Raw genomic sequence first — 112,944 nt, forward strand, 5'->3', positions numbered from 1 at the left:
AACTACAGGACGCAAGGCAGCACGCGTGATCGGCTCGCTCCAGCGCTACGCGACGACCCTCCCCATCAACGGGATGCCACCCTCACTTCACCGGAGCGTTCTTGATCAACTCCCTCGCCGCATAGCGCGCCGCACGCTGCCAGGCTTCATCATTATCACCGCGAAAGGTCAGCAGGCGGTTGAACACGATCTGGCGGCTCGGAACGTCATAGACCTCGAAGCGCGTCCACAGCACCAGCGTGCTCATCTTCTCGACCGCGCCAACCGTGACGAACCGTGCCCCGGCGCCCTTGGCGCGGTCCAGCATGTCGTCGAGCTGCAGCTCCTTGCTCGTGCAGCCCGCGTCCGGGCACTGCATCTGAGCCAGCGAGAATTTTCCGCTCTTCGACAGTTCATCGTGCATGATCTCGTCGAAACGCTTCAGCCGCGCCTCGTGTTCGGCATCCTGATTGCGCACCTCGCCGGAAGAATCGACCAGATAAAAATCGCCAAGCGCCATCGAAAGGCGCTCTTCGCTGGCATGAGCATTCGAGGCAATTGCGAAGAAAAGAACGAGCGCGCAAAGCAAGGGCACGCTGGCGGCCAAGGCGAGGACGACCAGCCTTCGGCCGTCCGTCGAAGCTTCGCATCTCGCATTCGATTTGACGCGACTGTTCATGCCGACCTCCCGGTCTGCCGGGCGATCCGCCCTCAGACCAATCATCATGATCGGCAAAGCTTAGGAGCAGCCGCCGGCCAACTCAACCGGCGCAGTCTTGTCAATTAGAAGGAGGCGTTTGCGATCAGTCCACGGCGATGGAGACGGTTTCCACCTCGATGCCATATTCGGCCGCCGAGTCGACCAGCGTATGCCACAGGCTGTCGGCGAAGCTCGAAAACACCAGCACATTGAACACCGGCGAACCGTCCGGAGCATCGGCGTCACGCCAGAGATTGACCGCCGTGTGATCGATGGAGGTGGTCGCGGCCGCCCCAATCGGAAACACGCCGTCATGCAGGTCGAGCGAATTCACCTTCGCCAGCATCTCGCGCACCCTCGGTCCGGACAGGCGGATCAGGCAGCGCCCGTCGGACTGGTCGGACAGCGAAGCGAAACCCTCGAAGACACCACGCAAGCCATCGACCGGCTGGATCGTACCGAGGCGCGGCGACAGCGCCATGAACTGGTCGGCACCGGACCAGACCAGCACGCCCTTCTTGCCCGTCACCGCCTTCGGCCCGGTCGGTGCGGCAACGCCGAAATAGGCTTTGGCGGCCTTGGCGGTCGCGGCCCATTGCCCGCGTCGCGCAAAGACCTGCACCAGATCGAAGTCACGGATTTCCGACAGGCGAATGCCGGCCTTGGCAATCGCCGCGCCGTGCCTGCCGGCAATGACGGCCTGCTGCAGCGGCGAGCGGGTGGTCCAGGTGAAATCAGCCACGCTGACGCCCTCCCTCGGGATCGTAGAAGACCGGGTTGCAGATTTCGACGTAATAGTCCTCGCCACGCAGCGGGTCATGCGCGCGCACGATCTCGCCGATGCGCTCGCGCCCGCGCTCGACGAGGCCGAGGCCGATCCACTGGCCGAGCATCGGCGAGTGGCAGACCGAGGTGACATAACCCTGGTCCGTGTCCGGGCCGACTGCCGCGCCCTTCGGAATGATATGCGCGCCGGAGCGCAGCCGCCTTGCCTTGTCGACCGGTTTCAGACCAACAACGACCTGACGATCGGGCGCCGTCAGCGCCTCGCGCCCGGCCATGACGCGGCCGACAAAATCCTTCTTCTTCGACATCATCTTGCCGAGGCCGAGATCGTCTGCCGTCGTCGTGCCATTGAGTTCGGCGCCGGCGATATGGCCCTTTTCGATACGCATGACGCCAAGCGCCTCGGTGCCGTAAGGCACGACGCCGAAGGGCTCGCCGGCCTTCATCAGGTTGCGCGCCATCGCATCGCCATAGCGGGCCGGGACCGAGATTTCGAAGGCCATCTCGCCCGAGAAGGAGATGCGGAACAGCCGCGCAAACATGCCGCCGCGCAGGCGCACTTCGCGCACCCCCATGAAGGGAAAGCCTTCGTTGGACAGGTCTTCCGCAGGATCGACAATCTCGCGCAGCAAGTCGCGGGTCTTCGGCCCGGCGATGGAGAACTGCGCCCACTGGTCGGTGCAAGAGGTGAGCTGCACGTCCAGCTCCGGCCACAGCACCTGCCGGCAGAATTCGAGATACTGCATCACCGGACCGGCCTTGGCCGTGGTGGTGGTGAGGAAATAATGGTCTTCAGCCAGCCGTGAGGTGGTGCCGTCGTCCATGACGATGCCGTCCTCGCGCAGCATCAGCCCGTAGCGGGCCTTGCCGACGGCCAGCGAGGCGAAGGCGTTGATGTAGACGCGGTCCAAGAAAGCGCCGGCATCCTTGCCCATCACGTCGATCTTGCCGAGCGTCGAGACATCGCAGAAGCCGACGCCGTTGCGGACAGTCAGCACTTCGCGGTTGACCGAGGTCAGCCAGTCGTTTTCGCCGGCAATCGGATACCATTGCGCGCGCTTCCACAGGCCGGTGTCGACGAACACCGCACCGCGCTCAGCCGCCCAGTGATGCGACGGCGTCAGCCTGACCGAATGGAAATTCTCGTCGCGATGATGGCCGGCAAAGGCACCGATCGCCACCGGAACATGCGGCGGGCGGTAGATGGTGGTGCCGGTCTGCGGGATCGAGCGCCGCGTCAGCTCCGACATGATCGCCAGGCCGGTGACATTTGAGTTCTTGCCCTGGTCGGTCGCCATGCCGAGCGTGGTGTAGCGCTTCAGATGCTCGACGGATTCGAAACCCTCGCGCTGCGCAAGTGCGATGTCGGAGGCAGTCACGTCATGCTGGAAGTCGACAAAACCTTTTTTCCGACCCTCGACATGCCAGAGCGGCGAGATGGAAATGGCTTCGTCGCTCGCGGCTGGCGCTTTGCCGGCTCTACCCTTGAAGCCAAGGTCCGATGCAGCCGCCAGCCCTGCCTCATGGCCAGTGCGCAGGCAGGCGCTCAGCGAAAAGTCGCCATTGGCGGCACCTGCCGAAAGCATTCCTGCCGGGGCACCCTCCGGCACGAAGGCTGCGATATCCTCGCGCCATTTCGGCCGGCCACGATGATGCGACGACAGGCCGACGGACGGGTTCCAGCCGCCCGACATGGCAAGCACATCGGCGGCAATTTGTGCACTGCCGCCATTGGCCAGTGCGATCTCGACGCCGCTGACACCCGTCTTGCCACCCTTAACATCAACCACGACGCCATTGTGCACAGCAAAGCCGCCGCTTTGCGCCAGCGCGCGATGATGCTGCGACAAATCTTTGCGGGAATCGATAACGGCGGCGATTTCGATGCCGGCGCGATGCGCGGCCTCGACGGTCTTCCAGCCGTCGTCATTGTTGGTGAACAGCGCCAGCCGCTTGCCCGGTGCCGCCGCGAAACGCTCGACATAGGTCCGCACGGCGGAAGCCATCATAACGCCCGGTCGGTCGTTGCCGGAAAAGACGATCGGCCGCTCGATCGCGCCCGCAGCCACCACGCAACGCTTGGCGACGATGCGCCACAGACGCTGGCGCGGCTGGTGAACCGGCGGAACCGGCAGATGGTCATTGACGCGCTCCAGCGCACCATAGGTGCCGCCGTCGTAGACGCCGAACACCGCGGTTCGCGTCATGATGCGGACATTCGGCAGCGCTTCCAGCTCAGCCAGCGCGCCGGCAAGCCATTCGCCCGCCGGCATGCCGTCGATCTCGCCACCGTCGCTATTCAGCCGTCCACCGGCCAGACGATCTTCCTCGGCGAGGATCACGCGCGCGCCAGTGCGGCCGGCGGCAAGGGCGGCAGCCAGTCCGGCCGGACCGGAACCGACGACCAGCACATCGCAATGCGCCCAGGCTTTTTCGTAATGGTCGGGATCTGCAATCCCGCTCGTACGGCCAAGGCCCGCGGCGCGGCGGATGGCGGGCTCGTAGAGCTTTTCCCAGAACTTCGCCGGCCACATGAAAGTCTTGTAGTAGAAGCCGGCAACGAAGATCGGCGACAGCAGCGAATTCACCGACATCACGTCGAAGCCGAGCGAGGGCCAGCGGTTCTGGCTCAACGCGTCGAGCCCGTCATAAAGCTCGGCGGTGGTCGCTTTGGTGTTGGCTTCGCGCCGCGCGCCGCTGCGCAGTTCGACCAGCGCATTAGGCTCTTCCGGACCAGCGGTGAGAATGCCGCGCGGCCGATGATATTTGAACGAGCGGCCAACCAGCGTGACGCCATTGGCGACCAGCGCCGAGGCCAGCGTGTCACCGGCATAGCCGATCATCGCCTTGCCGTCGAAGGTGAAGGAAAGCGGCGCGTTGCGGTCGATCAGTCCGCCCTTGGCGAGACGGTTGGATTGCGCGGAAGCCATTACTTCGCCCCCGCCTTGGCTGCACCCGCGCCCGGCGCGGCGCGCACCGATTTGATGTCATGGGTCAGCGTGTTGCGCTCGATGACCAGCCAGGAGCGGCAGCCGCCGCCGTGATACCAGTATTCGCTCATCTCGCCGGCAAAATTGTCGCGCAGATAGACATAGTCGTAGAAGGCCTCGGCTTCGCCGGGCGCACCCGCGCCGCCGTCGATGGCGACCATCGCCGGGCGCTTCGGCTTGGCGTCACCGAGATAGGTGAATTCGCCGTTCTCGCGTTCGCCACAAAATGGGCATGCAATGCGCATTCCTGATCCGCCTTCAGTGCAAATTCGGTTGGGCGCCAACGCCCTTTTCGTCGATCATCGCGCCCCGCTGGAAGCGGTCGAGCCGGAAGCGCTTTGCTTCCTCGTGCGGCGTGTCGGTGGCGATCAGATGGGCGAAGACGAGGCCCGAGCCCGGCGTCGCCTTGAAGCCGCCATAGCACCAGCCGGCATTGAGATAGAGCCCGTCGATGGGCGTTCTGTCGATGATCGGCGTTCCGTCCATCGACATGTCCATGATGCCGCCCCACTGGCGCAGCAGGCGCACGCGGCCGATCATCGGCATCAGCGCCATGCCGCCTTCGCAGACGTCCTCCATCACCGGCATGTTGCCGCGCTGGGCGTAGGAATTGTAGCCGTCGATGTCGCCGCCGAAGACCAGACCGCCCTTGTCCGATTGGCTGACATAGAAGTGGCCGGCACCGAATGTGAGGACACCGGGAATGAGCGGCTTGATCGCTTCGGAGACGAAGGCCTGCAGCACATGGCTTTCGATCGGCAGCCGCATGCCGGCCATCGCCGCGACGCGGGACGAATTGCCCGCCACCGCCATGCCGACCTTGCCGGCACCGATCGCGCCGCGCGAAGTCTCGACGCCGGTCACCTTGCCGTTCTGGTCGCGGGTGAAGCCGGTGACCTCGCAGTTCTGGATGATGTCGACGCCGAGCCGGTCGCCGGCATGGGCATAGCCCCACACCACCGCGTCATGGCGCGCCGTGCCGGCGCGGCGTTGCAGCAGCCCGCCCTGGATGGGGAAGCGCGCATTGTCGAAATTCAGGAACGGCATCATCTTGCGGACCTGCGCCTGGTCGAGCAATTCGGCATCGATGCCGTTAATGCGCATGACATTGCCGCGCCGTGCATAGGCGTCGCGCTGCGCATCGGAGTGGTAGAGATTGACGATGCCGCGCTGGCTCATCATCGTGTTGTAGTTGAGGTCCTGCTCCATCCGCTCCCAGAGCTTCATCGAAAGCTCATAGAAGCCGGTATTGCCGGGCAGCATGTAGTTGGAGCGCACGATAGTGGTGTTGCGGCCGGCATTGCCGGAGCCGATCCAGCCCTTCTCCAGCACCGCGACATTGCGGATGCCGTATTTGTGGGCAAGGAAATAGGCCGTCGCCAGCCCATGCCCGCCACCGCCTATGATGACCACATCGTAGTGGCTTTTCGGCTGGGCATCGCGCCAGGTACGGGGCCAGTTCTTGTGTCCTGAAAGGGCTGCCCGCGCGAGAGAGAAGATCGAATATTTCATCAAGGGTTTCCGCCGCGCAGGCCTGCTATTTCCGAATTACACGTCGAGAGTGTTTTCGCGTTCCCACTGCGTGAAGTGGGAGGCGTAGGCATTCCATTCCTGATGCTTGAGCTTCAGGAAAGCACTGGAGAATTCCTCGCCCATCGCCGCTTTCAGCCCGCTGTCCTTGTCGTATTCGCGCAGGGCGTCGAGCAGGTTCAGCGGCAGCTTCGGACCGTTGGTGACGGTGTGGCCGTCCTTGTACATGTCGATATCGCTGCGCTCGCCCGGATCGGCTTTCGTACGAATGCCATCAAGACCGGCGGCGATGATGACAGCCTGCATCAGATAGGGATTTGCCGCACCGTCCGGCAGGCGAAGCTCGAAGCGGCCGGGGCCGGGAACGCGCACCATGTGGGTGCGGTTGTTGCCGGTCCAGGTCACAGTGTTGGGTGCCCAGGTCGCGCCCGAAACCGTGCGCGGCGCATTGATGCGCTTGTAGGAATTGACCGTCGGATTGGTAATCGCGGCAAGCGCGGAAGCATGCTTCATGATGCCGCCGAGGAAGTGCCTGCCCTTGGCCGAGAGGCCGAGCTCGGCATTCTTGTCGGCGAAGGCGTTGCTCTTGCCGTCGAGGTCCCACACCGAGATATGGGCATGGCAGCCATTGCCGGTCAGGCCCTGGAACGGCTTGGGCATGAAGGTGGCTCGCAGGCCATGCTTCTCGGCAATCGACTTGGTCATGAACTTGAAGAAAGAGTGCTTGTCGGCGGTGTTGAGCACATCGTCGAAGGCCCAGTTCATCTCGAACTGGCCGTTCGCATCCTCATGATCGTTCTGGTAGGGCTGCCAGCCGAGTTCCAGCATGGCGTCGCAAATCTCGGCGATGACGTCGTAGCGGCGCATCACCGCCTGCTGGTCGTAGCAGGATTTCGTCGCCGTATCGTATTCGTCGGAAATCTTGTCGCCGCCCGGCGTGGTCAGGAAGAATTCGGGCTCGACGCCGGTCTTGACGCGCATGCCCTCTTCCGCAGCCTCCGCCACCAGTCGCTTCAGCGTGTTGCGCGGCGCCTGGGCGACGCTCTTGCCTTCCATGACGCAGTCGGAGGCAAGCCACGCCACATCCCGCTTCCACGGCAGCTGGATGACCGAAGACGGGTCCGGCACGGCCAGCATGTCGGGATGCGCCGGCGTCAGGTCGAGCCAGGTGGCAAAGCCGGCAAAGCCCGCACCTTCCTTCTGCATGTCCGAGATCGCCTGCGCCGGAACCAGCTTGGCGCGTTGGCCGCCAAACAGGTCCGTGTAGGAAATCATGAAATATTTGACGTTATTCGCCTTTGCGAATTCTGCGAGATCGTTTGCCACAGCAGTTCCCCGTTTGCTTTCGAATGCCGTTCCCATGGCATGTTCCTCTCAGTTTTTTTATTTGATCAGAAACCGTTCTTTCCCGGTATCCAGCTGGTTCCCGCCAGCGGCACCTGTGCCATTGCAGCGGCTTCGATTGTCAGTGCGCAGAGGTCCTCCGGCTCGAGATTGTGGAGATGATTTTTGCCGCAGGCGCGCGCGATGGTCTGTGCCTCAAGCGTCATCACTTTAAGATAATTCGCCAATCGCCTTCCCGCGGCAACCGGGTCGACACGTTTCATCAGTTCCGGATCCTGCGTGGTAATGCCTGCCGGGTCTTTTCCCTCATGCCAGTCGTCATAGGCACCAGCGGTCGTGCCGAGCGCCTGGTATTCGGCCTCCCAGCGCGGGTCGTTGTCACCGAGCGCGACAAGGGCGGCGGTCCCGATCGACACCGCATCGGCACCCAGCGCCATCGCCTTGGCGACATCGGCACCGTTGCGGATGCCACCGGAGACGATGAGCTGGACCTTGCGGTGCATGCCGAGATCCTGCAACGCCTGAACGGCGGGCCGGATGCAGGCGAGCGTCGGCTGGCCGACATTCTCGATGAACACTTCCTGCGTGGCGGCAGTGCCGCCCTGCATGCCGTCGAGCACCACCACATCGGCACCCGCTTTCACCGCAAGGGCCGTGTCGTAATAGGGGCGCGCACCGCCGACCTTCACATAGATCGGCTTTTCCCAGTCGGTGATTTCGCGGATTTCGAGGATCTTGATTTCGAGATCGTCCGGGCCGGTCCAGTCGGGATGACGGCAGGCCGAACGCTGATCGATGCCCTTGGGCAGCGTGCGCATTTCGGCGACGCGGTCGGAAATCTTCTGGCCAAGCAGCATGCCGCCGCCGCCGGGCTTTGCGCCCTGCCCGACCACGATCTCGATCGCGTCGGCGCGGCGCAGGTCGCGCGGGTTCATGCCGTAGCGCGACGGCAGATACTGGTAGACCAGCGTCTGCGAATGGCCGCGCTCTTCCTCGGTCATGCCGCCGTCGCCGGTGGTGGTTGAAGTGCCTGAAAGCGAGGCACCGCGGCCGAGCGCTTCCTTGGCCGGACCCGATAGCGAGCCGAAGCTCATGCCGGCTATGGTGATCGGGATTTTCAGTTCGATCGGCTTCTTGGCATGGCGCGCGCCGAGCACGACGCTGGTCTCGCACTTTTCGCGATAACCTTCGAGCGGGTAGCGCGAGATCGACGCGCCGAGAAACAGCAGGTCGTCGAAATGCGGAAGCTTGCGCTTCGCGCCGGCGCCGCGAATGTCATAGATGCCGGTGGCTGCGGCGCGGCGGATTTCCGACAGCGTATATTCGTCGAATGTCGCGGAGTATCGGGGCTTTGTCGGCGGGTTCTGATAGGTCATTCTGATCTTGCCTCAATACGCGTCGGCATTGTCGATGTTGAAATTGTAGAGCGTCCGGGCCGAGCCGTAGCGCGTGAACTCCTCGGGCTTGACGTCCTTGACGCCGGCGCGGTCGAGCAAATCCCTAAGCTTGGCGATATGCTCGGGCCGCATCTCCTTCTTGATGCAGTCGGCACCCAGGCTCTTGACGTTACCGCGCACGAAAAGCTTCGCCTCGTAGATGGAATCGCCCAGCGCATCGCCGGCATCGCCCAGCACCACGAGATGGCCCGACTGCGCCATGAAGGCGGACATATGGCCGATATTGCCGTGGACGACGATGTCGATGCCCTTCATCGAGATGCCGCAGCGCGACGAGGCGTTGCCCTCGATCACCAGCAGCCCGCCCTTGCCGGTGGCGCCGGCATACTGGCTGGCGTCGCCCTTCACGACAATCGAGCCCGACATCATGTTCTCGCCGACGCCGGGGCCGGCCGAGCCGTGCACCGTGATAGTGGCTTCGCTGTTCATGCCGCCGCAATAGTAGCCGACGCTGCCGCGCACATCGACGCTGATCGGCGCATCGACACCCGCCGCGACCGCGTGGCTGCCCTTGGGATTGAGCACTTCCCAGGCCGTCTCGTTGGAGCCGTTCTGGACGTTGTGAAGCGCCTGGTTGAGTTCACGCAGCGTTGACTTTGCAAGGTCGAAGACCTGCATGCCGGAGCTCCTTTCCGCTACATTGACGACATCGTGTTTCACGGTTTCAGTGCTCCCAGAAATAAACGGTGGAGGGTTCCGGCTCCCAGACCTTGGCGCCGTCGATGCCGGGCAGCTTGGCCAATGCGCGGTATTCGGAACCGAAGGCGACATACTGGTCGGTTTCGGCCAGAACCGCAGGCTTGCAGGCGATCGGATCGCGCACCACGCCGAAGCCGTTCTTGGTGCCGACGACGAAGGTGAAGAAGCCATCGAGATCGCTGAGGCTCGATTCCAGCGCCTGGCCAAGATCCTGCCCGTTGGAAATCTTGTGCGACAGGTAGGCGGCTGCGACTTCGGTGTCGTTCTCAGTCTCGAACGTCATGCCCTCGCGCTTCAGTTCGCGCCGCACATTGTTGTGGTTGGACAGCGATCCGTTGTGCACGAGGCACTGGTCCGGCCCGGTCGAGAACGGATGCGCACCCATGGTGGTGACAGCGGATTCTGTCGCCATGCGGGTGTGGCCGATGCCATGCGTGCCGCTCATCTTCGAGACTTCGAAGCGTTCCGCCACCTTCTCGGGCAGGCCGACTTCCTTGTAGATCTCGATCGTGTCGCCCATGCCCATAACGCGCGCATCCGGGCGCAGTTCGGCAATGGCGTCGCGCGCCGCTTCGAGCTTGTTGCGCGGCACGTCGAGCACGGCATGGGTGGACTTCACCAGCATCGTCACTGACGCGCCAATTTTCTTGCCGAGCTCGGCTTCCAGCCCGGCAAAATCGCGCGCCGGCTGCTGCGACTGGATCGTCAGCTTGCCGTGATCTTTCTGCGACGCGCCATAGATAGCGATGCCGGCGCTGTCCGGCCCGCGATCGGTCAACAGAACCAGCATTTCCGACAGCATGGCGCCCAGCTGAGGCTCCAGCGATTTATCCTTAAGAAACAGTCCAACAATGCCACACATCGGCTTGAACCTCCTTGCGAGTTTTCTGACTTCAATGGCTAGCAGTTTTGAAAATTGAGTTCAACCCATATGAATGTTTTTTTCATGTGAGAAAAGAAAGGGCGCAACTTGAAACAGCCCGGCGCCGTCCCCGGCGTGCGCTCTGTATGTCGTGGCATCACGCCGCTGGCGGCGTGTTTTCCTGCCTTCGCGCAAAGCGCCATTTCTCGTGCTGGATCCGCGCGATCTTGTAGGCGTCGAGCACGCAGAAACCATAGATCAGAATGGCTCCGGAATGGCGCGCGAAAAACGAGCCGTCCGGCAGCAGCCGGATGCCGACCCAGCCGAATACCGCCATGAAGAACAGGAACATCAGCGCGCGCTGCGCATAGCCGAGCAGCAGATGTCCCGCGCCCGGCACCAGTATGGAGGCAGCCAGGATCGCCAGCGGCTTGAATGGCTCTTTCGCCTCGGCAACCATCGTCACGCTGCGACCTCCATAGGCTGGCGCAGATTGTAGACCACGGCCACCATCCGGTTGAGCACCGCCTCGATAAGGTCAGGATTGATGACGATGTCGCCGAACTCCGCCTGCCGAAAGACGCCATATTGCGCGCGGTTCGCCTCCGCGATCTGGATCACGATGCGCACGCCCTTGGGCGAAACCAGGAATTCCTTCATGCGCGGATTGGCAAACAGCGGCAGCGCCGGCGCAACCGCGCCCGGCGGTGGCATATTGTGCGGATCGTCGCTGCGCAGCAGGCCGTCCTCCGGCCATCCGGCAGGCGACGCCACGATATGCGGCAGGTGGTCGAAGTTCGAAAAGCTCGTCGGCCCGGCAGGCCGCATCATGAAATCGAACGTGCCGCCAACGCTAGTGGCGATCGGGATCGTCACCTGAAGCCACAGGCTCGGCAGCTTGCGCACCGCAAGCGTGTCCACCACCGGGCGAAGCTGCACCGGCAGGCCACGGAACTGCCCTTCCAAGACGGGATGGTCCGGTGCCTGAAGTTCACGCACGACCGGGTTCTCAAGCAACTCTTTCACCGTGCTGAACAGAAGCCCTTGCCGCTCAGCCACAGTCTCACGGCTGCGCTGGAACATACGGACGAGCTGCCACGCCACAAGCGCGAAAAGCAGGATGCCGAGTGCGGTTTTCACGATGATCGCTCCGCTTGCCTTGCGATGTTTCGGCGGCCCGCACCTATCGCGTGGGCCGCCGGTTTCAGGTCGTCAGTAGCCGATCGGCTTCGGCCACGGCATGGTGAACTGGTCGCCGCGCCGGACATATTTGTAGCGGTAGAAGTGGAACCAGATCGACACGACGATATAGAACAGCGTCATGGCGATGAGCTGTGAACCGTATCCGAGGAACACCGCGAAGTAGGTGATGACGCAGATCGACAGAAGCGCGATCGCCGGCATCGGGTGGAACGGATGCGTATATCCGCGGCGGATCGAACCCAGCGGCCATTTCCTGCGGAACATCATGATGTTGATCGACATGAAGGTGTAGCCGAGCAGGCCCGACAGGATCGAGAAGGTGATCGCCTGGTTCAAATCGGCGATGAAGGCGAAGGCCAGCGCGATCGGCAGCAGGAACAGGATCGACCGGTAAGGAGTCCGGTATTTCGGATGCACCGCCGAGAACCATGTCGGCAGGTAACGGTCGCGGCCGAGCGAAAACCAGGCGCGTGCCGCATCGTTGATGCAGCCATTAGCCGAAGCGACAGCCGCCAGCACCGTGCCCCAGAACAGCAGCGTCTCGAGGAAGCCCGAGCCCGTTGCCCTCGCCGCGTCGAACAGCGGGAAGAAGGTGAAGCCGAGATACTCCCACGGCAGCAGCGAAGCGCAGACATACCAGGTCATGGCGGCGCCGATCAGCAGCGTGATCATGCCCGCCATCGTGCCATAGGGCAGCGAACGCGCCGGGGAGCGCACTTCCTCTGCGGCCTGCGTCGTGCCCTCGATGCCGAGATAGAACCAGATGCCGAAATGGAAGGCCGCAAGAACGCCGATCCAGCCATAGGGCAGCGCGTTTTCCGGCGTGATCAGGTCCCCGAGCTTCAGCACCGTGCCCTGACTCCATGGCTGGACCGAGAAGAACAGGATGATGATGGCGACATAGGCGATCGCGGTGATGACGAAGTTGACGTTGAGCGTCATCAGCACGCCGCGATAGTTGAGCCAGGCAAGCACGACGATGGTCAGCACGACGAAAGCGTGCCGTTCCAGCCCTTCGGTTCCGGCCACCGTCACGATCAGGTCGCCAACGAGGATAGCGTCGGAAACCTCGAGCATCGTATAGGCAAAGACGAGATAGAGCGCGACATTGAAAGCCATCAACGGGCCGACGATATGCTTGGCCTGCGCATACTGGCCGCCGGCGGCGGCGACCGTGGAGGTCACTTCGGAATCGATCATCGCGACCGAAGTGTAGAGCAGCCCGATGAACCAGCAGACGATCAGCGCGGCCAGCGAGCCGCCCTTGTCGACGGCGAAGTTCCAGCCGGTATATTCGCCGACCAGCACGATGCCGACGCCCAATGCCCAGACATGGGCCGGGCCGAGCACGCGCAGCAGCGAAACCCGCTGGCCGGGCGCCACCGTCGACGGTGAGGTAGTGATTGCAGCGTCAGTCATCGAACGCCCTCAGAGCTTGTGTTTTTCGGTGGCTGCCTCGATCTCGCCTTCGCGCGAGGAGGTCAGCACGTCTTCCGAATAGGTCGTGTCGGTCTTGAACCAGTCGAAGAGCATCCAGGCGGCGAGAACCGCCGAAAGCGCCCAGGCGACATAGGAAAGTGTGAACCACATCGTTTCGCTCCTATTTCTTGTCGCCGAACTTTTCGTCGATCACTTCGCGGTATTCCTTGTCGGAGGCGCGGAAGAGAAAGATGAAATAGCCGACGACCACGACGACCATGACGAGTAGCGTGGTGATGTCCCAGGTGTAGTGGAACTTGTTCTGGATGATGTCGTGGGCGGTCGTCGGGTCGTAACCGAGCTTCTCCCAGAATCCGACCATGGTCGGGTTTTGCCCCAGGCTTTCCCAGGTCGGGTTCTCGATCTTGTCGATGGCCTTGGAAACACCGGCAAGGCCGAGTTTCAGCGGCAGCCACAGCGCCACGAAGATAGCGACAACGATGAAGGCGATGTCGATGACCTGCATCACTTTCGGTTGTTCGGGTGGTATATATTTCGGCATTCTTTGTCCTCCCAAAACCTGCCAGAGCGCTAGAGATTCTTCTCCCGCTTCGCCGCGTCCAGATGCTGGATATCCAGCCCGTAGATGAAGTGCTTGTCTTCGGCGTAGTGCTTGACCATCGCCCGGATCGCGGCGGTGTTGAAAATGAGCACCGCGGCAGCAGCAACGACCACCGCAACCCTGATCCCGCTATTGGGGATGTAGGGCCAGGTCATGAACAGGACGAAGAGCAGGGTTATCCAGAGAAGTACTACGAGAAGCCACGCACCGCGCACGTCAGAACGGTACATGGCCTCAATCCGCTGATTGAGGTCCGACATTTCTCTCCCTTTCGACAGCGCTCGTATTGGCCTGGCGGAGCGCCGCTTTCCCTGTGGGAATTATACTGCCAGGCAACATTTTTGTTTGCGAAGAAAATACCCGCGCAACCCCGATGTCAAGGCGTATTTACGCGGCGTAAACCACAACGCACCGGAATATCGTGGAGCGAATCCAGGTCCTTTTTCTAGCGAAACCTGCGTCCAAGGACTTGTCACCGGCAATCCCTGATTTTGCCTGATAATGAAATTTTTTGCACTACAGTGTTGCGTGTCCGGAAATTTGAGGCACTATGGCCGGCAATCAAAGTTGCAGCATTTCGCGCGGGGGCGAAATCAAGCAAAGTGCAAATGGGAGATGTATCAGATGACGGCATCCTGGAGATTCTCGACCCTTGCGGATCGCCATCGCGCCCTTGGCTCCAAGCTCGAAGACTGGAGCGGCATGGGCACCGCCTGGACCTACGACAAGGACGCTGACGAGGAATATGTCGCCATCCGCACCAAGGCCGGGCTTATGGATGTCTCGGGCCTGAAGAAGGTCCACGTCAACGGCCCTCACGCCTCCCATCTGCTCGATCTCGCCACCACGCGCGATGTCGAGAAGGTCTATCCGGGCAAGTCGGTCTATGCCTGCATGCTCAACGAGGCGGGAAAATTCACCGACGACTGCATCCTCTACCGCATGGGGCCGAACTCATGGATGGTCGTGCATGGTTCGGGCACCGGCCATGAGGAATTGCAGCGCGCCGCCATGGGCCGCGACGTGTCGCTGCGCTTCGACGACAATCTCCACGACCTGTCGCTGCAGGGTCCGCTTGCCGTCGACTTTCTCGCCAAGCATGTGCCGGGCATTCGCGACCTGAATTACTTCCATCACATGCAGACGCGCCTGTTCGGCTTCCCGGTGATGATTTCGCGCACCGGCTACACCGGCGAGCGCGGCTATGAAATCTTCTGTCGCGGCCAGGACGCCGGCACGATCTGGGACACGATCCTCGCAGAAGGCAAGGATATGGGCATCATCCCCTGCCGCTTCACCACGCTCGACATGCTGCGCGTCGAGAGCTACCTGCTCTTCTACCCCTACGACAATTCCCAGAAGTATCCGTTCGAGAACGAAGGCCCCGGCGACACGCTGTGGGAACTCGGCCTCGACTTCACCGTCAGCCCGGGCAAGACCGGCTTCCGCGGTGCTGAGGAGCACTACCGCCTGAAAGGCAAGGAGCGCTTCAAGATTTACGGCGTGCTGCTGGAAGGCAAGGAACCGGCCGACGAAGGCGCGCCGATCTTCAAGGACGGCAAGCAGGTCGGCGTCGTCACCTGCGCCATGTATTCGCCGCTGGTCAATAAATCGATGGGCATCGCCCGCATGCCGGTCGATTGCGCGGTCGCCGGCACGCCGCTTGAAATCCACAACGCCGGCGGCAAGATCAAGGCGACAGCGCAACCGCTGCCCTTCGACGATCCCAAGAAGCTGAAGCGCACCGCAAAGGGTTGAGCCGGGCATGACGGCAAAGACCATATTGAGCCGACCGGTCTATGGCACGCTCTCGCCGCAACCGGGAAAGCACCATCTCTTCATCGCCGACGCCGAGGGCGCAGCGGCGATCCTCGACATGGCCAATAGCGCGCCCGCCGGCTTCTTCGCCGATGCCCACATCATGTTCGTTCCCGGCGCCACCGGCACGAAATATGTCGAGCCGTTGAAGAAGCTCCAGCCGGCGCAATTCTATGAAGGCCCCTCGATCGCCAGCGCCCTGCCGCGCCTGCGCCAGACGCTGGCGACGGCGCATATGGGCCTGCGCGTCTACCTCTCCGGCACCGAAGGGCTGATCGGCCAGGCCATGCAGGCGGCCCTTGAAGCCGGCATTGATCACACCTCGATCCAGACCGAGCAGCGCGGCTCGCTGGCGCGGCGGGTGCAGTGCGTCCACTGCAAGGGCATCACCGAGAATGTGACGACCCAGCCCGCGACCTGCTCGCATTGCGGCCTGCTTCTTCTGGTACGCGATCATTATTCGCGCCGCATCGCCGCCTTCCAGGGGGTGTGCATCAATGCGGAAGACCCGACCGAGAACCCTCCAAAAGAGGAGATTTTCCGTTGAGCGCCGGAACGAGCAAGATCGACGTCACCGTCACCGATATCGTCCCCGTTAACGAACTGGTCAAGCGCTTCCATTTCCGGCGCACGGACGGCGCCATCCTGCCGACCTTTTCCGGCGGCGCGCATGTCGTGGTGGAAATGCGCGACGACGACCGCACCCGCCTCAACCCCTATTCGCTGATGAGTTCGCCGCTCGACACGACCGACTACACGATCAGCGTGCGGCGCGACGATGTCGGGCGCGGCGGTTCGCTGTTCATGCATAATCGGGTCAAGCCCGGTCAGCGCATGGTCATCAGCAATCCGGTCAACCTGTTCTCGCTCGATCTCAGGGCCAGGAAGCATCTGATGATCGCCGGCGGTATCGGCATCACGCCCTTCATGGCGCAGACCTCGCAGCTTGCCGGCGAAGGCGGCAATTTCGAACTGCACTACACCTGCCGCAGCGAAGCGCTCGGCACCTATGCCGACGTGCTGCAGGCCCGCTATGGCAGGCGCATCCATCTCTACCACGACGACCGCGACGAAAAGCTGCCGCTCGAAAAGCTGTTGTCCTCGCAGCCGCTCGGCACGCATCTCTACATCTGCGGCCCCGCCGGCATGATCGACTGGGTGCGCCGGACAGCAAGCGAGGCCGGCTGGCCGAGCGAGACGGTACACTACGAGCATTTCGCAGCACCGCAGCCGGGCAAGCCGTTCGATGTGACGCTCGCCGTCAGCGGCAAGCAGATCCGCGTCGGCGAGCAGCAGAGCCTGCTCGAAGCCATCGAGGCAGCCGGTGTCGATCCGCCCTATCTCTGCCGCGGCGGCGTCTGCGGCCAGTGCGAAACCAATGTCGTCTCCTATGACGGCAAGTTCCTGCACAACGACCATTGGCTGTCGGAAGAAGAACACCGCTCCGGCTGCAAGATCATGCCATGCGTTTCGCGGTTCGAAGGAAAATCCCTCGTACTTGAACGCTAGCTCGAAGGGGAAAGAAAATGGGAATCAATTTCAGGAAGGAAACGTTTCGCGACGATTTCACCTTCAGGAACAGCCCCGAGCACATCAGGCGGTTTCCGTTCCCCTTCCATGAAGACGCCTACATGTATGCGGTCAACATCGAGCCGCATGTGCCGGGGCCGAAAGGCAGCGTGCTAGAACACGGCATCGATGTCGACGAGCACTACGTCTCGGAGATGCACGACCGGGCGCTGGTGCTGGCGGAAGACCCGCTGCGCTGCCAGTCGCTGCCGCATATGACGCTGGCCGGCTGGGACCTGCTCGAACTCTTGATGACCTCCAAGGCCGAGAGCTATCCCGAGCATTTCACGCTGAACCGCGATGGCGACAAATGGCACTGGATCAACCGGCCGCTCGGCATCGACGACCGTTTCACCTTCGGCGACGTCTCCACCCTGCCCTATGGGCCGATGGAATACATCACCCGCCAGAGCCAGGGCGATTTCTGCATCCTCGACCAGCGCGACGGCAACCTCTGGATGGATGCCGGCATCGTCACCACCCAGGCCGACTGGTCGCTCGATTTCGACATCGGCATGAATTTCTTCGAATGGCACGCCCCGGTGCCGCTGGCCCATGAAAAGGGCATTTTTACCCGCGCGCTGAAATTCCTCACCAACATCCAGCAAGGCGCGCCGGCACGACGCCTGAACTGGACGATGACCATCAACCCGCGCCTCGATACCAGCCCTGAGAATTATCACAAATGGGGCACTGACCGCGCGACGGTGACGCCTGAGAATGTTGGACAAAAGGTCCATCTTCGCGTCGAGCTGCAAAGCTTCTGGCGGCTGCCGCGCTCCAACGCGCTTGTCTTCCCGATCCGCTGTTATCTGATCAAGATGGACGAGCTGGTGACCTCGCCGAAATGGGCGCGCCGCTTCCACCGCGTCCTGCGCGACCTGCCAACCGAGCTTGCCGACTACAAGGGTTTGTCGCGCTATCGGCCGACGGTGCTCGAATGGCTGTCGCAATATGACGACGGCGCAGCGACCTCGCCGGGCTTTGGGCCGGATTAAGGTTTGCAGCGCGGAGCAGCCCCTCACCCTTACCCTCTCCCCGTGAAGAACGGGGAGAGGGGGTTCTGCAACCTCGCCGCTTGTCCCTTCTCCCAGTAAATGACGGGAAGGAGGGAGTTCCAACGCTGACGCCCCCTCTCCCCGTTTCTCACGGGGAGAGGGTAAGGGTGAGGGGCAGCGCCGATTTTGCGGAATTGCCGACGACAGCAAACTCAATCGCCGCCGCTGCCCTGCGGGTAGGAGATGATCGAGAGGTAGCGCATCGGCAGCTTGGTCAGCTCTTCGGGCCCATGCGGCGCATCGGCGTCGAAGAACAGGCTGTCTCCCGGCGACATCCGGTAGAGATTGTCGCCGTGGCGATACACCACCTCGCCCTCCAGCATGTAGAGGAACTCCATGCCGTCATGCTGGAAGGTCGGAAACACGTCCGAATCTTCGCTCAACGTGATCAGATAGGGCTCGACCACGACACCGCTGGTGTTGGAGCCGACATGGCCGAGCAGCGTGTACTGATGGCCGGCGCGCGTGCCGCGGCGTTCGACATCGACGCCCTCGCCCGCCTTGACGAAGACCGCGTTGCGCTCCTGCTCGAAGCGGCGCAGGAACGCCGTCACCGGCACGCCGAGCGCCCGCGACAAGGATTGCAGTGTCGTCAGCGATGGCGAGGTGTTGCCGTTCTCGATCTTCGACAGCATGCCGAGCGAGATATTGGTGGCGGTGGCAAGGTCAGCAACCGTGATGCCCAGCTTCTTACGAAAGGCGCGAACCTCGCGGCCGATCGCCACTTCCAGCACGTTTTCGCGCGTGTCGCGCACCGCATGCGGGTTCTGCTTCAATGCTGTGTTGTGAAGATCGCCGTCGACCACTTTCAACGGCCGAACCGAAACGCCCGCGGCTGGTTTGCCGACCTGTGTCGTTGCCTGTGAAGCCTTCTTTGCCAAGCCCGCCTCCTTGCGCTGAGATTTCACTCGTAGTGAATATTTTTATTCTCAGTACGCGTTTGTGGCAAGGGTTGCAAGTTTCTTGCTTGGACCGCAGACGGGATGAAATTGGCAAATAGGTTCACGAAGACAGGCGCTTCTCATACTCCTTCTCAAGCTCCATGTAGGTCGACCAGAAGCCACGCGGCTTTCGGCCTGCCAACTGGTCTTCGAGGATACTGAGATGGGTGTGCCAGCCGCTGGCGACGCTGGTCATTTCCGGGCGATCGGCAAGCCTGCGATGCGTCAGTATCATGAGAACGTCGTTGCCCTGAGGCGACAGCTCGAAGGTCACTTCCGACATGTCCCCGCCGCTGCTCGGCCAGGTGAAGCTCAGCAAATGCGGCGGGTCGCAGGCGGTCACGTTGCCGACATTCCTGAATTCCCTGCCGTTTTCCCCGAAACGCTCCGGCGTCGTTTCATGCGAAAGCTCGGAATGCCTGAAGCGAAGCTCGACCACCCCGCCGACATGATCGGCCATCGGTCCCGCTGCCAGCCAGACGCGGCGCTTCTCCGGCTCGGTCAGATAGGCCCATATCCGCTCGATCGGCCCGGGAAACACGCGCTCCAGCCGAACCGTGTTGGGCGCGGTGACGACACCGAATTCACGCATTGACCTTCTCCTCGCCCCGGTGAACTGACCGGATCATGTTAAACCATACAGTTCAATATCCCGATTGGAACTGCATTGTCAACCATTCGGTTTAATAAGCCGGCATGGCCTTTGCCAACGCGCGCCGGCTGTAGTCGAAAAGACACTCAGGTCACGCGCTTTAACATTTGTTAATTTTTGGGTTTGCTGACGGATTCCGCTGAGTTAGATTAGACCCGAATCAGCCGGCCCGCGGGGGGCCTGGCGAACCACTCAAAGTCAGAGTTCCGGAGTGTTTTCCGGCACAAGACGCGGCAGGTTTCGCGTGGTCCCGCAAGGATTCGGCCGATGGCACCACACCGTGCCCGGTGCGAGTTTTTCGTAACAGGTGAAAGCGTTTTCAGGTTCGGCCGCTGGCGTCGCCAGAGGTCCGGGCATTCATATGGATTCCGGCCGTTTTGGACACATGACAAGTCTAGCCGCGCAGCATCAGGATACCGGAATACCCGCGGTCAAATTGACATCGCGCGGTGACCTCACCGGTTTTCTCATGCAGCTCACGGCCACCATCGGCGCCGACAGCTACATGCTGGTCGCCATCCTGCACGACCAGGACAAGAGCGATGCGCGCATCCTCGCCTCCAACTGGATCTACGACGCGATCGAACTCGCCGGGCATCAGCTGATCGCCAATCTGGCAACGAGCGCGCTCGCAGTTGCTCCCGGCATCAGGCCGCGCGGCATCGTCACAGCACACGCCCCTGCCCTGGGCAGCGTTCTCAGCGGCGAGGAAGCCAAGCTCCTTCACGTGCTCGGCCACTGCGAAATCTATGCGCTGAAACTCAATGTCGGACGCCAGCGCCTGTTCATCCTCTTTTCCGCGGCCGTTCCCGGCCAGATCGATATCGGCGCGCTGATGAAGGCGCAGGTCGAATGCTGCTACGCGCTCTCGCAGGCGCCGGCGCTGGTCGCGGCAGCCTCCATGCAGGACCCGCTTTCGGACCGCGAGCGCGAATGCCTGTTCTGGGTTTCGGAAGGCAAGACCACGGACGAGGTGGCGGTGATCCTCGGCGTCTCGTCCAACACGGTCAACAGCTACATCACCCACGCGATCCGGAAGTTCTCGGCCAGCAACCGCGCCATGGCGGTGGCGACGGCAATCAGGAGCGGCATCATTTGACACAGACAGCAGCGGCAAAAGCGGCGGACGTGCTGCTCGGTGTTAGAAGAAACCCCTTCGGCGCCAACGTACCGGGCTCGGAGACACATCCGGCCGTCACCATCCCTGACGCCGTGCGGCGTTGCCGCTGGATCGCCGTCGATATCAACGCCACCGGCTTCGGGCTGTTTCTCGTCAGCCCCTCCATGGAACGGGCGCGCCTGGTTCCGTGCTTCGATTCCGATTATCCGCGCGTATCGCTGCACACGAAATTCGTCTCCGGCAGCAACGGCGAGGATCTGGTACAGCACACCCGCGTCTCCAGCCTGCCATGCTGGTGGAGCAGCGACGCGCGCTCGGCATCGGCAACGACCCTGCCAGCGCTCGACTGGGCCGGGAGAATTTCACCCCTGGTGCCGGACAGTTCCGGCATAGCCTTCCCCGTTTACGCCGAACGCGGCCAATGCGGGCTGGTGATCTTCTACGGCACCGATATCAGTCTGCCACAGGCGCAGCTTCACGAAATCCATGCCCGCTGTTTTGCGCTCTTCAGTGCCGTCGCCGTCATGCGCCCCGGCGACAGCGGCAAGGTCCCTTCGATCTCGAAACGCGAACTGGAATGCCTGAAGCTGACCGCCAACGGCTTCACCAGCGAAGACATCGCCAAGCTGCTGAAGCTTTCGGTGCATACCGCCAACCAGTATCTCACCAACACCACGCAGAAGCTGAATGCCGTCAACCGCATGCACGCGGTGGCAAAGGCGCTGCGGATGGGGCTGATAGAGTAAGCGCTTAGCTCTCCTCAGAGACAAGCCGCGTCACCGTCTTGCGGATCCGGGATTGCTCGAGAGACGCCTCCAGAAACGCCGAGTTTTTTTCCGGGTCTTCGTCGGCCATGTCGAAGGCGATGTAATTGACCTCCACCGATGCATGGAGCGCGGTCAGCGTCAGGGCGAAATAGACCGTTGCGCCGGCCGGGCGCAATTCGAGGTCGAGCACGATGCGCGGATTTTCGGACCAGCCGACATGCGCTTCACCGCCATGGCCGAGGCGCAGTGTACCCGGCATGAAGAAAAGCTCGGCGGCTGAATCGACGATGTCTGAAATGCAGCCGAACTGTTCCAGCCTTATGAAGGCGATGTAGTCCGCCACATCGACAAGGCGCAATTCGCTCACCACCTCCTGTATGGAGTTGGCGACGATGATCTCACGCGTCGATGCATGCGGCTGCCTGATCATGAAATGCCTTTGCGCTGCGGCTTGTTGCCATAAACAATGCGAACCAGTTCGGCGACGGCCTGGTAGAATTTAGCCGGTATCACACTATCGACCGAAACTTGCTTGTACATGGAGCGGGCCAGGGCCACGTCCTCGAAGACCGGAATGCCGTGCTCCTCGGCGATCTCGCGGATTTTCAGCGCCACCAGATCCTGCCCCTTGGCAAGAACCATCGGGGCCGCGTCTTCCTCGCGGACATATCTCAGCGCGATCGAGTAGTGGGTCGGGTTGGCGATGATCAGCGTGGCGCGCGGCACCGCGTCCATCATGCGCCGTCGCGCCCTGTCTCTGCCAAGCGAGCGCAGGCGCGACTTGACGATCGGATCGCCTTCCGACTGCTTCATCTCGTCCTTGACCTCCTGCTTGGTCATGCGCAGGTCCTGCCGCCAGTGGAAGCGCGACCAGACAAGATCGACTGCCGCGATCAGCCCCATGACGAAGACGATCGAGACGATGATGTCGATGCCGATGGAGCGCATGGTCAGCGCATAGGCGGCGGGCTGCGTGATCATGCCGGAAAGCAGCAGGCGAATATCGCCGCTGAGCGTAAAGACGAGCACCAGCGTCACAAAGCCCAGCTTGCCGAGCGATTTCAGGAACTCGACGAAGCCCTGTATGCCGAACAGGCGGGTCCAGCCCTTGCTCAGCGATATGCGTTCGGCTTGCGGGCGTATGCGCTCACCCACGAATTGCGGCATGTTCTGCAATACGGAAGCGCCGACGCCCGCAACCACCAGAAGCACCATCAGGATGCCGAGAATCTTGGCAATTTCGACGAAAACCACCTGATAAAGCTCGATGACGTCAGGCGCCGTCGAAAGCGGCCAGGCTTCCGGTTTCTCCAGGAAGATCGCCAGGAACATTCCGAGTTGGCTGATGCTGTCCTGCGCGAAGAACACGGCAAAGATCAGTATGGCAACGAATGAGGCCAGAAGTCCCGTTTCCTTCGAAACGGGCAGCTTGCCCTTTTCGACGGTGTCACGGATCTTCTTCTCTGTGGCTTCTTCTGTTTTGCTTTCTTTGTCGGCGCCCTCGGACAAGGTGTCCTCTCAATGCCGGTTCAGGCAGCGTGCTGCGTCGACGGAAGCTCGAAGGCGCCCTCGAGCGACATGCGAATGGCGGTGGAAGCGACGCTTCGCCGTGCCTTCGTCACTTCGGCCGCCGAGATGCCATCGACTTCCTGGCCAAGCTCGGCCTCGATCATGCGGCGCGCACGCGCGCCGATCGAGGACAGCACCGATTCCGTGATCTCGGGTGATGCGCCGCGCAGGCACAGCGTCACCAGTTCCGTGGACAGGCCGTCGAACAGCACCACGCGCGACTTCTGCGCCAGAAGCGGAATGTCATCGAAGGAGAACAGCCGCGCGCGAATGCCGTCTAGATCGCTCACGCCGGTCTGTTCCAGATCCTGCATGACTTCATCGAGCTGCGACTTGTCCATCTCGTTGAGCAGGCTGGCGACGCGGGTCTGACCGACCGATATGTCCTTTTTCGCCCCTTCCGAGAGCACGCGCGTGCGCAACTGGTTCTCGACGATGCGGGTCGCGGCCTCGGGCACGGTCGTCATCGACATCATCCGCCGGATGATGTCGCCACGCTGCGGCTTCTCAAGCGCAAGCAGCACATTGGCCGCGACCGAAGGCGCCAGCTTGGACAGGATGACCGCCGAAGTCTGCGGATGCTCGCTGGCGAGGAATTTCCCGAGGCGTTCCGGCTCGACCTTTTCCAGGTCCGGCCAGACCGGCGGCGGACCTTGCGGGCCGGCCACCTTCTTGCCGTTACCCATGATGGCGTCCATCTCTTCGGCCGAGAGGGACTCGTTCATGATCGTGTCCATCTGGTCGCCGGAATCGAGCAGGCCCGCGCCCTCGGTGAATTCCGCCTCGAACTCCGCGACGATGCGCTCAAGATCGCCTTGCGGGATGGTGCGCAAAAGCCTTGCTGCCTCGATCAGTGCCTTCAGTTCTTCCTGCTTGAAGAATTTCAAGAGCCGGCTCGCCGACGGCTTGCCCATCGCGACCAGAATGGCAGCGGCTTTCTGCGCACGCGTCAGGTTCACAAGCGCCGTCGTCATGCGCCGGACCTCCTGCAATTGGCGAGAGCGCGTAAATTCATCACGCGGGCTTCGCCGCGGTTATGATTTCGGTGAGCTTGATGCCGAAGCGCGACGGATCGCTTTCCAGCACGGTGATTTCGCCCCGCGCGATCTTGCGGCCGTTGACGACGACATCGACCGGCTCGCCGATGCGGCGGTTGAGCGCCACGGTCGAACCCTTCTGCAAGGCCATCAGATCGGAGACGGGCATTTCGGTGCTGCCAAGCACGATCTGAACGTCGACCGGAATGTTCATGATCACGGCGGCATTCGATGCCTGCTGCTCGGCCTTGGCCTTGTCGGGCGAGCGCTTTTCCTCTTCCTGCAGAGCGCCGCGCAATTCCTCGATTGCCCGGTTGAGCTGTTCTTCCGGAATATCGACATCCGGCGCCGGGTTGGTCTGGTTCATAGCCTTCTCCAATTCAGGTCCTTCTCGAAACGACGGCGCACGTCATCCCGGCAGCAGCGTATCGATGAAGTCCTGGCCGGCATCGAAAGGATGCCTGATTCGCACGGTGTAATTCTGCCCCAATTTGCCGAATTCGCACACAAACAGTGTCTTGTTGCGCGCCGAAAGCCTTGCCTCCGACTGCGCCGTCTCGCCAAGTTCGATGATCTGTCCCGCCTGCAACATGGCAATCTCGCCAAGCGTCATTTTGGCGAGCGGCATCGTCGCCTCCAGATTGACCTCGGAGCGCATGACTTCCTCGCTGAAACGAGTACGCCATTCCGTCTCCGGCTCGGCGCTCTGCTTCACGCCGGCGTCGCCGCGATGCTTGAGAAGCACGCGCTGCGGCATGGTCAGCGACACCTTGCCGACCGTAGCGCCCATCGACACAGAAAAGACGACACGCACGGCAGGTCCGTCGCGGACGATGTGCTTCTTCAGTTCCATGCCGGTGATCGCGGCAGGCAGCGGCAGCCTGAACTCGAAGGCGCGCGGGCCGGAACCGTTGACCGCCTCGGCGATCTGCTGGAACACCATCGTCGCCACTTCCGTCTCGGTCGGCGACAATTCGCGATTGATCGGCGAAACCGGCAACTCGGGATCGCCTCCGAACAGCGCGCTGACGATGACCGCAACAGCTGACGCATCCATAGACAGGATCAGGGCATCGGGCGACGAGGTCGACGAAGCGACCGTCATCGCATGATGGCCGCTCGTCGGCCGTGCCTGCGCAAGCCGGGCCAGATCCACCGAGACGACATCGAAACTGACGGGGGTCGAAAGATTCTCGCCAAGACCCTGAATGATCGCCGGAAGCGCGCGCTCCGAAAGCGAGCGCGCCGCATCGAGGATGCGGTCGGGCTCACCGGTATCGCCGACAAGGCGTTCGACGATGAACGCGCGCGTCTCCGCTGGACTGGCTACGCTGCTCATGGCCGGCAGAATTCCTGTTCAGACGCGACCATCTATCAGGCAGCCTTCTTGGCGTCGGCGGCGGTGTTCATGGTGCTTTGCTCGACGGCATCGATCGACGGCCGGTCGTAGGACGAAATCGTCTTGCGGCCGAATTCGATCGCCACCTGCGGCAGCGAGCCGTTCATATAGGCAAGCAGCGTCTGCTTCACGATGATGTAGAGGCGGTTATTCTTCTCGCGCACGATCTTGATCTTGGTGGCGACCGGTCCGACCACCGCATAGGAGAGGAAGATGCCGAGGAAGGTGCCGACGAGCGCGGCGCCGATCAGGCCGCCCAGAATTTCCGGCGACTGGTCGAGCGCGCCCATGGCCTTCACCACGCCGAGCACCGCAGCCACGATTCCGAGCGCCGGCAGGCCATCGGCCATCGCCGTCATCGCATGATAGGGTTTGAGGCTGTCGGAGCGGATCGTCTGGATTTCCTCGTCCATCAGCGCTTCGATCTCGTGCGAACGCGCATTGCCAATGATGATGAGGCGGCAATAATCGCAGATGAAATGCGTCAGGTCATGCTTCTTGAGCACGGTCGGGAACGCCTGAAAGATCACTGATTCTTCCGGATTGTCGATATGGGCCTCGACCTCGCTGCGCGACTTGGTGCGCAGTTCGCGCATCAGACTGTGCAGTACGCCAAGCGTCTCAAGATAGTCGCGCTCCTTCGGGACTGCCTGCTTGACCGCCTCGATGCAGGCCTTGCCGGTATCCTTCACCGTCTTCATGGGGTTGGCGACGAGGAAACACCCGAGTGCCGCGCCGCCGATGATGACGAATTCCCAGGGCTGCATCAGCACGTCGATGTGCCCGCCCATGGCCATGAAGCCGCCGAGCACACAGCCCAGGGTCACCGCAAAACCGATCAGAATGCCCACTGCCCGTCCTTCCGCAAGTCGTCCAGCCTTACGCAATACCGGCTGTGCCTTGTGTGAAGCTTGAATCGCCCCTGCATTTTTCGCCGCCAACAAAAAAAGCAGATGATTCTCAGAACAGCCTGCGATTCAGCTTCGCGCAAGGAAGTTAGTTTAGCGTCCCCAGATACTTTGGGCGGAGGCTTGCCACGCGATGACGACCTATACCAGCTACCAGATCATTGCGAGCAACCTGACCAGGTCGCTCGACCGCGTCAGCAAGCAGCCTGTGGTCGATCGCGAGACCAAATATTATCTCGAGAATATCACCAAGGTGAAGACGATCGACGAGTTCGTATCGAACCCCCGATTGTTCAACTATGCGATGAAGGCGCATGGGCTGGAAGACATGACCTACGCCAAGGCGTTCATGGTCAAGGCGCTGAAGGAAGGCATCTCCGATCCGGACAGCTTCGCCAACAAGCTTAGCGACAAGCGCTACGCCGAATTCGTCCGCAGCTTCAACTTCGCCGCCCGCGGCGAGCAGACGACCACATACAACATGGCGCAGCAGTTCACCGCTGAGAACTACGCCAGCCAGATCAAGATCAACGGCGGCGATCCCGACTCCGATGCCGTGAAGGCCGAGACCACCTACTACCTGGCCAATATCGTCAAGGTGAAGTCGATCGACGAGTTCATGAAGGACGACCGGCTGCTCGGCTACGCCAAGACCGCGTTTGCCATGGACCCGGAAATCGACACCAACGATTTCCTGCGCAAGATTCTCGAGGGCGGCGTCCGCGACGAGGACAGCCTTGCCAACAAGCAGGATGAGCCTCGCTACGCCGCTTTCGCGACGGCCTTCAACTTCGAGGCTTATGGCGAGAAGGCAACGACCTATGTTGCAGCCCAGCAGCCCTCCACGGACAAATATCTCCGCCAGACTTTGGAACAGGATGCGGGCAAGCAGAATGAGGGTGTGCGCCTGGCGCTCTATTTCGAGCGCAAGGCTCCGTCCCTGACCAATTTCTACGAAGTCCTCGGCGACAAGGCGCTTGCTCAGGTGGTTCGCACAGCACTGGGCCTGCCGGATGCCTTTGCGCAGGCCGACATAGACAAGCAGGTCAAGTATTTCGAGTCGCGAATTAAGATCGAAGACCTTTCCGACCCCACAAAGCTCGGCAAGTTCATCCAGCGCTTCACCGCGCTTTGGGAAATCGAAAATCCGTCGACGTCGGCGGCCACTTCGTTGACCGTGCTGTTCAGCCAGCCGGCCGAATATGGCGTGTCGACGAATCTGCTGCTCTCCATCCAGTCAATGAAACGCTGAGGTACATATAAAGTGCAGGATGGTCTCTATGTCGCCCTCTCGTCACAGATCGCGCTGGAACGCCGGCTGAACACGATCGCCGACAACGTCGCCAACGCGTCCACCGTCGGCTTTCGTGCCACCGGCGTCAAGTTCGAGGATGTCGTCTCGGGCGTCGGCGAAAAGTCCGTGTCCTTCGCCTCGACCGGCGACACCTATCTGTCGACGCAGTCGGGATCATTCCGCGAAACCGGCAATCCCTTCGATTTTGCCATCCGCGGCGATGCCTGGTTCGGCATCGAAACGCCGGCCGGCACCATCATGACCCGTGACGGCCGCTTCACCATGCTGGAAACCGGCCAACTGGTTTCCATCGAAGGCTATCCCGTGCTCGACGCCGGCGGCGCGCCGATCCAGCTCGATCCGCGCAACGGCGCGCCGCAGGCGGGCGCCGACGGCGTGCTTCGCCAGGACGGCCAGCTCGTCGCGGCAATCGGCCTCTACGATTTCAACCCCGGCACCAACTTCCAGCGCTATGGCAATTCCGGCATCATTCCAAACGGCCAGCCTGACCCGGTGGTGGACCGCATCGATGTCGGCGTCGCACAGGGCTTCGTGGAAGATTCCAACGTCAACCCGATCCTGGAAATGACGCGGCTGATCGGCGTCCAGCGCGCCTTCGAACAGACTGCCGCCCTGATGCGCAGCTCCGGTGAGACCTTCAGCGAGGCCGTCCGCACACTCGGCTCGAAGTAGTGCGGCATAGATGACCAACGCCCAGCCGGTCGCAACCAACCCGGACCTTCAGCCTGCGCATCACGAAAACAGGCTGACGATCCTGGAGCGGAGCTATCATCGCTTCGCCGACGCGCGCACCATCGTCAAACGCGGTGGCCGGATCACCGAAGTATCGCCGACGCACTACCATGTCCGCGGCCTCTCAGGCTCGGCAAGGCTCGGCGACATCGTCGAGCATCGCGGCCAGAACGGCACGCGGCGAGGCGAGATCATCCAGATTGGCTCGCAGGACGTGCTGGTTGCGCCATTCGAACGCACCGCCGATGCCGGCGTCAACGACCTCGTTTTCAACCGCGGCCCCTTCGCCGTCGCCCCGCATGTGACCTGGCGCGGACGCGCCATCGATTCGCTCGGCCGCCCGATAGACGGCGGCCCGGCTCTGGTTGAGGGAGATATCCAGGACGCGGCCGATTCCGTGCCGCCGGCCGCCCTTTCCCGCCAGCGCGTCGAAACCTCGTTTCTCACCGGTGTTCGCGTCATCGACATCTTCACGCCGATCTGCTTCGGCCAGCGCCTCGGCATCTTCGCCGGTTCCGGCGTCGGCAAATCCACGCTGCTCGCCATGCTTGCGGGTGCGGAAGCCTTCGACACTGTCGTTGTCGCGCTCGTCGGCGAGCGCGGCCGCGAGGTGCGAGAATTCCTCGAAGACACGATTGGCCATGCCAGCATGGCCAAGACAGTGGCGGTCGTCGCCACCAGCGATGAAAGCGCCATGATGCGCCGCCGCGCCCCAGACACGGCGATGCGTGTGGCCGAGCACTTCCGCGAGCGCGGTGATCGCGTGCTTCTGGTGCTCGATTCGATCACGCGTTTTGCCCATGCGCTGCGCGAGGTCGCCATCGGCACCGGCGAGCCGCCGATCGCGCGCGGTTATCCTGCTTCCGTCTTCACCGACCTGCCCAAGCTGCTCGAACGCGCCGGTCCCGGCGTCGAGGGAACGACAGGCTCGATCACAGCGATCATCTCGGTACTGGTCGATGGCGACGACCACAACGATCCCGTGGCCGATTCCGTGCGCGGCATTCTCGACGGCCATATCGTGCTCGACCGCGCGATCGCCGAGCAGGGCCGCTACCCGGCGGTCAATCCGCTGTCATCCATTTCGCGTCTGGCCGGAAAGGCCTGGAGCAATGACGAGCGCGCGCTGGTAACCCGCCTGAAATCGATGATCTCGCGCTTCGAAGACACCCGCGACATCCGCCTGCTCGGCGCCTATCAGGCAGGTGCGGACGCCGAGCTCGACCTGGCGGTGCGTCAGGTGCCGGCGGTCTACGAAGTCCTGACCCAGTCGCCGGCCGACCCGCCCTCGCCCGATCCGCTCGCCGATCTCGCCCGCCATCTCAGAGCCAAGGAAAAGCCCGATGCAGCTCCGGGAAATTGAACACGCCCTTCGCGCCATGCTCGACGAGAGCAAGGCCAGGGAGGAACAGACCGGATGGCGGGCAGTCCGCCGGCGTCTGCGCGAGCTCAAGCAGAGCACCAGCCGCATCTTCACGAGAAGCAGAAGATGGGACGAAGAGACACGGCGCTGGTCCTGGCGGCGGCGTTTGAAACCGGCACAGGTTGAAGAAACCTTTGAACAGGTTCCCGAACATAATGAGGCCGAGGACAGGCGCTCCGGCTGGCGGCTTTTTCGGCGTAGCGCCAAGCCTGGATATTTCGAACAGCGCCGCCAGGAATTGGCGAACGCACACCGGGCCGAAAGGGAAAAGGAGGTGCTGGAGCAACTCCATCCCAACCCGCAACCCAGAAGTGCCGAGCGCGAACTGCTGGATATAATCGAGGAAAACACGCCGGAGCGGGTAACGCTCAAGGCGAGACCATCGACGCAATCGACAAGGACCGAACCGGCGCGCAACGAAATACGCAAGGTCGAGAAGGAAAAGGCCGGCTGGCGTCCGTTCCAGCGCACCAAACCTGCTGTCGACAACGCTCCAAAACCCAGGCCCGCGCCAGCCCGGGCGCCTATGCGCCCGACAGTGCCGGTGAAGGCCGTCCGCAACCCGGATCGTCGCAGCGATCTGGTTATTGCCGGCCTTGGCGTGGGGCTCGGCCTCTTCTGCGCGCTGTTTCCCTGGTATGTCTTCCTCAATCAGGAAAAGTTCGGCGTACAGGCCATGCAGTTCAGCGGCAACGGCCAGGGCACGCGCCCGGCCCGCATAGCCTTCTCTTCCCGCTATGAGACTGTAGAGGCGCCTTTCGCCGACGAGGATCTTCCGTTCGGCAAGCTGGATCCCTTCATCACCGCTTCCTTGCCAAGCGATCAGGCGCCGAGGGCGGCTGCGGCACTCGCCGAGCAGCCTTTTCCCGGTGACGAGGCGACGTTCAGCCTGGTCCATGTCGTCAACGGCCGCGCCATGATCGAGGACGAAACCGGCCTGTGGGTCGTCCAGCGCGGCTCGCAGCTGCCTGACAACAGCCGCGTCGCCAGCATCGAACTGCGCGGCAAGAAATGGGTGCTCGTCACCAGCGCCGACAAGATCGTCGAGCTTTCGCAGTAGGACCATGACCCCAAAAAGTGGTCACCGGTTTTTGGAAAAGGTCATGGTCAAGCAATAACCTCATGCTGGCCGCAAGGCCCGCGCAAGACTGGTTGCCTACAGTGTGGAAATCTGCCCGGAGATTTCTATGCAGCCTGTCAATTTGTTCAATCTCGCTTCCCAGCAATCGGACTGGCTGGCTGTCCGCCAGTCGGCGATCGCCGGCAACATCGCCAATGTGAATACGCCCGGCTACGGTACCGCCGAGATCGAGCCTTTCGAGAAGGTGCTCGACAAGCGCCGCGTCGCCATGAGCGCCACGCAGGAAGGCCATTTCGCCGGCGGCATCTCCAAGGCCGCCTATGCCGTCCGCAACGAGGACGGCAAGAACTCGGTGCTGCCTTCGGAAAACACCGTCGTGCTCGAAAACGAGCTGATGAAGGCCGGCGAAGTGCGCCGCACCTTCGAATTGAATACCGCGATCGTCAAGGCGTTCCACCGCATGATGATGCAGACCGTGAAGGGCTGACCTGGATGGACGCACTCACCGCCACGCTCAAGGTTGCAGCCTCCGGCCTCACCGCCCAGTCGGAAAGACTGCGCATCGTCTCGGAAAACCTTGCCAATGCGCAGTCGACCGGCAGCACGCCCGGCGCCGACCCCTACCAGCGCAAGACGATCATCTTCTCCGCTGAGGTCGACCGCGCCGTCGGCGCATCGACCGTGGATATCGCCGCGATCAATCGCGACCAGTCGGCTTACCCGGTCGAGTTCCTGCCCGGCCACGAGGCAGCCGACGAAAACGGCTACGTCAAGATGCCCAACGTCAATGTGCTGGTCGAAATGGCCGACATGACGGAGGCAAACCGCTCCTACGAAGCAAATCTCCAGGTCGTCAAACAGGCGCGCGACCTCATTTCCATGACCATCGACCTGATGAGAGGCAACTGATGATCACCGGCATCGGCGCAATAGGCCCGAAACTCCAGCCGAGCGGTGTCGAAAACACCATCGGCCTCTCCCCCAGCAGTCTCGGACAGACGGCCGGCACCGATATCGGCCAGTCCTTCGCCAACATGGTTTCGGAAGCCGCCAACCGCACCATCGACACGCTCAAGGGTGCCGAGAACGTATCGGTCCAGGCGCTTCAGGGCGACGCCGACATGCGCAAGGTTGCCGATGCGGTGATGACCGCCGAGCAATCTCTGCAGGCGGCTGTCGCCATCCGCGACAAGATCGTCACCGCCTATCTCGAAGTCAGCCGCATGGCGATCTGAGGACAATAGATCATGAAAGCACTCGCCATCGCCGCCACCGGCATGAACGCCCAGCAGACCAATCTGGAAGTCATCGCCAACAACATCGCCAACATCAACACGACCGGCTTCAAGCGCGCACGCGCCGAATTCTCCGACCTGCTCTATCAGGTCGACCGCATGCAGGGCGTGCCCAACCGCGCCAATGCCAATGTCGTGCCCGAAGGCGTCACGATCGGCCTCGGCGTCAAGACGTCCGCCGTGCGCAACGTCCACGTTCAGGGTGGGCTCACCAGCACCGGCAACAAGCTCGACCTCGCGCTGACCGGCACCGGCTGGTTCCAGATCGAAGGCGCCGACGGCCAGACGCTCTACAGCCGCGCCGGCTCCTTCAACACCAACGCCACCGGCCAGCTCGTCACCGTCGACGGCTTCAACGTCCAGCCGGCGATCACCGTACCTGCCGATGCCGTCGAGGTTGTCGTCAACAAGACCGGCCAGGTCTTTGCCCGCATCGACGGCCAGGCCGATCTTCAGGACCTCGGCCAGCTGACATTGGCGACCTTCGCCAACGAGGCCGGCCTAGCGCCGCTCGGCGACAATCTCTTCCAGGAAACCCCGGCCTCCGGCGCTGCCAATGTCGGCGTGCCGGGCGATCCCGGCTATGCAACGGTCGAGCAGGGTTATCTCGAGAACTCCAACGTCGATCCTGTCAAGGAAATCACCGAGCTGATCTCGGCCCAGCGCGCCTACGAGATGAACTCCAAGGTCATTCAGGCCGCCGACGAAATGGCTGCCGTGGTCTCCAAGAACATAAGGTGACGAGAATGATGCCGCGCGCATTTCACAGCCTGATTGTTGCGGCCGCCGCCGGACTGGCGCTGCTGACGGGCGCGGCTGTTTCCTTTGCCGGCGAGACGGTGACCATCCCCAATCGCGTCATCTATCCCGGCGAAACTATTCCTGCCGAAGCGCTCAAGGAAGTCACGCTCAGCCAGGGCAAGCAGCCGCCGGCTGCCGTTGCCATGGCAAGGGCCGACATCGAAGGCAAGATCGCACGCCGCACGCTGCTGCCGGGCCGGTACATCCCGCTCGCCGCGGTGCGCGACGCCTTTCTCGTCGAACAGGGTGCTGCGGTGCAGGCGCTGTTCGTCTCCGGCGTGCTCACCATCTCAGCGGCTGCCGTGACGCTTCAGCCGGGTTCGGCCGGCGACATGATCAAAGTCCGCAATCTCGACAGCGGCAAGGTGCTATCCGGCACCGTCATGGCCGATGGCTCCGTACGGGTCAGCGGCCTATGATGCGCATAATTTCACTGGTTCTGGCTTTCCTGATCGGGCTTCAGCCGGCCTTGGCCGACGGCCCCGATGGCAAGATCCCCGGCGGCGGCGTCAATGGCGCGGCCATCGACACGAACGCCCGCGTACTTGCCGCCACCGGCGGCGCGGGCGGTGCCTATGGCGACGAAGGCTATGACAATCGCGGCAGGCGCCTGCCCGGCGGCAACGGCCCGATATCGCGCATCAAGGACATCGCCCGGCTGCAGAGCGCGCGCGACAACCAGCTCGTCGGCTACGGCCTCGTCATCGGCTTGCAAGGCTCGGGCGACAGCCTGCGCAACTCGCCCTTCACCGAACAGTCTATCCGCGCCATGCTCGAAAATCTCGGTATCGCGTCCGAAGGCGGTCGCGCCCGCGCCAAGAATGTCGCCGCCGTCATCGTCACCGCCAACCTGCCGCCCTTCGTCCAGTCCGGCGCGCGCATCGATGTCAGCGTCTCGTCCATGGGCGACGCCATTTCGCTGGCGGGCGGCACGCTGATCATGACGCCGCTTAAGGCAGCCGATGGCGAAATCTACGCCGTGGCGCAAGGACCCGTCTTCATTGCCGGTTTCGAGGCGCAAGGGCAGGCCGAGCGGGTAACCCAGGGCGTTCCGACTGCCGGCCGCGTGCCGAACGGCGCCATCGTCGAACGTCAGGTGCAGGCGGCAATGGGCGACCAGTCGCTGCTCACCCTTCAGCTTCTCAACGCCGACTTCTCCACCGCCGTCCGCGTCACCGACGTCATCAACGACTATTCCCGCGCTCGCTTCGGCAAGCGCGTCGCCAGCGAGCAGGATTCGCGCACGGTCATGATCCGCAAGCCGGAGGGCATTTCGCCCGCGCGCTTCTACGCCGAGCTTGAAAATCTGGTCGTGGAATCCGATGTGCCCGCCCGCGTCGTCGTCGACGAGCGCACCGGCACGATCGTGATCGGCCAGGACGTGCGCATCTCGCGCGTCGCCATCAGCCACGGCACTCTGACGGTGCGCATCACCGAGACGCCGACCATCGTCCAGCCGGAGCCTTTCTCGCGCGGCGTCACGGCAGTAGAGCCGAACACCGCCATCGATATCTCCCAGCCGGACGCCAAGGTCGCGCTCCTCGATGGGCCCGATCTCGAAACGCTGGTTTCCGGCCTGAACCGGCTCGGCGTCAAGCCAGCTGGCATCATCGCAATCCTTCAGGGCATCAAATCCGCCGGCGCCCTGCAGGCCGATCTCGTGCTGCAATAGGTGAAGGCCGATGAGCGCTGATCCCCACTTCCTCACATGGCCCCGGCGAAACGCCGGCCGCATCCTGGCTGCCGTAGCGCTAACCACCATGCTGAGCGCGAGCGGCCCTGCCGCGACGCAGTCGATCGTCGCTGCCGCAGCACCCACGGACGGCTCCGAAACCGAAGTCGAGCGCTTCTGCTCCAACATCGCCGACGCCGCCCGCGACCGCCGCTATGCTCTCCAGGCGCAGGAACTCGAGACGCTGCAGAAGGACATCGACCAGCGCATGAAGCTGCTCGAGGAAAAGCGCGCTGAATATGAGGAATGGCTGAAGCGCCGCGACGACTTCCTGTCGAAGGCAGAAGACAACGTCGTCAAGATCTACGCCGCGATGAAGCCCGACGCTGCCGCCGAGCGGCTGGCCGAGGTCAACATCAATGTTGCCGCCGGCATCATGATGAAGCTCGATTCGCGCAAGGCCGGCGTCATCCTCAACGAAATGGACCGCAAGGCGGCCGCAGCACTTACCGGCATCATGGCGAGTGCCGCCCGCAAGGAAGACCCCTCATGATCCGATTTGCCCTCGTAGCACTGGCCGCTGCTACGGTTTCCGGCTGCGCCACCAGAGTTGAAGAAGTCGGCAAGGAGCCGGTGATGTCCCCGGTCGGGTCCGGCATCGCCGCGCAATCGGTCTATCAGTATCCCCAGCCGCCGGCCCAGCCGGTCAAGCGCTTCTCGCTGTGGGACGATCGCCAGAAGCGGCTGTTCACCGATCCGCGCGCGCTGGCACCCGGCGACATCCTCACCGTCAAGATCGAGATCAACGACCGCGCCCGCTTCAAGAACGAATCTGACCGCGACCGCAAGGTCAACCGCACGCTGGGCGCGGGCATGGACTTCGGCTGGAACGGCAGCAAGCAGGGCGGCTCTTTCGATGCCGACGTCGGCTCGAACACCTCCACCAAGGGCTCCGGCAAGACCGAGCGCTCCGAGAGCATCGAGCTTTCGGTCGCCGCCGTCGTCAGCGACGTGCTGCCCAACGGCAACCTGGTCATCAACGGTTCGCAGGAAGTGCGGGTAAACGCTGAACTGCGCATCCTGACCATCGCCGGCATCGTTCGCCCGACAGACATCGGCCCCTACAACACCATTTCCTACGAGCGCATCGCCGAGGCCCGCATCTCCTATGGCGGGCGCGGGCGCCTGACCGAGGTTCAGCAGCCGCCCTATGGCCAGCAAATCCTCGACAACGTGCTTCCATTCTAGGAAAGAACCGCCGACGCCATGTCCGTAACCGAAATAGCCCCTTCCCAGCCCAAAGGCCCATCGCTGGTCATTCAGGCCGTGGTCCTTCTGGGCATGACGGCCGCCGCGATCGGTCTCGGCTGGGTCTCGGGCCAGTACCTGTATGGTCGCGAGAGCGCGGCCAAGGTGGAGGTTGCGGCAGGTGAAAGCCATGAAGCGCCGGCAAAGGCCGAGGGCGACCATGGGAAGGCTTCAACCGGCCTCGAGGTTCCCTTGCCGCCAATCACCACCAATCTTGCCGCGCCGAGCGACATGTGGGTTCGCATGGAGGCCTCCGTCGTGTTCGACGCGCCCCAGCCGCAATCGCTTGTCGACGATATCCATCAGGACCTGCTTGCCTTCCTTCGAACCGTCAAGGTTCACCAGATCGAAGGCGCCAGCGGGTTCCAGCATCTGAAAGCCGATCTCGAGGAGCGGGCGAAAATCCGCAGCGAGGGCCATGTCAGGCAGGTGCTCATCCGGACACTGCTTTTCGAATGAGAAAACTTCTCCTCACGGGCTTGGCGCTGATCGCCACCGCAACGGTGGCGCAGGCCCAGCAGATCGATCTCGGCGGCATCGGCCAGGCTGACGGCACCACCGTGGGCTACATCATCCAGATGTTCGGCCTGCTGACGGTTTTGTCGATCGCGCCGGGCCTGCTCATCATGGTGACGAGCTTCACCCGCTTCGTCATCGCCTTCTCGATCCTGCGCGTCGGCATGGGCCTGCAGACGACGCCCGCCAACATGATCATCATCAGCCTGTCGCTGTTCATGACCTTCTACGTCATGGCGCCGACCTTCGATCAGGCATGGGCCAATGGCGTGCGCCCGCTGATGAACAACGAGATAAACCAGGACCAGGCGCTAGAGCGGATTTCCGATCCATTCCGGCAGTTCATGGTCAAGCACGTCCGCGACAAGGATTTCGACCTGTTCGCCGACCTTGCGCGCGAACGCGGCCAGACCGTTTCGCGCGAAAATGTCGATCTGCGCGTGCTGGTTCCCGCCTTCATGATTTCGGAAATCCGGCGCGGTTTCGAGATAGGCTTCCTCATTGTGCTGCCATTTCTCGTCATCGACCTGATCGTCGCCACCATCACCATGGCCATGGGCATGATGATGCTGCCGCCGACGGTGGTGTCGTTGCCGTTCAAGATCCTGTTCTTCGTGCTCATCGACGGCTGGAACCTGCTCGTCGGCAGCCTTGTCAGGTCGTTCAATTGAACATTCCGGGAAATGGTTAAGAATTTTCGCCGCGACAAAAAGACTCATCCAAACAATGGCATGAGAGATTTCCGGAGTTGCGGCAGGCTGAATCCGGCCATAGAGTCATAAAACTGAATTATCCTTTTGGTAGGGATTGCCCGCCATAAAGGCACTCATACAGACGGATTGGCCCAACCAGGGCCATAGGCATGATGCCGCTCCGCTCTCGCCGGTATATTCCGGCATGTTCCTCACAAATTGCACATCACAAGGAACACGGCTCATGGCTAGCCTTCTCACCAACGCATCTGCAATGACCGCCCTGCAGACGCTCACGCAGACCAACAAGAACCTGGCAACCACGCAGAACCGCATCGCCACCGGCCAGGCCGTTTCGACCGCTTCGGACAACGCCGCTTACTGGTCGATCGCCACCGGCATGCGCGCGCAGAATTCCATCAACCAGTCGGTCAAGGATTCGCTGGGCTTCGGCTCGGCAGTCGTCGACGTCGCCTACACCGGTCTGGAAGAGTCCATCAAGCTCGGCGAGAAGATCGTGTCCAAGCTTGCTTCTATGGGCCAGGACGGCATCGACGATGCAACTGTCCAGAAGGAAGTCGACGCGCTCACCGCACAGATCGCGCAGATCGCCACTTCGGCCGACTTCGAAGGCCAGAACCTGCTGAGCACCGCCGGCACCGCCCTGACCGTCGTCGCAGGCTACGTCAAGGATTCGGGCACTCTCGACACGATCACCGTTGCCAAGTACGACCTCGAAGCAGCTGACTTCTCCGATCTTGCGACGGCGGAAACCACGCTCAAGGCCATGCGCGATGCCGCAGCCGACCTCGGCGCCTCGAAGATCCGCGTCGACTCGCAGCTCTCCTTCACGTCGAAGCTGATCGACGCTGTCGACCGCGGCGTCGGCGCGCTCGTCGATGCTGACATGAACGCTGAATCGGCTCGCCTTTCGGCGCTCCAGACCCAGCAGCAGCTCGGCATCCAGGCGCTGTCGATCGCCAACTCCAGCTCGCAGTCGATCCTGACGCTCTTCCGCTAATAGCGGATTGGGTTAAAGGACGGGGCAATTAACCGGGTCGCGCTCTTTCGGGGGCGCGGCCCGATTTCATTTTCGCACAAGCTTCGACCTCTAGTGTTCCTGCCGACAGACATGCAGGAGCCTTTGAGCCGTGCCGCAGCAAATTCAGACCATTCTTTCGAACCTGCAGGGTTTCGGCCCGCGCCGGCTGGCAATAATGGGCGGTGTCGCCGCATTGGTGATGGCCATCATCGGCCTCGGCGCCTTCTACCTCAACCGCCCAGCCTATGAGACGCTCTATGTCGGGCTCGAACGTTCCGACGTGAACCAGATCGGCCTTGCGCTCAATGAAGCAGGCATCGGCTTCGATGTCGGCTCCGACGGCACCAGCGTTCTCGTCCCAACCGGCAAGACGGCAACCGCGCGCATGCTGCTTGCCGAAAAGGGTCTGCCGACCAGCGCCAATGCCGGCTACGAACTGTTCGACAATGTCGGCTCGCTTGGCCTCACCTCCTTCATGCAGCAAATCACCCGCGTGCGTGCGCTTGAAGGCGAGATTGCCCGCACCATCCAGTCCATCAACGGCATCCGCGCCGCACGCGTCCATATCGTTCTGTCCGAGCGCGCCAATTTCCGCCGCGACGAGCAGGAACCTTCGGCCTCCGTCGTCATCCGCGCCTCCGGCATCGACGAGGTCAAGAGCGCGATGTCCATCCGCCATCTCGTCGCCGCCGCCGTCCCCGGCCTGAATGCCGAGAAGGTGACCGTACTCGATTCGGCCGGCACGCTGCTTGCTGCCGGTGACGATCCGATCAATTCCAGCGCCAGCCGCTCGCTCGGCGTCGAGCAGACGGTGGAATCGCAGATCGAGGCCAACATCCGCCGCGCGCTGACACCCTATCTCGGCCCGGACAATTTCCGCGCCAGCGTCAAGGCCGACGTCAACACTGACACCAGGCAGACGGAAGAGACGATTTTCGATCCGGAATCGCGCGTCGAGCGCTCGGTTCAGGTCGTGCGCGCCAATGAGAGCGCCAACCGCCGCTCCGCTGCCGCACCCGCCACCGTCGAGCAGAACCTGCCTGAAGCAAACCTCGCAGCCGTCGACGGCCCGCAGTCGTCCGAAAACAGCGACCGCAAGGAAGAGACGACCAACTACGAGATGAACTCAAAGCGCATCGCCACCGTCAGCAACGGCTACACGGTGACCAAGATGTCCGTGGCCGTCGTCGTCAACCAGCAGCGCCTGGCCGCAATTCTCGGCGAAGGCGCGACGGCAGAGCAGATCAACGGGCGCATCGCTGAAATCCAGAAGGTCGTTTCCACCGCGGCCGGCCTCGACATGGCGCGCGGCGATGTTGTCAACGTCTCGGCGGTCGAATTCATCGACGGTCTCGACGGCGTCGAGATCGCCGCGCCCGGCTTCATGGACAAGCTTGGCCAGCAGACGGGCACGATCATCAATGCCGTCGCCTTCGTCGTCGTGGTCTTCCTGGTCGCCTTCTTCGGGCTGCGGCCGATGGTGGCGTCCCTGTCGAAGCCTGCCGAGATCGCCGGCCCAAGCTTCGACGACGTGCAGCGCTCGCTGCCGACGCCGGACCAAGCCTCCAGCGAGACCGAGTCCCTGCCGCAGCCGCCGCGCACCAATCCGCTCGACGATCTGCGCCGCAAGCTCCGGCCTGCCCCGCAGGAACGCCTCGCGCGCATGGTCGACCTCAATGAGGAACGCACCGCGCACATCCTGCGCAAATGGGCTCATCAGGAAGCCGCCTGATGAGCGCGCTTGCCCTTTTCGAGCTTCTTCAGGATTTCGGCCCCGTCCGCGCAGCCGAACCCGCACGCACGCCAGAGCCGCAACGCAAGGCGGCTTCCCCGGTTTTTACACCGTCGACCATAGCCCCCGACTACTCCGACATGATCAGCGCGGAAGTTGCCCGCGCTGAAGCTGCGCTGACGGAGCGTCTCGCGGCCGAGCACGTTGTCGAAATGGAGGCCGAACGCCTGCGTCACGCAACCGAGTTGGAGGAAATCCTTCATCGCTTCGGGCAGGAAGCCGGCGCGACCTTGGCTGCCGGCATCGCCGAGATGGAAGCGCGCGTCACCGAACTCACCACCACGGCAACGGCTCGCATCGTCGGCGGCATTCTGAGCGAGGATATCCAGAAGCGTTCGCTTGAAGCGCTTGCCCAGTCGATCAAGACAGCCACCGCCGATCCCGAAGCGGTGCGCATCCGCGTTTCCGGCCCGCAATCGCTGTTCGAGGCGCTCAGGGCGGCCATGCCGGAGCGGGAGCACAATTTCGATTATGTCGAGGCACCCGGCTTCGACCTCACCGTCACGATTGACGGCGACATATTCGAAACGCGGATCGCCGAATGGTCCGCGGCAATCTCGGAGATCCTGGCGTGAGCAGCGTGGATATCGACAACGTCAAGCACGAGATCGTTATCGTCAGGCGTGGTCATAGCGGTGAAGATGACGCCCATCACGGCGGCGTCTGGAAGATCGCCTTCGCCGATTTCATGACTGCGATGATGTGCTTCTTCCTCGTCATGTGGCTGATCAGCGCTGCCGACGAGAAGACGAAGAAATCCGTCGCAAACTACTTCAACCCCGTTCAGTTGATGGACAACACCACGAGCAGCCGCGGCCTCGAAAGCGAGAGCGAAGGCCTGCCCGCCGAGAAGCCCGAAGATTCGACCAGCGCGGGCGAAGGCACCGGCCGCGCCAAATCCGGTCCGTCGACGGAGCAGAATTCCGCCGATGCCGCCGATACCGATCAACGCTCGGATGAGAACCTTTTCGCCGACCCCTACGCAGTGCTGGCCGAGATCGCCGCCAATTCCGGCGTGCGCCAGAATGTCAGCGACAAGGGCGATGGCGGCGTGCAGGAAGCCGGCCCGGCAACCGGCGCGGAAGGCGGCGAATCCTACCGCGATCCGTTCGCACCGGACTTCTGGTCGCAGCAGGTGGCAACGCCCCTGGCCGAGGCAAGTGCGGAGCGCTCCAAGCCCGAAACGGAAACCGCCAAGGCTGATATCACCGCCCCCAAGGATGTCGCACCGCTGGAAGAACTTGCCGAGACGAAAAAGGAAGCCAAGCCGGAAAAGCCTGTCGCTGAAAAACCAGCCGACACTGCGCCCAAGCAGGACAAGCCGAGCGCCGCCGACGTCAAGAAGGCGGAACAGCTGCGCAAGGAACTTGCCGCCGCATTCCCTGCCGGCGACAAGCTGCATGACGGCATCTCGGTCGAGGCAACGGCTAAGGGCGTCATCATCTCGGTCACCGACCAGCTCGATTTCGGCATGTTCGAGATCGGCTCGGCCGTGCCCCGCCGCGAGCTCATCCTGGCGATGGAAAAGATCAGCAAGGCGTTGAACGAGCAGAAGGGCGTGATCACCATCAGCGGCCATACTGATGCGCGCCCGTTCAGGAGCGCAGCCTATGACAACTGGCGGCTTTCGTCCGCTCGCGCCCATTCGGCCTATTACATGCTGGTGCGCGGCGGTCTAGACGAGCGCCGCGTCACCGAAGTCGGCGGCTTCGCCGACCGCAAGCCGAAGAGCGCCGCCGACCCGCTGGCCGCCGTCAATCGCCGCATCGAGATCGTGCTGGAGAACGGCGGATGAGGCTCGCCCGCCCGCTGCATGGTCTGATCGGCATGGCGCTGCTTGCGGCGGCCGCCTTGCCCGTGTCCGCGCGCGCCGAAACCCAGCTCCAGCCCTTCCAGATGGTGCGCTCGCTGCAGCTGGTGCAGGACCGCATCGCTTCGGGCGACCATGCCGCGCTGCCGATGCAGCGCAAGCTGCTCGAGATGATAGATGATCGCCTGCGCAAGACCGGGCAGGACGGCTTCGACGATCCACGCAATTACCGCGCCATGCTTGTCTACGCCATGAGCGGCGGCAACCCCGCGACCATCGACACCATTCTGTCGCGCCTCGTGCTGGATGAGCAGAACCTCGGCATCGGCAAGGGCCTTCTCGACTATCTGAACGGTCAGGCGGTCAGCGCGCGAACGACGCTCGGGCCGGTCGATCCGATGAAGCAGCCGCCCGAACTCGGTGCATTCCTGGCGCTGGTCAAGGGCTCGCTCGCCGCCAACGACAACCCGCAAGGGGCGCTGAAACTGTTCGATCAGGCACGGCTGCTCGGCCCCGGCACATTGGTCGAGGAAGCAGCGCTTCGCCGCTCCATCGGGCTTGCCACCGCGCACGGCGATGCCGGGCGCTTCACGCTCGCCTCCACGCAGTATGTCGAACGCTATCTGCGCTCACCCTATGCCAGCCAGTTTGCCGACTCCTTCGTAGCAGGCGTCATCGCTCTTCACGATTCGATCGACCTCGCCAAGGTCAGCGAAATCACCACGATGATGGACGCCGAACAGGAGCGCGTGATCTATCTGCGCATAGCCCGCGTCGCCGGCATCGACGGTTTCAAGGAACTGTCCGCCTTTGCCTCGGCAAAAGCCGAGAAGAACACAGGCAGCGATGCCGTTGCCGGCGGCGAAGACCCGCGCGCGCTGCTCTATGCCAGCCTTGCCTCGGTGACCTCCGGTACCGATGCGGAAATCAGGGCCATGCTTGCGAAAATCGATCGCGCCAGACTTTCGGCAGGCGACCGCAAGCTGTTCGATGCTGTTGCCGCCGTCGCTTCCAAGATGACCGGCACGCTGCCTGCACCCACAAGGCAGGAAGTGCGTCAGGCAATTCCCATCACTGCTGCCGCCGACGAAAGCGACCCTTTGGTGATCGAAGCCGACCCGCTGCCGCTGGATGCGGTTGAAGAACAACAGCCTCAGGACATTGTGGAAGCTCCGCCACCGATAACCCTAGCCGAGAGCACGCCAGCCCAGGCTGCCCCGCAAACGCCGCCCGATCCCGCCGATGAAAAGCTGGTCGCGAACCGCAAGAAACTGGAAGAAATCGACAAGATGCTGGGAGACGCGCAATGACGATCGGCATCAATCAGGCTCCAGCGGCAACTGTCTCGGTTCCGGCGGTGTCGGGTAAATCGGGAAAGTCGGGCGCCAAGGGACAGGACAGCGGCAGCACATTCGGCGCCGTTGTCGGCCTTCCCGGCACGAAAGGCAAAGGTGGCGAGATGACGTCCAGCGCGGGGATCGGCCTGCAGAAACCGGAAAAGCTGGCGCAGCAGAAGACCCCGGCCGCATCGTCCGAACAGGGACAGCCACGCTGGCTTCGCCCTGGCGCTCAATTCGACAAGGTCATCGACGTCGCCCTGAAGGCCACCACTGATGAGGCCGACGCCTCGGGCGAAACCCTGCCGGAAGAGGATTCCGCCGGGACCGACCCAGACGGCGCCACGGATACTCGCTCGGCAAAAGCCGTCGGCGACCCATTGTCGGCGATCATGATGGCGAGCAGGCTGGAAACGCGAGGCGAGCAGTCGGGCAACGCCAAGGCCGGTTCTGAAAAATCGGACACCACTGGGATGTCATCGGCGCGCGAAGCAACGGCCGCGAAACTCCCGCTCGAAGGCGATGCGGCATCGCTGGCCGAGGCAGCACGCGCAGCGCGTAGCGCCGAGGGCAAGGAACAGTCGACTGCCGCCAATTTTAGGTTGCCTGGACAGGTTTCCGGCGAAATGGCCACCCTTTCCGTTGCCCGCACTGACGTGAAAAACGCTGCCAAGTCGGCGGCAGCGTCCCTCACCGTCTCGCTGTCTCAAGCGACGACCGTCGGAGACGCAACAGCAGACGGCGCCGACGCGGCGATCCCGTCTGTCGGCGACGACTTTCGTCAAAGCCTAGAGGCCGGCAGTCGCGGTCGCCAGCAGGCGGATACGTCAGGCCGGCGCTCGGACGGCAAGGCCGAGCGGGTGACCGTGGTGAACCAGCAGAACATACCCGCGCCGATCGCCCAATCACCAGTTTCGACCGCCTCGGCGCTTGCCAATCAGCTCGCTGCCGACACCGGTTGGCGCGAGGCGGCGGCACCTTCCTTCCGGCCTCTTGCCGCACAACCCAATTTGTCTTCGGCACACACCCTGAAAATTCAGCTGAACCCCGCAGAGCTCGGTGTCGTCACGGCCAGCATGCGTTTCTCCGGAGAGCAACTGACGGTTGAGATTCAGGTTGAGAACGGTGACGCTTACCGCCGCCTCAGCGCCGACAGCGAGACCATCGTGAAATCGCTGCGCGCGATGGGTCTCGACATCGATCGGGTGACAGTCCAGCAACCACAGGTCGCATCGCAATCCGTGACGCGAACCGACAGCAGCGCAATGGCTTCGGGCTTTGCGCCGCGTGACCAGCAGTCGTTCGGCTCCGCCGGTTCCGGCGGCAATGGCGAGACATCCGGCGGACAGCGATCGGCAAGGGACGGCAACGATGGCGCATATGGGACTAGTGATGGCGCATCGACTTCTTCGAACCGCTCTGGCAGCGATCTTTATATCTAGCGCCGCAACGGCGGCTCTGGCAGCCGGCAATCCGTGCGAACCTGAAATCCTGCGCGCGGCTGATCGCTATGGCGTGCCGGTCGGAATCCTCTATGCAGTGGGGCTGACGGAGACTGGCAGAAAAGGCAGCCTTCAACCCAATGCATTGAATATAGAAGGAAAAGCTGTCTTTCCATCATCTTCGGCACAGGCAATTGCCGCCTTCGAAACGGCGCGGCGCAATGGCGCAAAATTGATCGATCTAGGATGCATGCAGATCAACCACCACTATCACGGCGAGCATTTCCGCAGCGTCGCCGAGATGCTCGATCCCGGCCGAAACGTGGACTATGCGGCACGCTTCCTGGCGCAGCTTCATGCCCGGCACATGACCTGGTCGATGGCGGTTGCGCGCTATCATGCCGGCCCCAACAACGACCCGGCGCAGAAGCGTTATGTCTGTCGCGTCATAGCGAACATGGTCGCCACCGGCTTTGGCAAATGGACCGGCAACGCGCGCTCTTTCTGCGCCCCATAGTTGTACTGCTGTTGGAACGGAATTTGATGGCGGCCATGCCTACTGGACGTCAGGCGTGTGCATTACCCGCGCCACAATCAAACGGCGCGAGCACCACCGGGGGATGCAACCATTCCGATTCTCGACTCCCAAGAAACTAGCTACAAGATTTAACGGTTTTTCATGATTCGCGGCAACGCGTACGACTTCCCCGTCAGGGCATTCTTGCTGATTCGGGGGCGGGTCGATGATTGTAATCGTAGACGAGCGACAGCTCGTTACAGAGGGATATCATTCACTTTTCGACAGGGAAGGCGTCGCAAGCGCCGGCTTCCGGTCGAGCGAATTCGGCGAGTGGGTCGAAAGCGTCGCTGAAGCCGATCTCAAATCAGTCCGCGCTTTCCTGATCGGCGATTGTGGCGGCGATGTGGTGCTGCCGCGAAAGATACGCGACCGCTCCGGCGCTCCGGTGATTGCGCTCAGCGAACAGCATTCCCTGGAAAACACGCTAAAGCTTTTCGAGTCCGGCGTCGACGACGTCATCCGCAAGCCCGTCCATATCCGCGAGATCCTGGCCCGCATCACCGCCATCCGACGCCGTGCCCAGGAAGAAGCAAGTTTCACCCAGGTCGGCCCGATGCGCATCTTTACGGATGGCCGCGACCCGGAGATCGCCGGCGAGCCGCTGCCGCTGCCGCGGCGCGAACGCCGCATCCTCGAATATCTGGCGTCCAACAGCGGCCGCCGCGTCACCAAGACCCAGGTCTTCAACGCCATCTACGGCATCTTCGACGAAGAGGTCGAAGAGAACGTCGTCGAGAGCCATATCAGCAAGCTGCGCAAGAAGCTGCGCGAGAAGCTCGGCTTCGACCCGGTCGATTCCAAGCGCTTCCTCGGCTACCGGCTGATCGTGGGATGAGAGGTTTTCCGCACAGGATAGCCGCGCCTTTCGGCGCCGGCCCGCTGCTCAACGCGGATGCTGCGCGTGCGCCCTGCCCTGTGCTCGAATTCTCCTCGCGGCTGCGCCGCACCAGCCTCGCGCAAGTCAAACCGTATAGTCTTCTCCTGACCCAGGGTCCGGATAATCAGGAGACTTTTCGATGAGCTTGTATGGAATGATGCGCACGGGCGTGTCGGGCATGAATGCCCAGGCAAACCGCCTTTCCACCGTCGCAGACAACATCGCCAATTCCAGCACCACCGGCTACAAGCGCGCGAGCACGGAATTCTCCTCGCTGATCATCCCTTCCACCACCGGCAACTATACGTCGGGCGGCGTCACGACGACGGTGCGTAATTCGATCAGCCAGCAGGGTGACCTGAAATACACCACCTCCGGCAGCGACCTCGCGATCAACGGCAACGGCTTCTTCGTCGTGCAGGGCGCAGGCGGATCGCCGGTACTGACCCGCGCCGGCTCGTTCGTGCCGAACGCGCAAGGACAGCTTGTTAACGCCGCCGGCTTCCAGCTCATGGGCTACAGCTACGAGAACGGCATCCCCAGCGCCGTCGCCAACGGCCTTGGCGGACTGGTTCCCGTGACCATCAACCAGACGGATCTGGTCGCAATCCCATCGACAACCGGCATTTTCACCGCCAACCTCCCGTTGGATGCCGAGATCGTCGACCCGGCCGACCTGCCGTCGGCGAATGCCACCACCGCGACATATTCGGCCAAGTCGTCGCTGGTCACCTACAACAGTCTCGGCAGCGAAGTCCTGCTCGACGTCTATTACACCAAGACCGCCGACAACACCTGGGAAGTCGCCATATACAAGCAGTCGGACGCAGCAGCTGACACCTCATTCCCCTATACCGGCGACGAGCTGGTCGGCACCCAGACCCTCGAGTTCGATCCTGCGAACGGCAAGCTGACGACGACTCCGCTCGACGTGACCGTGACGATCCCCGGCCCGCCGTCGCAGGAGATCAAGATCGACCTGTCCAAGATGACGCAGCTCGACAAAAGCTACACCGTCGTCTCTGCTGAAGCCGACGGCGCCCCGCCCGCCAGCATCGAAGGCGTACAGATTTCCGACGACGGAACCGTCTACGCCAAATACGAAAACGGCGCGCTGAAGCCGATCTTCCGCGTTCCGATCGCCACCGTGCAGAGCCCCGACATGATGCAGGTTCTGCCCGGCAACGTGTTTTCGCCAACCGCCGACTCAGGTGTCGTCCAGATGGGCTTCGCCAACGAGAGCGGCAGGGGCAAGGTCGTGTCCGGCGCTCTGGAAGGGTCGAATGTCGACATCGCCCAGGAGCTGACGGATATGATCGAATCCCAGCGCAGCTACACCGCCAATTCGAAAGTGTTTCAGACTGGCGCCGATCTCATGGACATCCTCGTCAACCTCAAGAGGTAGTCCGGCCGGACGAGCCGAACAGGAATAAAGCATGTCGTTATCCAGCGCACTCAGCATCGCCCAGAATTCCCTTCTCAACACGAGTCGCCAGACCAGCGTGGTCTCGCGCAACGTTGCGGAAGAGAAGAACGCGGACTATGCGCGCCGGACCGCCGTGCTTTCCAGCACCGCTCCAGGCGCTCGCGTCGTCGTTATCCAGCGCGCCACCAACGAGCAGCTTTTCCGCCAGAACCTGTCGGCCGTCTCCTCCTGGAGCGGCCAGACGACGCTCTATACCGGCATGGATCGGCTCAGTCTCGCCGTCGATGGCGTCGACAACGCGCTTTCGCCTGCAACCTCCATCACCGAATTGCAGAAGGCGCTGCAGACCTACTCGGCTACCCCGACCAACCGCACGCTCGCCGACAACGCCATCAACGCCGCACGCAATGTGGTGCGCAGCCTCAATGACGGCGCAGCCGCGATCCAGACCTTTCGCGTCGAGACCGACCAGCAGATTTCCACTGCAGTCAACGAACTGAACAACCTGCTTTCCCAATTCCAGGACGCCAACAAGGAGATCGTCTCCGGAACGGCATCCGGTCGCGACGTGAATGACGCGCTCGACAAGCGTGACGCGCTTCTAAAGCAGATTTCGGAATATGTTCCGGTCTCCACCTTCACGCGCAGCAACAACGACATGGTCGTCATGACCGCCGACGGCACGACGCTGTTCGAGACCGTGCCGCGCAGCATCACCTTCCAGCCAGAAGCCGCCTACCCTTCAGGCACCGCCGGCAACAAGGTCTACATCGACGGCGTGCCCGTCACCATGGGATCGGGCGGCAACACCACCGCCGGCGGCAAGATCGCCGGGCTTCTGCAGTTGCGCGACAGTGTCGCCACCACCATGCAGAGCCAGTTGGACGAAGTCGCGCGCGGCCTGATCAGCGCCTTCGCCGAGACCGACCCGAACGGGGTTCTTGCCGATGCACCCGGCCTGTTCACCTGGCCCGGCGCGCCCGCCATGCCCGCGGACGGCACGCTGGTCAATGGGCTCGCGGGGCAGATCTCGCTCAATGCGGCTTTCGTCAGCAATCCGGAATATCTGCGTGACGGCGGCGCCAACGGTGCCGGCTACGTCCACAACACCGAAGGCGGCGCATCCTATACCGACCTTCTGATCAAGTATGGCGACCGCATGGACGAGCCAATGGCCTTCGATGCCGCCACAGGCATCGGTGGCACGGTAAGCCTGGCCACTTACTCGGCGAACTCCATCGGCTGGTTCCAGGGGGTGCGCAAGGATGCTTCAACGGCGGCTGAGTCCAAGGAGGCGCTGGCCGTCCGCACGGCAGAGGCGCTTTCAAACGAGACAGGCGTCAATGTCGACATGGAACTATCGATGCTGCTCGAACTTGAGAATTCCTATTCGGCGTCTGCCCGCCTGATCAAGGCGGTCGACGAAATGCTGGCAACCTTGCTGGCGGCAGTGAGGTAATACGATGAAAGCCAGTTTTGTCTCCTCGTCATCCATCAACCAGGCCATGCGTTATTCCATGATGAAGACGCAGGCCGCGCTCATAACCGCGCAGAAGGAGCAGGCAACCGGTTTCGTTGCCGACAAGGGCCTGGCGCTCGGTGCAAGCACGTCCCAATCGGTTACCTTCAACCGGGAACTCGAGCGCATGAAAGGCATCACCGCCTCCAATGCCCTGGCCACCGCGCGCCTGACTGCGACCCAGAATGCACTCGACCAGGTCTCGAAGGCCGCGCAGTCCTTGCTGTCGATCCTGCACACCGCAACGTCGGGCGACTCCACCGCGAGCATCACCAAGGCTACCGCCGTGGACACCTTGAAAACCATGACCTCGGTCCTGAACAGCGGTTTGAACGGCGAGTACATATTCGCCGGCGTAAACACCGACGCGAAGCCGATCAACGATTACACCGCACCTGGATCGCCCGCCAAGGCCGCCTATGACGCGGCTTACGCGCAGTATCTGGCCGATACCGGGGCCAACACTGCCGACCCGTTTCCGACCGCCGCCGACATGGACTCTTTCATAAACACCTATGTCGAGCCGCAATTCACGGGCGCAGGCTGGGACAACTGGTCGAATGCCTCTGACCAGAGCATCGGCAGCCGCATTTCGCTGAATGAGACGACCGAGACATCGGCGAGCGCCAACAATGACGGCTTTCGCAAGCTGGCCATGGCCACAACGATGATCACCGAACTTCTGTCAGGCGAGCTTCCGGCCGACGCCCGCAAGGCATTGGTCGACCGCGCCTGGGTATTGGTGTCCGACAGCATCGGCGATATCGTTGATCTGCAGTCCAAGATGGGCATCGCCGAGAAGCGTGTCACCGATGCCACCGACCGTCTGAACACGCAGGCCGGACTGATCGAAAAGCATATCCTGGCGACCGAAGGCGTTGACCCTCTCGAGGCAAGCACCAGGGTCTCCGACCTTATTTCGCATTATGATACGTCTTTGGCGATCACGGCACGCATTCAGCAACTCAGCTTCCTGAAATTCATGAGCTAACCGGCGGGCATCAAATGTATCAATTTTCATACGCCGACGTTCAGACCGACTCCGTGGCAGACGCCAAGGATCGCGAGAAACAGCTTCTGAACCGTTCGATCGATCTGCTTGCAACCGCAAGCAAAGTCGGTGTCGGCTCGCTGGAGGCGGTACAGGCGCTGCACTTCACCAATCGGCTCTGGACCACTTTCATCGAGGACCTCGGCAGCCCCGACAACGCCCTGCCCAAGGAACTGCGCGCCAACCTGATTTCGATCGGGCTGTGGCTTCTGCGCGAAGCCGAGGAGGTGCGTCAGGGCCGCTCCGACAATTTCGAAGGCCTGATCGAGGTTTCGCAGATAATCCGCGACGGCATTCAATGAAAAGCACGCTGAAGATCTCGTTGAAGCCGAACGAGAAGATCTACATCAACGGCGCCGTCATCAAGGTCGACCGCAAGGTTTCGCTGGAACTCCTCAACGACGTTCAATTCCTGCTTGAGAGCCACGTCCTTCAGCCCGATGACGCCTCGACGCCGCTTCGCCAGCTCTATTTCATGATCCAGATCATGCTGATGGAGCCCACTGGCGGGCCGCAGGCCCGCGAAATGTTCCGCCAGTCCCTGCCGCTGCTTCTGGCAAGCTTCGAGGACGAAGAGATACGCGCCACCCTCAAGCAGATCGACCGCATGGTCAGCGAAGACCGCGTCTACGAGGCGCTCAAGGCGCTCCGCGGCCTATACCGTCTCGAAGAGCGAGCCCTTGCCCTGGAAGCTCCGGCAGCATCCGCGCCTCGCCCCATCGCCGTAGGAGAACGATACTGATGAGCATGGTAATCGCACCCACCACGTCGACGACCAACACATCCTCGACCGAGAAGACCCCGCAGACCACCGTCGACTATCAATCCTTCCTTCGCCTGCTGGTCGCGCAGATGAAGAACCAGGACCCGACCAACCCGATGGATTCGACGCAATACGTCGCCCAGCTCGCGCAGTTCTCGCAGGTCGAGCAGTCGGTCCAGATCAACAGCAAGCTCGACGCGCTGCTGTCATCCTCGACGCTGTCGCAGGCCGACGCCCTGATCGGGCGCAACATCACTTCGGCTGACGGTACGCTTTCGGGCAAGGTCGCCTCGGTGAAGCTCTATTCGGACGGCATCGTTGCCGTGCTGGAAAGCGGCAAGGAGATCGTCGTCGGTCCCGGCGTCGTTATCAAGCCGAGCGAAGCGTGAACGAAGCCGACGCCCTCGACATCGTCCAGTTCGCCATCTGGACGGTCCTGACCGCCGCTGGTCCGGCGGTAGCCGTGGCAATGCTGGTCGGCGTCGCCATCGCACTGGTTCAGGCGCTGACGCAGATCCAGGAAATCACGCTCACCTTCGTCCCCAAGATCATCGCCATCATGCTCGTCGTTGCCTTCACCGGCCCGTTCATGGGCGCACAGATTTCATCTTTCACCAACGTCATCTTCGAGCGCATCGAAACCGGGTTCTAGACCCCTTGAAGACCGTTTGATAATTCGCCTGCCGAGGCATATGGCGTGGTTTTCGGGGTCGCCACAGGCGACGAGCGGATCGTACATAAGGTAAGTGAGCGCCGGAAGCGCAGAAAACTGCGTCAGATGACCGGCAGGGTAGAGTTTCCAAACGGTCTCTTAGCCTTGCCCGCCGTTCGTAAGCCATCAACCTTTCGCTTACCTTGCGGTATGGCGATGCTTGCCGACCGCCTCCAGACGTGCTTGCCTTTGGTTGCTTTCACTCTGAGGGATACAACCATGCGGTTTATGCTTACTGGCGTCTCCATACTGTCGTTTGCCGCCAACGCGGCACTGGCTGATCCAGCTTCGGACTTCAAAAAGGCCGACCAGGCGTTGAACCAGACCTTCAAGCAAATTCAGAAGCGGATTGCGGACGATGCCGATGGCAAGGCGCGGCTCGTCACGGCGCAGAGAGCGTGGATCGCGTTCCGCAACGCCGAATGCACTTTCCAATCCAGCGGCGATGACGGCGGCTCTGCGGCGCCGATGGTTGCCGCTGCATGTCAGGCTGAACTGACTAAGAATCGCACCAAACAGTTGAAAGCCTATCTGAATTGCCAGGAGGGCGACCTCGCTTGCCCGGTGCCGGCAGAATAGCCGGAAGGAACAAGATACCAACATTCAAGATGGGATACGTGCTGATCGCGCTTGCGCCGCTGGCAGTTCCCTCCTCCCATGTTCGCGCAAGCTTGGCCGTTTAGGGTCATGCTGTAATCGGCCATTGCCAACTTCGGCACCGGTCGGGAGCAGCATGGAGACAAGATGGCCATCGCAGAAACAATGCCGTCGGGCAGCCCCGCGAAAAGCGCGCGCGACATCTTTTTCGCGCTCGGCATCGTCGTCATCCTGGCCGTGCTTTTCCTGCCCATTCCGGCCTTCCTCATCGATATCGGCCTGGCCTTCTCCATCGCTCTTTCGGTGCTGATCCTGATGGTGGCGCTGTGGATACAGCGGCCGCTCGATTTCTCATCCTTCCCGACCATTCTGCTGATCGCGACGATGCTGCGCCTGTCGCTCAACATCGCCACCACGCGCATGATCCTGTCGGAAGGCAACATCGGCACCCATGCCGCCGGCTATGTCATCAGCGGCTTTTCGCAACTCGTCATGAGCGGCGATTTCGTCATCGGCCTGATCGTCTTCCTGATCCTGGTCATCGTCAATTTCATCGTCATCACCAAGGGTGCCACCCGTATCGCCGAAGTCGGCGCGCGCTTTACCCTCGACGCCATTCCCGGCAAGCAGATGTCGATCGACGCCGACCTTTCCGCCGGTGTCATCGACGACAAGACGGCGCAGCTTCGCCGCCGCGAACTGGAAGAGGAAAGCTCTTTCTTCGGCTCCATGGACGGTGCTTCGAAATTCGTCCGTGGCGATGCCATCGCCGGCCTCATCATCACGGCCATCAACATCGTCGGCGGCATCGCCATCGGCTATTTCCGCCATGACATGGGCATGGCCGAAGCCTCCGACGTCTTCATCAAGCTTTCGGTCGGCGACGGTCTCGTCACCCAGATCCCGGCGCTGATCGTCTCGCTGGCCGCCGGCCTTCTCGTCTCCAAGGGTGGCACGCGCGGTTCCGCCAACCAGGCAATCTTCGGCCAGCTCGGCGCCCACCCGCGCGCGCTGTTTGTCGCGGCCGTCCTGCTCATCGTGCTCGGCCTCATGCCCGGCCTTCCGATGTTTCCTTTTTTCGCGCTTGCCGCCGCCATGGGCGCGATCGGCTACATCATTCCCAAGCGCGAGCAGCAACGCGTCGATGAAGCCCATGCCGTGCAGAAGCAGGCGCAGGTGACCAAGGACGAAGAGGAAAAGAACTCGATCAAGGCATCGCTCAAGACCGCCGAAATCGAACTGCTCATCGGCAAGCAGCTGTCCACCAAGCTTCTCATCTCGCATCAGGAACTGGCCTTCCGCATGGGCAAGATGCGCAAGAAATTCGCCCAGCAATACGGCTTCGTCGTTCCTGAGGTGCGCCTCACCGACGACCTCTCCATCCCGAGCAAGAGCTACCAGATCAAGGTCCATGGCACGGTGGTTGCCGAATACCAGATGCGCGTCGGCGAGATCATGGTGCTTCTCGGCACCCGCGAGCTCCCCGACATTCCGGGCGAGGAAGTGCGCGAGCCGGCCTTCGGCATGCGCGCTTATTCCGTACCGGAAATGTTTGCCGAGGATCTGAAGCGTGAGCAGTTCACCTCCGCTGACAACATGTCGGTGCTGCTGACCCATCTCAGCGAAGTCATCCGCAACAACCTGCCGCAGCTCCTGTCCTACAAGGATATGAAGGCGCTTCTCGAACGGCAGGACCAGGAATACCGCAAGCTCGCCGACGAGATCTGCACCTCGCACATCTCCTATCCGGGTCTGCAGGCGGTGCTGAAGCTGCTGCTGGCCGAGCGCGTGTCGATCCGCAACCTGCATCTCATCATCGAAGCGATTGCCGAAATCGCGCCGCATGTGCGCCGCACCGAGCAGATCGTCGAGCATGTCCGCATCCGCATGGCACAGCAGATTTGCGGCGATCTGTCCGAGAGTGGCGTGCTGAAGGTCTTGCGGCTCGGCAACCGCTGGGATCTCGCCTTCCACCAGAGCCTCAAGCGCGACGCCAAGGGCGAAGTGCGCGAATTCGACATCGATCCGCGCCAGCTCGAGGAGTTCGGCCAGGACGCATCGAAGGCCATACGCGGCTATCTCGAGGCCGGCGAACGCTTCGTCCTCGTCACCTCGCCCGATGCCCGCCCCTATGTCCGCATGATCATCGAACGGCTGTTCACCACCTTGCCCGTTCTTTCCCATGTCGAGATCGCCAAGGGCGTCGAAATCCGGGTGCTCGGAACCATATCGTGACGGTCACTGCCGAAAGCGTGGTGCTTGCGGCATTCATCGCGTTCTGCCGCATCGGCGGCTGCTTCATGATCATGCCCGGCCTGTCCAGCGCGCGCGTGCCGCTGCAGATAAGGCTGTTCGTGGCAGTCGCGGCCACCGGCGCTATTCTTGTCAATCTCTGGGACCAGATCGTCCCCTTCATGGACCGCCGCCCGCAATTTCTGGTGCCGATGATCGCATCGGAACTTCTGATCGGCGGGCTGATCGGCGTTATGGCCCGGCTCTACATGATGGCGCTGAGCTTCATCGGCACGGCCGTGGCCATGCTGATCGGCTATGGCGGCATGTCCGGCATGGCCATCGAAGAGAACGAAGCCCAGCCCGCACTGGCTTCGATCATCACCTTTTCGGCGCTGCTGCTGCTGTTCGTCTTCGACTTCCATCACGAGATTATCAAGGCGCTGGTCACCTCCTACCGCGTCGCGCCGCTCGACGTCTTCTTCAACCCGCAGGCAGCACTGGTCGACGTCACCGACACGCTGTCGGAAAGCTTCCTGCTGGTGCTGAGGCTTGGCAGCCCGTTCATCGCCTATGCCATCCTGGTCAACCTCACCATCGGCTTCGTCAACAAGCTGACGCCACAGATTCCGGTCTATTTCATCTCGCTGCCCTTCGTCATCGCAGGCGGGCTCATCATCTTCTATTTCTCCATCGGCACGCTGCTCAGCCTGTTCGCCGACGGCTTCCTCGCCACCACCATCGGGAGATGATGCTTTGAGCGCGCGCAAGGAACGGCTTCGGAAGCTGGTGAAGGTGCAGGAGCAGTTGAAGGCGCTGCATGAAACCCGTCATGCCGGCTTCGTGTCGGAAGCGGTGGCCGCGCAGAACGAGGCCGCCGAGCTGGTCGAGCGCTTCGATTCCGAAGGTTCGATGTCGTCGATGTTCCCCGAAATCTACCACCAGCGCATTGGCAAGGCGCTGGCCCGTCAGGAGGAGAACACGCAGCTGGCCAGGAACGAAGCCGACAAGGTCGCAACCGCCACCGCCCGCACCAACATGGTCGAGCGCGCCTACCGTGACGTGCGCCGCCAGGTCGACCGCCACATCGCCGACCGCGAACGGCTGGACCTCATCGAGCGCAACGCCACCTCCGACGACAAGTAAGGTTGCCACAAGCTTGCTCGTCCATGATCGGCATCTCAAAAGTCGGATAAGGGACAGTTTTTCTTGGCGATTTCCCCACCCAGCGACATCGTTCTGGACGTTGCCCGCGCGGTCGAGCCTTCCAATCTGGAAACGGCCCGCGCCGAACTGGCCAAACGTGGAAATGCCGTGGGTGGCAGTGCCGTCGCGTCGTTCTCGCTCGGCGAGACCGGTGTTTCCGCCGGCTTCAAGACCGGCACCGAGCAAGCCAAGTCGCCCGACTCCTTCAAGCGCTTCGAGGCGATGGTGCTGCAGACCTTCATCCAGAACATGCTGCCGAAGGACGCCGAAAACGTCTACGGCAAGGGCATTGCCGGCGACATGTGGAAGTCGATGATGGCCGGCAAGATCGCCGACGTCATGGCCGAACGCGGCGGCATCGGCATCGCCGACCGCGTGCTCGGCGACCACTATGTCGACGGCAAGAACAAGGTTGCCGTCGGACCCGTCTCGGGCGGGCCTGAGAAAGCCGAGAGCGACAAGCAGTCCATGCTCTCGACCGCCCTCGTCCAGGAACTTCAGCGCAAAATGGCAAAAAGCCTGTCGGAAGATCAGGCAGCCATTTCGGCAAAGACAAAAATCTAATCTCTAGGGATCCGAACATGAGCGAACAGAAGCCGACCGTCCAGAATCTGCCGGCCCGCAGCACGCGGGCCGAACCGGCCGCGCGGACGGGCAATCTGTCGGCGATCATCGGGCGCATCGTGGAAGCCGTCGAGGAGGAAACCGCCGCTATCCGTGCCGGCGGCAGCTTCGACATCAAGTCCTCCAACGTCCGCAAGAGCCGCTACCTCTACGAACTCACCCGCGCCACCAGGGGCGTCGGCGAGCCCGAGCTTCTCGCCGAGCATCGCGACGGCATCACGCTGCTGCGCGACAAGCTGGCGACCAACGCCGCCGTGATCCAGGCGCATATGGGCGCTGTGAGCGAGATCGCAACGCTCATGCAGAACGTGATCCAGCGCGCCGAGACCGACGGCACCTATTCCGAAGGCGAATTCGGGTGGGCCGCCCGTTGATCAAGTTCATTGTCGCCGCCGTCTGGATCTGCCTCGCCACGCTCGGCGCGGTTTTCTATTCGTTCCAGACGTCGAGCGCCAAGTCCGACGCATCAGCCACGCCTGCCCTTCTCGGCGGCCTGGACTACCTCAGGACGGAAGTCATCTCGGTCCCGGTGTTCAGCAAGGCCACGATCGACGGCTATTTCCTGACCCGCCTCGTCTACACCGTTGACCCGGCACAGATGAAAAAGCTGTCCGTGCCGGCGCAATCGCTGATCATCGACGAAGTCTACACCTACCTCTACGCCAATCCGCAGATCGATTTCTCCAAGCGCGAGAACTTCAATCTCGACACTTTCCGGGGCGGTATCCGCGACAGCGTCAACAAGCGTGTCGGCGAGAAGCTCATCAGTGAGGTCATCGTCGAGCAGATCGACTTCCTGTCCCGGGAAGAAACCCGCGACAAGTCGCTGCGCCGCCGCGAGGTCACCCGGCCCGAGGCCACCCCGGCAGCCGCGCATTAAGGCCAGGCGCTATTTAGCGAGCGGCAACCAATTCACTCCATTGACGTTTACGTCAACGAGACGCTATACGATTTCCAACACTTGAAGATCATTCCGGGCAAGTCCCGGCATGTTTGAACCGTGCGATCTGCGCACGACATCACGAGACAAGGGAGCATTGCCATGAGCGTAGAAGCTGTTGTTGAAAAAATCCGGTCCAAGGTGGAAAGCTCCGGCTTCGACCGCTCGGTAAAGTTCGATACGGGCGGCGACGGCGTCATCGTCATCGACGGTGCAAGCATCTCGACCACCGACGCCCCTGCCGACTGCACCATCAAGCTCAGCCTCGACGACCTCGAGTCGCTGGTTGCCGGCGAATTGAACCCGACGATGGCGTTCATGAGCGGCAAGATCAAGGTCGAGGGCGACATGACGGTTGCCATGGCGCTCAGCCAGGTCATCTGACCGGACGACCAATCAACAAAAAGCCCGGCGCTGCAAAGCTGCCGGGCTTTTTCGTTTATGGCCGTGTTTTAGGGTGTGTGGAGATTCAGCTCAGGACGAGTTTGCAGGCCCGTCATGGCGTGAATATCAACATATCCTAGGCCGCGAGCGACAATCGCTCGATCTTCCTCTGCTTGCGACCGGCAGCTTTCAGCACGCCAGCCACGCCATCCAACGCGCCCTCGGCAAGCTCCAGCGCCAGGAAGCGATGCTGCTCATAGGGGCCGGGCATCGCAAGCGAACCGGTCTTCTCTGCCGAGAAGCCGAAGCGCGCATAATAAGGCGCATCGCCAACAAGCAGGATGGCGCGGTGGCCAAGCCGCCGTGCTTCAGCAATCGCTTGGCGCATCAGCGCCGAACCGACGCCGCCATTCTTGATCGAAGGGTCGACCGCCAGCGGGCCAAGCAGCAGCGCGCGCGTGTGAGCATCACCCATGGCCACGTCCCACAGCCGCACCGTTCCGATGACCATGCCCTCTGCGTCACGCGCGACGAACGCCAGGCCTTCGGATGGCCGCCGGCCACGCCGCAGCTTTTCCGAAGACTTCTTCTTGCGCCTCGGTCCCATGGCGCGGTCGAGCAGCGCTTCGCGCGCCGCCACGTCGGCCACGGTTTCGGCGATGATTACAAATGCCGGCGCTTTGCCGGTGATTTCAGAGACTTCCATATCCGCGATCCTTCACAAGCGGAGATTGTTCCACGAGCAAACCCGTCGCCGGCTAAAAATCCGCCGGCGAAAGGGGTGACCTGAGGGGCTGTTAAGCCCGTCAGATCACGTAGGATCGGAGAGGCTCGAAGCCGTTGAAGGCGACCGCCGAGTAGGTGGTCGTGTAAGCGCCGGTGCCTTCGATCAGCACTTCGTCGCCGATGGTCAGCGACAGCGGCAGCGGATACGGCGCCTTCTCGTACATCACGTCGGCCGAATCGCAGGTCGGGCCGGCGAGCACGCAAGGTGCAACCGCATCGCCGTCACGCGGCGTGACGATCGGGTAGCGGATCGCCTCGTCCATCGTCTCGGCGAGACCGCCGAACTTGCCGATGTCGAGGAACACCCAGCGCACATTGTCGTTGTCGGCCTTCTTCGAGATCAGCACGACTTCCGACTTGATGACGCCGGCATTGCCGACCATGCCGCGGCCCGGCTCGATGATCGTCTCCGGGATGCGGTTGCCGAAATGCTTGCGCAGCGCCGAGAAGATCGCCTCGCCATAAGCGCGTGCGGTCGGCACGTCCTTCAGGTAACGGGTCGGGAAACCGCCGCCCATATTGACCATCTTCAGCGTGATGCCTTCGCGCGCCAGCGCCTCGAACACGGCCTTGGCATCGGCGAGCGCGCGGTCCCAGGCGGCAAGGTCGGTCTGCTGCGAGCCGACGTGGAACGACACGCCATAGGCGTCGAGGCCGAGCGCCTTGGCATGGCGCAACACATCGACAGCCATTGCCGGCACGCAGCCGAATTTGCGCGACAGCGGCCACTCAGCACCCTCGCCGTCGGTCAGCACGCGGCAGAACACGCGGGCGCCGGGAGCGGCGCGGGCGATCTTCTCGACCTCTTCGACGCAATCGACGGCGAACAGGCGAATGCCGAGCTCATAGGCGCGCGCAACGTCGCGCTCCTTCTTGATGGTGTTGCCGAAGGAGATGCGCTCAGCCGGGGCGCCGGCATCCATCGCCATCTCGACCTCGGCGACCGAGGCGGTGTCGAACGACGAGCCCATCGAAGCCAGCAGGCGCAGGATTTCAGGCGCAGGATTGGCCTTCACCGCGTAATAGATCTTGGAATCCGGCAGCGCCTTTTCGAAGGCATGGAAATTTTCGCGCACGACATCGAGGTCCAGAACGAGGCACGGGCCTTCGGGACGTCGGGTGGCGAGGAAGTCGATGATGCGCTGCGTGGCCATGGGTCTCTCCAATGCGAATGCGCGGCTTTCAGGCGCGCGAAATCAAGCTGCGGCGCGGCCGACATCGGCCACGGAATCCGCGGTGGACAAAGGCGCGATCACATTTTCATGGAACCAGCCGGTGGAGACCCCGGAACCATGAGCGTGCGTCACGCGGCGGTGAACCTAGCCTTGCCCGGCTTCGGTTCGCTTTGTCTGCCTTGGCTTGGATTGGGAGACCCGTTCCGCACTGCCGGCAATGAGGGTGTGCCTCTTCAGTAACCCCGGTTTTTGGACAACCGGCAGAACACCAGAAAGGCCCGCACCGTCGTTGCTTCAAGGTGTCCTCGATTTTGCGGTTGGCCGCTAAACCGACTGGAGGGGTTAGCTCCAGTTACCTTACCGATTTCCCTCACCATTCGAGGATCGGCGGACACCCACAGGCACGTGCGACTTTGGGCAAGCGCGATATAGGAGTCGCGTCTGTCACAATCAACAAAAATCGTATCGCAGCTTGTAAATTTTCAGTTGTCGAACAAGGCTGGCCAAATCGTTGTGAATCATTGAACAATGCAGGCCATGCGCTATCCTCTCAACGCCTTCCTTGATGTCCCGCAAGTGCCTGTTTCCAATGGCGAAACCGGACCTTTGGCTGGCCTCGGCCTTGCCGTGAAGGATATATTCGACGTTGCGGGCTATCGCACCGGCTGCGGCAACCCACAGAAATTCACGGAGACCGCACCGGCCACGAAAACAGCGCCGGCCGTGCAATTGATTCTCGATGCCGGCGCGCATTTCCTCGGCAAGACGCAGACCGACGAATTCGCCTTTTCGCTGATGGGCCAGAATTCGCATTTTCCCGAACCGGTGAACTCCGCCGCCCCCGACCGCGTCACCGGCGGCTCGTCTTCCGGCTCTGTCGCGGCCGTCGCAGGCAGGCTCGCCGACATCGCCACGGGTTCCGATACCGGCGGCTCGATCCGCGCACCGGCGAGCTTCTGCGGACTGGTCGGCCTGCGCACCTCCCATGGTCGCATCTCGCTCGAAGGCACGATGCCACTCGCCCCATCGCTCGACACCTTCGGCTGGTTCGCGAAAGATATAGAGACATACGAAAAGGTGGCGGAGCTGGTGCTCAGCGCGCCACCCTCCCCCTTGCGGGGAGGGTCGGACGGCGAAGCCGGACGGGGTGAGGGTGCCTCAACCGCCGCAACGTCTCATCATAAGGCACGGACAAAACTTCTGCGCCTTGCTGCCCTCGACGAACTCGTCCTCGGCGATACCGAAGCAACCGAATATCGCCGGATGCTCTCCATCGTCACCACCGTCCTCGGCGAAGCGAAACCGGCAAAGCCCCTCACCCACTCGACCGACGAGTTCTACTGGGCGTTCCGCAAAGTCCAGGCGCACGAGGCATGGGCCAATCACGGCGAGTGGATTTCGTCGCATGCCGGCAGCCTCGGCAAAGGCGTCGAGGACCGCTTCCGCTTCGGCATGACGATTGACGATCAGGCCTTGGCGGAAGCAAATGCCACCCGCACCGCCTTTCGCGGCGAACTGCGCGACCTGCTCGGCGATGACGGCATACTCGTCCTGCCGACCGTTCCGGGTGCTGCACCGCTGAAAGCCGATACGCCCGAAAACCTCCTCGCCTATCGCGAACGCGCCTTGCGCTTGCTGTGTCTCTCCGGCCTGTCCGGCTTTCCGCAGATCACGCTGCCGCTCGGCACCGTAAATGGCGCGCCCTTCGGAGTGTCGCTGCTCGGCCCGTCCAACAGCGACCTGCACTTGATTTCGCTGGGCAAGAGCATCCTCGAATCGAACAACAAAGGCTGAAGCCATGGACACGCTGACACGCATGCGCGCCTTCATCGACGTGGTTGAGGCCGAGGGCTTTTCGGCCGCCGCCCGCAAGATCGGCCGCTCCAAAGCACTGCTTTCCAAATATGTCCGCGAGCTGGAAGACGAGCTCGGCGCGCTGCTGCTCAACCGCACGACGCGGCAGTTCTCGCTGACCGAGGCCGGCCACACCTATTATCGCCGCGCCTCCGAAATCGTCCGCGAGGTCGACAGCCTTGCCGACGCGGTGCGCGAATCCTCCGGCGACGTGCGCGGACGCATAAAACTGTCCGCGCCGCGCACTTTCGCCGATGCGCCGATCGGCCAGTCGCTCATCGACTTCGCCAAGGCGCACCCCGAAATCGTGCTGGAAATCCATCTCGATGACCGCTTCGTCGATCTGGTCGAAGAAGGCTTCGACCTCGCCATCCGCATCTCGCGGCTGGAAAACTCGTCGCTCATCGCGCGGCGTCTGTCGCCCTTTTCGGTGCGGCTTTGCGGCTCGCCCGAACTCATTGAACAGCACGGCAAGCCGACCCGGCCGCAGGACCTCGCCCGCCTGCCCTGCATCATCGACACCAATGGCCGCTGGCTCTCCAACTGGCCCTTTCTGGGCGACAATGGCGAGACGGTCACCGTGTCGGTGACTGGCCCGATGGAGGTCAACAGCCCGCTCGCCGCCCGCGCTGCGGCTCTTTCCGGCCTCGGCTTTTCCATCCTGCCCGATTTCATCGCCGCGCCCGACATTGAGGCTGGACGGCTGGTGCCGATCCTCGACGATCGCATCCTGACCGGCGGCGGCATTTTCGCGGTCTACCCGCACCGCCGCTACCTGCCGGCAAAGGTGCGCGTCTTCGTCGATTTCCTCGTACAGTGGTTCAAACCACGCGATCACGCTTGATTGCCTGTCGCAAAACGGTCCCAATTTCGCCGGGTTTCTGGTAACTCTCCCTATCCTTACTCCCAGACTGGAATGCGACTGCAAATGAAGCTGAAAATGCGAACGGCGATTCTGGCTTCAGCCACTACGGCCCTTCTGGTCTCGACCGTTCCGGCCAGCGTCCATCCCCATGTCTTTGCCGAAGCGCGGCTCGATGTCGTGCTCAACCCCGACCACACGGTAAAGTCGCTGCGGCATCTGTGGCGCTTCGACGACCTGTTTTCGTCTACCGTGCTGATGGAGTTCGACAAGAACTCCGACCTGAAGCTCGACGATAGCGAGCTCAAGGAAGTCGCCAACACCATCTTCACCTCGCTTGGCGAGTACGGCTATTTCCAGATCGTCACCGCCAACGGCAAGGACGTGAAGATGAAGCCGCCGGCCCATCTCATGGCCAATTACGAGAACGACCAGCTCATTGTGCTGTTCGAATCCGAACCGGAGAAACCGCTGAAGCTGTCGGGCAAGATCGATTTCGGCGTCTATGACCCGACCTTCTACACGGCGATCGACTTCACCGAGGACGACAACATGTCTGTGGCGAACTTGCCGCCCATGTGCACGAAGCAGGTCATCCGCCCCGATCCCGACACGGCCATCGCCCAGAACCAGTCGACGCTCACCGACGCCTTCTTCAACGACCCGACCGGCACCGACATGAGCAAGATTTTCGCGACCCGCCTCGAACTGAACTGCACAGCCAAAGGATAGACCCCGTGAAGAAGACGACCATCCGCGTGGTGTTTGCTACCCTGGCGATAGCCTATGTGCTCACCCATTTCGCCGGCCTCGCCCACGCGCAAAGCTCGCTCGGCATCGGCACCAACGAGGCGATGATCCCCTCGACCGGCCTGTTCGCTGGCTGGATGAACTGGATCAACGCGCAGCAGCAGGCCTTCTACCGCTCACTGACCGGCGCGATGAAGGCGATGCGCGACAACAATGGCCAGATGTGGGTCCTGGTCGGCCTGTCCTTCACCTACGGCATTTTCCACGCCGCTGGCCCCGGCCACGGCAAGGCGGTTATTTCGTCTTATATGCTCGCCAACGAAGTGACGTTACGGCGCGGCATCATGCTGTCCTTCATCTCCGCCTTCCTTCAGGCGCTGACCGCGATCGTCATGATGGCGCTGCTGTTCCTCGTGCTTCGCGGCACCTCGATTTCGATGACCAAGGCGACCTGGTTCCTCGAAGTCTCGAGCTACGCGCTGATCACGCTGTTCGGCGCATGGCTGCTCTGGCGCAAGGCCGGCCCGCTCGTACGCGGCTGGTTCGGCGCCAATCCTGCCTACAGCCTGTCAGCGGCACATGCGCACGCTCATTCCCACGCCGGCCAGGATCACGACCATCATGACCACGCCTGTGATCATCCCTCGCATGCGCATGACCACCACGATCACGGCCACTCGCATGCGCATAGCCATGCACATGCGCACAGCCACGCCACGCTGCACGGTCATTCTTCCCATGCCCACAGTCATGCAGCCGGTCAGGTTTGCGAGAGCTGCGGCCATTCCCATGCGCCGGACCCGGCGATGATTTCGGGCGACCATTTCGACTGGAAGACGGCATGGTCGGCGGTAACTGCCGTCGGCCTGCGGCCCTGCTCAGGCGCGCTGATCGTGCTGACCTTCGCCTTCCTCAACGGCATCTGGGCCGGCGGCATCCTGTCTGTCTTCGCCATGGCGCTCGGCACGGCAATCACCGTTTCGGCGCTTGCCACACTGGCGGTCACCGCCAAGAACTGGGCGGTGGCGGCAGCCGGCGACGGCCGCCTTGGCAACCGCATCCACACCACCATCGAAATCGGCGGCGCCGGGCTGGTGTTCGTGCTCGGCCTGCTGTTGTTGACGGCGAGTTTGACGGTGTAAGCACTTTTACGTTTCGGACCTCTTCACCGCTTCTCCCCCTCTCCGTCGCGCTTCGCGCGCCACCTCTCCCCCATTTCATGGGGGCGAGGAACCCAAGTCCTGAAGCGCTGTGGCCTCGCAGAACCCAGGTTCCTCGCCCCCCCGCAAAGCGGGGGAGAGGTGGCGCGCGAAGCGCGACGGAGAGGGGGACAACGCCGATCGAAAGCTGCACTGGCCGAAGCCTCCCGCTAAGCAGGCTTCCGAAACTCAATCGGCGATAGGAAATCGCCTCCTCCACCACACCCCCATCCCAAAGCACAAAAAAATTCCGCCCTGGACGCGATACACGCCAGGGCGGAATTCTTCGGATCTTGGGGGGAAAGATCCGACAGGGATTACTGGACGGCTGGGGTTTCCGTCTTCGGAGCCGCCTTCTTGGCGTGCTTCTTATGCTTCTTGTGCGAAACCTTCTTGTGATGAACCGGCTTCTTCAGCGTGGCTTTCTTCACCAGCGGCGTGGTGGCGGTCGTCGAAGGCTGGGCCATCGTGGCGCCGGCAGCATTGGCGGTCGAAGCGGTCAGAACCGGAGCCGAGAAGGTGAGAGCAACGGCCATGCCGACGGCGGAAAGGAGGGTCTTGTTGATGGTCATGATACGTTTCCTTTTTTCACAAGGGCCTGGGTGGAGTTTCGCCGGTCAGGGATCGACCGGTTGCACTCCCAGCATCTTCAGTGCGGTGGCGTAGGCGCGGATACCCTGAGCCTGCTCTTTGCCGGCACAGAACTTCGTCGCTTTTTTCTGAAGAGCTTTCGCTTCGGTGGCCCGTTTTGCCTCAGCGTGGTTGGTTATTGCGTTAGCGTACTGCTGCTGCAGGCTGTTGCAGCGATCGGTCCGGGTTACCGGGCTTTTCGCCATTGGTTGTTCGGTGGCAGCGCCAAGCGAAAACGCGCTGAGCAGAACGATCATCGAACTGGTCACGAGCTTTCGCATTTTGATCCCTAACCGACACCTCAGACGCCCTGAGCAGCACGGTTGTTATGACGGATCGTTTTTGCCGGTATTTTTCCCGATTGCAGAGTTTTGTTTCTGGATTGTAACAGCCGAATTCCGCACGGTTTTCTGCTCGCCGCCCGCTCCCAAACCCGTCCTTATTCTGCCATGGTCGGGGCAGATGCATTCTCGCTTGAGCTTGGGAAAACAACGCCTTTGAAAACCGACGCCCATATCCTCATCGTCGACGACGACAAGGAAATCCGCGACCTGCTTCAGGAATTCTTCCAGAAGCACGGCATGCGCGTGTCGGCTGCCCGCGATGACGATGAGATGCAGGCTGAACTGCGCCGCGCGCCTGTCGATCTCATCATCCTCGACGTCATGCTGCCGGGAAAGAGTGGCCTCGACATCTGCCGGGACCTGCGCACGCATTCAAAAATCCCGATCATCATGCTGACCGCCGTCACCGAGACGATCGACCGGGTCGTCGGGCTGGAGATGGGCGCCGACGACTATGTGCCCAAACCATTTGACCCAAGGGAACTGCTCGCCCGCACGCGCGCCGTGCTGCGCCGCCCCAGCACCAATGGGGGCGGGCACAGGCCCGTTCCGCAGATCTACAAATTCGCCGGCTGGACGCTGGACTCTGCCCGCCGCCGGCTGTTGCGGCCCGACGAGGTCCGCGTCGAACTCACCACTGCCGAATTCAACCTGCTGCAGACGCTGGTGCGCAGCGGCCAGCGCGTGCTGAGCCGCGACCAGCTCGTCGAACTGTCGAACCAGAACGGCGACTATAGCTACGACCGCAGCGTCGACATTCTGGTCAGCCGCCTACGCCGCAAGATGGAGGACGATCCGCGCTCGCCCAAGCTGATCCTCACCGTGCGCGGCGGCGGCTACCAGTTCGTGCCCGAGGTCGCAGCCGAATGAAGTTGCTCCTGCCCCGATCCCTGCCCGCCTGGGTTCTGCTGATCGTCATCGCCGGTCTGCTGGCGATCCAGGTTTCTACGCTGTCCATAGTCTCGCGCGAGCGCGTCGCCTCCAACAACATTCTCGACCTGTTCCGGCTCAACGACCGCGCGCTGTCGCTGGTCAAGCTGATGTATGCAGCCTCGCCGGAGGAACGAAAACACGTGGCCGCCGGGCTTTCGGTGGCGCCTTATGTTCTTTCCATCTCCGACACCCCGGCAATCACCGCTTCGATACCGGCCGACGACGAAATGGCCGAGCTGGAGGACGTCATTGTCGGCCGGCTGACGAAATTCGGCGTCGAGGAAGCGCGCGTGCGCCGCGAAAGCGCCCAGGCGCATGAACGTCCCAAGCACAATATCACCGAGCCCGACGACAATCTCGGCGGCATCGAGCGCGAACTGCTCGATCTTTCCGCCGATTTCAACAAGACCGATACGCTGGTCGCCTCGATCGAATTCAAGGACGGCCAGTGGCTCAATTTCGTCATGCCGTCGACGCCGCTCAGCCCGATCCTGACGACGGACAGCCTGCCGCTTTACGGCTCCGTCGCAGCACTTGTGGTGTTGCTTTCGATATGGTCGCTGCGCCGCCTCACCGCGCCCTATCGCGCGCTTGAAAGTGCAGTTCGGCGCATCGGCGACGACCTGAAAAGCCCGCCGCTGGCCGAGCGCGGCAGCAGCGAATACAAATCCGCCGCCCGCGCGGTCAACACCATGCAGGCAAGGCTGCGCGAATATGTCGAGGACCGCGAACTGCTGGCAGCCGCCCTCGCCCACGATCTGCGCACACCGCTGACCCGCATCAGGCTGCGGCTCGAGCTTCTGCGCAATTCTCCGCTGCGCAAGGCGCTGATGCAGAACCTTGCCGACATCGAAGCGATCTCGTCATCGGTGCTGGATTTCGCGACCTACGAGGCCAAGGGCGAGGAGCCGGAACGCATCGACTTCTGGTCGCTGGTGGATTCGGTCGCCGACGGAAATCCGCAAGTCGTCTTCGACGGCTCGCGCAAGCATGCCCGCGGACTGATCTGCTATGGCCGAACCGTGGCGCTGCGCCGTTGCGTGACGAACCTGGTCGACAATGCCGTCAAATATGGCGGCAAGGCCCGCCTTGCGCTCTCGCACGGCGACACCGAGATTCTGCTGACCATCGATGATGACGGGCCGGGCATTCCGGAAGGTCAGATGGAGAAGATTTTCCGTCCCTTCGCCCGCGTCGAGGCCTCACGCAACCGCCAGACCGGCGGCTTCGGCCTTGGCCTGACGATCGCCCGCAACATCGCGCGGCGTTTCGGCGGCGATGTACGGCTTCACAACAGGACTGGCGGCGGCCTGCGCGCCGAACTGACGATACCGCTGGCAAAAGGCGCGCAACTGCACGCCGCCCAGTGATCGCGAAATTATCAGTCCCGCTTTCTGGCCTGACTGCGACCGCGCAGCCAGAAGACCAGGAAGAACGCGGCAACAAACAGCACGGCAACCACGCCCGCCGCTGCCGGCGACTTGTTGCCGACCGCCAGCATGATCGTGGGCAGGAAATAGCCGACAATGCCGAAGCCCAGCAGGATCACGGCTGCCGCGATCGCCGCATTACGGTTCTTCCCGTCCATCATCACCATCCAATGCGCCCTCTGCTTATGCGGCCTCGGCGCGGAAATCTTCCAGCCGCCGCTTCTGCTTGCCCTCGGCGTCGTAATTAGCCGGATCGAGCCACGCCTCATAGGCGCGTTTCAGCGCAGGCCATTCCGTGTCGATCACCGAATACCACGCCGTATCGCGGTTTTCGCCCTTTACCACCAGATGCTGGCGGAAAATCCCCTCGAACTGGAAACCGAAACGCTCGGCCGCCCGCTTCGACGGCAGGTTGGCATTGTTGCATTTCCACTCGTAGCGCCGGTAGCCCAGCGTATCGAAGGCATATTTCATGAACAGATATTGCGCCTCGGTCGCCGCCGGCTTGCGTGAGATGATCGGCCCCCAATAAATGTTGCCGATTTCGATGACGCCGTTGGCGGCGTCGATACGCATCAAGGTCTGGCGTCCGGCGATCTTGCCGCTGGCCTTGTCGATCACGGTAAAGAACAGCGGGTCCTCGCTGGCCTGCACCCTGTCCAGCCAGGGCTGGAACTCCGCGCGGGTTTGCGGCGGAAACTCCGGCAGCCAGCGAAACCGCTCGCCGGCGTCAGGCACCGACGACGCCGTAAACAGCCCATCGCCATGCCTTGCCGCGTCCAGCGGCTCCAGCCGGACGTAACGGCCCTCGATAACCTCGCGCTGCGGACGCGGTCTCGGCTGCCAGTTCTTCAGATCGACGGACATATTCGCTCCTGCGATTGACTTTGCTGGCCTCGACACTCACAAAAACGCCTGCCCGACGACAGAACCACACGGACAGGAAAAATGCTCCAAACGATTGCGGCCTTCGATCGCCTCGGCGAAGAAAATGCCTTCGCGGTTCTGGCCCGCGCCACGGCCCTTGCCCATGAAGGGCGCGACATCATCAATCTCGGCATCGGCCAGCCCGATTTCAGCACGCCACAGCACATCGTCGAAGCCGCGATCAAGGCGCTGCGCGACGGCCACCATGGCTACACGCCGGCAAACGGCCTGCTCGCCACCCGCGAAGCGGTCGCCCGGCGCACGCTGGCGCTCACCGGCATCGAGGTCTCGCCGGAAAACATCATGATCATGCCCGGCGGCAAGCCGACCATGTTCGCCGCGATCCTGATGTTCGGCGAACCGGGCGCCGAAATCCTCTATCCTGATCCCGGATTCCCGATCTACCGCTCGATGATCGAGTTCACCGGCGCAAAACCCATTCCGGTGCCGATGCGCGAGGCCAACGGCTTTGCCTTCTCGGCCGAGGAGACGCTGTCGCTGATCACGCCGAAGACACGGCTGCTGATCCTCAACTCGCCCGCCAACCCGACGGGCGGCGTCACCCCGCGCGCCGAGATCGAAAAGCTGGTCAAGGGGCTGGAGGCACACCCGCATGTCGCCATCATGTCCGACGAAATCTACGACGTCATGACCTATGACGGCGAGACGCATTGCTCGCTGCTGCAATTCCCCGAAATCCGCGACCGGCTGATCATCCTCAATGGCTGGTCCAAGACCTGGGCGATGACCGGCTGGCGCATGGGCTGGTCGATCTGGCCGAACTCGCCGGCAAGCAACCGCCTCTACGACAAGGTGCGCAAGCTGGCGGTCAATTGCTGGTCCTGCGTCAACGCCCCGAGCCAGTATGCCGGCATCGCGGCCATCGACGGCCCGCAGGACGAGGTGGACAAGATGATGCGCGCCTTCGACCGCCGCCGCAAAACCGTGGTCGAGGGGCTGAACGGCCTGCCGAATGTTTCCTGCATCACCCCCAAGGGCGCCTTCTACGCCTTCCCCAACATCGAAAAGACCGGCTGGAAGGCCAAGAAGCTCGCCTCGGCCCTGCTCGAGGAAGCCGGCGTCGCGCTCATCGGCGGACCGGATTTCGGCGTCCTCGGCGAAGGCTACATCCGCCTTTCCTACGCCAATTCGGAAGAAAACATCCTGCGCGCGCTGGAACGGATCGGGGATTTTCTGGAGCGGACGAAGGCGGGCTGACTGAGTCTTTGACCTGAGATTTTCCTTCGGGAGGGATTCTGCACCGCTGAAGCTCTTCTCCGTTCAGGCATGGATTCCCGACACTCTCTGCTTTGCTGACGCTCGCTCACGAGGTCGAGAATGACGAATGCACTTATGCCCTCCGCTCATCTTCAACGGCAGCCATTTGCAGAGGGCGTCCCAGGAAGTTCGTCATTCTCGACCTCGTGAGCGAGGAACGAGCGGAGAGTGTCGGGAATCCATGCCGGAACGCAAACGAAGTAGCCAACGGTCCAGAGACACGCGACCGACACCAGAACCCCTCAAGACGACCATCACACCTGCTTAGCCGGCAGCACCGCCGTCGCCTCGATCTCCACCTTCGCCTCGTCCTCAATCAACGCCACCACCTGCACCATGGCCATCGCCGGATAGTGCTTGCCCATGACGTCGCGATAGGCGACGCCGATCTCGCGCAGATTGGCGAGATATTCGGCCTTGTCGGTGATGTACCAGGTCATCTTGACGATATGCTCGGGCCGGCCGCCGCCTTCTTTCAGGATATCCACGATGTTGCGCAGGGTCTGCCGCGTCTGGCCGGCAAGGTCCTTGGCCTCGAACACCTGATCGCCCGTCCAGCCGATCTGTCCGCCGAGATAGACCACGCGCCCTTCCGCAACGATGCCGTTGGCATAGCCCTTGGCAGCCTTCCAGTTGGTCGGGTGAAGCACCTGATGGTTGGTAGCTTCGGTCATGGTCGTCTCCAGTCCTGTTCTTGCTATCGGCTTCTTATTGCCGCTTCTCAAACGCCGAGATAACGGTCCTGCAAATCTGCGGTCAGCTCATTCGGCCGTCCGGAAAACACCGTGCGGCCTTTTTCCAGAACGAAGCAGCGGTCGGCCACCGGCAGCAGTTCGGAAAGCGTCTTGTCGACCACCAGGATCGACTGGCCTTCCGCCTTCAGCCGGCGGATCGCGGCCCAGATATCCTGCCGGATCACCGGCGCCAGCCCTTCGGTAGCTTCGTCGAGGATCAGCAATTTCGGATTGGTCATCAGCGCGCGGCTCACCGCCAGCATCTGCTGCTCGCCGCCCGAGAGCGTGTTGGCATACTGGTCGCGCCGCTCTTCCAGGCGCGGGAAAAGCTCGTTGATACGGGCCAGCGTCCAGACGCCGGGCCTTGCCGCGGCAACCAGATTTTCGTGCACGGTGAGATTCGGGAAACAACGCCGCCCTTCCGGCACCAGCCCGACGCCGAGACGGGCAATGCGATGCGGCTGCATGCCGGCGACATCTTTCCCCGACAGCCGAATCGCGCCATTGCGCGGCCGCACGAGCCCAATCACGGAGCCAATCGTCGTCGTCTTGCCCATGCCGTTGCGGCCCATCAGCGCCACGACCTCACCCTCGGCAACCCTGAGATTGACCCCGAACAGCGCCTGCGAAGCGCCGTAAAAACTTTCCAGCCCGGATATTTCGAGAAGGCTCATGACGCTTCCCCGAGATAGGCGCGGCGCACTTCCGGGTCGTTGCGGATTTCATCGACCGTGCCGCTGGCGATGATGCGGCCATAGACGAGCACCGAAATGCGGTCGGCCAGCGCAAACACCGCGTCCATATCGTGCTCGACCAGAAGGATGGGCGCTTCGTGGCGCAATGTGTCTAGGAATGCCGTCAGCGCCTTCGAGCCCTCCGGCCCCATGCCCGCCATCGGCTCGTCGAACAGAAACGCTTTTGAGCCGAGTGCCAGCGCTATCGCGATCTCAAGCTGCCGGCGCTCGCCATGCGACAGGGCTGCAGCCGGCACCTGCGCCCGCGCGGCAAGGCCGGTGCGCTCCAGCATCGCCATCGCCGGTTCGGTCAGCGATTTGTCGGCCATCACCGGCCCGAAGAAGCGGAAGCTTGAGCCCTGCCGCGATTGCACTGCCAGCATGACATTGCGCAACGCCGAAAATTCCGGCGCCAGCGACGAAATCTGGAAGCTGCGGCCAAGTCCACGCCTTGCGCGCGCCGCCACGCCGAGCCGGCTGACATCCTCGCCCAGGAAATGCACCGAGCCGCTGTCGGGCTTGATCGAACCTGAAATCTGGTGGATCAGCGTCGTCTTGCCAGCGCCGTTCGGGCCGATCAGTGCGTGGATTTCGCCGGGGCGCAGGTCGATGCTCACCCCGTCGGTCGCCTTCAGCGCGCCAAAGGTCTTTTTCAGGTCGCGAATGGAAAGGACTGTGTCAGCCATGACGCGCCTTTCCGGCAACGAGGCCGATCAGCCCACCGCGGGCAAACAGCACGACGCCAAGCAGGATCAGCCCGAGGAAGAACTGCCAGTGTTCGGTGATTCCGCCGAGCGCGAACTCGAACAGCACGAACAGCACAGCGCCGGCAACCGGGCCGAACAGCCGTGCCGTGCCGCCAAGGATGATCAGCACGATCAACTCGCCGGACATGTGCCAGGATAGCATGGACGGGCTGACGAAGCGGTTGAGATCGGCAAACAGAGCGCCGGCCAGCCCGGTGATTGCCGCCGAAATCGCGAAAGCAACGAGCCGGATCCGGAACGGCGCGATGCCGACCGCAGCAAGGCGCTGCTCATTCTGCCGTCCGGCCTGAAGAGCCGCACCGAAACGCGAATTCTGGATCAGCCAGAACATGAGCAAGGCAACCGCCAGCACGCCGTAGCAGAGCAGGAAGAAGCTCAGCGGGTTGGCAGTGTTCACGCCGGGAAAGCCGTTGCGCGTGATGATGGAAAGCCCGTCCTCGCCGCCATAGGCCGGCCAGGAGATGGCGAAGTAGTAGATCATCTGCGCGAAAGCGAGCGTGATCATGATGAAATAGACGCCGGATGTTCTGAGGCTGATCGCGCCGATCGGAATGGCCACGAAAACACTGACCAGCATCGCCGCCAGCCAGATCACCGGCATCTGGTCGCTGCCGGAAAATTCGAAGGGCGCGGAAAACATCGGCTCCATGTTGAAGGCATGGCTGGCGAAAATGCCGGCGACATAACCGCCGATGCCGAAGAAGGCAGCATGGCCGAATGAGATCAGCCCGCCGAGGCCGAGCGCGATGTTGAGACCCACTGCCGCCAGCGCGAGGATCGCCATGCGGGTCGCCAGCGTGATGTAGAACGGCTCCTCCATCGCAATTGCGACGAAGGGCAGCGCCAGAAGGGCTGCGGCAAGAAGGATGTTGATCAGGGTTTCGCGGCTCATGGCTTGCCCGTCACGCATTGGCCGCGAACAGGCCCTTGGGCCGGAACGCCAGGATGAGCGCCATGACGATATAGATCAGCATCGAGGCGATCGCCGCACCCGCCGTCGCGCCCTGCGCCGGTCCCATGAAGGCCGCGAACAGTTTCGGCAGCAGGAAGCGCCCGAGCGTGTCGACCAGCCCGACGAGGATCGCGCCCACCAGCGCGCCCTTGATCGAACCGATGCCGCCGATGACGATGACGACGAAGGCGAGGATCAGCACCGGCTCGCCCATGCCGACCTGCACCGATTGCAACGCACCCACCAGCGCGCCGGCAAGGCCTGCAAGGGCTGCCCCGAGCGCGAAAACGACGGTGTAAAGCGTGCGGATATCGACGCCGAGCGCTGCGATCATCTCACGGTCGGATTCGCCGGCGCGGATGCGCATGCCGAGCCGCGTCTTGGAGATCAGCAGGTAAAGCCCGACTGCAACCGCGATGCCGACGCCGATGATGGTCAGCCGGTAGAGCGGATAGCGCCCGCCGCCCGGCAGTTGCACCGCGCCCGAAAGGGCGGAGGGAATGTCGAGATAAAGCGGAAACGAACCGAAGAGCCAGCGCGTGCCTTCCGAAAAGATCAGGATCAGCGCGAATGTGGCGAGCACCTGGTCGAGATGGTCGCGGTCGTAAAGCCGCCTGATGACGACAAGCTCAACCAGCGCCCCGGCCGCCGCTGCGGCAGCAAGGCTTGCGACAAGGCCGAGCCAGAACGAGCCGGTAGCCGCCGCCACTGCCGCGCAGGCAAAGGCGCCGATCATGTAGAGCGAGCCATGGGCAAGATTGATCAGCCCCATCACGCCAAAGATCAGCGTCAGCCCCGCCGCCATCAGGAAAAGCATGACGCCGAACTGCAGCCCGTTCAGTATTTGCTCGATCAGGAGCGCGGTGGACAAGGATCAGGTTCCATCAGTTCGGGTGTTGGATTGGAGGCGCAACGCTCGCGCCCCTCTCTTCGTAAGCGGCAGGCACATGAAGCACCCCCACCCCTAACCCCTCCCCACAAGGGGGAGGGGAACTTTGCTGCAAGGTCGCTCTGCGCCAATCGTCAACGCGCTGCTGGCCAAAGCGATGAAATCGTCCCCCTCCCCCTTGTGGGGAGGGGTTAGGGGTGGGGGTACACCCCGCACTAGCCTCATCAGCACACGTCGACCCCGTAAACGGGGAGAAGGAAGCTCCTGACCCTCACATCTTGCAGTCTTTGGCGTAGGCGTCCTCATGGTCGGTGAAGCTGGTGGCGACGATCTTGTTGGTCAGCACGTCGCCTTCCTTCACCACCTCGCGGACATAGATGTCCTGGATCGGGTGGTTGTTGCTGTTGAACTTGAACTTGCCGCGCACGGAATCGAACTTCGCTTCCTTCAGCGCCGCGCGGAAGGCATCCGCATCCTTGACGCTGGCCTTGGCCGAAGCCGAGATGATCAGGTTCGCCGTATCATAGGCCTGTGCCGCATAGATCGAAGGCAGCCGCTTGTATTCGGCCTGGAAGCCTTCGACGAACTTCTTGTTGGCGGCGTTGTCGAGGTCCTTCGACCACGAGGCCGAGTTCTTCACGCCGACCGCTGCATCGCCGATGGCGCCGAGCACATCCTGGTCGAAGGAGAAGCCCGGTCCCATCACCGGCGTTTCCACGCCCGACTGCGCATATTGCTTCATGAAGGCAATGCCCATGCCGCCCGGCAGGAAGAAGAACACCGAGTCGGCACCGGAATCGCGAATCTGCGCGATTTCGGCGGCATAGTCGGTCTGGCCGAGCTTGGTGTAGACCTCGCCGGCCAGTTCGCCCTTGTAGAACCGCTTGAAGCCGTTCAGCGAGTCGGTGCCGGCGGGATAGTTCGGCGCCAGGATGAACACCTTCTTGTAGCCGGCGGTGTTGGCATAGTTGCCCATCGCCTCATGGAAATTGTCGTTCTGGTAGGCGACGTTGAAATAATTCTTGTCGCACTTGGCGCCCGCCAGCGCCGACGGGCCGGCATTGACCGAAAGGTAGAACTTGCCCTGCGCGACCGCATTCGGCACGACAGCCATGGCAAGGTTCGACCAGATGATGCCGGTGAGCAGATCGACCTTGTCGCTCTGGATCATCTTGTCGGCGATCTGCACGGCCAGTTCCGGCTTCTGTGCGTCATCCTCGGTGACGACTTCGATGTCCTTCACGCCAGACTGCTTGAGCGCCAGCATGAAGCCATCGCGCGCATCGACGCCGAGGCCCGCACCGCCGCCCGAAAGCGTGGTGATCATGCCGATCTTGAGCGGGTCGGCATATGCCATGCCCGACGTCGCCATCGACAGCGCCAGAATGCTTGCGGCAAGTATCTTCTTCATTCGTAGTCTCCCATTGTTTTCCTGAGTGGCATTTTCTTATTGTGATCAGAGTTCGGTGCGAACTTTCCAGAGTTCCGGAAACAGTTCAACCTCCAGCATCTTGCGCAGGTAGGATACACCCGAGGTTCCGCCGGTTCCGCGCTTCAACCCGATGATGCGCTCCACCGTGGTGACATGGTTGAAGCGCCAGCGGCGAAAATAGTCCTCAAAATCGACCAGCTTTTCCGCCAGTTCGTAGAGCATCCAGTGCTCTTCCGGCGCGCGGTAGATGTCGCGCCACGCAAGCAGCACGGCAGCGCTCTCCTGCCGGGTCTCCCGCCAGTCCATCCGGGTCGCATCCACGCCGACATCAAAACCCTGCCGCGCCAGCAGCAGCAGCGCCTCATCGTAAAGGCTGGGTGCGGCAAGAATGTCCTCGAGCTTGCCCAAAACTTCCGGCCGGTGCGCATGCGGCTTCAGCAGCGCATTGTTGCGGTTTCCGGCAAGAAATTCGATCGCCCGATACTGGTAGGACTGGAAGCCGGAAGACTGGCCAAGCGAGTCGCGGAACTGCGTGTATTCGCTGGGCGTCATCGTGCGCAGCACATCCCATGCGCTGTTCAGCTGCTCGAAGATGCGCGCCACCCGCGTCAGCATCTTGAACGCCGGCTGCAAGCGGTCCTCGCGGATCGCCACGATCGCCGAGCGTATCTCGTGGATGGCAAGCTTCATCCACAGTTCGGAGGTCTGGTGCTGGATGATGAACAGAAGCTCGTCATGCGCAGTCGACAGCGGCTCCTGTGCGTCGAGCACTTTTTCGAGATGGAGATAGTCGCCATAGGACATGCGCCCACGAAATTCCATCTGGGCGCCCTGGGCGGGATTGTCAGCCTGCGTCATGTGACCTGCCCTCATATGGCGAGGCTATCGTCGCCCCCTGCCTGTGCCCACAGGATTGCACTCCGCAAACTACATTTCAAGCATGAAATTTTATGATTAAAATATCTCTGCCGGACGTGCGCGCATCGGACTAATGAGCAGTGGTTTTGGAGAACAGGTTCAGGACCAGAACACCGGCAATGATCAAGCCCATTCCCGCAAAGCCGGCAAGGTCGGGCCGCTGCCCGTAGACGACCCATGCGACCAGCCCGACCAACGCTATTCCGCCACCGGCCCAGATCGCGTAGGCGATGCCGAGAGGTATCCGGTCAAGGACTTGAGACAGGAAGAAGAATGCCGCTGCATAGCCCAGGATAACCAGGGCCGAGGGGCCAGGCTTGGTAAATCCTTCTGCGGCTTTCATCGCACTCGTCGCGACGACCTCGCAGATGATCGCGAGGGCAAGGATAGCGTAAGCGGGCATGGGAGCCTCCGTTGAAAGGAGGCTTCTAATGATCAGAACCTCCTGACCTCGTCACGTTCACTTTCCTGTGACTGAACTGTCCGCCAACGGGCCTGTCGGAGATACGATCGCCCAACAAAAAGGGCGGTCATTGGCGACCGCCCTTTAATTTGAATCGCGCTTGGGAGGATGAAAAGCCGATCCGACTGTCAAAAATGATGCGCCTGAAGGGTTAACGAAACCTTAACGCACAATTCCTGGTTGCTTTTACAATCAACGCCAAAAAGACTGTTTGATAACTCGCCCTGCCGAGTCATATGGCGTGGTTTTCGAGAACCGGAGCGGAGCGTACATTTGGGTACGTGAGCACCGGAAGCGCAGAAAACTGCGTCAGATGGTCGGCAGGGTAGAGTTAGCAGGCGGTCTTTACGCTCCGACGGTCGCTTCCGTCTTGGCCGCCGAAACCGTCGCGCCGATATGGTCGACCAGCGCGTCCGGCAGCTTCAGCCGCCCGGCGAGCATGTCGAGGAAGCCGCGCTCGGCGCGGGTGTCCGGATCGATCGCAAGCCGCGCGGCCGTGTAAAGCTCGATCTTCTGCGCATCCGTATGGGCAGATGCTGCAAGCTGGTCGAGGTCCAGCGGCTTGTCGATTTCGGCAAGCAGGAAGCTCTCGGCCTCGCTGCCGACGCCTGAAAGCGCCAGCCTGTCGGCGATCTTCTTGCGCTCCGCGTCATCGACATGGCCATCGGCCTTGGCGGCGGCGATCATCACGCGCACCAGCGTCAGCGCGAATTCCGCCTCGCCCTGCGGCGCCTGCGATGGGTGGAAGCTCGTATCGGCCGGCGGCGGCAGCAGTTCCTGCTGGGCAGTGCCCGCCTGTTCCAGCTGCTTGCCGTTCTGGTAGTTCTGGTAGGCCTTGTAGGCGAGCCCCGCAACAGCTGCGAGCCCGCCGAGCTTCAGCGCCGAACCGGTGACCGCCCTGCCAGTCCCGGTGCCGAGCAGCACTGCGGCCAGCGCACCGGCTGCGAGCGGATTGTCCTTGGCAAGCTGCGTCGCCTGAGCGGCCTTGTCCCTGACGGTCGATCCCGTGCCGGGAACTTTCGAACCGAGCAGGTCATCGAGCAGTTTCTTGGGATCGAACATCAGTTCCTCCGGAGTTTATGCCCGTCTCTTCGGGCGGGTTTCGGTGTCGGTGAAGTAGGCAGTCGAAGGCGGCATTACAATGACGCGGGGCGTTTTTGGTAGGGGGATTAGCGGTACCAACCATGCAGTCGTCATCCCGGAAGCCGGAGCGAAGCGGAGGTTATCCGGGATCTATTGGTAGCAGCATCGTCAAGCGCGGCCGGTCCTTGCCTTGGCGCGCTTCAATAGCACAGCGGGAACTCAGTACCCGGCCGTGCTGGTCAATGGGTCCCGGATAACCTGCGCTTCGCTCCGGTTTCCGGGATGACGACGGAGAGGTTTTTGCTTCGCTCAAGGCTACGAAAGTGTGTGGAAGAATTTCATCCGATTTCTACCTAACCCATTGTTTTCCTTTAAACCTCACATTTATCCCCTCTCTTTGGCCTCGCGCATACTTGCCTCGCAAATCCGCCTCCAACGGGATCCCTGGTGCGCACCGGGGATCAGGGGGAAGCGTCGGCGTCCGGGCTGGTGGTGTTGCGGTAGCACTGCTGGGTGATGAGCCCCTAAAGCCCGGGTCTTTGGCTACGGCTGACCACACGAATGTGGAGGGTGAGGAGTGGTCCGCGCAGCGGACGAACGCCCGGAGCCCTAGCGTAGGGCAGGCGTTCACTGCACAGGTCGCCTTCATCGCAGCGGAACGGACGGGAACAGAAATCGCCGGCGGGGCGCGGAAGCTGCGCCACGTACTAAACATTAGGAAGGCACGGCCATGCGCCCCGCTTCCCACCCTCGTAAAGGGAGTTCTTTGACAATGGCCAGACGGTGAAAACCGGGCGTGGCGATGATGAAGTGCGCCTCTCCTTCTCCCCTTGTGGGAGAAGGTGGCCTACCCGAAGGGGAGGTCGGATGAGGGTGTTGGACGGAGTGTGGACGCCGGAGTTTCTTCCAACACCCCTCATCCGTCTTGGCGCTGCGCGCCAATCCACCTTCTCCGACAAGGGGAGAAGGAAACGCCTAACTCCCGATATGCTTCGCCCCGCGCTTCTCAGCCAGTTCCACCTGGCGCTGGCGCTCGGCGTAGCGGGCGCGATCCTCGTCGGTGCGGGCCTCATAGCAATGCGGGCAGGACACGCCGTCGCTGAACTGCGGCGAAAGCCGCTCCTCAGGCGTGATCGGGTGACGGCAGGCGCGGCAAAGGCCTATATCACCCTGTTCGAGCCCATGCGAAACGGAAACGCGCTCGTCGAAGACGAAGCACTCGCCCTGCCACAGGCTCTCTTCGGCCGGCACATCCTCGAGATACTTCAGGATACCGCCTTTCAGGTGAAAGACATCCTCGATGCCGAGCGATTTCACATAGGCGGTCGCCTTCTCGCAGCGAATGCCGCCGGTGCAGAACATCGCCACCTTGCGGCCCTCGAGCTCGTCGCGATGCGCCGCCACCCAATCGGGAAATTCGCGAAAACTCTTGGTCTTCGGGTCGACCGCGCCCTGGAAAGTGCCGATCGAAACCTCGTAGTCGTTGCGCGTGTCGATAACCAAAGTGCCGGGATCGGAAATCAACGCGTTCCAGTCCTGCGGCGCGACATAGGCCCCTGCCCCTTCCAGCGGGTCGATGCCCTCGACGCCCATCGTCACGATCTCGCGCTTCAGCCGCACCTTCATGCGGTGGAACGGCATTTCGGCAGCCGCGCTGTATTTGATCTCCAACCCGGAAAATTCGGGAATGGCTTCGAGCCAGGCGACGAGTTCGCCGATCGTCGCCTCGGTTCCGGCCACCGTGCCGTTGATGCCCTCGCGCGCAAGCAGCAGCGTACCCTTGATACCACGAGCGCAGCAAAAGGCGGCCAACGGCGCTTGCAGCTCGGCAAACGCTTCGAACCGGCAGAACCGGTAGAGCGCGGCAACGCGGAGGGCTTGGCGGGATGTGGATGAATTCATGGTCACCGCCAGTAGCTTTTGAGCGTTTTTGTTTCAAGCCCGGCGAAAAATACCCATGTTTTCATGATCTTGTATCAGCAGCACGCCGGCGGGCTTGTCACAAAACGCGCAAGTTTATCCCCGCCTGCGAAAACGCGGCGAGAATTGGCGGGCAAAACAAGGAGTGCCGCCGCAATGTTCAGCAAGGAAACCATCCGCGAAATTTCCGCCGTCGCAAAGTCCCTCGACATCGAACCCGCCGCATTGCTGGCCATTGCCGAGGTCGAAAGTGCCGGCAAGGCCTACGCTCTGGTGAAAGGTCGCAAGGAGCCGATGATCCGCTTCGAGGGGCACTATTTCGACCGGCGCCTGTCGCCCGACAATCGCGCCAAAGCGCGGACGCAGCGGCTTTCGTCACCGAATGCGGGTGGTGTCCCGAACCCCAAGACGCAGGAGGCTCGCTGGCACCTGCTGGAACGCGCGACCGCCATTGACCGCAAGGCGGCATATGAGTCCGTCTCCTGGGGCCTCGGCCAGGTCATGGGCACCCATTGGGCATGGCTGGGCTTCGCCAATGTCGACGCCTTGGTGCGGCAAGCGCGCTCGGGCGTCGCCGGCCAGACGAGGCTGATGGAGCGCTATATTGAAAAGAGCGGCCTGGTTCCGGCGATCCGCCGGCACGACTGGGATGCTTTCGCGCGCGGCTACAATGGGCCGGATTACAAGCGCCACGCCTACCACACGAAGATCGCAGCCGCCTACAAGCGCTACAAGGCAAGCGAAGCGGGCACCGAAACTGCGATGACCTCGTTGTCTGGCGACGCACCTGCCCGGAACTCGCCGACGGTCGCCCTTCCCGGGGCGCCCCCTGCCAAAACGGCACAGGCTGGCGGCTGGCGCGCAATGTGGAGGAAACTGGCGAACTTCCTCTGGAGAGGATAACAACAGGCAGTGCTTACGTGGACTTGCCGGTCGACGTCTGCTAAATCGATTGAAATTTCAGCCTGCCAAGAGAAAGCATGATGTCCAGCAAGACCGAAAAGCTCCTTTCCCTCCTCGACGGCCAGCCGGTCATCCCTGTTTTGAAGATCGACAATGTGGCGGACGCCGTGCCGCTGGCGCGCGCTCTGGCCCGTGGCGGCTTGCGCGCCATCGAGATCACGCTGAGGACGCCCGATGCGCTGGAGGCGATCCGGCGGGCAGCAGGCGAGGTCGAGGAGGCAATCGTCGGCTCCGGCACCATTCTCGACGCCCGGCAGTTCGAGCAGGCCGAAAAGGCGGGCTCGAAATTCATCGTCAGCCCGGGCGTGACGCGCGAGCTTCTGGCAGCGGCAGGCAATAGCGAGGTTCCACTGCTGCCGGGTGCGATCACGCCGGGAGAAATCATGGCCGCGCGCGAGGCCGGGCTGGATTTCCTAAAGTTCTTCCCTGCCGAACAGGCGGGAGGCGTATCCTTCCTCAAGGCGCTCGCCTCGCCTTTCGCCGGCATCAACTTCTGCCCGACCGGCGGCGTCTCCGCCAAGAACGCAATGGAGTACCTGTCCCTGCCCAATGTGAACTGCGTCGGCGGCTCATGGGTCGCGCCAGACAATCTCATCAAGGCCGGCAATTGGGCTGCCATCGAGGCGCTCGCCCGTGAAGCCTCTGGCCTGCGCAAGAGCTGAGTTTTCCATTCAACCGATACCGAGATCATTTCAGGTCTTGAGGGAAACAGCCCCTCACCCTTACCCTCTCCCCGTGAAGAACGGGGAGAGGGGGTCGCCAGCGTTGCGGCCATCCTCCTTCTCCCCGTTCTTCACGGGGGTCCGAGGGACGAGTTGAGACCCGTGACTCAACCCCGGTCGGTCCCGGCAGAGGGATGAGGAGCGATTCCACCTGAGCCGGAAAAGCTTTAACCCACAAACAAAAAGCGCCGGGCAAAACCCGGCGCTTTTTTTCGAGTTCGGCGTTGCCGTCAGTGGGTCTGGAAGCGCGCCACCGTCAGGAACTTGACCGCCTTGCCGGAGAAACGGTTGGCATCGGCCAGCTGGTTCTCGGCCTGGAAACCGGCGGTGTAGACTTCACGTGGCGCGGTACGCACGATGTTGTAGGCGAAGGAAGGTGCGCGTGTTCCGGCCGAAGCCGTCGTCACATAGTCGTTGTGCAACACCCAGCGAGCGGCCTGCGGCTGAGCCGCGACCACGACCGACTTGCGATCAGGCTTCGAATCCTGGGCGCTGGCGCGTGCCGCCTTGCGTGTCGTCTTGGCACCCGTATCGACCGCTGCAGCTGCAGAGGTGCTCGCGGGGCGTTCGGTGACCGTTTCGCGCAAGGCCGCTGCATTGTTGAGTGCGGCGACGCGCGCATGGCTTGCCTTGAGCTCCGCGTCCACCGCGGCGGCGTTGGCGGCGGCATCAGCATTGGCAGGCTCGGGCAGTGCCGGCCGCGCTTCGGGAAGTGCGGCCACGATCATATCGCGATCGGCCGTTTCCGGGCGATTTCCCGGCAGCGGCACGGGGGAAGCGTCGGCCATTGTCCGGCTCTTGCCCTCGGGCTCGGCCAGTGCCAGCAGGATCGCTTGCTGCTGGGCAGGCGTCGCCAGTTCGGATGGCGGCGTGTAGTCGGGACGGCGCGTCGGCAACGGAATGTTGAGCGCAACCTCCTGCGCCGGAGCAGCCGGCGTCTCAGCCAATGGCGCGCTCGCCATGCCGAACGGAACCTGTTCCGGCGACTGAGCAGCGGCAACTGCCGCAGCGACCTCGGTCTGTGGGCGCGGCGCCAATGCCGGTAGCGGCACGTTGCGCGTCGGCAGGGCGGCTATGATGGTTTCAGGAGTCTGCTCCTGCGGCCTCGGCGTGTCCGCGGCCGGAATATCGGCGCGCTGAGCCTCGTCCGGAGACAATATCTGGATGCCGGGCAACGAAGACTTGGCCGCCGGGGCCTGCGCTGCCGGAGCCTGCCTGACAGCGGCCTTCGGCGCAGGAGCGGGTGCGGCCGAAGCCACGACCGGGCTGCTGTCTTCATCGTCGTCGGCTCCACCGCCGCCACCGAAGAAGGCCGCGAGAAGCCCACCGGAACGCTTGCTGCCGCCGCTGCTGTTGCTGGCCAGGGCGATAGCCAGATCGCCCCTGCCCTTGCGGGCTTCATAGGCGGCAACCGCCTGCTCGAAGCCCGGCAATGGCTTGCCGTCGCTCGGCACATGCAGTGTCTTGCCATTCGGGAAGACCGCGACCAGTTCCTTGCGGCTCATGCGCGGCCAGTGGCGCACATTGCCAACGTCGAAGTGAACGAAGGGCGAGCCGGAGGTCGGGTAGTAGCCGACGCCGCCGGCCTGCATTTTCAGGCCGATCTCGCGAAGCTTCTTCAGGCGAACATCCGGGAGATAAAAGTCCATCGCCCTGCCGAGCATGTGCTGGCTCTTGTTGGCGACGCCCTTGCTGCGGCCGCGCAGCATGGAATTGGTGGCCGGCGAACGGTAGGCCGAAACGACGTGGATGTAGTCACGCGAACCGGAGGCCTTGTACGCCTCCCAGACCAGATCGAGAAGCCGCGGGTCCATCTTGGTCGGTTCGTTGCGGCGCCAGTCGCGCAGGAAGCGATTTATCTGCTGCAGGCCGGACTGATCGTAGCGACCGTTCCTCTTGAAGGTGATCTCCGCCTTCTCCTTGGTATGGATGAAGTAGAGCTTCAACGTCCGTGTCTCGGCACTTGCCGCGGATGCTGCCAGAGTGAGGAAACCGAAGGCGACCATCAATACCGCCAGCAAACCATGCCAGCCGGTCGTTTTGAAGAATCGCCGGGTTGTGAATCGCTTGATGCTAATCAAATCAAAAGGCCTTACAGACTGCCGTTTGTCCCCGGATTTGAATTTCCGGACGTGGAAAGTTACGTCCGAATATCGATCCTAATGGTTAATCACTGCTTATTGAAGTCGAAATGCGGTGACACCGTGGCATTATCCCGGCAAAATTTAAGCGCGGGAGTTCTTGGTAAACCGGGGGTTTATCGTCTGGGCCTTGCGTGGCGCTGGTTAAGAATTGGGTCAGGACACCAGGCGCTCGGCCCGACCAGTTTCCGGGTCGATACCATATTCCTTGAGCTTCCTGTACAAGGTCGAGCGTCCGATGCCAAGTCGTCGGGCGACCTCGCTCATCTGGCCGTTGTAGTGATCGATAGCCAGCTTGATCATCTCCAGTTCGACCTCTGCAAGCGACCGGACGTTGCCTCGATCGTCGAGGGCTTTCAGGATGCCGAAATGCGTCTCAGGCGCGATAGCCGGCGGCGCGATGTGCATACGTTCAACGTCGGATCGCACCAGCGCCTGATCGGAATCATCTATGGGTGCCTCGTCGGAGACAGCATCCTCAAGCCTGACGACCCCTTCCACCTGCGCCCTGATCTGCGGAAATTCTTCCTCGGTCAGAACGTCGCCTTCGCACAGCACGGAGGCCCGAAACACCGCATTTTCCAATTGGCGGATGTTGCCTGGCCAGTCATAGGCCTGAAGCATCGAAAGCGCCCGCGACGAGATGTCCACGACACGGCCGCGCCCATCCGACGGGGGCACCTTCGCCATGAAATACCGAACGAGGTGCGGAATATCGTCGCGGCGCTCGCGCAGCGGCGGCACGTAGATCGGGTAGACATTCAGCCGGTAGAAAAGGTCTTCGCGGAACTTGCCGTCCTTGACCTGCTGCAGGAGATTGCGGTGCGTCGCCGAGATCAGCCTGATATCGACCTTGACGGTAGCGCGCCCGCCGACCGGATCGACTTCGCCGTCCTGCACTGCGCGCAAGAGCTTGACCTGTACGTCGAGCGGCAGGTCGCCGATCTCGTCGAGAAACAGCGTGCCCGTATGAGCTTCGACGAATTTGCCCGTATGCTTCTCCGTTGCGCCGGTGAACGAGCCCTTCTCATGGCCGAAGAGAATGCTTTCGACCAGATTGTCGGGAATCGCACCGCAATTGACCGTGACGAACGGCTTCGACCGGCGCGCGCTCGAGCCTTGAATAGCGCGGGCGACGAGTTCCTTGCCGACGCCCGATTCGCCCTCGATCAGGATAGGGATGCTGGAAGCGGCAGCCTTCTGGCCGAGCCGGATAACCCGCTCCATCGCCTGGCTTCTGGTGATCATGTCCTTGAAAGTCAGCGTGCCGCCGCTACGGCTCGAGCGCTTCGCCTCGCTGCTCAGCGTCTCGATCTTCAAGGCATTGGCGATCGCCGTTTTCAGCCGCTCCGGAGACGCCGGCTTGACCACGAAATCGAACGCCCCATGGCGCATCGCAGAAACGACGGTCTCGATCCCGCCCTGCGCGGTCTGGACGATGACCGGAAGGTTGATGCCGCGCTCGCGCATCGCCGTGAGCACGCCGATGCCGTCGATGCCGGGCATTGCCAGATCAAGGATGACGACCGAGACGTTACCGCCTTCAAGAAACCTGAGCGCCGCCTCGCCACCATCGGCCAGCATGGTTTCATAGCCGAACTTCGTGACGGCCGCCTCCAGAAGCCGCCGCTGCACGGGATCGTCGTCGACTATGAGAACGCAAGCTGCCATGAATAATTCGGAGAATCGCACTAGAGATTGATTGCTGTCTGGATCAGACTGGCACAGGGTTCTAAATAAGGTTTCAAAAAAGCCGGTGAACGAAAGCTTTAAGAAAAGTCCGGCCTTCTCCTCGTCTGAAATCGGAAGGTAATTCTATGCGCATGGTTTCGGGGCGGAACGCCGCTCCACTGACCTCCGGCCACGCAGCCGGTGATCTTGGCGATCTTCCCGAATGGGATCTGACCGACCTCTATGCGGCCATGGATGCGCCGGAACTGAAACGCGACCTCGAAAAGGCGGCGGAAGACGCAATCGCCTTCGAGACTCGCTGGAAGGGAACGCTGGCGATCGAAGCCCAGAAAGGTGCGAACGGCCGGCTCGGCGAAGCGCTCCGCACCTACGAAGCCATCGAGGAACTGATCGGCCGCATCGCCTCCTACGCAGGTCTGATCTATGCCGGCAACACCGCCGATCCGCAGCGCGCCAAGCTCTACGGCGATATCCAGGAGAAGATGACGGATGCCAGCGCGCATCTGCTGTTTTTCGCGCTGGAGCTTAATCTGGTCGAGGACGAGCATGTTCTTGCCGCACTCGATGCCGACCCGGCCTTCGGCCACTACCGGCCCTGGGTGCTTGACCTGAGAAAAGACAAGCCCTTCCAGTTGGAAGACCGGATCGAGCAGCTTTTCCACGAAAAATCGATCACCGGGCGCGGCGCATGGAACCGCCTGTTCGACGAGACGATGACCGATCTGCGCTTCGACATCGACGGCGAAGAGCTGACGCTGGAGCCGACATTGAACCGGCTTCAGGATGTCGACGGCAATATCCGGCGCAAGGCCTCTGAAGCGTTGGCTGCCACCTTCAAGGAAAACCTGCGCACCTTCACGCTCATCACCAACACGCTCGCCAAGGACAAGGAAATCTCCGACCGCTGGCGTGGCTTCGAGGACATCGCCGACTCGCGCCATCTCGCGAACCGCGTCGAGCGCAGCGTCGTGGATGCGCTGGCTTCCGCCGTTCGCGACGCCTATCCGCGCCTGTCGCACCGCTACTATGCGATGAAGGCACGCTGGCTCGGCATGGACGTGATGAACCACTGGGATCGCAACGCGCCTCTGCCCGAGACACCGCAGGCGACGATCGGATGGGACGAAGCGAAAGACACGGTACTGTCGGCCTACCAGCGGTTCTCGCCGGATATGGCGCAGATCGCGCGCACCTTCTTCGACCGCCGCTGGATCGACGCGCCGGTGCGGCCGGGCAAGGCGCCCGGCGCCTTCGCGCATCCGACCGTGCCGTCGGCTCACCCCTATGTGCTGCTCAACTATATGGGCAAGCCGCGCGACGTGATGACGCTGGCGCACGAGCTCGGCCACGGCGTGCATCAGGTTCTGGCTGGCGGTCAGGGCGCATTGATGGCCTCCACCCCGCTGACGCTTGCCGAGACGGCCTCGGTTTTCGGCGAGATGCTTACCTTCCGCTCATTGCTAGACAAGACGACCGAGCGGCGCGAACGCAAGGCCATGCTCGCCCAGAAGGTCGAGGATATGATCAACACGGTCGTGCGCCAGATCGCCTTCTACGAGTTCGAGCGCAAGGTGCACACCGAGCGCCGCAACGGCGAACTGACCTCCGACAAACTCGGCCAGTTCTGGCTCGAAGTGCAGGCCGAAAGCCTTGGCCCGGCGATCAGGTTGCGCGAAGGCTACGAAACCTTCTGGACCTATATCCCGCACTTCATCCATTCGCCCTTCTACGTCTATGCCTATGCCTTCGGCGACTGCCTGGTGAATTCGCTCTACGCCGCCTACCAGAATGCCGAACGGGGATTTCAGGAGAAGTATTTCGACATGCTGCGCGCCGGCGGCACCAAGCATCACTCCGAGCTCTTGAGACCGTTCGGCCTCGACGCCTCCGACCCGGCCTTCTGGCAGATCGGCCTTGCCGTCATCGGCGACCTGATCGACGAGCTGGAAACGCTCGATTGAGCCGGGCAGATTTGGAATTCACCGGTTAAGAACGATGCCAGCATCCCCGTTCGTCCTGTTCCGAGACGATCCAGCCGGTCACGAACTCCTGTTCGACCGGCCGCACAAGATTATTGTCGCCGACACGCCGGAGAGCTTCTTCCCGGCGCTTGAAGAAGTGCAGGCAGCGCATGATGCCGGCAAATGGCTTGCCGGCTATTTTTCCTACGAGGCCGGCTATCTGCTGGAACCCAAACTGCGGCCGATCCTGCCGAATGGACGCCGTGCGCCGCTGATCTGCCTCGGCGTCTTCGACGGTCCATCGGAAAACGATCTGCCCGGCTTTCGCCAGCCGGTCACCAACGGCCCGATCTTCGATGCCCGCGCGACATGGTCGTTCGAGGACTACGAGAAACGTTTTTCGCGCCTGCACCAGCATCTGCGCCAGGGCGACTGTTATCAGGGCAACCTGACTTTCCCGATCCACGCCTCATGGTCGGGCAACCCGCTTGCCGCCTTCGACGCGCTGACCGAGCGCCAGCCGGTGAAATATGGTGCGCTGGTTTCGCTCGGCGATCCGATCATCCTGTCGCGCTCGCCGGAGCTTTTCTTCCAGATCGACGCCGACGGCTGGATCGAGACGCATCCGATGAAGGGCACAGCGCCGCGCGGTGCAACTCCGGAAGAGGACGAGGCGCAGCGGCACTTCCTGCGCAATGACCCGAAGAACCAGGCGGAAAACCGTATGATCGTCGATCTGCTGCGCAACGACATCTCGCTGATCAGCGAAGTCGGCACGCTCGACGTGCCGGAGCTTTTCAAGATCGAGACCTATCCGACACTGCACACGATGGTCAGCCACGTGCGCGCGAAGCTCCTGCCCGATCTGACGATCGCGCGGATATTCGCCGCCCTCTTCCCATGCGGCTCCATCACCGGGGCGCCGAAAATCCGCGCCATGGAAATTCTGAATGACCTGGAAGGCACGCCGCGCGATGCCTATTGCGGCGCCATCGGCTGGATCGCGCCTGGCGGCACGATGCGCTTTTCCGTCGCCATCCGCACCATCTCGCTCTATCCCGAGGGCGAGGCCGTCTACAATGTCGGCGGCGGCATCGTCTTCGATTCGACGGCTGAAGAGGAATATGAGGAATGTCTTCTGAAGGCCCGCTTTGCGACGGGAACCCGCCCGAATTCGAACTGATCGAGACGCTGCGCTGGGAGCCGGTGCAAGGGTTTATCCGGCGCGATAGGCATCTGGCGCGCCTTGAAGCGTCGGCGCGCGATCTCGGCTTCAGGTTCGACCGGGCTGCGATGGAGCGCGAACTTTCGGACAGCGTAAGCGGAAACACACTGCTCCGCATTCGCCTGACGCTCGACCGGCACGGCAGTGCGAAAGTCACCACACAGCCTTTCGCACCGCTCCCTGCCGACACCATCTGGAAGCTTGCCATAGCCAATGTGAGGCTGGACTCGACCGACATGCTGTTGCGCCACAAGACGACCAAACGCACAGCCTACGAGGCAGCGCGGGCGGAATTTCCGCCGGAAGCAGCCAATGAAGTAATCCTGTGCAACGAGCGCGGCGAAATCTGTGAGGGAACCATCACCACGCTCTTTGCCGATGTGGGCGACGGCTTGCTGCGCACTCCCGCTCTTCATTGCGGCTTGCTGGCAGGCGTTCTGCGTGTCGAATTGCTGGAAACCGGAAAGGCCGTCGAAGCCGTTCTGACAATTGACGATCTACACAAGGCCAAAGCGCTCTTCGTCGGCAATTCGCTGCGGGGCTTGATCCGCGCCCAACTCGCATGATCTTGTTTGCCCACAAATCCGGAGACCAGAATGTTCGTCGTTTCCCTGACCTATACCGCCCCGCTGACCGAGATCGACAAGCATCGCGATGCGCACATGGCCTGGGTCAAGGCCTGCCTTGACGAAGGTATCTTCCTCGCATCCGGCGCCAAGAAACCGCGTACCGGCGGCGTTATCCTGGCGCGATGCACCCGCGAAGTTCTCGATAAACGCCTACGGGAAGACCCTTTCGCCATCGCCAAAGTGGCCGACTATGACGTGACCGAATTTGTCGCCACCACTGTCAGCGCAGGGCTCGAAGCGCTTAGGGAAGCATGACCTCGTCCAGCTCTTCGCTCACTCACACGCCCTATGACGGCTCATCACAGCCCTTCACGATCGGCCTGAAGCCGCTCGACCCGCATGAATGGATCGAGATCGACGGCGATCTCGAAATCTATCTCGCCGAGAAAGATCGGCTCTACGAGACGCTGCCGGAAAAAGTCTTCGTCGAGGAGCCGGATACCCGCGAGGCGCAGCGCGAGGTGCTTGATCTTCTGACAATGCATCTGCCGGAGCGCTTTCCAAAAACCTACAGTCATACCGGCCAAGCAATAGAAATTCAGGCCCTTGGTCGGCGCATCGAGTTGAACGCGGCGGAAACGCCTCCGCTGCGCACCGCTTCACTGCTCGTTCCAGAAGACCTGATCCTGATGCGCAAGGGCGACAATGGCTGGCGGCTCGCCGCCGGATCACTCTGCTTCCCCTCGTCATGGTCCCTGACGGAAAAATTCGGCAAGCCGCTGCATGAGATCCACGAGCCAGTGCCCGGCTTCGGACCGGGCACACGGCCCGCCGAACTGATCGAGCGCATGTTCGACAGGTTGCAGGGGCAGGCCGTCGAGCGCTTCAACTGGTCGCTGCAGTCCGGCGACGCGCTCTATCATCCCATCTCGCAACGGCAGCGCATCGACCGCGCGACCATGCGGCCATCGAAGTTGTCAGACGACGAGATCGCCGCGCAGGCTTTCATCCGCGTCGAGCGCCAGACCCTGCGCAAACTGCCGAAATCGCAGGATATCCTCTTCACCATCCGCATCTACCTGAACCCGCTTTCGGCGCTGGTGAAACACCCTGAAAAGGCAACACTGGCCGCCTCCTTCGCCGGCCAGCTTGCCGGTCTCGACCAGGCCCAGCTCGACTACAAGGGGCTCAGCGCCGACCGCGATCGGCTGGTCACGGTCTTGAGCCAGATGGCCGACGCCTCCTAACCCTGTTGGCGGAATCTTCTTTATTGTGACGCCGATCTGTGATCTGGCACTCTGGCGACCGTCCGAAATACTTTCTGGAGGCGTCAAACAAGGAGCGTTTTGAAGAATGGCGAAAGAAAAATGGCCCGTTTACGGTGAGATCACAGGCCCAGTGGTGATGATCGGATTTGGCTCGATCGGCCGCGGAACGCTCCCTCTCATCGAGCGCCATTTCAAATTCGACAAGTCGCGCATGACGGTCATCGACCCGCGCGACACCGACCGCAAGCTGCTCGACGAGCGCGGCATCACCTTCCTGCACGAAGCGGTGACCAAGGAGAACTACAAGGACCTCCTGACCCCGCTCTTGACCAACGGCGAAGGCCGGGGTTTCTGCATCAATCTCTCCGTCGACACCTCGTCGGTCGAGCTCATGCGGCTCTGCCGCAAGCTCGGCGTTCTCTATATCGACACGGTCATCGAGCCGTGGCTTGGCTTCTATTTCGACGACAAGGCCGACAACGCCTCGCGCACCAACTACGCCCTGCGGGAATCGCTGCTGGCCGAAAAGCGCAAGCATCCGGGCGGCCCCACCGCCGTTTCCACCTGTGGCGCCAATCCGGGTATGGTCTCGTGGTTCGTCAAGCAGGCGCTGGTCAACCTCGCCACCGATCTCGGCCTCGAATTCGCCACGCCGGCGCAGGACGACCGCGACGGCTGGGCGAAGCTGATGAAGAAGGCCGGCGTCAAGGGCGTCCACATCGCCGAGCGCGATACCCAGCGGGCAAAGACTCCCAAGCCGTTCAATACGTTCTGGAATACCTGGTCCGTGGAAGGCTTCATTTCCGAGGGCCTGCAGCCGGCAGAACTCGGCTGGGGCACCAATGAAAAATGGACCCCGAAAAACGCCCGGAAGCATAAGAAGGGCTCCAAGGCCGGAATCTTTCTCGAGCAGCCCGGTGCCAACACCCGCGTGCGCACCTGGTGCCCGACCACCGGCCCGCAATATGGCCTGCTGGTGACGCATAACGAGGCGATCTCGATCAGCGATTTCTTCACCGTGCTCGACAAGAAGGGCAAGGTTTCCTATCGCCCGACCTGCCACTACGCCTATCATCCCTGCAACGACGCCCTGCTTTCGCTGGACGAGATGTTCGGCGCCGCCGGCAAGGCGCAACCGGTGCAGCATGTTCTTGACGAGAACGAGTTGGTCGACGGCTCGGACGAGCTCGGCGTGCTGCTCTACGGCCACGACAAGAATGCTTATTGGTTTGGCTCGCAGCTGACGCTGGAGCAGGCGCGCAAGCTCGCCCCCTACCAGAACGCGACCGGCCTGCAGGTGAGCTCTTCTGTGCTGGCCGGCATGGTCTGGGCGCTCGAAAACCCTGAAGCCGGCATCGTTGAAGCCGACGAGATGGATTTCGCACGTTGCCTTGAAGTGCAGTCGCCTTATCTGGGCCCGGTGAAGGGCTACTATACCGACTGGACGCCTCTAGAGGGCCGTCCGGGCCTGTTTGCAGAAGACATCGACACCAAGGACCCGTGGCAGTTCCGTAACATACTGGTACGTTAACCCTTTTTCATAAGTCTCTGCTATCCTCAAGCCCTTGCAATCGCCCGGAAATCGGGTGATTGCTTGATTGCGGACCGAGGAAGGAATTTTATCATGACGATTGCGCGCAAACTGTTTTCGGCGGCAGCTATTGCCGCAACCGCAGCCATTCTGGCTGGCTGCGTCAGCTCTGGGCCGGGTGGCGGGCCTCTCGCGGCGGCCCCGCAAGGCGTCGAAGGCGAATGGATGAGCACGGATGGCGTTGCCGTTTCACGCTTTGCCGGTGGCACCTTCCAGACCAACGCGCTCGACACGGGCAACAAGCTGGCTGAAGGCAGCTATCGCATGGCCGATAACCGCAATGTGGAAATCACCATGCGCTCGCTGATCCGCCAGACCACCAGCAACGTCAATTGCTCGATGGTCGCTGCCAACCAGCTCAATTGCACCAGCTCCGGCGGCCAGCAGTTCGTGCTGACGCGCCGTCCGGCGGTCGGCTGAGCCAGCGTTTCTGAGGGCGGGCTTTGATCGCTGTCATCGGCATAGTGCTGCTGGCCGCGATTGTTTTCGTGCCGCAGTTCTGGGTGCGGTCGATCATAGCGCACCACGGCAAGGATCGCCCCGATTTTCCCGGCACCGGCGGTGAGCTGGCGCGTCATCTGCTCGATGAACTGGACCTTAGCCACGTAAAGGTGGAGACGACCGAACTCGGCGATCACTATGATTCCGAAGCGAAGGCCGTCAGGCTGCTGCCTGCACACCACGACGGAAGGTCCGTTTCCGCGGTCGCCATTGCAGCACACGAAGTTTCCCACGCCTTGCAGGATGGTCGCGGCGAGAAGATGCTGGCGTTGCGCCACAGGCTGGCTGTTCTGGCGATAACCACCGACAAGATCGCATCAGTCATCCTGATCGGCGCACCTATCCTTGCCGCGCTCCTCCGCACTCCGGCGGCTTTCCTGGCATGTCTCGGCCTTGGCGTCGGCATGCTGGCAATACGCGCCATTGTCCACCTCGTCACGCTGCCGGTCGAATTCGATGCGAGTTTCGGGAAAGCCCTGCCAATTCTGCGGCGTGGCAAATATCTGAACGAGCGCGATATGCCCGCAGCGCGCCATGTCCTGCGCGCCGCAGCATTCACCTATCTCGCCGGTGCCCTGATATCACTGTTCAACCTTGCGCGTTGGATCAGAGTCTTGCGATAGTCCCGCCGCAACGCGGAGGGAGAACGCGATGACTGCTTTTTTCGATACGGCCGAAACCCAGGCCCCGGCCGATCGCGAAAAGGCATTGTTCGAGGCACTGCCTCGTTTTCTCGAAACCGCCACGAAAGCCGCACCCGGCCTTGCCCGGTGGCTGGGCGGGATTGACCTTTCCGCCATCATCAGCAGGCAAGCGCTGGCCACCTTGCCAGTTCTGAGAAAAGCTGAACTGATGGAATTCCAGCAAGCCAACCCGCCCTTTGGCGGCTTTGCCGATCCGGCAGCACTCGCCGGCAGCCGCGTTTTCCAGTCGCCCGGACCACTGTGGGAGCCTCAGGGCCTGAAGGCCGACCACGGGGCTGCAGCGCGCGCCTTCTTCGCCGCCGGCATCCGCCCCGGCGATATCGTTCACAACGCCTTCGCCTATCACATGACACCCGGCGGCTTCATCCTCGACGAGGGTGCCCGTGCGCTCGGCTGCACCGTGTTCCCGGCAGGAACCGGCAATACCGACATGCAGGTCGAGGCAGCAGCGAGCCTCAAACCGAGCGTCTATTGCGGCACCCCGGATTTCCTGAAAGTCATGCTTGATCGAGCAACCGATGCCGGCAAGGATCTTTCGTTCTTCCGCCGAGGATTGGTGTCCGGCGGCGCGCTCTTTCCGTCGCTGCGAACCGAATACCGCGAGCGCGGAATAGACGTCCTGCAATGCTACGCCACGGCCGAATTCGGTGTCATCGCCTATGAAAGTGCTGCGGGCGATGGAACACCCCTCCCCGGCATGATCATCAACGAGCATGTCATCATCGAGATCGTGCGCCCCGGTACCGGCGACCCTGTTCCTGACGGAGAGGTCGGCGAGGTCGTGGTGACCGGCTTCAATGCCGCCTATCCGCTGGTTCGCCTTGGCACTGGCGATCTCTCCGCGATCCTGCCAGGTGCTTCGCCATGCGGCCGAACCAACGCCCGGATCAAGGGCTGGATGGGCCGCGCCGACCAGCGCACCAAGATCAAGGGCATGTTCGTCGATCCCAAGCAGGTCGCAGACATCGTCAGGCGCCATCCCGAGATCGCCAAGGCGCGTCTGGTCGTCGGGCGTGACGGCGAACGCGACACGATGGTGCTGCATGTCGAGCCGGCAAACGGCCGAACCCCGGAAAAAGCGGCGCTCGAAGCCTCGCTTCGCGACGTGACCAAGCTCGGCGGCGACGTGCAGATCGCAATGCCGGGCTCGCTGCCCAACGACGGCAAGATAATTGCCGACGAACGCGACTACGCGAAATAATCGGTGCGCCGTCAACTATGGCTGGATTCCTCTTGCATCCGCCAAACCGCAATGTGAACATGCCCGCGAGCCGTGTTAAAAAACGGTCAAGGATCGGCGTTAAACGCCTCCGGACAGGATCACTCGGGAGACACCAAATGAAGAAACTCGTCGCTGCCGCAGCGCTCTCCGCATCGGCGCTCGCCCTTTCGACCGGGGCATCCTTTGCCGACTACACATTGAACATCCTGCACTTCAACGACTGGCACAGCCGTATCGAAGGCAACAACAAATACGAATCGACCTGCTCGGCAGAGGAAGAGACCAAGGGCGAATGCATAGGCGGCGCCGGACGGCTGATCACCGCCATCGCCCAGGAGCGCAAGAAGCTGGACGGCCAGAACGTCCTGCTGCTCAATGCCGGCGACAGTTTCCAGGGCTCGCTGTTCTACATCACCTACAAGGGCGCGGCGGAAGAAGAATTCCTCAACCAGATGAAGCTGGACGCCGTTACCCTCGGCAACCATGAATTCGACGACGGCGAGAGCGCGCTGGTGCCTTATCTCGACAAGGCTCAGTTCCCGGTGATCAGCGCCAATGTCGTGCCGAACGACAAGTCGGGCGCTGCCGGCAAGTTCAAGCCGTCGATGGTCGTCGAGGTTGGCGGCCAGAAGATCGGCCTCATCGGCGGCATCACCAACGATACGCCGGATCTGGCTTCGCCCGGCCCGAACATTGCCATCGAGGACGATGTCAAGGCTATCACCGCCGAGGTCGAGAAGCTGAAGGCTCAGGGCGTCAACAAGATCATCGCCATCACCCATATCGGCTACAAGCGCGAGCGCGACGTCATCGCCAAGATTCCGGGCATCGATGTCGTCGTCGGCGGCCACAGCCACTCGCTGCTGTCCAACACCGATCCCAAGGCCGAAGGCCCTTACCCGACGATGGTCGACAACCCGGATGGCCACAAGGTGGCGGTGGTGCAGGCGGCTTCCTATTCGAAATATCTTGGCGAGTTCAAGGTGGTGTTCGATGACGACGGCAATATCAAGGAAGCCAATGGCGACCCGATCTTCCTCGACAAGTCGATCACGCCCGATCCGGCAGTGCTTGCCCGCATCAAGGAACTCGGCGCCCCGATCGAGGAGTTGAAGGCCAAGGAGGTCGGCGAGACGGCAGCCGCTATCGACGGAAGCCGTGAAACCTGCCGCACCCAGGAATGCGCGATGGGCAATCTCGTCTCGGATGCCGTGCTGGATCGCGTCAAAGGCCAGGGCGTCGAGATCGTCATAACCAACGGTGGCGGCCTGCGTGCCTCGATCGACGGCGGCAAGGTCACGATGGGCGAAGTTCTCAACGTGCTGCCCTTCCAGAACACCATCGCGACCTTCCAGATTGCCGGCAAGGATCTCAAAGCTGCGCTTGAGAACGGCGTCAGCCAGATCGACGACGGCGCCGGACGCTTCGCGCAGGTAGCTGGGCTGAAATACTCCTTCGACAGGTCGGGCGCACCCAATGAGGGACGCATCAAGTCGGTCGAGGTCATGGAGAACGGCGCCTGGGCGCCGATCAACCCCGACAAGGACTACACGGTCGCCACCAACAACTATGTGCGCCAGGGCGGCGACGGCTACAAGATTTTCGCCGAGAAGGCCAAGAACGCCTATGACTACGGTCCGGGACTGGAACAGGTGGTGGCGGAATATCTCGGCGCCCATCAGCCTTACGCGCCGAAGATTGAAGGCCGCATCACCGAAATCGCACAGGCGGCCGCACCCGCTGGAACTGCTCCGGCCGACGCGACCAAGCCGGCCGAAGGCACGACCGCGCCAGCCGCTGGCACCACTGCACCGGCAACCGGCGCTGCGCCTGCCGCCAGTGGCGACGTGAAGCTGCCCGACATGCCGGCCGCCTCCGGCGACATCGCCAACCAGGCACCGAAGGTGGATGGAGGCACGACGGCGCCGGCAGCAGGCACCGCCGCAGCACCTGCAACAACCACTGCACCGGCGGCCGGAACTGCCGCGGCGACATCACCTGACAGCCACATCATCGTGGCCGGCGACACCTATTGGGACATTGCCCAGAAGGTCTATGGCGACGGCTTCAAGTGGAAGCGGATTGCCGAGGCCAACTCGAAATACACGCCAAAGCATCTGCCCGTCGGTGCGACACTGAATATCCCCGCTGCGAACTGATTTCGCGGTACAATCTTTTCGGAAGGCCCGCTCGGTTCGCCGGCGGGCCTTTTTCGTTGGGGGTATCCAATTGCCTGCGGCCAGACGTTGCATTGAATTCCCGGCGTCTGCCGCTAGTTTCCGCCTGCGCGGGAGAAACGCCGAATGAACCAGAAAAACGCGACCACACAAGCCGAGAGCACCGCAACGGGCCATGCGCCTGCCGGTCATCCCGCCATCAAGCCGCCGAAGATCGGCGTCATCCTTCTCAACCTCGGCACGCCCGACGGCACCGAGTTCGGGCCGATGTGGCGTTATCTGCGCGAGTTCCTGTCCGACCCGCGCGTCATCGAACTGCCGAAACCTATCTGGTATCCCATCCTCTACGGGCTGGTACTGACGACGCGGCCGAAAAAATCCGGCGCGAACTACAAGAAGATCTGGAACACCGAACGCAACGAATCGCCCCTGCGAACCTATACGCGCGCGCAAAGCGAAAGGCTTGCCGAGGCCCTGACCGACCTGCCGACAGTGGTCGTCGACTGGGCCATGCGCTACGGCAATCCCTCTACCGAAAGCGTCGCCAAGCGCCTCGTCGAACAAGGCTGCACGCGTATCCTGACCTTCCCGCTTTATCCGCAATATTCGGCGACAACGACCGCCACGGCCAACGACAAGCTGTTTCGCGCGCTGATGAAGATGCGCAACCAGCCTGCCATCCGCAGCGTTCCGGCTTACTATGACGAGCCGGTCTACATCGAGGCGCTGGCGAATTCGATCACCCGGCATCTTGCAACGCTCGACTTCGAGCCGGAGGTGATTCTCGCTTCCTATCACGGCATCCCCAAACCCTATTCGGATCGCGGCGATCCCTATCGGGCTCATTGCCTGGAAACGACGCGTCTGCTGCGCGAACGCCTGGGCTGGGACGAGAAGAAACTCACGACCACCTTCCAATCGCGCTTCGGCGCGCAGGAATGGCTGCAGCCCTACACCGACAAGACGGTCGAGAAACTTGCCCGCGAAGGCGTGAAATCGATCGCCGTCGTCAATCCCGGCTTTTCCGTCGATTGCATCGAGACGCTGGAGGAGATCGCGGTCGAGGCTTCGGAAATCTTCCACCATGCCGGCGGAAAGAACTTCGCGCATATCCCCTGCCTCAACGACAGCCGGGACGGCATGGCGGTGATCGAAGCACTGGTGCGGCGCGAATTGTCCGGCTGGGCCTGACAACGGGAACTCCCCGGTCGGAGCGGCGTTGACGACCGCCCCTTCCGGAGAAAACCCTTCCATGAACCGCAAGCTTGACTTGAGAACCGGCCGCCCCGTCTGGTTCGCTTACCGCTCGCCCGCGGTTCCGACGCAAAAGCTGATGCGAGATGTGAAAACCGATGTCCTGGTAGTCGGCATGGGCATCAGCGGGGCAATGATTGCACAGTCCGTGGCCGCAAGCGGACGCTCCGTCGTGTGCGTCGACCGACGCGGACCGCTCGAAGGCTCGACATCCGCCACGACAGCCCTTGTCCAATTCGAGGTCGATCAGCCGCTTACGACGCTCGCCTCTAAAATCGGCAAGGCAAAGGCCGAGCAGGCGTGGCGGCGATCGAAACTCGCCGTGGCCAACCTCGGTGCACGCATCGAAGAACTCGCCATCAAGTGCAGCCCCTCGCCAAAACCGTCGCTTTATCTCGCCGGCAATGTGCTTGGCCCGACAGCGCTTCGCGAGGAGGCTCAAGCCCGCCGCGCTGCCGGCATCCACTCAACCTATCTCACCAAGGCAGCACTTCAGAAAGAGTTCGGCATCGACCGCGAAGGCGCCATTATAAGCCACGACAATCTCGCGCTCGATCCGAGAAAGCTTGCAGCCGGGCTTTTTCTCAGCGCGCTCGAGGCCAAGGCTCGATATTACGCGCCCGTCGAAATAGCCGGCATGGAGACCTCTCGCGAAGATGTCGTCGCAGCAACGACACACGGCCCGACGATCACCGCAAAACATGTTGTTCTGGCAACGGGCTATGAACTGACCGATATCGTGCCGGCAGCCCGGCACCAGATCATCTCGACCTGGGCGATCGCAACACGACCGCAGAAGAATTCGCTATGGCGCGATCAGGCCTTCATCTGGGAAGCGTCTGATCCCTATCTCTACATGCGCACCATACAGGACGGTCGTGTCATTTGCGGCGGCGAAGACGAGGAGTTTTCCGACGAGGATAGCCGAGACCAGTTGATCGACGCCAAATCGGCGCGGATCGCAGCGAAGTTGAAGGCCCTGTTCCCGCAGTTGGACACGGAACCGGTATTCGCCTGGGCCGGTTCTTTCGGCACCACAAGCACCGGCCTTCCCTATATCGGAACGATACCGCAGCACCCGCGGATATTTGCGGTGATGGGCTATGGCGGAAACGGCATAACCTACTCGCAGATAGCCTCCGAAATCATCGTCTCGGCGCTTGAAGGCGCAAGCGATACCGACGCATCGCTTTTCGCTTTCGGCAACTGACGCGACGCCTGCCGAAACAATCAACCATCACGCGATTGTAACCGCGAGGAAACACCCTTAAGTGTTTTCGTGATGGCCGGCTGCACCGATGTTGCCGCGCCACACGCCGAATCTGAGGGAGAGCTACATGCCGTTCACCGGTCTCGACGTCCTGATCCCGATCCTGGTTATCCTTGTCCTTCTCTTCCTGTTTACGGGAATCAAGACGGTGCCGCAGGGCTATAATTACACCGTCGAGCGGTTCGGCCGTTACACCAAGACGCTGTCGCCGGGTCTCAACCTCATCATTCCCTTCATCGATCGCATCGGCGCCAAGATGAACATGATGGAGCAGGTTCTGGATGTGCCGACGCAGGAGATCATCACCCGCGACAACGCCATCGTCGCCGTTGACGGCATCGCCTTTTATCAGGTGCTGAACGCGCCGCAGGCCGCCTATCAAGTGTCCGGGCTGCAGAACGCCATCCTCAACCTGACCATGACGAACATCCGTACCGTCATGGGCTCGATGGACCTCGACGAGCTTCTGTCGAACCGCGACGCGATCAACGAACGCCTGCTGCGGGTGGTCGATGAGGCAGCCCACCCATGGGGCATCAAGCTCACGCGTGTCGAAATCAAGGATATCAACCCGCCGGCAAATCTCGTCGAATCGATGGGTCGCCAGATGATGGCCGAGCGCAACAAACGCGCGCAAATCCTCGCCGCCGAAGGCCTGAAGCAGTCCCAGATCCTGGAAGCCGAGGGCCGCAGGGAAGCCGCCTTCCGCGACGCCGAGGCGCGCGAGCGTTCGGCCGAGGCCGAGGCGCGCGCAACACAGGTCGTGTCGGAGGCTATCGCCAAGGGCGACGTGCAGGCAATCAACTACTTCGTGGCGCAGAAATACACCGAAGCGCTGGCCAAGATCGGTTCGTCGAGCAACAACAAGATCGTGCTGATGCCCTTCGAGGCGTCGTCCTTGATCGGTTCGCTCGGTGGCATTGGCGCGATCGCCCAGGAAGTATTCCGGCCGGAAGGCACGGCAGGCGCCCAGCGCCAGTCATCGCGGCCGCCGGTGACGCGTACACCGGACCAGAAGTGACACCGGCGCGGGTAAACGAACATGCTTGAACGCATTTTCTCCGAATTGGGCCCATGGAACTGGATGGTGCTGGGCTTTGCCCTGCTCGCGCTGGAGATTGTCGTACCTGGCGTCTTCCTGTTGTGGATCGGCATTGCCGCGCTGATCGTCGGCGCGATCTCCCTGCTGATCTGGGATGCCGGCATCTGGGTCTGGCAGGCCCAGGTCATCGTCTTCCTGCTGCTGTCGCTGGTTTCAGCCTATCTCGGCAATCGGGTCATGTCCGGTCGCAACAGCCAGAGCGACCAGCCGTTGCTCAACCGGCGCAGCGAACAGATGATTGGCCGGACAGCCACACTGACCGAACCGATCACCGAAGGCCGTGGCCGCATACAGCTTGGCGACACGATGTGGCGTGTTTCCGGGCCCGACCTTCCTGTCGGCGCACGCGTGCGGGTCACGGCCGTGGAAGACTCCGAACTGGTCGTCGAGATCGCCTGACACCGGCTCCAGGCGCCCTCACCTTCTCGCGTCTTCCCTTGCGTCATCACGCAAATCATGACCGTCACGGTCTTTTTTACCATTTGTAGTCAACTTCTAGCTACTTTACGCGCGGTGAAGTGAGACCTCAGGTTGTCTGACTGTCACGTGGAAATTCGTCGGACGGGGGTCCCTCTCCATGAGCGTCATTTCGTGCATTGCCACGGAGCATAATCTGTGGCTCGTCCTTTTGGCGGCATTGATATGCGTGAGTGGCGGCTGGGTCACCTTTGGACTGTTTCGACGGGCTGGCGAACGGCAGGGCTTGCAGAAGAGCGGCTGGATATTCCTCACGGCCGTAGCTGCCGGCTCTTCGGTCTGGTGCACACATTTCATAGCAATGCTCGCCTATCAGGCGGAAGCCCCGGTCACCTTCGACCCGATGCTGACCATGGCCTCCCTTCTCATCGCGATTGCCGGCTGCGCCTACGGTTTTACGATCGCTCTCATTCGGACGCAGCGCTTCGCGCCGGAACTGGGCGGCGGAGCCGTCGGGCTTGCAGTTTCGGCAATGCATTACACCGGCATGATGGCTTACCGCGTTGACGGCATCGTCGAATGGAACGCCGATTATGTCGTGGCATCGATCGCTATCGCTTCGGTCCTCTCGGCCTTGGCGATCGGTCAGGCTGTGCGCCGTTCTTTCCGGATTTCCGCCCATCTTTCCCTCGGCCTGTTTGTTCTCGCCGTCGTCGGCCTGCATTTCACCGGAATGACGGCCGTCTCGGTCACGCCGATGCTGACCGGAGCCGCCGGCACCGACCCTGACGTGCTTGAGGCGATGGCCATTGCAGTTGCAGGTGTTGGCTTCATCATCGCTGGCACGGGCATCGCGAGCTACCTGATCGACGCGCGCTCCAGCCTCGAAACGTTCCAGCGGCTCCAGCATCTGGCGCATAACGATTCGCTGACCGGCCTGCCGAACCGCGTGAGCTTCGGCAGCTATCTCGAAAACGAGCTCGAACGTGCCCAGGAAGATTCCGTCAAGGTGGCCGTTCTCGGCATCGACCTCGACCGCTTCAAGGAGATCAACGATCTTCGCGGCCACAGCGCGGGCGACCAGGCATTGAAAACCATCGCCCGCAGGCTTTCCCGGCTTTTGAAGGACGGTGAATTCATAGCCCGCGTGGGCGGTGACGAGTTCGCGGCGGTCAAGCGCTTCAGCGAACAGAACGACCTTCTGGATTTCGTCTCGCGGCTGGAAAGCACCTTGTTCCGGCCGATCCGTATCGATGATTTCGAAACGTCTACGGGCGCCAGCATCGGGGTCGCGATCTATCCTGAAGACGGCGACAATCAGGGCCGGCTGATAAGCAATGCCGATCTTGCAATGTACCGGGCGAAGGCCGACGTCACGCGGGCGGTGTGCTTCTACGAATCGAAGATGGACGAAGCATCGCGCGCACGCCGGTCACTGGCCCAGGATTTGCGCCGCGCCATCGAACTCGACCAGCTCGAACCTTACTATCAGGTTCAGACCTCGGTCCTGACGGGTGATATTCGCGGCTACGAGGTGCTTCTGCGCTGGAACCACCCCGAGCTTGGCTCGGTCCCGCCGTCGGAATTCATACCGATCGCCGAAGAAAACGGCCTTATACTCGCGATCGGCGAATGGGTGCTGCGTACGGCGTGCCAACAGGCCGTTTCATGGCACACGCCTTACAAGATCGCGGTGAACCTCTCGCCGGTGCAGTTCGCCCACGCGGACCTGTCGAAGCTTGTCCACGAGATCCTGCTCGAAACCGGGCTGTCGCCGAACAGGCTGGAACTCGAGATCACGGAATCCACCATTATCGCCGACAAGACCCGCACGCTTCATATCCTGCGCCAGATCAGGGCGCTCGGCGTGACGATCGCGCTCGATGATTTCGGAACGGGCTATTCCTCGCTCGACACCTTGCGCTCTTTCCCGTTCGACAAGATCAAGCTGGACCGCTCCTTCATGAGCGAAGTGGAACAAAGCCCGCAGGCGAAGGCGATCGTGCGCGCAGTGCTGACGCTGGGCAAAAGCCTCGATATCCCGGTGCTCGCCGAAGGCGTGGAAACCGACGACCAGCTCTCCATTCTGCGGATCGAACAATGCGACGAGGCACAGGGCTTTTTCCTCGGCCGGCCCAAGCCGTTGAACCAGATATTCCGGCAAGGCCCGGCAATCGCCAACGATGTCGCGGAGCCCTCCTCGGGCCGCCTGCCGCCGGCTCGCATCGGCCGCCGGTTGAGCGCATAGGTTAAACGACGCCGATCCTGAGAAGGTCGTGGAAATGGACGACGCCGACCGGGCGTTCGTCCTCGACAACCACCAGCGCGCTGATGTTGTTGTCATTGAGCACGGCGATAGCCGCACTCGCCAGCATCTGTGGCTGAACCGTTTTCGGCTTGCGGCTCATGATCTCGTCGACAGCCAGTTCGCCGAGGTTGCGGTGGAGGTTGCGGGCGAGGTCGCCATCGGTGACGATGCCGGCAAGTTTGCCTTCATCGTCGACGACGCAAACACAGCCGAACCGCTTCCTGGAAAGCTCGATAATCGCCTCGGACATGCTCGTGCCGGTCGGCACGGAGGGCATTTCGTCGTCTGAATGCATGATCTCGGCGACATGCATCAGATTGGCACCGAGCTGGCCGCCCGGATGAAAGGTGCGGAAATGATCAGCCGTGAAGCCCCTCGCCTCGAGAAGCGCAACAGCCAGCGCATCGCCGATAACCAGTTGCAACAGCGTCGACGTCGTCGGCGCAAGGCCGTGCGGGCAGGCTTCCGGCGCGCGCGGCAGGTTCAGGACAACGGTCGATTCACGCGCAAGGGCTGAATTCTCGCCTGCGGTCACCGCGATCAGGGGAATGCTGAAGCGCCGGGCATAAGCCACGATGCCCTTGAGTTCAGCGGTCTCGCCTGACCAGGACATGGCAAGTATGGCGTCGTCGCGGGCGATCATGCCGAGATCGCCATGATTGGCTTCTGAAGGGTGGACGAAGAACGCCGGCGTTCCGGTCGAGGCCAATGTGGCAGCGATCTTGGAGCCGATATGCCCGCTCTTGCCGACGCCGGTCACGATAACCCGGCCACTGATGCCGGCCAGCAATTCCACGGCTTCGGCGAAAGGCTCGGCCAGGCCATTTTCGAGCGCCTCGGTAAGCGCTTCGACGCCTGCCCGTTCAGTGCTCACCGTCCGCATCGCCGAAGCGATCGACGCTTGCCTGTCCGGTTGTTTCTTCTTGAGAGATCCTGCGTGCATGGCTTGCGATTAGCGCTTTGGCGTGCCGCTGTCCAATATTATCGACACCAGCCCCGTGTGGGCAGCGCCTTCCTCAACCCTCCGTTAACCATCCCGATTTACGGTCCGGTAACGCTGATGTCTGCGGGCGATGGCGGTTTGGGGCTTCACAGCAGGTGATTATGTCTTGGGTTCGCCCAGAAAATAGAGGACGCCCGGAACCGCGGGCGCTGCGCACCTTGCTTCTTACGGCAAGTGCCGCCACCCTTTTGTGCGCATTCCCGGCTCAGGCGCAGGACAGTGGCGGACTGCGCGGAGCGGTTGCCGAGACAGATGTCACCGGTTCATTGCTGGGCAGAGGCCAGGCCGGCAATACCCAGGCACAGAATGCCGCCAATCAGGCACCTGCGGACCAGAACCCGCCACCGCAATATGCTCCCGAAAGCACCGGTGCCGTCCCGGATACCACCGATACCGCGGCCTCGCCCGACCCGAGCCTGTTCGCCTTACCGCCGAACACCGACGACCCTTTTGCCGACGATCCGCCGCCGGCAAGCACGCGTCCAACCTCCGCGGCCAGAAAACGCACCGAAGATGCGCGCAACCGCAACACTGCCACCACGCAGGCGGACAGCGAAACGGCCGCCAGCGGACAACCGGCCGAGGAAGTGGACGACGACACGACCACCGGCACGGTCCGAACGCCGACCATCGATTCGGAACAGGTCCTGAAGCTGGACGAGGGCGCAGAGCGCGCCGAAGCGATCGAAGGCCTGAACCGGCCCCGCGACGACAACCCCTTTGCCGCCACCGGCATACGTGCCGGTTCCTTCGTGCTTCGCCCTTCGCTCGAACAGGGCATAACCGCCACCTCCAACGCCAGTGCAAGCAGCGGCGGGTCGTCCGGCGTGCTTTCGGAAACCACGCTGCGCCTCAACGCCGTATCCGACTGGAGCCGCCATTCGGCGACGATCGACGCTTACGGTATCCTCCGGCGGACACTCTCCGGCGAAGAAATCAAGGAGACGCAGGCAGGTATCGACGGCAAGCTTGATCTCGAACTCGGCGACGAGCTTCGCGGCCACGTCGAGGCCGGTTATCAGCGCCGGCCTGAATCGGGCTCCTCCCCGGTCGCGATCGAAGGTACCCTGTCCCAGCCGATCCGCCAGACATTCAACGGCAGCCTCGGCATCGAAAAGGATGTGGGCAAGGCCCGCTTCGGCATCACCGGCAGGGTCGAGCACGACATGTATGGCGACGCCCAACTTTCCACCGGCGGGGTGGTCTCGCAGAAGGACCGCGACTCGACGCTGGCAACGCTGACGCTTCGCGGCGGCTACGAAATCTCGCCGGCGCTGACACCCTTCCTGGAAGCGGAAGTGGGCCGGCGCTTCTACGACGAGAAGGTCGATGCGAGCGGATATGAGCGCTCATCGGACCGGCTTGGCGCGCGCGCGGGTGTCGAGCTCGATCTCGGCGAAAAGCTGTCGGGTGAATTTTCCGCCGGCTGGATTCGCGAAGGCTTCGACGACGATCGCCTGAATGCGATAGGCGGGCCAACCGTCAACGCCAATCTTGCCTGGTCGCCCGAACGCGGCACGATGGTCAACCTCGCCGCCTCGACCGAGGTGGAAGGATCGACGACGGCCGGCGAAAGCGGCTCCGTATTCCATTCCGCACGGCTGTCGGTCGAGCGCGAAATCCGCGCCAATCTCACGGCCAATGCTGCGATAGGCGCCGGATATCGCGACTATTCCGGCTCGGACGGCCACGACATCATATTCAATGCGGAAGCCGGCGCGACATGGTGGCTAAACCGCTATGCCGGCCTGACCGGGCGCCTGCGGCATGAGCAGCTCAAGAGCAATCTGGAAGGCCGCGACTATCAGGCCAACAGCGTGTTTGTCGGCCTGAAAGTCCAGAGATAGGCCAATCAACCGCTACTCGATAGGCTTCAGTTCCTTGAGCATGGTTTCCAGCATCGCCGAGATATTTTTGTGCATGTCGGGCCGCCACAGCGAAAACGCCACATTGGCCTCGATGAAGCCCTCGGGCGAACCGCAGTCGAAGGTCCTGCCCTTGTAGTGCGAGCCGTAGAAGGGCTGCTGCTTTTCCAGTTTCAGCATCGCATCGGTTAGCTGGATTTCGTTGCCTGCCCCGCGCTCCTGCCCTTCCAGGATTCCGAAAATCTCGGGCTGCAGGATGTAACGGCCATTGATGTAGAGATTGGACGGCGCCGTTCCAGCCTTCGGTTTTTCCACCATGCCGGTGATCTCGAATCCGTTACGCACCTCGTTCCCGAGCCCGACGATGCCATATTTATGCGCCTCGGCCGGGTCGCATTCCTGCACGGCGACGATATTGCCGCCGGTCTCGTTATAGAGTTCGACCATCTGCTTGAGGCAGCTCTGGTCCGTTTGCATGATCATGTCCGGCAGAAGCACCGCGAAGGGTTCGTTGCCGACGAGATCGCGTGCACACCAGACAGCATGGCCAAGGCCGAGTGGCACCTGCTGGCGCGTGAAGCTCGTCTGGCCAGGTGCCGGCTGAAGGCGCTGCAGCCGCGCAAGCTGGTCGTCCTTGCCGCGTTGGGCAAGCGTGTCATACAGCTCGAACTGGACGTCGAAGTGATCCTCGATGACAGCCTTGTTGCGACCGGTCACGAAGATGAAATGTTCGATGCCCGCCTCGCGCGCCTCATCCACCACATACTGGATGACCGGCTTGTCGACGACCGTCAGCATTTCCTTGGGAATGGATTTCGTTGCCGGAAGAAAGCGCGTGCCGAGACCGGCAACCGGAAAAACTGCTTTGCGAACCTGTTTCATATCGACACTTATCCACGGGCGACGGCTTACCGACAATCACGGAGTGCGACATTTTCACGCCGAAATTGAAAAATATTGAATTGACCGCCCGCTTTTGCGCTTTCGCGGGCTCTTTGGCGTGCGAATTTCGCTATGGTAAACTGATTGATAACCGCGTTCGGCGATGAATGAGTCTTCCGATGATGGACAAGGAGGAAAATATGCTCGTTCGCAAGACCGCAATTCGCCTTGCAAGCGCCGCGGCAGCCGCCGGTCTGTCGCTCGCTCTTATGTTTTCGGCAACTCCGGCTTCGGCCGACGCTGGCTTTCAGCGCTGGGTTTCGAGCTTCCGCAACACCGCCGCGCAAAGCGGCATTTCCGGCACGACTTTTGACCGCGCCTTCCGCAATGTGAAGGACATCGATCCCGAAGTGCTGCAGAAGGCGCGCTTCCAGCCCGAGTTCACCGCACCGGTGTGGGATTACTTCGACAACCGGGTGCATGAGCAGTCGGTGGCTGTCGGCCGCGATATGGCGCGGAAATGGAAGCCCTGGCTCGACCGGATCGAGGCGAAATACGGCGTCGACCGCTATATACTGCTCGCCATCTGGTCGATGGAATCGAACTACGGCGAAATCCTCAAGCGTGACGATGTCATGCGCAATGTCGTGCGCTCACTGGCGACGCTTGCCTATGCCGACGAGCGCCGGGCAAAATTCGCGCGCACCCAGTTGATCGCTGCCCTGAAAATCCTGCAGAGCGGCGATATCGACGAAAGCCATCTGACCGGCTCGTGGGCAGGCGCGATGGGTCATACGCAGTTCATTCCGACCAGCTATCAGGCCTATGCCGTCGACATGGATGGCAATGGCAAGCGCGACATCTGGAACTCCGTGCCTGACGCACTGGCGACCGCCGCCAACCTGCTGCACAAGAATGGCTGGCAGAGCGGCAAGACCTGGGGCTACGAGGTCTCCCTGCCGGCTGGCCGCAAGTTCCCCGGCGGTTCCAAGTCACTGTCGCAATGGCAGTCGCTCGGCGTCACCCGTGCCAGCGGCAAGCCGTTCCGCAGCGGTTCCGACAAGGCGGAATTGAAGGTGCCGGACGGACGCGCCGGACCGGCTTTCCTGATGACCAAGAACTTCTTCGTCATCAAACGCTACAACAATGCCGATAAATATGCGCTCGCCGTCGGGTTGCTTGCCGACGAGATCGCCGGTTATGGCGGTCTCGTGCAGGACTGGAGCCGCCCCTTCACCAAGCTGAGCTTCGAGGAGAAGCAGGAGCTTCAGCAGCGCCTGTCCGCCTATGGCTATTATGAAGGCAAGTTCGACGGCAAGATCGGTGAAGGATCGCGCGCGGCCATCAAGGCATACCAGGCCAAGGCCGGCTTGACGCAGGACGGTCATCCGAGCATGGAAGTGCTCAAGACGCTGAGGAAACGCTAGGAGCAAGGCTTTGTCGGCCAAGGAGCGCACCGCATTTCCGGTCCGGATTACGGCGTTCCTTGTCGCGCTCACTGTCCTGACGACCGGTCTTTGGTTGGCCTTACCGGCTTCGCCTGCCTTCGCGCAGGAACCGGTCTACCGGCCATGGTCGTTGCGCGACCTGTTTTTCCCGCGCAGGGAACCGCGCCTGGCTCCACCGGCCGATGTGCCAGGAGGAAGGTCCAAGGGAAATGTGCGCAAGAAGGCGCCCAAGGCGCGCGCCGTCGCCCGCAAGCCGGCGGAACCGGAAATTCCCGTCATCGATAAAGAGCCCGACGCAAAAGTCGTGCTCGTCATCGGCGACTTTCTTGGCAGCGGCCTCGCCGACGGCCTTGGCATTCTCTACGCAGAGAACCCAAAAATCCGGATAGTCGACAGGTCGAAAGGTTCGTCCGGCTTCGTTCGTGAAGACTATTTCAACTGGCCCAAGGAAATCGGCGCGCTGATCGAAACCGAAAAGCCCGCCGCTATCGCCGTCATGATGGGTTCCAACGACCGTCAGCAGATGCGCGTCGGCGACACGCGCGAAACTCTGGGAACGGACAACTGGAACAAGGAATATGCCAAGCGCACCGAAGCTTTGGCCAAGGCAATCACGGAGCGCAAGGTGCCGTTCGTATGGGTCGGCGTGCCGGCTTTCAGGTCTTCCAAGATGACCTCCGACATGCTGGCGTTCAACGATATTTACCGCGCGGCAAGCGAGGAGGCCAAGGCCGAGTTCGTCGATGTCTGGGATGGCTTCGTCGATGAGAACGGCGCATTCATAACAACCGGTCCCGACGTCAGCGGCCAGCCGGTCCGGCTGCGTTCCGACGACGGCATCAATCTCACCCAGGCGGGAAAGCGCAAGCTGGCGTTCTACGCCGAAAAGCCCTTGAGCAAGATCCTTGGCCTCACTACTGCACCGGGTGCGGCGGCCGTACCGGCATTGCCGGCTCTGACCCCGGAGACCCAGAAGGCCGCACCCGTCGACCGCACGGTGCCGATCTCGCTCAACGATCCCGAACTGGACGGCGGTACCGAACTGCTCGGCGCAAATGTCGGGAAAGCATCGCCGCGCTCCCCCGGCGAAAAACTGGCGATCGACGGCATCGCGCCCGAAGCCAAGCCCGGACGTGCCGACGATTTTTCCTGGCCGCCCCGACCGGCCGAGCCGGCAACGGCAGCCGCACCGGCAATACCGGACACCACAGCGACCGTCAGGCGCTGACCAGCCCCCTACCCCGGCGGCCATGCAAAGTCAGGCCCGGTTCTGAAGAACGACACGTTGTTGGTGAAAATGCTGGCTGGGGCAAGCCTGATCATGCGCCCGTCCGGATGTTCGATCTGGGCCACGTTGTCGATGAACCATGCGTTCCAGCCTGCTTCGGGGCCGAGATATTTGTGAAGCAGCCGCTTGAAGCGGTCCGGTGACATCGGCTCGATGGTGGCGGTACCCCGCAGTCCGAGATGCAGCAGGATACCGGCGTCGTTGTCAAAGTGCACGATTTCTACCGCACAGCGCGGATCTCTTTCCAGATGCTTCACCGCGCTTCCATCTGACGACCCGAGAAGCCAGATCGCGCCGTCCTCCCAGATGAACCATACCGGTGCGTTGCGCGGCGCGCCGTCCGAGGTAACGGTCGCCAAATTCGCCATCAACGGGCGACTTAGAACATCCTGTGGATCGAACTCCCGCATCATCAAGTTATATCAGCAGATCGAGTAGGCGGGGAGGTCTTAGCCATACCGGCGGCTGCCGAGCACGATAGCCACGGCCAGGCACTGATCGCAAAAGAAAAGGCACCTCGCGGCGCCTTTTCTTTACAATTCGCTGAGCGTCGGCCTATCGCGGCAACACGCTCGAACCCATCAGCGCCTCGTCGATGGCGCGGGCGGCCTGCCGGCCTTCGCGGATCGCCCAGACGACGAGCGACTGGCCGCGGCGGATATCGCCCGCCGCATAAAGCTTGTCGACGCTCGTCCGGTAGTCGCGGTCGTTGGCATCGACATTGGTCGAACGGCGGCTGTCGACGCCGATCTTCAGCTGCCCGTCCAGTTCCGTGACCACCCCACCGGCCATCGGACCGGCAAAGCCGATGGCGATGAAGGCGAGATCGGCGCGGATGACGAACTCGGTGCCGGCGATCGGCTTGCGCTTCTCATCGACCTCGCAGCACTTCACACCGGTCAGCTGGCCGTCCTCGCCGATGAATTCGAGCGTCGCCACCTGGAACTCGCGCTCGGCGCCCTCGGCCTGCGACGAGGACGTGCGCATCTTGGTCGCCCAATAGGGCCAGACGGCAAGCTTGTTTTCCTTTTCCGGCGGCTGCGGCCGGATATCGAGCTGGGTCACGCGCACCGCGCCTTGCCGGAATGCCGTGCCAACGCAGTCGGATGCCGTATCGCCGCCGCCGACAACGACGACATGCAGTCCGCCGGCCACGATTGACTCGGACTTCCAGGCAACAGACTGGATATCCTCGCGTGCCACGCGCTTGTTCTGCTGGACGAGGTAAGGCATCGCATCATGCACACCTTCGAGATCGTCGCCCGGAATGTTGGCCGGACGCGGCGTCTCGGAGCCGCCGCAATAGAGCACGGCGTCATACTCGGCGAGCAGTTCCGAAACGGGCTTGTCGACGCCGACATTGACGCCGCAATGGAAGGTCACGCCCTCGCCCTGCATCTGCTCGACGCGGCGGTCGATATAATGCTTTTCCATCTTGAAGTCGGGAATGCCGAAGCGCATCAGCCCGCCGGCCTTGCTCTCACGCTCATAGACATGAACGTCATGTCCGACGCGGCCGAGCTGCTGGGCAGCGGCCATGCCGGCCGGGCCCGAGCCGATGATGGCGACACTCTTGCCCGTCTTCTTCTCCGCCGGATAGGGGCGGATATGGCCAAGCTCATAGGCCTTGTCGGCGATGGCCTGCTCGACCGTCTTGATGGCGACCGGAATGTCTTCGAGGTTCAGCGTGCAGGCTTCCTCGCAAGGCGCGGGGCAGATGCGGCCGGTGAATTCCGGGAAGTTGTTGGTCGAATGCAGGTTGCGGATCGCGTTGTCCCAATCGCCATTGTAGACGAGGTCGTTCCAGTCCGGGATCTGGTTGTGGATCGGACAGCCGGTCGGACCGTGGCAGAACGGCACGCCGCAATCCATGCAGCGCGCTGCCTGTTTCTCGACTTCCTTGTCCGACATCGGCAGCGTGAATTCACGGAAATGCCGGATACGGTCGGAGGCCGGCTGGTACTTGTGCACCTGCCGGTCGATCTCAAGAAATCCTGTTACCTTGCCCATTGCAAAAACTTTCGTCGATCAGACCCTGCGAAAAATCACAGGCAAAAACTGTTGGCTCTTCTCTTGAAGCAGGTTGGCTCAGCCGTCCAGCCCGGACCTTCGGTCAGCCCGTTACTGTCCGGACGGCTGACACGGCTTACTCCGCCGCGACGCCCATCCTCATGCGCTCCATTTCGATCAGCGCGCGGCGATACTCGACCGGCATGACTTTCCGGAATTTCGGCCGGTAGTTCGCCCAGTCGTCGAGAATAGCCTTGCCGCGTGTCGAACCGGTGAAATGCACATGGTTCGAGATAAGCTGGTAGAGGCGCTCTTCGTCATGGCTGGTCATGTCGCCGGATACGTCGACGCGGCCCTTGTGATCGAGGTCGCCGCCATGGTGGAGGAGTTTCTCCATCAGGTCGTCCTCTTCGGGAACCGGTTCCAGCTCGACCATCGCCATGTTGCAGCGCTCGGCGAAGTCGCCGGCCTCGTCCAGCACATAGGCGACGCCGCCCGACATGCCGGCCGCGAAGTTGCGCCCGGTCTGGCCAATGACGACGACAACCCCGCCGGTCATGTATTCGCAGCCATGGTCGCCAACGCCTTCGACAACGGTGACGGCACCCGAGTTGCGCACGGCGAAACGCTCGCCGGCGACGCCACGGAAGTAGCATTCGCCCTCAGTCGCACCGTAAAGCACGGTGTTGCCGACGATGATCGAATCCTCGGCGACGATTTTCGCATTCTCCGGCGGACGGATCACGATGCGGCCGCCCGAAAGACCCTTGCCGACATAGTCGTTGCCGTCGCCGATCAGCTCGAAGGTGATGCCACGCGCCAGGAAGGCCCCGAAGGACTGGCCGGCCGTGCCGGTGAGCTTCACCGAGATCGTGTCGTCGCGCAGGCCCTTGTGCTTGAAACGCTTGACCACTTCGCCCGAAAGCATGGCGCCGGCCGAACGGTCGACGTTGCGGATTTCCGCCTCGATGGTGACGGCCTGACGCGATTCGAGCGCCGGCCTTGCCTGCTCGATCAGCTTGCGGTCGAGAACGTCATCGATCGGATGCTTCTGGCGCTCGGTCCAGTGCGTTGCCTCGGCCGGAGCGTCCGGCTTGTAGAACATGCGGGCGAAATCGAGCCCCCGCGCCTTCCAATGTTCGATCATCGCCCGCTTTTCCAGAAGATCGGTATCGCCGATGATCTGGTCGATATGGGTGTAGCCCATGGCCGCGAGCAGCTCGCGCACCTCTTCCGCGACATAGAAGAAGTAGTTGATGATGTGCTCGGGCGTGCCCTTGAAGCGCTTGCGCAGAACCGGGTCCTGCGTGGCGACACCTACAGGGCAGGTGTTGAGATGGCACTTGCGCATCATGATGCAGCCGGCAGCTATCAGCGGCGCAGTCGAGAAGCCGAACTCGTCGGCTCCCAGCAGCGCGCCGATGATAACGTCACGGCCCGTGCGCAGACCGCCATCGACCTGCAAGGCGACGCGCGAACGCAAGCCGTTCAGCACCAGCGTCTGGTGCGTCTCGGCAAGGCCCATTTCCCACGGCGAACCCGCATGCTTCAGTGAGGTCAGCGGCGAAGCGCCGGTGCCGCCGTCATAGCCGGAGATGGTGATGTGGTCGGCGCGCGCCTTGGCGACGCCGGCGGCAACCGTGCCGACGCCGACTTCCGAGACGAGCTTGACCGACACGTCGGCCGCCGGGTTGACGTTCTTC

At 62.2% G+C, this 112,944-nt stretch carries 116 protein-coding genes (1 of these 116 only partly in view); 70 read left to right on the forward strand and 46 right to left on the reverse strand.

Annotated elements, in window-relative coordinates:
• Positions 1-82: 82 nt before the first annotated feature.
• The 15 genes from G6N74_RS24230 to G6N74_RS24300 form a co-directional block, all read right to left on the reverse strand.
• Positions 83-658, reverse strand: coding sequence for a DUF2380 domain-containing protein (locus G6N74_RS24230; protein ID WP_165120583.1), 576 nt, complete (start codon positions 656-658; stop codon positions 83-85).
• A gap of 124 nt (positions 659-782) precedes the next feature.
• Positions 783-1,421 carry a sarcosine oxidase subunit gamma gene (locus tag G6N74_RS24235; RefSeq protein ID WP_165120584.1) on the reverse strand — a complete coding sequence of 213 codons (639 nt, stop codon included), beginning with the start codon at positions 1,419-1,421 and terminating at the stop codon, positions 783-785.
• A complete protein-coding gene (locus G6N74_RS24240) occupies positions 1,414-4,395 on the reverse strand; it encodes a sarcosine oxidase subunit alpha (protein ID WP_165120585.1) in 2,982 nt (993 codons plus the stop codon). Before G6N74_RS24240 ends, G6N74_RS24235 begins: the two co-directional genes overlap by 8 nt.
• Positions 4,395-4,700: a sarcosine oxidase subunit delta gene (locus G6N74_RS24245; RefSeq protein WP_165120586.1), complete on the reverse strand. Its 306-nt coding sequence runs from the start codon at positions 4,698-4,700 to the stop codon at positions 4,395-4,397. The genes G6N74_RS24240 and G6N74_RS24245 overlap by 1 nt, the downstream gene beginning before the upstream one ends.
• Before the next feature lie 13 nt (positions 4,701-4,713).
• Positions 4,714-5,967: a sarcosine oxidase subunit beta family protein gene (locus G6N74_RS24250; RefSeq protein ID WP_165120587.1), complete on the reverse strand. Its 1,254-nt coding sequence runs from the start codon at positions 5,965-5,967 to the stop codon at positions 4,714-4,716.
• A 36-nt stretch (positions 5,968-6,003) separates the two neighbouring features.
• On the reverse strand, positions 6,004-7,311 hold the full coding sequence (glnT, locus tag G6N74_RS24255; protein WP_165120723.1) for a type III glutamate--ammonia ligase: 1,308 nt from the start codon (positions 7,309-7,311) through the stop codon (positions 6,004-6,006).
• A gap of 65 nt (positions 7,312-7,376) precedes the next feature.
• Positions 7,377-8,705 (reverse strand): FMN-binding glutamate synthase family protein, encoded by a 1,329-nt coding sequence (locus G6N74_RS24260; RefSeq protein ID WP_165120588.1) that lies wholly within the window; start codon positions 8,703-8,705, stop codon positions 7,377-7,379.
• Between the two features lie 12 nt (positions 8,706-8,717).
• Positions 8,718-9,404 (reverse strand): GltB/FmdC/FwdC-like GXGXG domain-containing protein, encoded by a 687-nt coding sequence (locus G6N74_RS24265; protein ID WP_165120589.1) that lies wholly within the window; start codon positions 9,402-9,404, stop codon positions 8,718-8,720.
• Positions 9,405-9,450: 46 nt separating this feature from the next.
• Complete coding sequence (locus G6N74_RS24270; protein ID WP_165120590.1) at positions 9,451-10,347, reverse strand: class II glutamine amidotransferase; 897 nt, start codon at positions 10,345-10,347, stop codon at positions 9,451-9,453.
• 157 nt (positions 10,348-10,504) lie between these two features.
• Positions 10,505-10,807, reverse strand: coding sequence for a hypothetical protein (locus G6N74_RS24275; protein WP_165120724.1), 303 nt, complete (start codon positions 10,805-10,807; stop codon positions 10,505-10,507).
• Positions 10,808-10,809: 2 nt separating this feature from the next.
• Positions 10,810-11,487, reverse strand: coding sequence for a hypothetical protein (locus G6N74_RS24280; RefSeq protein ID WP_165120591.1), 678 nt, complete (start codon positions 11,485-11,487; stop codon positions 10,810-10,812).
• 72 nt (positions 11,488-11,559) lie between these two features.
• A complete protein-coding gene (locus G6N74_RS24285) occupies positions 11,560-12,969 on the reverse strand; it encodes an APC family permease (RefSeq protein WP_165120592.1) in 1,410 nt (469 codons plus the stop codon).
• A 9-nt stretch (positions 12,970-12,978) separates the two neighbouring features.
• Positions 12,979-13,140, reverse strand: a complete 162-nt coding sequence (locus G6N74_RS24290; protein ID WP_091915136.1) for a hypothetical protein — start codon at positions 13,138-13,140, stop codon at positions 12,979-12,981.
• Positions 13,141-13,150: 10 nt separating this feature from the next.
• Positions 13,151-13,531, reverse strand: a complete 381-nt coding sequence (locus tag G6N74_RS24295) for a hypothetical protein (RefSeq protein WP_165120593.1) — start codon at positions 13,529-13,531, stop codon at positions 13,151-13,153.
• 29 nt (positions 13,532-13,560) lie between these two features.
• Positions 13,561-13,851: a hypothetical protein gene (locus tag G6N74_RS24300; protein ID WP_091915527.1), complete on the reverse strand. Its 291-nt coding sequence runs from the start codon at positions 13,849-13,851 to the stop codon at positions 13,561-13,563.
• Between the two features lie 364 nt (positions 13,852-14,215).
• On the opposite strand from G6N74_RS24300, the gene G6N74_RS24305 reads away from it, so the two are divergent.
• The 4 genes from G6N74_RS24305 to G6N74_RS24320 are packed head-to-tail and all read left to right on the forward strand — an operon-like array spanning position 14,216 to position 17,976.
• Positions 14,216-15,349 (forward strand): aminomethyl transferase family protein, encoded by a 1,134-nt coding sequence (locus G6N74_RS24305; protein WP_165120594.1) that lies wholly within the window; start codon positions 14,216-14,218, stop codon positions 15,347-15,349.
• Positions 15,350-15,356: 7 nt separating this feature from the next.
• Entirely contained in the window at positions 15,357-15,956 is a 600-nt protein-coding gene (locus G6N74_RS24310; protein WP_165120595.1) for a dimethylamine monooxygenase subunit DmmA family protein, read from the forward strand.
• On the forward strand, positions 15,953-16,918 hold the full coding sequence (locus tag G6N74_RS24315; RefSeq protein WP_165120596.1) for a PDR/VanB family oxidoreductase: 966 nt from the start codon (positions 15,953-15,955) through the stop codon (positions 16,916-16,918). Before G6N74_RS24310 ends, G6N74_RS24315 begins: the two co-directional genes overlap by 4 nt.
• A 17-nt stretch (positions 16,919-16,935) precedes the next feature.
• Positions 16,936-17,976: a heme-dependent oxidative N-demethylase family protein gene (locus G6N74_RS24320; protein ID WP_165120597.1), complete on the forward strand. Its 1,041-nt coding sequence runs from the start codon at positions 16,936-16,938 to the stop codon at positions 17,974-17,976.
• 212 nt (positions 17,977-18,188) lie between these two features.
• Here G6N74_RS24320 and G6N74_RS24325 read toward each other — a convergent pair whose 3' ends face one another.
• Both G6N74_RS24325 and G6N74_RS24330 read right to left on the reverse strand, forming a co-directional pair.
• Positions 18,189-18,848 carry a helix-turn-helix domain-containing protein gene (locus G6N74_RS24325; RefSeq protein ID WP_246245924.1) on the reverse strand — a complete coding sequence of 220 codons (660 nt, stop codon included), beginning with the start codon at positions 18,846-18,848 and terminating at the stop codon, positions 18,189-18,191.
• A 190-nt stretch (positions 18,849-19,038) separates the two neighbouring features.
• The gene (locus G6N74_RS24330) at positions 19,039-19,569 is read right to left on the reverse strand and encodes an SRPBCC family protein (RefSeq protein ID WP_165120599.1); all 531 of its coding nucleotides are present in this window, start codon (positions 19,567-19,569) and stop codon (positions 19,039-19,041) included.
• Positions 19,570-20,065: 496 nt separating this feature from the next.
• Here G6N74_RS24330 and G6N74_RS24335 point away from each other — a divergent pair, with 496 nt between their 5' ends.
• Together G6N74_RS24335 and G6N74_RS24340 are read left to right on the forward strand one after the other, a co-directional pair.
• The gene (locus G6N74_RS24335) at positions 20,066-20,728 is read left to right on the forward strand and encodes a helix-turn-helix transcriptional regulator (RefSeq protein ID WP_246245920.1); all 663 of its coding nucleotides are present in this window, start codon (positions 20,066-20,068) and stop codon (positions 20,726-20,728) included.
• Entirely contained in the window at positions 20,725-21,495 is a 771-nt protein-coding gene (locus G6N74_RS24340; RefSeq protein ID WP_165120601.1) for a helix-turn-helix transcriptional regulator, read from the forward strand. Before G6N74_RS24335 ends, G6N74_RS24340 begins: the two co-directional genes overlap by 4 nt.
• A gap of 4 nt (positions 21,496-21,499) precedes the next feature.
• Here the strand turns inward: G6N74_RS24340 and G6N74_RS24345 are convergent, their stop codons facing one another.
• Genes G6N74_RS24345 through motA form a run of 6 tightly spaced genes read right to left on the reverse strand, consistent with a single transcriptional unit; the run spans position 21,500 to position 26,372 of the window.
• On the reverse strand, positions 21,500-21,946 hold the full coding sequence (locus tag G6N74_RS24345) for a BspJ family T4SS effector nucleomodulin (protein ID WP_165120602.1): 447 nt from the start codon (positions 21,944-21,946) through the stop codon (positions 21,500-21,502).
• Positions 21,943-23,025 (reverse strand): flagellar biosynthesis protein FlhB, encoded by a 1,083-nt coding sequence (flhB, locus tag G6N74_RS24350; protein WP_165120603.1) that lies wholly within the window; start codon positions 23,023-23,025, stop codon positions 21,943-21,945. The genes G6N74_RS24345 and flhB overlap by 4 nt, the downstream gene beginning before the upstream one ends.
• Positions 23,026-23,045: 20 nt before the next feature.
• Complete coding sequence (locus G6N74_RS24355; protein WP_165120604.1) at positions 23,046-24,059, reverse strand: flagellar motor switch protein FliG; 1,014 nt, start codon at positions 24,057-24,059, stop codon at positions 23,046-23,048.
• 40 nt (positions 24,060-24,099) lie between these two features.
• Positions 24,100-24,489, reverse strand: a complete 390-nt coding sequence (fliN, locus tag G6N74_RS24360; protein ID WP_165120605.1) for a flagellar motor switch protein FliN — start codon at positions 24,487-24,489, stop codon at positions 24,100-24,102.
• Positions 24,490-24,531: 42 nt separating this feature from the next.
• Complete coding sequence (locus G6N74_RS24365; protein ID WP_165120606.1) at positions 24,532-25,461, reverse strand: FliM/FliN family flagellar motor switch protein; 930 nt, start codon at positions 25,459-25,461, stop codon at positions 24,532-24,534.
• Between the two features lie 35 nt (positions 25,462-25,496).
• Entirely contained in the window at positions 25,497-26,372 is an 876-nt protein-coding gene (motA, locus tag G6N74_RS24370) for a flagellar motor stator protein MotA (protein ID WP_165120607.1), read from the reverse strand.
• A gap of 190 nt (positions 26,373-26,562) precedes the next feature.
• Here motA and G6N74_RS24375 point away from each other — a divergent pair, with 190 nt between their 5' ends.
• The 37 genes from G6N74_RS24375 (at position 26,563) to G6N74_RS24555 (ending at position 57,598) form a co-directional block, all read left to right on the forward strand.
• A complete protein-coding gene (locus G6N74_RS24375; RefSeq protein WP_165120608.1) occupies positions 26,563-27,681 on the forward strand; it encodes a DUF1217 domain-containing protein in 1,119 nt (372 codons plus the stop codon).
• A gap of 12 nt (positions 27,682-27,693) precedes the next feature.
• Positions 27,694-28,416: a flagellar basal-body rod protein FlgF gene (flgF, locus tag G6N74_RS24380; protein WP_165120609.1), complete on the forward strand. Its 723-nt coding sequence runs from the start codon at positions 27,694-27,696 to the stop codon at positions 28,414-28,416.
• Between the two features lie 10 nt (positions 28,417-28,426).
• Positions 28,427-29,839: a flagellar protein export ATPase FliI gene (gene fliI, locus G6N74_RS24385; protein WP_165120610.1), complete on the forward strand. Its 1,413-nt coding sequence runs from the start codon at positions 28,427-28,429 to the stop codon at positions 29,837-29,839.
• The gene (locus tag G6N74_RS24390; protein WP_165120611.1) at positions 29,820-30,959 is read left to right on the forward strand and encodes a hypothetical protein; all 1,140 of its coding nucleotides are present in this window, start codon (positions 29,820-29,822) and stop codon (positions 30,957-30,959) included. Before fliI ends, G6N74_RS24390 begins: the two co-directional genes overlap by 20 nt.
• 127 nt (positions 30,960-31,086) lie before the next feature.
• Complete coding sequence (gene flgB / locus G6N74_RS24395) at positions 31,087-31,467, forward strand: flagellar basal body rod protein FlgB (protein WP_165120612.1); 381 nt, start codon at positions 31,087-31,089, stop codon at positions 31,465-31,467.
• A 5-nt stretch (positions 31,468-31,472) separates the two neighbouring features.
• The gene (gene flgC, locus G6N74_RS24400) at positions 31,473-31,889 is read left to right on the forward strand and encodes a flagellar basal body rod protein FlgC (RefSeq protein ID WP_165120613.1); all 417 of its coding nucleotides are present in this window, start codon (positions 31,473-31,475) and stop codon (positions 31,887-31,889) included.
• Entirely contained in the window at positions 31,889-32,215 is a 327-nt protein-coding gene (gene fliE / locus G6N74_RS24405) for a flagellar hook-basal body complex protein FliE (RefSeq protein WP_165120614.1), read from the forward strand. The genes flgC and fliE overlap by 1 nt, the downstream gene beginning before the upstream one ends.
• Before the next feature lie 12 nt (positions 32,216-32,227).
• The gene (gene flgG / locus G6N74_RS24410) at positions 32,228-33,016 is read left to right on the forward strand and encodes a flagellar basal-body rod protein FlgG (protein ID WP_165120615.1); all 789 of its coding nucleotides are present in this window, start codon (positions 32,228-32,230) and stop codon (positions 33,014-33,016) included.
• Between the two features lie 5 nt (positions 33,017-33,021).
• Positions 33,022-33,495, forward strand: a complete 474-nt coding sequence (gene flgA, locus G6N74_RS24415; protein ID WP_165120616.1) for a flagellar basal body P-ring formation chaperone FlgA — start codon at positions 33,022-33,024, stop codon at positions 33,493-33,495.
• Positions 33,492-34,748: a flagellar basal body P-ring protein FlgI gene (locus G6N74_RS24420; RefSeq protein WP_165120617.1), complete on the forward strand. Its 1,257-nt coding sequence runs from the start codon at positions 33,492-33,494 to the stop codon at positions 34,746-34,748. Before flgA ends, G6N74_RS24420 begins: the two co-directional genes overlap by 4 nt.
• Positions 34,749-34,758: 10 nt before the next feature.
• Positions 34,759-35,301 carry a MotE family protein gene (locus tag G6N74_RS24425; RefSeq protein ID WP_165120618.1) on the forward strand — a complete coding sequence of 181 codons (543 nt, stop codon included), beginning with the start codon at positions 34,759-34,761 and terminating at the stop codon, positions 35,299-35,301.
• Entirely contained in the window at positions 35,298-35,996 is a 699-nt protein-coding gene (flgH, locus tag G6N74_RS24430; protein ID WP_165120619.1) for a flagellar basal body L-ring protein FlgH, read from the forward strand. The genes G6N74_RS24425 and flgH overlap by 4 nt, the downstream gene beginning before the upstream one ends.
• 18 nt (positions 35,997-36,014) lie before the next feature.
• Entirely contained in the window at positions 36,015-36,515 is a 501-nt protein-coding gene (locus tag G6N74_RS24435) for a flagellar basal body-associated FliL family protein (RefSeq protein ID WP_165120620.1), read from the forward strand.
• Positions 36,512-37,243 carry a flagellar type III secretion system pore protein FliP gene (gene fliP / locus G6N74_RS24440; protein WP_165120621.1) on the forward strand — a complete coding sequence of 244 codons (732 nt, stop codon included), beginning with the start codon at positions 36,512-36,514 and terminating at the stop codon, positions 37,241-37,243. Before G6N74_RS24435 ends, fliP begins: the two co-directional genes overlap by 4 nt.
• A gap of 265 nt (positions 37,244-37,508) precedes the next feature.
• On the forward strand, positions 37,509-38,285 hold the full coding sequence (locus G6N74_RS24445) for a flagellin N-terminal helical domain-containing protein (protein ID WP_165120622.1): 777 nt from the start codon (positions 37,509-37,511) through the stop codon (positions 38,283-38,285).
• Positions 38,286-38,415: 130 nt separating this feature from the next.
• Entirely contained in the window at positions 38,416-40,038 is a 1,623-nt protein-coding gene (gene fliF, locus G6N74_RS24450; protein ID WP_165120623.1) for a flagellar basal-body MS-ring/collar protein FliF, read from the forward strand.
• Positions 40,038-40,673: a hypothetical protein gene (locus G6N74_RS24455; RefSeq protein WP_165120624.1), complete on the forward strand. Its 636-nt coding sequence runs from the start codon at positions 40,038-40,040 to the stop codon at positions 40,671-40,673. Before fliF ends, G6N74_RS24455 begins: the two co-directional genes overlap by 1 nt.
• The gene (locus G6N74_RS24460) at positions 40,670-41,893 is read left to right on the forward strand and encodes a MotB family protein (RefSeq protein ID WP_165120625.1); all 1,224 of its coding nucleotides are present in this window, start codon (positions 40,670-40,672) and stop codon (positions 41,891-41,893) included. The genes G6N74_RS24455 and G6N74_RS24460 overlap by 4 nt, the downstream gene beginning before the upstream one ends.
• Positions 41,890-43,218, forward strand: coding sequence for a MotC family chemotaxis protein (locus G6N74_RS24465; RefSeq protein WP_165120626.1), 1,329 nt, complete (start codon positions 41,890-41,892; stop codon positions 43,216-43,218). The genes G6N74_RS24460 and G6N74_RS24465 overlap by 4 nt, the downstream gene beginning before the upstream one ends.
• Complete coding sequence (fliK, locus tag G6N74_RS24470; protein ID WP_165120627.1) at positions 43,215-44,687, forward strand: flagellar hook-length control protein FliK; 1,473 nt, start codon at positions 43,215-43,217, stop codon at positions 44,685-44,687. The genes G6N74_RS24465 and fliK overlap by 4 nt, the downstream gene beginning before the upstream one ends.
• Positions 44,638-45,204: a lytic transglycosylase domain-containing protein gene (locus G6N74_RS24475; protein WP_165120628.1), complete on the forward strand. Its 567-nt coding sequence runs from the start codon at positions 44,638-44,640 to the stop codon at positions 45,202-45,204. Before fliK ends, G6N74_RS24475 begins: the two co-directional genes overlap by 50 nt.
• Before the next feature lie 226 nt (positions 45,205-45,430).
• The gene (locus G6N74_RS24480; RefSeq protein ID WP_091915198.1) at positions 45,431-46,102 is read left to right on the forward strand and encodes a response regulator transcription factor; all 672 of its coding nucleotides are present in this window, start codon (positions 45,431-45,433) and stop codon (positions 46,100-46,102) included.
• Between the two features lie 181 nt (positions 46,103-46,283).
• Positions 46,284-47,549, forward strand: a complete 1,266-nt coding sequence (locus G6N74_RS24485; protein WP_165120629.1) for a flagellar hook protein FlgE — start codon at positions 46,284-46,286, stop codon at positions 47,547-47,549.
• Positions 47,550-47,580: 31 nt separating this feature from the next.
• Positions 47,581-49,029, forward strand: coding sequence for a flagellar hook-associated protein FlgK (gene flgK, locus G6N74_RS24490; RefSeq protein ID WP_165120630.1), 1,449 nt, complete (start codon positions 47,581-47,583; stop codon positions 49,027-49,029).
• A gap of 4 nt (positions 49,030-49,033) precedes the next feature.
• Complete coding sequence (locus G6N74_RS24495) at positions 49,034-50,080, forward strand: flagellar hook-associated family protein (protein ID WP_165120631.1); 1,047 nt, start codon at positions 49,034-49,036, stop codon at positions 50,078-50,080.
• Positions 50,081-50,094: 14 nt separating this feature from the next.
• Complete coding sequence (flaF, locus tag G6N74_RS24500; protein WP_165120632.1) at positions 50,095-50,442, forward strand: flagellar biosynthesis regulator FlaF; 348 nt, start codon at positions 50,095-50,097, stop codon at positions 50,440-50,442.
• Positions 50,439-50,882 (forward strand): flagellar biosynthesis repressor FlbT, encoded by a 444-nt coding sequence (gene flbT, locus G6N74_RS24505; RefSeq protein WP_165120633.1) that lies wholly within the window; start codon positions 50,439-50,441, stop codon positions 50,880-50,882. Before flaF ends, flbT begins: the two co-directional genes overlap by 4 nt.
• Before the next feature lie 5 nt (positions 50,883-50,887).
• Positions 50,888-51,292 (forward strand): flagellar hook assembly protein FlgD, encoded by a 405-nt coding sequence (gene flgD, locus G6N74_RS24510; RefSeq protein WP_376767748.1) that lies wholly within the window; start codon positions 50,888-50,890, stop codon positions 51,290-51,292.
• Positions 51,289-51,555 (forward strand): flagellar biosynthesis protein FliQ, encoded by a 267-nt coding sequence (gene fliQ / locus G6N74_RS24515; RefSeq protein WP_165120635.1) that lies wholly within the window; start codon positions 51,289-51,291, stop codon positions 51,553-51,555. The genes flgD and fliQ overlap by 4 nt, the downstream gene beginning before the upstream one ends.
• Before the next feature lie 288 nt (positions 51,556-51,843).
• On the forward strand, positions 51,844-52,194 hold the full coding sequence (locus G6N74_RS24520; protein WP_376767746.1) for a lysozyme inhibitor LprI family protein: 351 nt from the start codon (positions 51,844-51,846) through the stop codon (positions 52,192-52,194).
• 165 nt (positions 52,195-52,359) lie between these two features.
• On the forward strand, positions 52,360-54,447 hold the full coding sequence (gene flhA / locus G6N74_RS24525) for a flagellar biosynthesis protein FlhA (RefSeq protein ID WP_165120636.1): 2,088 nt from the start codon (positions 52,360-52,362) through the stop codon (positions 54,445-54,447).
• A complete protein-coding gene (gene fliR / locus G6N74_RS24530) occupies positions 54,444-55,196 on the forward strand; it encodes a flagellar biosynthetic protein FliR (RefSeq protein WP_165120637.1) in 753 nt (250 codons plus the stop codon). Before flhA ends, fliR begins: the two co-directional genes overlap by 4 nt.
• A gap of 4 nt (positions 55,197-55,200) precedes the next feature.
• Positions 55,201-55,590, forward strand: coding sequence for a hypothetical protein (locus G6N74_RS24535; RefSeq protein ID WP_165120638.1), 390 nt, complete (start codon positions 55,201-55,203; stop codon positions 55,588-55,590).
• A gap of 63 nt (positions 55,591-55,653) precedes the next feature.
• Complete coding sequence (locus G6N74_RS24540) at positions 55,654-56,214, forward strand: rod-binding protein (RefSeq protein WP_165120639.1); 561 nt, start codon at positions 55,654-55,656, stop codon at positions 56,212-56,214.
• Positions 56,215-56,231: 17 nt separating this feature from the next.
• A complete protein-coding gene (locus tag G6N74_RS24545; protein WP_165120640.1) occupies positions 56,232-56,648 on the forward strand; it encodes a hypothetical protein in 417 nt (138 codons plus the stop codon).
• A complete protein-coding gene (locus G6N74_RS24550) occupies positions 56,645-57,154 on the forward strand; it encodes a hypothetical protein (RefSeq protein WP_165120641.1) in 510 nt (169 codons plus the stop codon). Before G6N74_RS24545 ends, G6N74_RS24550 begins: the two co-directional genes overlap by 4 nt.
• Positions 57,155-57,316: 162 nt before the next feature.
• Positions 57,317-57,598: an SCP2 sterol-binding domain-containing protein gene (locus G6N74_RS24555; RefSeq protein ID WP_091915223.1), complete on the forward strand. Its 282-nt coding sequence runs from the start codon at positions 57,317-57,319 to the stop codon at positions 57,596-57,598.
• 136 nt (positions 57,599-57,734) lie between these two features.
• Here the strand turns inward: G6N74_RS24555 and G6N74_RS24560 are convergent, their stop codons facing one another.
• Together G6N74_RS24560 and odc2 are read right to left on the reverse strand one after the other, a co-directional pair.
• Entirely contained in the window at positions 57,735-58,304 is a 570-nt protein-coding gene (locus G6N74_RS24560; protein ID WP_165120642.1) for a GNAT family N-acetyltransferase, read from the reverse strand.
• Between the two features lie 100 nt (positions 58,305-58,404).
• Positions 58,405-59,538 (reverse strand): ornithine/lysine decarboxylase, encoded by a 1,134-nt coding sequence (odc2, locus tag G6N74_RS24565; protein ID WP_165120643.1) that lies wholly within the window; start codon positions 59,536-59,538, stop codon positions 58,405-58,407.
• 549 nt (positions 59,539-60,087) lie between these two features.
• Here odc2 and G6N74_RS24570 point away from each other — a divergent pair.
• The 4 genes from G6N74_RS24570 (at position 60,088) to G6N74_RS24585 (ending at position 64,167) form a co-directional block, all read left to right on the forward strand.
• Positions 60,088-61,353, forward strand: a complete 1,266-nt coding sequence (locus G6N74_RS24570; RefSeq protein ID WP_165120644.1) for an amidase family protein — start codon at positions 60,088-60,090, stop codon at positions 61,351-61,353.
• Positions 61,354-61,357: 4 nt separating this feature from the next.
• Positions 61,358-62,257, forward strand: coding sequence for a LysR family transcriptional regulator (locus G6N74_RS24575; RefSeq protein WP_165120645.1), 900 nt, complete (start codon positions 61,358-61,360; stop codon positions 62,255-62,257).
• An 84-nt stretch (positions 62,258-62,341) separates the two neighbouring features.
• Positions 62,342-63,007 carry a DUF1007 family protein gene (locus tag G6N74_RS24580; protein WP_165120646.1) on the forward strand — a complete coding sequence of 222 codons (666 nt, stop codon included), beginning with the start codon at positions 62,342-62,344 and terminating at the stop codon, positions 63,005-63,007.
• 5 nt (positions 63,008-63,012) lie between these two features.
• Positions 63,013-64,167: a nickel/cobalt transporter gene (locus G6N74_RS24585; protein ID WP_376767747.1), complete on the forward strand. Its 1,155-nt coding sequence runs from the start codon at positions 63,013-63,015 to the stop codon at positions 64,165-64,167.
• Between the two features lie 374 nt (positions 64,168-64,541).
• Here G6N74_RS24585 and G6N74_RS24590 read toward each other — a convergent pair whose 3' ends face one another.
• On the reverse strand, positions 64,542-64,796 hold the full coding sequence (locus tag G6N74_RS24590; protein ID WP_205826847.1) for a hypothetical protein: 255 nt from the start codon (positions 64,794-64,796) through the stop codon (positions 64,542-64,544).
• A 45-nt stretch (positions 64,797-64,841) separates the two neighbouring features.
• Entirely contained in the window at positions 64,842-65,135 is a 294-nt protein-coding gene (locus tag G6N74_RS24595; RefSeq protein WP_165120647.1) for a hypothetical protein, read from the reverse strand.
• A 216-nt stretch (positions 65,136-65,351) separates the two neighbouring features.
• Between G6N74_RS24595 and G6N74_RS24600 the strand changes: the two genes are divergently transcribed.
• Positions 65,352-66,068, forward strand: a complete 717-nt coding sequence (locus G6N74_RS24600; RefSeq protein WP_165120648.1) for a response regulator — start codon at positions 65,352-65,354, stop codon at positions 66,066-66,068.
• On the forward strand, positions 66,065-67,501 hold the full coding sequence (locus G6N74_RS24605) for an ATP-binding protein (protein WP_165120649.1): 1,437 nt from the start codon (positions 66,065-66,067) through the stop codon (positions 67,499-67,501). Before G6N74_RS24600 ends, G6N74_RS24605 begins: the two co-directional genes overlap by 4 nt.
• 11 nt (positions 67,502-67,512) lie before the next feature.
• On the opposite strand, the gene G6N74_RS24610 is transcribed toward G6N74_RS24605, so the two are convergent.
• A complete protein-coding gene (locus G6N74_RS24610; protein ID WP_119821488.1) occupies positions 67,513-67,719 on the reverse strand; it encodes a hypothetical protein in 207 nt (68 codons plus the stop codon).
• Between the two features lie 25 nt (positions 67,720-67,744).
• The gene (locus tag G6N74_RS24615; RefSeq protein WP_165120650.1) at positions 67,745-68,428 is read right to left on the reverse strand and encodes a GNAT family N-acetyltransferase; all 684 of its coding nucleotides are present in this window, start codon (positions 68,426-68,428) and stop codon (positions 67,745-67,747) included.
• Between the two features lie 81 nt (positions 68,429-68,509).
• Between G6N74_RS24615 and G6N74_RS24620 the strand changes: the two genes are divergently transcribed.
• Entirely contained in the window at positions 68,510-69,706 is a 1,197-nt protein-coding gene (locus G6N74_RS24620) for a pyridoxal phosphate-dependent aminotransferase (RefSeq protein WP_165120651.1), read from the forward strand.
• Positions 69,707-70,020: 314 nt separating this feature from the next.
• Here the strand turns inward: G6N74_RS24620 and G6N74_RS24625 are convergent, their stop codons facing one another.
• The 10 genes from G6N74_RS24625 to trhO all read right to left on the reverse strand — a co-directional run bounded on the left by G6N74_RS24625 (position 70,021) and on the right by trhO (position 79,640).
• On the reverse strand, positions 70,021-70,440 hold the full coding sequence (locus G6N74_RS24625; RefSeq protein ID WP_165120652.1) for a RidA family protein: 420 nt from the start codon (positions 70,438-70,440) through the stop codon (positions 70,021-70,023).
• Between the two features lie 47 nt (positions 70,441-70,487).
• A complete protein-coding gene (locus tag G6N74_RS24630) occupies positions 70,488-71,174 on the reverse strand; it encodes an ABC transporter ATP-binding protein (protein ID WP_165120653.1) in 687 nt (228 codons plus the stop codon).
• A complete protein-coding gene (locus G6N74_RS24635; RefSeq protein WP_165120654.1) occupies positions 71,171-71,920 on the reverse strand; it encodes an ABC transporter ATP-binding protein in 750 nt (249 codons plus the stop codon). The genes G6N74_RS24630 and G6N74_RS24635 overlap by 4 nt, the downstream gene beginning before the upstream one ends.
• A complete protein-coding gene (locus G6N74_RS24640; RefSeq protein WP_165120655.1) occupies positions 71,913-72,893 on the reverse strand; it encodes a branched-chain amino acid ABC transporter permease in 981 nt (326 codons plus the stop codon). The genes G6N74_RS24635 and G6N74_RS24640 overlap by 8 nt, the downstream gene beginning before the upstream one ends.
• A 10-nt stretch (positions 72,894-72,903) precedes the next feature.
• A complete protein-coding gene (locus G6N74_RS24645) occupies positions 72,904-73,824 on the reverse strand; it encodes a branched-chain amino acid ABC transporter permease (protein WP_165120656.1) in 921 nt (306 codons plus the stop codon).
• A 289-nt stretch (positions 73,825-74,113) separates the two neighbouring features.
• Positions 74,114-75,253: an ABC transporter substrate-binding protein gene (locus G6N74_RS24650; RefSeq protein WP_165120657.1), complete on the reverse strand. Its 1,140-nt coding sequence runs from the start codon at positions 75,251-75,253 to the stop codon at positions 74,114-74,116.
• 45 nt (positions 75,254-75,298) lie between these two features.
• Positions 75,299-76,132 carry a tryptophan 2,3-dioxygenase gene (kynA, locus tag G6N74_RS24655; protein WP_165120658.1) on the reverse strand — a complete coding sequence of 278 codons (834 nt, stop codon included), beginning with the start codon at positions 76,130-76,132 and terminating at the stop codon, positions 75,299-75,301.
• 130 nt (positions 76,133-76,262) lie between these two features.
• Positions 76,263-76,595, reverse strand: a complete 333-nt coding sequence (locus G6N74_RS24660) for a DMT family transporter (protein ID WP_165120659.1) — start codon at positions 76,593-76,595, stop codon at positions 76,263-76,265.
• A 405-nt stretch (positions 76,596-77,000) separates the two neighbouring features.
• Positions 77,001-77,717: a tellurite resistance TerB family protein gene (locus G6N74_RS24665; protein ID WP_165120660.1), complete on the reverse strand. Its 717-nt coding sequence runs from the start codon at positions 77,715-77,717 to the stop codon at positions 77,001-77,003.
• A gap of 996 nt (positions 77,718-78,713) precedes the next feature.
• Positions 78,714-79,640: an oxygen-dependent tRNA uridine(34) hydroxylase TrhO gene (trhO, locus tag G6N74_RS24670; protein ID WP_165120661.1), complete on the reverse strand. Its 927-nt coding sequence runs from the start codon at positions 79,638-79,640 to the stop codon at positions 78,714-78,716.
• A gap of 174 nt (positions 79,641-79,814) precedes the next feature.
• Here trhO and G6N74_RS24675 point away from each other — a divergent pair, with 174 nt between their 5' ends.
• Positions 79,815-80,561: an N-acetylmuramidase family protein gene (locus tag G6N74_RS24675; RefSeq protein ID WP_165120662.1), complete on the forward strand. Its 747-nt coding sequence runs from the start codon at positions 79,815-79,817 to the stop codon at positions 80,559-80,561.
• Between the two features lie 80 nt (positions 80,562-80,641).
• Positions 80,642-81,283, forward strand: a complete 642-nt coding sequence (locus tag G6N74_RS24680; RefSeq protein ID WP_165120663.1) for a 2-dehydro-3-deoxy-phosphogluconate aldolase — start codon at positions 80,642-80,644, stop codon at positions 81,281-81,283.
• A gap of 290 nt (positions 81,284-81,573) precedes the next feature.
• Here the strand turns inward: G6N74_RS24680 and G6N74_RS24685 are convergent, their stop codons facing one another.
• Together G6N74_RS24685 and G6N74_RS24690 are read right to left on the reverse strand one after the other, a co-directional pair.
• A complete protein-coding gene (locus tag G6N74_RS24685; RefSeq protein ID WP_165120664.1) occupies positions 81,574-83,349 on the reverse strand; it encodes a peptidoglycan L,D-endopeptidase MepK in 1,776 nt (591 codons plus the stop codon).
• A gap of 291 nt (positions 83,350-83,640) precedes the next feature.
• Positions 83,641-85,155 carry a sigma-54-dependent transcriptional regulator gene (locus G6N74_RS24690; protein WP_165120665.1) on the reverse strand — a complete coding sequence of 505 codons (1,515 nt, stop codon included), beginning with the start codon at positions 85,153-85,155 and terminating at the stop codon, positions 83,641-83,643.
• A gap of 146 nt (positions 85,156-85,301) precedes the next feature.
• Between G6N74_RS24690 and G6N74_RS24695 the strand changes: the two genes are divergently transcribed.
• The 15 genes from G6N74_RS24695 (at position 85,302) to G6N74_RS24765 (ending at position 102,685) form a co-directional block, all read left to right on the forward strand.
• Positions 85,302-87,137: a M3 family oligoendopeptidase gene (locus tag G6N74_RS24695; protein ID WP_165120666.1), complete on the forward strand. Its 1,836-nt coding sequence runs from the start codon at positions 85,302-85,304 to the stop codon at positions 87,135-87,137.
• Positions 87,138-87,171: 34 nt separating this feature from the next.
• Positions 87,172-88,320: an aminodeoxychorismate synthase component I gene (locus G6N74_RS24700; protein WP_165120667.1), complete on the forward strand. Its 1,149-nt coding sequence runs from the start codon at positions 87,172-87,174 to the stop codon at positions 88,318-88,320.
• Complete coding sequence (locus G6N74_RS24705) at positions 88,269-88,928, forward strand: aminotransferase class IV family protein (protein WP_165120668.1); 660 nt, start codon at positions 88,269-88,271, stop codon at positions 88,926-88,928. Before G6N74_RS24700 ends, G6N74_RS24705 begins: the two co-directional genes overlap by 52 nt.
• Positions 88,929-88,958: 30 nt before the next feature.
• On the forward strand, positions 88,959-89,246 hold the full coding sequence (locus tag G6N74_RS24710) for a YciI family protein (protein WP_165120669.1): 288 nt from the start codon (positions 88,959-88,961) through the stop codon (positions 89,244-89,246).
• Entirely contained in the window at positions 89,243-90,178 is a 936-nt protein-coding gene (locus G6N74_RS24715) for a heme-dependent oxidative N-demethylase family protein (RefSeq protein ID WP_165120670.1), read from the forward strand. Before G6N74_RS24710 ends, G6N74_RS24715 begins: the two co-directional genes overlap by 4 nt.
• Before the next feature lie 106 nt (positions 90,179-90,284).
• Positions 90,285-91,730 carry a homospermidine synthase gene (locus tag G6N74_RS24720; RefSeq protein ID WP_165120671.1) on the forward strand — a complete coding sequence of 482 codons (1,446 nt, stop codon included), beginning with the start codon at positions 90,285-90,287 and terminating at the stop codon, positions 91,728-91,730.
• Between the two features lie 93 nt (positions 91,731-91,823).
• A complete protein-coding gene (omp10, locus tag G6N74_RS24725; protein WP_165120672.1) occupies positions 91,824-92,210 on the forward strand; it encodes an outer membrane lipoprotein Omp10 in 387 nt (128 codons plus the stop codon).
• A 23-nt stretch (positions 92,211-92,233) separates the two neighbouring features.
• On the forward strand, positions 92,234-92,914 hold the full coding sequence (locus G6N74_RS24730) for a zinc metallopeptidase (RefSeq protein WP_205826848.1): 681 nt from the start codon (positions 92,234-92,236) through the stop codon (positions 92,912-92,914).
• A 28-nt stretch (positions 92,915-92,942) separates the two neighbouring features.
• Positions 92,943-94,196, forward strand: coding sequence for a phenylacetate--CoA ligase family protein (locus tag G6N74_RS24735; RefSeq protein ID WP_165120673.1), 1,254 nt, complete (start codon positions 92,943-92,945; stop codon positions 94,194-94,196).
• A gap of 137 nt (positions 94,197-94,333) precedes the next feature.
• Positions 94,334-96,376 (forward strand): bifunctional metallophosphatase/5'-nucleotidase, encoded by a 2,043-nt coding sequence (locus tag G6N74_RS24740; RefSeq protein ID WP_165120674.1) that lies wholly within the window; start codon positions 94,334-94,336, stop codon positions 96,374-96,376.
• Positions 96,377-96,520: 144 nt separating this feature from the next.
• Positions 96,521-97,585 carry a ferrochelatase gene (hemH, locus tag G6N74_RS24745; protein WP_165120675.1) on the forward strand — a complete coding sequence of 355 codons (1,065 nt, stop codon included), beginning with the start codon at positions 96,521-96,523 and terminating at the stop codon, positions 97,583-97,585.
• 61 nt (positions 97,586-97,646) lie between these two features.
• The gene (locus tag G6N74_RS24750; RefSeq protein WP_165120676.1) at positions 97,647-98,858 is read left to right on the forward strand and encodes an NAD(P)/FAD-dependent oxidoreductase; all 1,212 of its coding nucleotides are present in this window, start codon (positions 97,647-97,649) and stop codon (positions 98,856-98,858) included.
• Positions 98,859-98,985: 127 nt separating this feature from the next.
• The gene (locus tag G6N74_RS24755) at positions 98,986-99,939 is read left to right on the forward strand and encodes an SPFH domain-containing protein (RefSeq protein WP_165120677.1); all 954 of its coding nucleotides are present in this window, start codon (positions 98,986-98,988) and stop codon (positions 99,937-99,939) included.
• Between the two features lie 21 nt (positions 99,940-99,960).
• Positions 99,961-100,419 carry an NfeD family protein gene (locus G6N74_RS24760; protein ID WP_165120678.1) on the forward strand — a complete coding sequence of 153 codons (459 nt, stop codon included), beginning with the start codon at positions 99,961-99,963 and terminating at the stop codon, positions 100,417-100,419.
• A gap of 178 nt (positions 100,420-100,597) precedes the next feature.
• A complete protein-coding gene (locus G6N74_RS24765; protein WP_165120679.1) occupies positions 100,598-102,685 on the forward strand; it encodes a putative bifunctional diguanylate cyclase/phosphodiesterase in 2,088 nt (695 codons plus the stop codon).
• A 1-nt stretch (position 102,686) separates the two neighbouring features.
• On the opposite strand, the gene G6N74_RS24770 is transcribed toward G6N74_RS24765, so the two are convergent.
• Entirely contained in the window at positions 102,687-103,688 is a 1,002-nt protein-coding gene (locus tag G6N74_RS24770) for a KpsF/GutQ family sugar-phosphate isomerase (protein ID WP_165120680.1), read from the reverse strand.
• A gap of 161 nt (positions 103,689-103,849) precedes the next feature.
• Here G6N74_RS24770 and G6N74_RS24775 point away from each other — a divergent pair, with 161 nt between their 5' ends.
• Positions 103,850-105,595 carry an outer membrane beta-barrel protein gene (locus G6N74_RS24775; protein ID WP_165120681.1) on the forward strand — a complete coding sequence of 582 codons (1,746 nt, stop codon included), beginning with the start codon at positions 103,850-103,852 and terminating at the stop codon, positions 105,593-105,595.
• Positions 105,596-105,607: 12 nt separating this feature from the next.
• On the opposite strand, the gene galU is transcribed toward G6N74_RS24775, so the two are convergent.
• Positions 105,608-106,495 (reverse strand): UTP--glucose-1-phosphate uridylyltransferase GalU, encoded by an 888-nt coding sequence (gene galU / locus G6N74_RS24780; protein ID WP_165120682.1) that lies wholly within the window; start codon positions 106,493-106,495, stop codon positions 105,608-105,610.
• A gap of 200 nt (positions 106,496-106,695) precedes the next feature.
• On the opposite strand from galU, the gene G6N74_RS24785 reads away from it, so the two are divergent.
• Positions 106,696-107,922 (forward strand): lytic murein transglycosylase, encoded by a 1,227-nt coding sequence (locus G6N74_RS24785; protein ID WP_165120683.1) that lies wholly within the window; start codon positions 106,696-106,698, stop codon positions 107,920-107,922.
• 10 nt (positions 107,923-107,932) lie between these two features.
• Positions 107,933-109,171 carry an SGNH/GDSL hydrolase family protein gene (locus tag G6N74_RS24790; protein WP_165120684.1) on the forward strand — a complete coding sequence of 413 codons (1,239 nt, stop codon included), beginning with the start codon at positions 107,933-107,935 and terminating at the stop codon, positions 109,169-109,171.
• Positions 109,172-109,179: 8 nt separating this feature from the next.
• Here the strand turns inward: G6N74_RS24790 and G6N74_RS24795 are convergent, their stop codons facing one another.
• The 3 genes from G6N74_RS24795 to gltB form a co-directional block, all read right to left on the reverse strand.
• Entirely contained in the window at positions 109,180-109,644 is a 465-nt protein-coding gene (locus G6N74_RS24795; protein WP_165120685.1) for a pyridoxamine 5'-phosphate oxidase family protein, read from the reverse strand.
• Positions 109,645-109,786: 142 nt separating this feature from the next.
• Positions 109,787-111,241 (reverse strand): glutamate synthase subunit beta, encoded by a 1,455-nt coding sequence (locus tag G6N74_RS24800; protein WP_165120686.1) that lies wholly within the window; start codon positions 111,239-111,241, stop codon positions 109,787-109,789.
• Between the two features lie 136 nt (positions 111,242-111,377).
• Positions 111,378-112,944, reverse strand: partial view of a glutamate synthase large subunit gene (gene gltB / locus G6N74_RS24805; RefSeq protein ID WP_165120687.1) — the end only. It continues 3,164 nt past the right edge of the window; only the last 1,567 of its 4,731 coding nucleotides appear in the window; its start codon lies beyond the right edge, outside the window; its stop codon occupies positions 111,378-111,380.

This window comes from Mesorhizobium zhangyense, assembly GCF_011045115.1.
Classification (GTDB): domain Bacteria; phylum Pseudomonadota; class Alphaproteobacteria; order Rhizobiales; family Rhizobiaceae; genus Mesorhizobium_M; species Mesorhizobium_M zhangyense.

What these genes read in the sequence shown, in the direction of transcription:
- G6N74_RS24720 (WP_165120671.1), top strand. Translation starts at nt 90,285, where the DNA reads ATGGCGAAAGAAAAATGGCCCGTTTACGGTGAGATCACAGGCCCAGTG.
- G6N74_RS24270 (WP_165120590.1), bottom strand. Translation starts at nt 10,347, where the DNA reads ATGTGTGGCATTGTTGGACTGTTTCTTAAGGATAAATCGCTGGAGCCT.
- flgB (WP_165120612.1), top strand. Translation starts at nt 31,087, where the DNA reads ATGCAGCCTGTCAATTTGTTCAATCTCGCTTCCCAGCAATCGGACTGG.
- odc2 (WP_165120643.1), bottom strand. Translation starts at nt 59,538, where the DNA reads ATGGCCACGCAGCGCATCATCGACTTCCTCGCCACCCGACGTCCCGAA.
- fliE (WP_165120614.1), top strand. Translation starts at nt 31,889, where the DNA reads ATGATCACCGGCATCGGCGCAATAGGCCCGAAACTCCAGCCGAGCGGT.
- flbT (WP_165120633.1), top strand. Translation starts at nt 50,439, where the DNA reads ATGAAAAGCACGCTGAAGATCTCGTTGAAGCCGAACGAGAAGATCTAC.
- G6N74_RS24760 (WP_165120678.1), top strand. Translation starts at nt 99,961, where the DNA reads ATGCTTGAACGCATTTTCTCCGAATTGGGCCCATGGAACTGGATGGTG.
- G6N74_RS24660 (WP_165120659.1), bottom strand. Translation starts at nt 76,595, where the DNA reads ATGCCCGCTTACGCTATCCTTGCCCTCGCGATCATCTGCGAGGTCGTC.
- G6N74_RS24605 (WP_165120649.1), top strand. Translation starts at nt 66,065, where the DNA reads ATGAAGTTGCTCCTGCCCCGATCCCTGCCCGCCTGGGTTCTGCTGATC.
- G6N74_RS24375 (WP_165120608.1), top strand. Translation starts at nt 26,563, where the DNA reads ATGACGACCTATACCAGCTACCAGATCATTGCGAGCAACCTGACCAGG.
- G6N74_RS24425 (WP_165120618.1), top strand. Translation starts at nt 34,759, where the DNA reads ATGAGCGCTGATCCCCACTTCCTCACATGGCCCCGGCGAAACGCCGGC.
- G6N74_RS24630 (WP_165120653.1), bottom strand. Translation starts at nt 71,174, where the DNA reads ATGAGCCTTCTCGAAATATCCGGGCTGGAAAGTTTTTACGGCGCTTCG.
- G6N74_RS24740 (WP_165120674.1), top strand. Translation starts at nt 94,334, where the DNA reads ATGAAGAAACTCGTCGCTGCCGCAGCGCTCTCCGCATCGGCGCTCGCC.
- G6N74_RS24390 (WP_165120611.1), top strand. Translation starts at nt 29,820, where the DNA reads ATGCAGCTCCGGGAAATTGAACACGCCCTTCGCGCCATGCTCGACGAG.
- G6N74_RS24290 (WP_091915136.1), bottom strand. Translation starts at nt 13,140, where the DNA reads ATGTGGTTCACACTTTCCTATGTCGCCTGGGCGCTTTCGGCGGTTCTC.
- G6N74_RS24580 (WP_165120646.1), top strand. Translation starts at nt 62,342, where the DNA reads ATGAAGCTGAAAATGCGAACGGCGATTCTGGCTTCAGCCACTACGGCC.
- G6N74_RS24480 (WP_091915198.1), top strand. Translation starts at nt 45,431, where the DNA reads ATGATTGTAATCGTAGACGAGCGACAGCTCGTTACAGAGGGATATCAT.
- G6N74_RS24690 (WP_165120665.1), bottom strand. Translation starts at nt 85,155, where the DNA reads ATGGCAGCTTGCGTTCTCATAGTCGACGACGATCCCGTGCAGCGGCGG.
- G6N74_RS24465 (WP_165120626.1), top strand. Translation starts at nt 41,890, where the DNA reads ATGAGGCTCGCCCGCCCGCTGCATGGTCTGATCGGCATGGCGCTGCTT.
- G6N74_RS24305 (WP_165120594.1), top strand. Translation starts at nt 14,216, where the DNA reads ATGACGGCATCCTGGAGATTCTCGACCCTTGCGGATCGCCATCGCGCC.
- galU (WP_165120682.1), bottom strand. Translation starts at nt 106,495, where the DNA reads ATGAAACAGGTTCGCAAAGCAGTTTTTCCGGTTGCCGGTCTCGGCACG.
- G6N74_RS24365 (WP_165120606.1), bottom strand. Translation starts at nt 25,461, where the DNA reads ATGAGCAGCGTAGCCAGTCCAGCGGAGACGCGCGCGTTCATCGTCGAA.
- G6N74_RS24455 (WP_165120624.1), top strand. Translation starts at nt 40,038, where the DNA reads ATGAGCGCGCTTGCCCTTTTCGAGCTTCTTCAGGATTTCGGCCCCGTC.
- G6N74_RS24620 (WP_165120651.1), top strand. Translation starts at nt 68,510, where the DNA reads ATGCTCCAAACGATTGCGGCCTTCGATCGCCTCGGCGAAGAAAATGCC.
- G6N74_RS24520 (WP_376767746.1), top strand. Translation starts at nt 51,844, where the DNA reads ATGCTTACTGGCGTCTCCATACTGTCGTTTGCCGCCAACGCGGCACTG.
- G6N74_RS24435 (WP_165120620.1), top strand. Translation starts at nt 36,015, where the DNA reads ATGTCCGTAACCGAAATAGCCCCTTCCCAGCCCAAAGGCCCATCGCTG.
- G6N74_RS24785 (WP_165120683.1), top strand. Translation starts at nt 106,696, where the DNA reads ATGCTCGTTCGCAAGACCGCAATTCGCCTTGCAAGCGCCGCGGCAGCC.
- G6N74_RS24320 (WP_165120597.1), top strand. Translation starts at nt 16,936, where the DNA reads ATGGGAATCAATTTCAGGAAGGAAACGTTTCGCGACGATTTCACCTTC.
- G6N74_RS24475 (WP_165120628.1), top strand. Translation starts at nt 44,638, where the DNA reads ATGGCGCATCGACTTCTTCGAACCGCTCTGGCAGCGATCTTTATATCT.
- G6N74_RS24545 (WP_165120640.1), top strand. Translation starts at nt 56,232, where the DNA reads ATGAGCGAACAGAAGCCGACCGTCCAGAATCTGCCGGCCCGCAGCACG.
- G6N74_RS24260 (WP_165120588.1), bottom strand. Translation starts at nt 8,705, where the DNA reads ATGACCTATCAGAACCCGCCGACAAAGCCCCGATACTCCGCGACATTC.
- G6N74_RS24555 (WP_091915223.1), top strand. Translation starts at nt 57,317, where the DNA reads ATGAGCGTAGAAGCTGTTGTTGAAAAAATCCGGTCCAAGGTGGAAAGC.
- G6N74_RS24245 (WP_165120586.1), bottom strand. Translation starts at nt 4,700, where the DNA reads ATGCGCATTGCATGCCCATTTTGTGGCGAACGCGAGAACGGCGAATTC.
- flgC (WP_165120613.1), top strand. Translation starts at nt 31,473, where the DNA reads ATGGACGCACTCACCGCCACGCTCAAGGTTGCAGCCTCCGGCCTCACC.
- G6N74_RS24275 (WP_165120724.1), bottom strand. Translation starts at nt 10,807, where the DNA reads ATGGTTGCCGAGGCGAAAGAGCCATTCAAGCCGCTGGCGATCCTGGCT.
- fliI (WP_165120610.1), top strand. Translation starts at nt 28,427, where the DNA reads ATGACCAACGCCCAGCCGGTCGCAACCAACCCGGACCTTCAGCCTGCG.
- G6N74_RS24610 (WP_119821488.1), bottom strand. Translation starts at nt 67,719, where the DNA reads ATGGACGGGAAGAACCGTAATGCGGCGATCGCGGCAGCCGTGATCCTG.
- G6N74_RS24560 (WP_165120642.1), bottom strand. Translation starts at nt 58,304, where the DNA reads ATGGAAGTCTCTGAAATCACCGGCAAAGCGCCGGCATTTGTAATCATC.
- G6N74_RS24770 (WP_165120680.1), bottom strand. Translation starts at nt 103,688, where the DNA reads ATGCACGCAGGATCTCTCAAGAAGAAACAACCGGACAGGCAAGCGTCG.
- G6N74_RS24625 (WP_165120652.1), bottom strand. Translation starts at nt 70,440, where the DNA reads ATGACCGAAGCTACCAACCATCAGGTGCTTCACCCGACCAACTGGAAG.
- G6N74_RS24795 (WP_165120685.1), bottom strand. Translation starts at nt 109,644, where the DNA reads ATGATGCGGGAGTTCGATCCACAGGATGTTCTAAGTCGCCCGTTGATG.
- flgG (WP_165120615.1), top strand. Translation starts at nt 32,228, where the DNA reads ATGAAAGCACTCGCCATCGCCGCCACCGGCATGAACGCCCAGCAGACC.
- G6N74_RS24300 (WP_091915527.1), bottom strand. Translation starts at nt 13,851, where the DNA reads ATGTCGGACCTCAATCAGCGGATTGAGGCCATGTACCGTTCTGACGTG.
- G6N74_RS24675 (WP_165120662.1), top strand. Translation starts at nt 79,815, where the DNA reads ATGTTCAGCAAGGAAACCATCCGCGAAATTTCCGCCGTCGCAAAGTCC.
- G6N74_RS24570 (WP_165120644.1), top strand. Translation starts at nt 60,088, where the DNA reads ATGCAGGCCATGCGCTATCCTCTCAACGCCTTCCTTGATGTCCCGCAA.
- flgH (WP_165120619.1), top strand. Translation starts at nt 35,298, where the DNA reads ATGATCCGATTTGCCCTCGTAGCACTGGCCGCTGCTACGGTTTCCGGC.
- G6N74_RS24285 (WP_165120592.1), bottom strand. Translation starts at nt 12,969, where the DNA reads ATGACTGACGCTGCAATCACTACCTCACCGTCGACGGTGGCGCCCGGC.
- G6N74_RS24615 (WP_165120650.1), bottom strand. Translation starts at nt 68,428, where the DNA reads ATGTCCGTCGATCTGAAGAACTGGCAGCCGAGACCGCGTCCGCAGCGC.
- G6N74_RS24355 (WP_165120604.1), bottom strand. Translation starts at nt 24,059, where the DNA reads ATGACGACGGCGCTTGTGAACCTGACGCGTGCGCAGAAAGCCGCTGCC.
- G6N74_RS24735 (WP_165120673.1), top strand. Translation starts at nt 92,943, where the DNA reads ATGACTGCTTTTTTCGATACGGCCGAAACCCAGGCCCCGGCCGATCGC.
- G6N74_RS24250 (WP_165120587.1), bottom strand. Translation starts at nt 5,967, where the DNA reads ATGAAATATTCGATCTTCTCTCTCGCGCGGGCAGCCCTTTCAGGACAC.
- omp10 (WP_165120672.1), top strand. Translation starts at nt 91,824, where the DNA reads ATGACGATTGCGCGCAAACTGTTTTCGGCGGCAGCTATTGCCGCAACC.
- G6N74_RS24575 (WP_165120645.1), top strand. Translation starts at nt 61,358, where the DNA reads ATGGACACGCTGACACGCATGCGCGCCTTCATCGACGTGGTTGAGGCC.
- G6N74_RS24590 (WP_205826847.1), bottom strand. Translation starts at nt 64,796, where the DNA reads ATGACCATCAACAAGACCCTCCTTTCCGCCGTCGGCATGGCCGTTGCT.
- G6N74_RS24705 (WP_165120668.1), top strand. Translation starts at nt 88,269, where the DNA reads ATGTCTTCTGAAGGCCCGCTTTGCGACGGGAACCCGCCCGAATTCGAA.
- G6N74_RS24765 (WP_165120679.1), top strand. Translation starts at nt 100,598, where the DNA reads ATGAGCGTCATTTCGTGCATTGCCACGGAGCATAATCTGTGGCTCGTC.
- G6N74_RS24420 (WP_165120617.1), top strand. Translation starts at nt 33,492, where the DNA reads ATGATGCGCATAATTTCACTGGTTCTGGCTTTCCTGATCGGGCTTCAG.
- G6N74_RS24265 (WP_165120589.1), bottom strand. Translation starts at nt 9,404, where the DNA reads ATGCAGGTCTTCGACCTTGCAAAGTCAACGCTGCGTGAACTCAACCAG.
- fliN (WP_165120605.1), bottom strand. Translation starts at nt 24,489, where the DNA reads ATGAACCAGACCAACCCGGCGCCGGATGTCGATATTCCGGAAGAACAG.
- kynA (WP_165120658.1), bottom strand. Translation starts at nt 76,132, where the DNA reads ATGACGCAGGCTGACAATCCCGCCCAGGGCGCCCAGATGGAATTTCGT.
- G6N74_RS24665 (WP_165120660.1), bottom strand. Translation starts at nt 77,717, where the DNA reads ATGTTCGATCCCAAGAAACTGCTCGATGACCTGCTCGGTTCGAAAGTT.
- flgD (WP_376767748.1), top strand. Translation starts at nt 50,888, where the DNA reads ATGGTAATCGCACCCACCACGTCGACGACCAACACATCCTCGACCGAG.
- flhA (WP_165120636.1), top strand. Translation starts at nt 52,360, where the DNA reads ATGGCCATCGCAGAAACAATGCCGTCGGGCAGCCCCGCGAAAAGCGCG.
- G6N74_RS24230 (WP_165120583.1), bottom strand. Translation starts at nt 658, where the DNA reads ATGAACAGTCGCGTCAAATCGAATGCGAGATGCGAAGCTTCGACGGAC.
- G6N74_RS24345 (WP_165120602.1), bottom strand. Translation starts at nt 21,946, where the DNA reads ATGATCAGGCAGCCGCATGCATCGACGCGTGAGATCATCGTCGCCAAC.
- G6N74_RS24700 (WP_165120667.1), top strand. Translation starts at nt 87,172, where the DNA reads ATGCCAGCATCCCCGTTCGTCCTGTTCCGAGACGATCCAGCCGGTCAC.
- trhO (WP_165120661.1), bottom strand. Translation starts at nt 79,640, where the DNA reads ATGAATTCATCCACATCCCGCCAAGCCCTCCGCGTTGCCGCGCTCTAC.
- G6N74_RS24240 (WP_165120585.1), bottom strand. Translation starts at nt 4,395, where the DNA reads ATGGCTTCCGCGCAATCCAACCGTCTCGCCAAGGGCGGACTGATCGAC.
- G6N74_RS24485 (WP_165120629.1), top strand. Translation starts at nt 46,284, where the DNA reads ATGAGCTTGTATGGAATGATGCGCACGGGCGTGTCGGGCATGAATGCC.
- G6N74_RS24695 (WP_165120666.1), top strand. Translation starts at nt 85,302, where the DNA reads ATGCGCATGGTTTCGGGGCGGAACGCCGCTCCACTGACCTCCGGCCAC.
- G6N74_RS24750 (WP_165120676.1), top strand. Translation starts at nt 97,647, where the DNA reads ATGAACCGCAAGCTTGACTTGAGAACCGGCCGCCCCGTCTGGTTCGCT.
- G6N74_RS24445 (WP_165120622.1), top strand. Translation starts at nt 37,509, where the DNA reads ATGGCTAGCCTTCTCACCAACGCATCTGCAATGACCGCCCTGCAGACG.
- G6N74_RS24495 (WP_165120631.1), top strand. Translation starts at nt 49,034, where the DNA reads ATGAAAGCCAGTTTTGTCTCCTCGTCATCCATCAACCAGGCCATGCGT.
- flaF (WP_165120632.1), top strand. Translation starts at nt 50,095, where the DNA reads ATGTATCAATTTTCATACGCCGACGTTCAGACCGACTCCGTGGCAGAC.
- G6N74_RS24310 (WP_165120595.1), top strand. Translation starts at nt 15,357, where the DNA reads ATGACGGCAAAGACCATATTGAGCCGACCGGTCTATGGCACGCTCTCG.
- fliP (WP_165120621.1), top strand. Translation starts at nt 36,512, where the DNA reads ATGAGAAAACTTCTCCTCACGGGCTTGGCGCTGATCGCCACCGCAACG.
- G6N74_RS24715 (WP_165120670.1), top strand. Translation starts at nt 89,243, where the DNA reads ATGACCTCGTCCAGCTCTTCGCTCACTCACACGCCCTATGACGGCTCA.
- G6N74_RS24755 (WP_165120677.1), top strand. Translation starts at nt 98,986, where the DNA reads ATGCCGTTCACCGGTCTCGACGTCCTGATCCCGATCCTGGTTATCCTT.
- G6N74_RS24800 (WP_165120686.1), bottom strand. Translation starts at nt 111,241, where the DNA reads ATGGGCAAGGTAACAGGATTTCTTGAGATCGACCGGCAGGTGCACAAG.
- flgA (WP_165120616.1), top strand. Translation starts at nt 33,022, where the DNA reads ATGATGCCGCGCGCATTTCACAGCCTGATTGTTGCGGCCGCCGCCGGA.
- G6N74_RS24710 (WP_165120669.1), top strand. Translation starts at nt 88,959, where the DNA reads ATGTTCGTCGTTTCCCTGACCTATACCGCCCCGCTGACCGAGATCGAC.
- G6N74_RS24775 (WP_165120681.1), top strand. Translation starts at nt 103,850, where the DNA reads ATGTCTTGGGTTCGCCCAGAAAATAGAGGACGCCCGGAACCGCGGGCG.
- flgK (WP_165120630.1), top strand. Translation starts at nt 47,581, where the DNA reads ATGTCGTTATCCAGCGCACTCAGCATCGCCCAGAATTCCCTTCTCAAC.
- G6N74_RS24650 (WP_165120657.1), bottom strand. Translation starts at nt 75,253, where the DNA reads ATGAAGAAGATACTTGCCGCAAGCATTCTGGCGCTGTCGATGGCGACG.
- G6N74_RS24685 (WP_165120664.1), bottom strand. Translation starts at nt 83,349, where the DNA reads ATGGTCGCCTTCGGTTTCCTCACTCTGGCAGCATCCGCGGCAAGTGCC.
- G6N74_RS24595 (WP_165120647.1), bottom strand. Translation starts at nt 65,135, where the DNA reads ATGCGAAAGCTCGTGACCAGTTCGATGATCGTTCTGCTCAGCGCGTTT.
- fliK (WP_165120627.1), top strand. Translation starts at nt 43,215, where the DNA reads ATGACGATCGGCATCAATCAGGCTCCAGCGGCAACTGTCTCGGTTCCG.
- G6N74_RS24295 (WP_165120593.1), bottom strand. Translation starts at nt 13,531, where the DNA reads ATGCCGAAATATATACCACCCGAACAACCGAAAGTGATGCAGGTCATC.
- hemH (WP_165120675.1), top strand. Translation starts at nt 96,521, where the DNA reads ATGAACCAGAAAAACGCGACCACACAAGCCGAGAGCACCGCAACGGGC.
- G6N74_RS24635 (WP_165120654.1), bottom strand. Translation starts at nt 71,920, where the DNA reads ATGGCTGACACAGTCCTTTCCATTCGCGACCTGAAAAAGACCTTTGGC.
- G6N74_RS24330 (WP_165120599.1), bottom strand. Translation starts at nt 19,569, where the DNA reads ATGCGTGAATTCGGTGTCGTCACCGCGCCCAACACGGTTCGGCTGGAG.
- G6N74_RS24640 (WP_165120655.1), bottom strand. Translation starts at nt 72,893, where the DNA reads ATGAGCCGCGAAACCCTGATCAACATCCTTCTTGCCGCAGCCCTTCTG.
- G6N74_RS24680 (WP_165120663.1), top strand. Translation starts at nt 80,642, where the DNA reads ATGTCCAGCAAGACCGAAAAGCTCCTTTCCCTCCTCGACGGCCAGCCG.